91 protein-coding genes and 1 pseudogene are annotated in these 105,827 nt (G+C 65.3%); 54 read left to right on the top strand and 38 right to left on the bottom strand.

The annotated features are described in order from the left end of the window. Nucleotides 1-61: 61 nt before the first annotated feature. Together QWL29_RS15475 and QWL29_RS15470 are read right to left on the bottom strand one after the other, a co-directional pair. Entirely contained in the window at nucleotides 62-412 is a 351-nt protein-coding gene (locus tag QWL29_RS15475) for a hypothetical protein (protein ID WP_305823772.1), read from the bottom strand. Nucleotides 413-438: 26 nt separating this feature from the next. After that, complete coding sequence (locus QWL29_RS15470; RefSeq protein WP_305823771.1) at nucleotides 439-2,352, bottom strand: M61 family metallopeptidase; 1,914 nt, start codon at nucleotides 2,350-2,352, stop codon at nucleotides 439-441. 227 nt (nucleotides 2,353-2,579) lie between these two features. Between QWL29_RS15470 and QWL29_RS15465 the strand changes: the two genes are divergently transcribed. From QWL29_RS15465 to QWL29_RS15450, 4 genes are all read left to right on the top strand, one after another. Continuing rightward, nucleotides 2,580-3,044 (top strand): Hsp20 family protein, encoded by a 465-nt coding sequence (locus QWL29_RS15465; RefSeq protein WP_229439291.1) that lies wholly within the window; start codon nucleotides 2,580-2,582, stop codon nucleotides 3,042-3,044. 363 nt (nucleotides 3,045-3,407) lie between these two features. Continuing rightward, nucleotides 3,408-4,916 carry a Do family serine endopeptidase gene (locus QWL29_RS15460; protein WP_305823770.1) on the top strand — a complete coding sequence of 503 codons (1,509 nt, stop codon included), beginning with the start codon at nucleotides 3,408-3,410 and terminating at the stop codon, nucleotides 4,914-4,916. 176 nt (nucleotides 4,917-5,092) lie between these two features. Next, the gene (locus QWL29_RS15455) at nucleotides 5,093-5,755 is read left to right on the top strand and encodes a response regulator (RefSeq protein WP_305823769.1); all 663 of its coding nucleotides are present in this window, start codon (nucleotides 5,093-5,095) and stop codon (nucleotides 5,753-5,755) included. Next, complete coding sequence (locus QWL29_RS15450) at nucleotides 5,752-7,083, top strand: ATP-binding protein (RefSeq protein ID WP_305823768.1); 1,332 nt, start codon at nucleotides 5,752-5,754, stop codon at nucleotides 7,081-7,083. The genes QWL29_RS15455 and QWL29_RS15450 overlap by 4 nt, the downstream gene beginning before the upstream one ends. A 27-nt stretch (nucleotides 7,084-7,110) precedes the next feature. Here QWL29_RS15450 and QWL29_RS15445 read toward each other — a convergent pair whose 3' ends face one another. The 3 genes from QWL29_RS15445 to QWL29_RS15435 form a co-directional block, all read right to left on the bottom strand. After that, the gene (locus QWL29_RS15445) at nucleotides 7,111-7,797 is read right to left on the bottom strand and encodes an isochorismatase family protein (protein WP_305823767.1); all 687 of its coding nucleotides are present in this window, start codon (nucleotides 7,795-7,797) and stop codon (nucleotides 7,111-7,113) included. Between the two features lie 15 nt (nucleotides 7,798-7,812). Then, a complete protein-coding gene (locus QWL29_RS15440; protein WP_305823766.1) occupies nucleotides 7,813-8,751 on the bottom strand; it encodes an alpha/beta fold hydrolase in 939 nt (312 codons plus the stop codon). 106 nt (nucleotides 8,752-8,857) lie between these two features. After that, nucleotides 8,858-9,061 (bottom strand): hypothetical protein, encoded by a 204-nt coding sequence (locus QWL29_RS15435; protein ID WP_305823765.1) that lies wholly within the window; start codon nucleotides 9,059-9,061, stop codon nucleotides 8,858-8,860. 169 nt (nucleotides 9,062-9,230) lie between these two features. Here QWL29_RS15435 and QWL29_RS15430 point away from each other — a divergent pair, with 169 nt between their 5' ends. Continuing rightward, nucleotides 9,231-9,638 (top strand): hypothetical protein, encoded by a 408-nt coding sequence (locus tag QWL29_RS15430; RefSeq protein ID WP_305823764.1) that lies wholly within the window; start codon nucleotides 9,231-9,233, stop codon nucleotides 9,636-9,638. A gap of 206 nt (nucleotides 9,639-9,844) precedes the next feature. Beyond that, complete coding sequence (locus tag QWL29_RS15425) at nucleotides 9,845-10,696, top strand: oxygenase MpaB family protein (RefSeq protein ID WP_305823763.1); 852 nt, start codon at nucleotides 9,845-9,847, stop codon at nucleotides 10,694-10,696. Nucleotides 10,697-10,844: 148 nt separating this feature from the next. On the opposite strand, the gene QWL29_RS15420 is transcribed toward QWL29_RS15425, so the two are convergent. Next, nucleotides 10,845-11,795: an MYG1 family protein gene (locus tag QWL29_RS15420; protein ID WP_305823762.1), complete on the bottom strand. Its 951-nt coding sequence runs from the start codon at nucleotides 11,793-11,795 to the stop codon at nucleotides 10,845-10,847. A 198-nt stretch (nucleotides 11,796-11,993) separates the two neighbouring features. On the opposite strand from QWL29_RS15420, the gene QWL29_RS15415 reads away from it, so the two are divergent. Continuing rightward, complete coding sequence (locus QWL29_RS15415; RefSeq protein ID WP_305823761.1) at nucleotides 11,994-13,475, top strand: alanine/glycine:cation symporter family protein; 1,482 nt, start codon at nucleotides 11,994-11,996, stop codon at nucleotides 13,473-13,475. 71 nt (nucleotides 13,476-13,546) lie between these two features. Here the strand turns inward: QWL29_RS15415 and QWL29_RS15410 are convergent, their stop codons facing one another. From QWL29_RS15410 to metE, 3 genes and pseudogenes are all read right to left on the bottom strand, one after another. Further along, entirely contained in the window at nucleotides 13,547-16,501 is a 2,955-nt protein-coding gene (locus tag QWL29_RS15410) for a PAS domain-containing protein (protein WP_305823760.1), read from the bottom strand. 67 nt (nucleotides 16,502-16,568) lie between these two features. Next, a complete protein-coding gene (locus tag QWL29_RS15405; protein ID WP_305823759.1) occupies nucleotides 16,569-18,965 on the bottom strand; it encodes a TonB-dependent receptor plug domain-containing protein in 2,397 nt (798 codons plus the stop codon). Nucleotides 18,966-19,275: 310 nt separating this feature from the next. After that, a pseudogene (metE, locus tag QWL29_RS15400) lies at nucleotides 19,276-21,606 on the bottom strand (5-methyltetrahydropteroyltriglutamate--homocysteine S-methyltransferase). 95 nt (nucleotides 21,607-21,701) lie between these two features. On the opposite strand from metE, the gene QWL29_RS15395 reads away from it, so the two are divergent. Next, entirely contained in the window at nucleotides 21,702-22,628 is a 927-nt protein-coding gene (locus QWL29_RS15395) for a LysR family transcriptional regulator (RefSeq protein WP_305823758.1), read from the top strand. 998 nt (nucleotides 22,629-23,626) lie between these two features. Here the strand turns inward: QWL29_RS15395 and QWL29_RS15390 are convergent. Beyond that, a complete protein-coding gene (locus QWL29_RS15390; protein WP_305823778.1) occupies nucleotides 23,627-24,385 on the bottom strand; it encodes a PhzF family phenazine biosynthesis protein in 759 nt (252 codons plus the stop codon). Between the two features lie 242 nt (nucleotides 24,386-24,627). Here QWL29_RS15390 and QWL29_RS15385 point away from each other — a divergent pair, with 242 nt between their 5' ends. Then, a complete protein-coding gene (locus QWL29_RS15385) occupies nucleotides 24,628-27,804 on the top strand; it encodes an error-prone DNA polymerase (RefSeq protein WP_305823757.1) in 3,177 nt (1,058 codons plus the stop codon). Between the two features lie 97 nt (nucleotides 27,805-27,901). On the opposite strand, the gene QWL29_RS15380 is transcribed toward QWL29_RS15385, so the two are convergent. From QWL29_RS15380 to QWL29_RS15370, 3 genes are all read right to left on the bottom strand, one after another. Then, a complete protein-coding gene (locus tag QWL29_RS15380; RefSeq protein ID WP_305823756.1) occupies nucleotides 27,902-28,495 on the bottom strand; it encodes a hypothetical protein in 594 nt (197 codons plus the stop codon). Nucleotides 28,496-28,601: 106 nt separating this feature from the next. Further along, nucleotides 28,602-29,174, bottom strand: a complete 573-nt coding sequence (locus QWL29_RS15375; RefSeq protein WP_305823755.1) for a hypothetical protein — start codon at nucleotides 29,172-29,174, stop codon at nucleotides 28,602-28,604. 5 nt (nucleotides 29,175-29,179) lie between these two features. After that, a complete protein-coding gene (locus QWL29_RS15370) occupies nucleotides 29,180-30,370 on the bottom strand; it encodes an ankyrin repeat domain-containing protein (RefSeq protein WP_305823754.1) in 1,191 nt (396 codons plus the stop codon). A gap of 111 nt (nucleotides 30,371-30,481) precedes the next feature. On the opposite strand from QWL29_RS15370, the gene QWL29_RS15365 reads away from it, so the two are divergent. Together QWL29_RS15365 and QWL29_RS15360 are read left to right on the top strand one after the other, a co-directional pair. Next, the gene (locus QWL29_RS15365; protein ID WP_305823753.1) at nucleotides 30,482-32,137 is read left to right on the top strand and encodes a DnaJ-like cysteine-rich domain-containing protein; all 1,656 of its coding nucleotides are present in this window, start codon (nucleotides 30,482-30,484) and stop codon (nucleotides 32,135-32,137) included. Between the two features lie 96 nt (nucleotides 32,138-32,233). After that, a complete protein-coding gene (locus QWL29_RS15360; RefSeq protein ID WP_305823752.1) occupies nucleotides 32,234-33,262 on the top strand; it encodes an EthD domain-containing protein in 1,029 nt (342 codons plus the stop codon). Here QWL29_RS15360 and QWL29_RS15355 read toward each other — a convergent pair. Continuing rightward, entirely contained in the window at nucleotides 33,253-33,663 is a 411-nt protein-coding gene (locus tag QWL29_RS15355; RefSeq protein ID WP_305823751.1) for a RidA family protein, read from the bottom strand. The two genes, QWL29_RS15360 and QWL29_RS15355, sit on opposite strands and share 10 nt — an antisense overlap. Nucleotides 33,664-33,804: 141 nt before the next feature. Here QWL29_RS15355 and QWL29_RS15350 point away from each other — a divergent pair, with 141 nt between their 5' ends. From QWL29_RS15350 to QWL29_RS15335, 4 genes are all read left to right on the top strand, one after another. Continuing rightward, nucleotides 33,805-34,734: a LysR family transcriptional regulator gene (locus QWL29_RS15350; RefSeq protein ID WP_305823750.1), complete on the top strand. Its 930-nt coding sequence runs from the start codon at nucleotides 33,805-33,807 to the stop codon at nucleotides 34,732-34,734. A gap of 72 nt (nucleotides 34,735-34,806) precedes the next feature. Continuing rightward, nucleotides 34,807-35,238, top strand: a complete 432-nt coding sequence (locus QWL29_RS15345; protein ID WP_305823749.1) for a DUF2231 domain-containing protein — start codon at nucleotides 34,807-34,809, stop codon at nucleotides 35,236-35,238. Then, nucleotides 35,235-36,527, top strand: a complete 1,293-nt coding sequence (locus tag QWL29_RS15340) for a PQQ-dependent sugar dehydrogenase (protein ID WP_305823748.1) — start codon at nucleotides 35,235-35,237, stop codon at nucleotides 36,525-36,527. Before QWL29_RS15345 ends, QWL29_RS15340 begins: the two co-directional genes overlap by 4 nt. Nucleotides 36,528-36,798: 271 nt before the next feature. Continuing rightward, the gene (locus QWL29_RS15335) at nucleotides 36,799-37,173 is read left to right on the top strand and encodes a COG4315 family predicted lipoprotein (RefSeq protein ID WP_370663704.1); all 375 of its coding nucleotides are present in this window, start codon (nucleotides 36,799-36,801) and stop codon (nucleotides 37,171-37,173) included. A gap of 57 nt (nucleotides 37,174-37,230) precedes the next feature. Here QWL29_RS15335 and QWL29_RS15330 read toward each other — a convergent pair whose 3' ends face one another. Next, complete coding sequence (locus tag QWL29_RS15330; protein WP_305823747.1) at nucleotides 37,231-37,455, bottom strand: hypothetical protein; 225 nt, start codon at nucleotides 37,453-37,455, stop codon at nucleotides 37,231-37,233. An 87-nt stretch (nucleotides 37,456-37,542) separates the two neighbouring features. Continuing rightward, nucleotides 37,543-37,863: a Dabb family protein gene (locus QWL29_RS15325; RefSeq protein WP_305823746.1), complete on the bottom strand. Its 321-nt coding sequence runs from the start codon at nucleotides 37,861-37,863 to the stop codon at nucleotides 37,543-37,545. A gap of 135 nt (nucleotides 37,864-37,998) precedes the next feature. On the opposite strand from QWL29_RS15325, the gene QWL29_RS15320 reads away from it, so the two are divergent. Then, nucleotides 37,999-38,391 carry a hypothetical protein gene (locus QWL29_RS15320; RefSeq protein WP_305823745.1) on the top strand — a complete coding sequence of 131 codons (393 nt, stop codon included), beginning with the start codon at nucleotides 37,999-38,001 and terminating at the stop codon, nucleotides 38,389-38,391. 25 nt (nucleotides 38,392-38,416) lie between these two features. Here QWL29_RS15320 and QWL29_RS15315 read toward each other — a convergent pair whose 3' ends face one another. From QWL29_RS15315 to QWL29_RS15300, 4 genes are all read right to left on the bottom strand, one after another. Then, complete coding sequence (locus QWL29_RS15315; RefSeq protein WP_305823744.1) at nucleotides 38,417-39,361, bottom strand: glycoside hydrolase family 18 protein; 945 nt, start codon at nucleotides 39,359-39,361, stop codon at nucleotides 38,417-38,419. Then, the gene (locus tag QWL29_RS15310) at nucleotides 39,358-41,682 is read right to left on the bottom strand and encodes an LTA synthase family protein (protein ID WP_305823776.1); all 2,325 of its coding nucleotides are present in this window, start codon (nucleotides 41,680-41,682) and stop codon (nucleotides 39,358-39,360) included. Before QWL29_RS15310 ends, QWL29_RS15315 begins: the two co-directional genes overlap by 4 nt. 11 nt (nucleotides 41,683-41,693) lie before the next feature. Beyond that, nucleotides 41,694-42,983 (bottom strand): YaiO family outer membrane beta-barrel protein, encoded by a 1,290-nt coding sequence (locus tag QWL29_RS15305; protein WP_305823743.1) that lies wholly within the window; start codon nucleotides 42,981-42,983, stop codon nucleotides 41,694-41,696. A gap of 330 nt (nucleotides 42,984-43,313) precedes the next feature. Then, entirely contained in the window at nucleotides 43,314-44,993 is a 1,680-nt protein-coding gene (locus QWL29_RS15300) for a methyl-accepting chemotaxis protein (RefSeq protein WP_305823742.1), read from the bottom strand. 262 nt (nucleotides 44,994-45,255) lie between these two features. On the opposite strand from QWL29_RS15300, the gene pyrG reads away from it, so the two are divergent. The 6 genes from pyrG to QWL29_RS15270 all read left to right on the top strand — a co-directional run bounded on the left by pyrG (nucleotide 45,256) and on the right by QWL29_RS15270 (nucleotide 50,347). Then, on the top strand, nucleotides 45,256-46,941 hold the full coding sequence (gene pyrG / locus QWL29_RS15295; protein WP_305823741.1) for a CTP synthase: 1,686 nt from the start codon (nucleotides 45,256-45,258) through the stop codon (nucleotides 46,939-46,941). Further along, a complete protein-coding gene (gene kdsA, locus QWL29_RS15290; protein ID WP_305823740.1) occupies nucleotides 46,938-47,795 on the top strand; it encodes a 3-deoxy-8-phosphooctulonate synthase in 858 nt (285 codons plus the stop codon). The genes pyrG and kdsA overlap by 4 nt, the downstream gene beginning before the upstream one ends. A 90-nt stretch (nucleotides 47,796-47,885) precedes the next feature. Beyond that, nucleotides 47,886-49,169 carry a phosphopyruvate hydratase gene (eno, locus tag QWL29_RS15285; protein ID WP_305823739.1) on the top strand — a complete coding sequence of 428 codons (1,284 nt, stop codon included), beginning with the start codon at nucleotides 47,886-47,888 and terminating at the stop codon, nucleotides 49,167-49,169. Between the two features lie 88 nt (nucleotides 49,170-49,257). Further along, on the top strand, nucleotides 49,258-49,620 hold the full coding sequence (gene ftsB / locus QWL29_RS15280) for a cell division protein FtsB (protein ID WP_305823738.1): 363 nt from the start codon (nucleotides 49,258-49,260) through the stop codon (nucleotides 49,618-49,620). A gap of 6 nt (nucleotides 49,621-49,626) precedes the next feature. Beyond that, a complete protein-coding gene (locus QWL29_RS15275) occupies nucleotides 49,627-49,866 on the top strand; it encodes a helix-turn-helix domain-containing protein (protein ID WP_305823737.1) in 240 nt (79 codons plus the stop codon). Nucleotides 49,867-49,942: 76 nt separating this feature from the next. Next, the gene (locus tag QWL29_RS15270) at nucleotides 49,943-50,347 is read left to right on the top strand and encodes a DUF3224 domain-containing protein (RefSeq protein WP_305823736.1); all 405 of its coding nucleotides are present in this window, start codon (nucleotides 49,943-49,945) and stop codon (nucleotides 50,345-50,347) included. A gap of 54 nt (nucleotides 50,348-50,401) precedes the next feature. On the opposite strand, the gene QWL29_RS15265 is transcribed toward QWL29_RS15270, so the two are convergent. Continuing rightward, on the bottom strand, nucleotides 50,402-50,908 hold the full coding sequence (locus QWL29_RS15265; protein WP_305823735.1) for a Dps family protein: 507 nt from the start codon (nucleotides 50,906-50,908) through the stop codon (nucleotides 50,402-50,404). Between the two features lie 182 nt (nucleotides 50,909-51,090). Between QWL29_RS15265 and QWL29_RS15260 the strand changes: the two genes are divergently transcribed. The 3 genes from QWL29_RS15260 (at nucleotide 51,091) to QWL29_RS15250 (ending at nucleotide 52,735) form a co-directional block, all read left to right on the top strand. Beyond that, the gene (locus QWL29_RS15260; RefSeq protein WP_290421457.1) at nucleotides 51,091-51,393 is read left to right on the top strand and encodes a hypothetical protein; all 303 of its coding nucleotides are present in this window, start codon (nucleotides 51,091-51,093) and stop codon (nucleotides 51,391-51,393) included. An 85-nt stretch (nucleotides 51,394-51,478) separates the two neighbouring features. Then, nucleotides 51,479-51,916, top strand: a complete 438-nt coding sequence (locus QWL29_RS15255; protein WP_305823734.1) for a hypothetical protein — start codon at nucleotides 51,479-51,481, stop codon at nucleotides 51,914-51,916. A 192-nt stretch (nucleotides 51,917-52,108) separates the two neighbouring features. Continuing rightward, nucleotides 52,109-52,735, top strand: a complete 627-nt coding sequence (locus tag QWL29_RS15250) for a hypothetical protein (RefSeq protein ID WP_305823733.1) — start codon at nucleotides 52,109-52,111, stop codon at nucleotides 52,733-52,735. A gap of 18 nt (nucleotides 52,736-52,753) precedes the next feature. Here QWL29_RS15250 and QWL29_RS15245 read toward each other — a convergent pair whose 3' ends face one another. The 3 genes from QWL29_RS15245 to QWL29_RS15235 are packed head-to-tail and all read right to left on the bottom strand — an operon-like array spanning nucleotide 52,754 to nucleotide 54,710. Then, a complete protein-coding gene (locus tag QWL29_RS15245; protein ID WP_305823732.1) occupies nucleotides 52,754-53,188 on the bottom strand; it encodes an acyl-CoA thioesterase in 435 nt (144 codons plus the stop codon). A gap of 37 nt (nucleotides 53,189-53,225) precedes the next feature. Continuing rightward, a complete protein-coding gene (gene hslO, locus QWL29_RS15240; protein ID WP_305823731.1) occupies nucleotides 53,226-54,182 on the bottom strand; it encodes an Hsp33 family molecular chaperone HslO in 957 nt (318 codons plus the stop codon). 3 nt (nucleotides 54,183-54,185) lie between these two features. Beyond that, nucleotides 54,186-54,710, bottom strand: coding sequence for a gamma carbonic anhydrase family protein (locus QWL29_RS15235; protein ID WP_305823730.1), 525 nt, complete (start codon nucleotides 54,708-54,710; stop codon nucleotides 54,186-54,188). Nucleotides 54,711-54,878: 168 nt separating this feature from the next. Between QWL29_RS15235 and QWL29_RS15230 the strand changes: the two genes are divergently transcribed. Further along, nucleotides 54,879-55,757: an alpha/beta fold hydrolase gene (locus QWL29_RS15230; protein WP_305823729.1), complete on the top strand. Its 879-nt coding sequence runs from the start codon at nucleotides 54,879-54,881 to the stop codon at nucleotides 55,755-55,757. A 330-nt stretch (nucleotides 55,758-56,087) separates the two neighbouring features. On the opposite strand, the gene QWL29_RS15225 is transcribed toward QWL29_RS15230, so the two are convergent. Beyond that, the gene (locus tag QWL29_RS15225) at nucleotides 56,088-56,570 is read right to left on the bottom strand and encodes a GFA family protein (RefSeq protein ID WP_308635502.1); all 483 of its coding nucleotides are present in this window, start codon (nucleotides 56,568-56,570) and stop codon (nucleotides 56,088-56,090) included. Between the two features lie 38 nt (nucleotides 56,571-56,608). Between QWL29_RS15225 and QWL29_RS15220 the strand changes: the two genes are divergently transcribed. From QWL29_RS15220 to bamC, 7 genes are all read left to right on the top strand, one after another. After that, nucleotides 56,609-57,442 carry a 3',5'-nucleoside bisphosphate phosphatase gene (locus QWL29_RS15220; protein WP_305823774.1) on the top strand — a complete coding sequence of 278 codons (834 nt, stop codon included), beginning with the start codon at nucleotides 56,609-56,611 and terminating at the stop codon, nucleotides 57,440-57,442. Nucleotides 57,443-57,538: 96 nt separating this feature from the next. Continuing rightward, the gene (htpX, locus tag QWL29_RS15215; RefSeq protein ID WP_305823728.1) at nucleotides 57,539-58,417 is read left to right on the top strand and encodes a protease HtpX; all 879 of its coding nucleotides are present in this window, start codon (nucleotides 57,539-57,541) and stop codon (nucleotides 58,415-58,417) included. Nucleotides 58,418-58,432: 15 nt separating this feature from the next. Continuing rightward, nucleotides 58,433-59,056: an L-threonylcarbamoyladenylate synthase gene (locus QWL29_RS15210; RefSeq protein ID WP_305823727.1), complete on the top strand. Its 624-nt coding sequence runs from the start codon at nucleotides 58,433-58,435 to the stop codon at nucleotides 59,054-59,056. Between the two features lie 99 nt (nucleotides 59,057-59,155). Beyond that, entirely contained in the window at nucleotides 59,156-59,809 is a 654-nt protein-coding gene (locus QWL29_RS15205; RefSeq protein ID WP_305823726.1) for a site-2 protease family protein, read from the top strand. Next, nucleotides 59,809-60,378 (top strand): class I SAM-dependent methyltransferase, encoded by a 570-nt coding sequence (locus QWL29_RS15200; protein ID WP_305823725.1) that lies wholly within the window; start codon nucleotides 59,809-59,811, stop codon nucleotides 60,376-60,378. Before QWL29_RS15205 ends, QWL29_RS15200 begins: the two co-directional genes overlap by 1 nt. 61 nt (nucleotides 60,379-60,439) lie before the next feature. Continuing rightward, nucleotides 60,440-61,324, top strand: coding sequence for a 4-hydroxy-tetrahydrodipicolinate synthase (gene dapA / locus QWL29_RS15195; protein ID WP_305823724.1), 885 nt, complete (start codon nucleotides 60,440-60,442; stop codon nucleotides 61,322-61,324). A gap of 43 nt (nucleotides 61,325-61,367) precedes the next feature. After that, complete coding sequence (gene bamC, locus QWL29_RS15190; RefSeq protein WP_305823723.1) at nucleotides 61,368-62,555, top strand: NlpB/DapX family lipoprotein; 1,188 nt, start codon at nucleotides 61,368-61,370, stop codon at nucleotides 62,553-62,555. Between the two features lie 177 nt (nucleotides 62,556-62,732). On the opposite strand, the gene QWL29_RS26775 is transcribed toward bamC, so the two are convergent. The 3 genes from QWL29_RS26775 to QWL29_RS15175 form a co-directional block, all read right to left on the bottom strand. Further along, the gene (locus tag QWL29_RS26775) at nucleotides 62,733-63,023 is read right to left on the bottom strand and encodes a hypothetical protein (RefSeq protein ID WP_370663703.1); all 291 of its coding nucleotides are present in this window, start codon (nucleotides 63,021-63,023) and stop codon (nucleotides 62,733-62,735) included. A gap of 278 nt (nucleotides 63,024-63,301) precedes the next feature. Then, nucleotides 63,302-63,781: a DUF7931 domain-containing protein gene (locus QWL29_RS15180; RefSeq protein ID WP_305823721.1), complete on the bottom strand. Its 480-nt coding sequence runs from the start codon at nucleotides 63,779-63,781 to the stop codon at nucleotides 63,302-63,304. Nucleotides 63,782-63,799: 18 nt separating this feature from the next. Then, on the bottom strand, nucleotides 63,800-64,921 hold the full coding sequence (locus QWL29_RS15175; protein WP_305823720.1) for a ribosomal protein uL16 3-hydroxylase: 1,122 nt from the start codon (nucleotides 64,919-64,921) through the stop codon (nucleotides 63,800-63,802). Between the two features lie 78 nt (nucleotides 64,922-64,999). Between QWL29_RS15175 and QWL29_RS15170 the strand changes: the two genes are divergently transcribed. Further along, nucleotides 65,000-65,536, top strand: coding sequence for an FKBP-type peptidyl-prolyl cis-trans isomerase (locus tag QWL29_RS15170; RefSeq protein ID WP_305823719.1), 537 nt, complete (start codon nucleotides 65,000-65,002; stop codon nucleotides 65,534-65,536). 298 nt (nucleotides 65,537-65,834) lie between these two features. On the opposite strand, the gene QWL29_RS15165 is transcribed toward QWL29_RS15170, so the two are convergent. Both QWL29_RS15165 and mutS read right to left on the bottom strand, forming a co-directional pair. Beyond that, the gene (locus QWL29_RS15165) at nucleotides 65,835-66,788 is read right to left on the bottom strand and encodes a hypothetical protein (protein WP_305823718.1); all 954 of its coding nucleotides are present in this window, start codon (nucleotides 66,786-66,788) and stop codon (nucleotides 65,835-65,837) included. Then, nucleotides 66,788-69,457 carry a DNA mismatch repair protein MutS gene (mutS, locus tag QWL29_RS15160; RefSeq protein WP_305823717.1) on the bottom strand — a complete coding sequence of 890 codons (2,670 nt, stop codon included), beginning with the start codon at nucleotides 69,455-69,457 and terminating at the stop codon, nucleotides 66,788-66,790. Before mutS ends, QWL29_RS15165 begins: the two co-directional genes overlap by 1 nt. A 162-nt stretch (nucleotides 69,458-69,619) precedes the next feature. On the opposite strand from mutS, the gene QWL29_RS15155 reads away from it, so the two are divergent. Next, nucleotides 69,620-69,754, top strand: coding sequence for a hypothetical protein (locus QWL29_RS15155; protein WP_305823716.1), 135 nt, complete (start codon nucleotides 69,620-69,622; stop codon nucleotides 69,752-69,754). A 97-nt stretch (nucleotides 69,755-69,851) separates the two neighbouring features. Here the strand turns inward: QWL29_RS15155 and QWL29_RS15150 are convergent, their stop codons facing one another. Then, nucleotides 69,852-70,622: a PaeR7I family type II restriction endonuclease gene (locus tag QWL29_RS15150; protein ID WP_305823715.1), complete on the bottom strand. Its 771-nt coding sequence runs from the start codon at nucleotides 70,620-70,622 to the stop codon at nucleotides 69,852-69,854. A 1-nt stretch (nucleotide 70,623) separates the two neighbouring features. Then, complete coding sequence (locus QWL29_RS15145; RefSeq protein WP_305823714.1) at nucleotides 70,624-72,198, bottom strand: Eco57I restriction-modification methylase domain-containing protein; 1,575 nt, start codon at nucleotides 72,196-72,198, stop codon at nucleotides 70,624-70,626. A 701-nt stretch (nucleotides 72,199-72,899) separates the two neighbouring features. On the opposite strand from QWL29_RS15145, the gene QWL29_RS15140 reads away from it, so the two are divergent. Further along, nucleotides 72,900-73,253, top strand: coding sequence for a DNA-binding transcriptional response regulator (locus QWL29_RS15140; RefSeq protein WP_305823713.1), 354 nt, complete (start codon nucleotides 72,900-72,902; stop codon nucleotides 73,251-73,253). Between the two features lie 14 nt (nucleotides 73,254-73,267). On the opposite strand, the gene QWL29_RS15135 is transcribed toward QWL29_RS15140, so the two are convergent. The 3 genes from QWL29_RS15135 to QWL29_RS15125 are packed head-to-tail and all read right to left on the bottom strand — an operon-like array spanning nucleotide 73,268 to nucleotide 75,424. Further along, a complete protein-coding gene (locus tag QWL29_RS15135; RefSeq protein ID WP_305823712.1) occupies nucleotides 73,268-73,648 on the bottom strand; it encodes a response regulator in 381 nt (126 codons plus the stop codon). A 4-nt stretch (nucleotides 73,649-73,652) separates the two neighbouring features. After that, nucleotides 73,653-75,206, bottom strand: coding sequence for an ATP-binding protein (locus tag QWL29_RS15130; RefSeq protein ID WP_305823711.1), 1,554 nt, complete (start codon nucleotides 75,204-75,206; stop codon nucleotides 73,653-73,655). Beyond that, complete coding sequence (locus QWL29_RS15125) at nucleotides 75,191-75,424, bottom strand: hypothetical protein (protein WP_305823710.1); 234 nt, start codon at nucleotides 75,422-75,424, stop codon at nucleotides 75,191-75,193. Before QWL29_RS15125 ends, QWL29_RS15130 begins: the two co-directional genes overlap by 16 nt. 237 nt (nucleotides 75,425-75,661) lie before the next feature. On the opposite strand from QWL29_RS15125, the gene QWL29_RS15120 reads away from it, so the two are divergent. Further along, nucleotides 75,662-79,780 carry a CheR family methyltransferase gene (locus tag QWL29_RS15120; RefSeq protein WP_305823709.1) on the top strand — a complete coding sequence of 1,373 codons (4,119 nt, stop codon included), beginning with the start codon at nucleotides 75,662-75,664 and terminating at the stop codon, nucleotides 79,778-79,780. Between the two features lie 146 nt (nucleotides 79,781-79,926). Next, the gene (locus QWL29_RS15115) at nucleotides 79,927-80,568 is read left to right on the top strand and encodes a PEP-CTERM sorting domain-containing protein (protein ID WP_305823708.1); all 642 of its coding nucleotides are present in this window, start codon (nucleotides 79,927-79,929) and stop codon (nucleotides 80,566-80,568) included. On the opposite strand, the gene QWL29_RS15110 is transcribed toward QWL29_RS15115, so the two are convergent. From QWL29_RS15110 to QWL29_RS15100, 3 genes are all read right to left on the bottom strand, one after another. Further along, nucleotides 80,546-81,172: a LysE family translocator gene (locus QWL29_RS15110; RefSeq protein WP_305823707.1), complete on the bottom strand. Its 627-nt coding sequence runs from the start codon at nucleotides 81,170-81,172 to the stop codon at nucleotides 80,546-80,548. The genes QWL29_RS15115 and QWL29_RS15110 overlap by 23 nt on opposite strands. A 176-nt stretch (nucleotides 81,173-81,348) precedes the next feature. Continuing rightward, nucleotides 81,349-83,919, bottom strand: coding sequence for a cyanophycin synthetase (cphA, locus tag QWL29_RS15105; protein ID WP_305823706.1), 2,571 nt, complete (start codon nucleotides 83,917-83,919; stop codon nucleotides 81,349-81,351). Nucleotides 83,920-84,001: 82 nt separating this feature from the next. Beyond that, nucleotides 84,002-86,176: a cyanophycin synthetase gene (locus tag QWL29_RS15100; protein ID WP_305823705.1), complete on the bottom strand. Its 2,175-nt coding sequence runs from the start codon at nucleotides 86,174-86,176 to the stop codon at nucleotides 84,002-84,004. A 273-nt stretch (nucleotides 86,177-86,449) separates the two neighbouring features. Between QWL29_RS15100 and QWL29_RS15095 the strand changes: the two genes are divergently transcribed. From QWL29_RS15095 to QWL29_RS15020, 16 genes are all read left to right on the top strand, one after another. Beyond that, on the top strand, nucleotides 86,450-88,732 hold the full coding sequence (locus tag QWL29_RS15095; RefSeq protein ID WP_305823704.1) for a cyanophycin metabolism-associated ABC transporter: 2,283 nt from the start codon (nucleotides 86,450-86,452) through the stop codon (nucleotides 88,730-88,732). Between the two features lie 2 nt (nucleotides 88,733-88,734). Continuing rightward, nucleotides 88,735-89,202 carry a cyanophycin metabolism-associated DUF1854 family protein gene (locus QWL29_RS15090; RefSeq protein WP_305823703.1) on the top strand — a complete coding sequence of 156 codons (468 nt, stop codon included), beginning with the start codon at nucleotides 88,735-88,737 and terminating at the stop codon, nucleotides 89,200-89,202. A gap of 269 nt (nucleotides 89,203-89,471) precedes the next feature. Beyond that, a complete protein-coding gene (locus QWL29_RS15085) occupies nucleotides 89,472-89,882 on the top strand; it encodes a GFA family protein (RefSeq protein ID WP_305823702.1) in 411 nt (136 codons plus the stop codon). A gap of 92 nt (nucleotides 89,883-89,974) precedes the next feature. Further along, a complete protein-coding gene (locus tag QWL29_RS15080) occupies nucleotides 89,975-90,511 on the top strand; it encodes a pyridoxamine 5'-phosphate oxidase family protein (protein WP_305823701.1) in 537 nt (178 codons plus the stop codon). A gap of 30 nt (nucleotides 90,512-90,541) precedes the next feature. Beyond that, nucleotides 90,542-90,889, top strand: a complete 348-nt coding sequence (locus QWL29_RS15075; RefSeq protein WP_305823700.1) for a VOC family protein — start codon at nucleotides 90,542-90,544, stop codon at nucleotides 90,887-90,889. A gap of 137 nt (nucleotides 90,890-91,026) precedes the next feature. Next, a complete protein-coding gene (locus QWL29_RS15070; protein WP_305823699.1) occupies nucleotides 91,027-91,362 on the top strand; it encodes a DUF805 domain-containing protein in 336 nt (111 codons plus the stop codon). A 90-nt stretch (nucleotides 91,363-91,452) separates the two neighbouring features. Next, nucleotides 91,453-92,520 (top strand): SDR family oxidoreductase, encoded by a 1,068-nt coding sequence (locus QWL29_RS15065; RefSeq protein ID WP_305823698.1) that lies wholly within the window; start codon nucleotides 91,453-91,455, stop codon nucleotides 92,518-92,520. After that, nucleotides 92,520-93,866 carry a glycosyltransferase gene (locus QWL29_RS15060; RefSeq protein WP_305823697.1) on the top strand — a complete coding sequence of 449 codons (1,347 nt, stop codon included), beginning with the start codon at nucleotides 92,520-92,522 and terminating at the stop codon, nucleotides 93,864-93,866. Before QWL29_RS15065 ends, QWL29_RS15060 begins: the two co-directional genes overlap by 1 nt. Nucleotides 93,867-94,057: 191 nt before the next feature. Beyond that, nucleotides 94,058-96,622 (top strand): excinuclease ABC subunit UvrA, encoded by a 2,565-nt coding sequence (uvrA, locus tag QWL29_RS15055; protein WP_305823696.1) that lies wholly within the window; start codon nucleotides 94,058-94,060, stop codon nucleotides 96,620-96,622. Nucleotides 96,623-96,744: 122 nt separating this feature from the next. Then, the gene (locus tag QWL29_RS15050; RefSeq protein ID WP_305823695.1) at nucleotides 96,745-100,215 is read left to right on the top strand and encodes a response regulator; all 3,471 of its coding nucleotides are present in this window, start codon (nucleotides 96,745-96,747) and stop codon (nucleotides 100,213-100,215) included. Nucleotides 100,216-100,250: 35 nt separating this feature from the next. Then, complete coding sequence (locus QWL29_RS15045) at nucleotides 100,251-101,042, top strand: CheR family methyltransferase (protein ID WP_305823773.1); 792 nt, start codon at nucleotides 100,251-100,253, stop codon at nucleotides 101,040-101,042. Next, nucleotides 101,039-101,653 (top strand): chemotaxis protein CheB, encoded by a 615-nt coding sequence (locus QWL29_RS15040; RefSeq protein ID WP_305823694.1) that lies wholly within the window; start codon nucleotides 101,039-101,041, stop codon nucleotides 101,651-101,653. The genes QWL29_RS15045 and QWL29_RS15040 overlap by 4 nt, the downstream gene beginning before the upstream one ends. Next, on the top strand, nucleotides 101,650-102,864 hold the full coding sequence (locus QWL29_RS15035) for a hybrid sensor histidine kinase/response regulator (RefSeq protein ID WP_305823693.1): 1,215 nt from the start codon (nucleotides 101,650-101,652) through the stop codon (nucleotides 102,862-102,864). The genes QWL29_RS15040 and QWL29_RS15035 overlap by 4 nt, the downstream gene beginning before the upstream one ends. 217 nt (nucleotides 102,865-103,081) lie before the next feature. After that, entirely contained in the window at nucleotides 103,082-103,645 is a 564-nt protein-coding gene (ahpC, locus tag QWL29_RS15030) for an alkyl hydroperoxide reductase subunit C (RefSeq protein WP_305823692.1), read from the top strand. A gap of 108 nt (nucleotides 103,646-103,753) precedes the next feature. Next, nucleotides 103,754-105,343: an alkyl hydroperoxide reductase subunit F gene (gene ahpF / locus QWL29_RS15025; protein ID WP_305823691.1), complete on the top strand. Its 1,590-nt coding sequence runs from the start codon at nucleotides 103,754-103,756 to the stop codon at nucleotides 105,341-105,343. A 162-nt stretch (nucleotides 105,344-105,505) separates the two neighbouring features. Then, nucleotides 105,506-105,827: IS1/IS1595 family N-terminal zinc-binding domain-containing protein (locus QWL29_RS15020; RefSeq protein ID WP_441295509.1), on the top strand; the 322-nt coding region annotated here is incomplete at its 3' end.

Below are 105,827 nucleotides of genomic sequence, written 5' to 3'. Positions count from 1 at the left end.
CAATCTTCTTCTTGCAAAACGGGTGGAGTCCATAGATACGGTTGACGCCGGCGGTTTGCGCTTATTCGTCGAAGTCTTCGGCCAAGTTCTTCCACCCACGCGCCTTGGCGAACGGCGCGAATTCCTCGGGCGCCTCGAGCACGATCAGCTTGCGCTCCTGCAGCCCCGGATCGCTGTGGCCAAAATCCGGCCCCTTGTAGCCGAGCGCGCGCAGGCGGTCGATGATGTGCTTGACCAGCACGGTGTCCTTGTACAAGCCGCCGTCGAGCGGTTTGGCAAAGTCCACGTACACGTCGATGATCCCGTAACCCTCGTCGAAAATGCGGATCGCCTTGACGTCGTGGGTACGGCCAGTGCTGTCCGCGGCCTGGAACGGCCCGGACAGTTCAATATCGGAGGAATCGGTAGTCATGCCTTCAGCATACCACCGACCCCGGATTACTTCAGCGCCTTGTAGATCGCGTCCAGGCGGTCCGGCGTGCCCGGGATGCGTTCCAGGCGCGGGTAGCGCAGGCCGTCGTGGTAGTCGAGCGAGATGGTGCGCAGGTTATTGCCCTTGCGGACCAGCAGCTCGATCGGCGCCTTCGTGCCCTTGGCCGCCTTCACCGCCGCCTTCAGCACCTCGGCCTTGTAGGCACGGTTGTTCACCGCCACGACCGTCGTGTTGCCGGCCAGGCCAGCACGGAAACCCACGCCATCCCAGATCATGTTGCTGACGCCGCCATCGGCGCGCACCGAGAAGCCCAGCGAGTAGCTGAAGTCGGCCGACTTGCTGCGCTCCTCTGCCGCCTTGATGGCGTCGGTCGGGGTGTCGGTATAGACCAGCTTCCAGCCGGCGCGGGCCAAGCCGTCGAGCGGGGCGCCCGGACCGTGGCCTTCGACGCGCGAACGCAGGAAGGGCGCCCAGTCGAATTTCTGCACCTTGTCGAGCGCGGCGACCACGTCCTCGAAGGTGTAGAAGGCCGGCAGCATGCTGCCGTTGTCGATGCCGTAGAAGGCGCGTGCGAAGTCGTCGAGCGAGCGCTTGTCGCCGGACAGTTCGCGGATCTTGGTGTCCACATCCAGCCAGATCAGCGCGCCTTCCGAGTAGTAGTCTTCGCTGCGCTGCCAGTTGCTCCAGGCCAGCGCGCGGCGGCCGGCGATGATCGGGTCGTTCACCGTGTCCTGCATGGCGCGCCAGGCGCGGCCCTGGGTGTTGTCGTAGCGGGCGGCGGTGGCGGCCAGCGTGTTGCGTGCCGCTTCCTTCGACACCAGGCCCGAACGCGCGGCGAGGATGCCGCCCCAGTACTGGGTCTGGCCCTCGTACACCCACAGCAGGCTGTTCTGCAGCGGCGTGTTGAAGTTGGGGACGTCCTGGCCGGCAGGGCGGCGGAACTTGCCGTTCCACGAGTGGGTGTACTCATGCGGCAGCAGATCGCGGCCGGCTTCGCTGCGCGCCCAGTCGGTGAAGTAGCCCGGCTTGACGCCGTTCTCGCTCGACTGGTGGTGCTCGCGGCCGACGCCGCCGAATTCGTCCGACAGGGCCAGCAGGAAGTCGTAGTGCCCGTAGTGGTGCGAGCCGAACAGCTTGAGTGCCTGCTGGACCATGGCGCGGTGCGCGGCGATCTGTTCCGGCTTGGCTTCCAGGCTTTCGGCGTTGTCCGCCACCACGTTCAGCGACACGCGCACCTTGGCGCCCGGGTCGAGGTCGAACTGCTTGAAGTGGCGGCCGGCGAACAGCGGCGAGTCGATCAGGGTTTCCAGGTCGTGCGGCTGGAACTGGACTTCGTCGCCCTGGCGCGTGGCCGTTTCCAGCGCGGTGCCGTACTGCCAGCCGGCGGGCAGGGTCAGCGACAGCTGCACCGTGATGCGGCGCGCCACGTAGCCGGCGGGGTAGAGCGTCACCGATGGCCACTGCAGGCCGATGATGTCGTCGGTCATGACGATGCGGCCCTGGGCCGGGTCAAGCGGCGACAGGAACTGGTATTCCACGTCCAGCGTCAAGGCGCCTTCGGGCACGGTGACGTGAAAGGCGAAGACTTCGACCGGGTCGCGCGTCCATTCGACGGGCTTGCCGTTGGCGCTGAACTTCAGGCCGGCCAGCTGGGTCAGCGGACCGCTCGGGCCGTGGTTTGCCGGCAGCCATTGCGGGTACAGGAAAGTCATCGGGCCGGGCTTCACCGGTACCGTCATGCGCATGCGGAAAATCTGCTGCGACAGGTTGGTGGCATCGACCTTCAGGACGATGGTGCCGGGGTAGGGCTGGTCGACCGGGGCCGGGACGGCGGCCTGTGCGGGGAGGGCCAGCGCGAGCGCGAGGGCGAGGGCGGACGCCGACTTGGCGGCGAAGGAAAACGGGCTGTGAGCGGTCATCTTGAGATGTGTGCGGGTGACAAAACCGGACGAGTGTAGCACGCACCTCCTGCCGAAAAGCATCGAAATACTCGGAAACATCGATGCAAATAAAATTTGCAAAATGGATTAAAAATCCGTATTTCGTATGTCTTGAAAATGACATGGGATGGCATTAGATTGGTTCCAACGGATGCTCACGATGAGGTCCGTCAACTTATCGCTTAACTTAACGAGGATATTTAATCATGCGTACTTTCGATCTGACCCCCCTGTACCGTTCCGCCATTGGTTTCGACCGCCTGGCCAGCCTGCTCGAGCAACGCGCCGAGTCGCAGCCGAGCTACCCGCCATACAACATCGAACTGGTCTCGGAAGACCAGTACCGTATCGTGATGGCGCTGGCAGGTTTCAACCGGAATGAAGTGGAAATCGTCACCGAGCGCGATTCCCTGCACGTGACCGGCCGCAAGCAGAAGGACGAGACCCAGCGTACCTACCTGCATCGTGGCATCGCCGCCCGCGACTTCGAACAGCGCTTCCAGCTGGCGAACCACGTGAAGGTCACCACCGCTTCGTTCGACAACGGCATGCTCACCATCGAACTGGTGCGCGAAGTGCCCGAGGCACTGAAACCACGCAAGATCGCGATTGGCGATGCGGCAGGCACCATCGACAATGTTCAGCAAATCGAACAGCGTCAAGCAGCCTAAGGGCATAGCGCAGTAACGAAAGAGGGTGCCCGCCGGGCGCCCTTTTTTACGCCCCGAAGCGGACAGATTTGTCCGCGAAGGCGTAGGGTGGGCGCCCCGTGCCCACGCGTGAACTGTGAACATTGTTGGCCTGCTTTACACGCCGATACCATGTAGCCGTCACGCGTGGGCACAGGGCGCCCACCCTACGAAGTTGACATACGTGTCCGCAGTTGAATACGCGGGTGCAAAAGCATCCATCCCACGTCGGCGCAGCAGCCAAGGTTTAACGCTGAGTTTTAAGCATGTTCTAAGACAGATCGGCGACACTACTCACCATGCGATAACCCGTTATCGGCAACCCTTTCATCCAGGAGTACGTCCATGCAAAACGAAGGTGCAGTCACTGCCATCACCGCAAAACGTCTCACGCTGGCGCTCTGCGCGGCGGGCGTTATTGGCGGGGCGGTCGGTGCGATTGCGGTCAACCACAACAACGCCACCGCCCAGGCCCCCGCCACCGTTGCAGCCGCCCCCGCTCCGGTACAGGCGCCGCCCGCAGTAGCCGGCGCGCCCGCGGCTACCGTGTCCCTGCCGGACTTCACCACCATCGCCAAGCAGAACGGCAAGGCGGTCGTGAACATCCGCGTCATGGGCACCACCAAGACCAGCGCGCGCATGCCGCAAGTGAGCCCGGGCGACCCGTTCTATGAATTCTTCCGTCAGTTCCAGGACCCGCGCGGTTCGCAACGCGACGCTCCCGTTTTCGGCGCCGGATCGGGCTTCATCGTAAGCCCGGACGGCGTCATCCTGACAAATGCCCACGTGGTGCAGGGCGCCAGCGAGGTCACGGTCAAGCTGGCCGACCGCCGCGAGTTCCGCGCCAAGGTGCTGGGCTCCGACCCGCGCACCGACGTGGCCGTGCTGAAGATCGACGCCAAGGGCCTGCCGACTGTCCCGCTGGGCAATGCGCGCTCGCTGCAGACCGGCGAATGGGTGCTGGCCATCGGCTCGCCGTTCGGCCTGGAGTCGACCGTCACCGCCGGCGTGGTCAGCGCCACCGGCCGCAGCCTGGGCAACGACAGCCAGGTGCAGTTCATCCAGACCGACGTTGCCGTCAACCCCGGCAACTCGGGCGGTCCGCTGCTGAACACCCGCGGCGAAGTGGTCGGCATCAACTCGCAGATCTACAGCCAGACCGGCGGCTACCAGGGCCTGTCGTTCGCGATCCCGATCGACGTCGCGGCGCGCATCAAGGACCAGATCGTCGCCACCGGCAAGGTGCAGCATGCCAAGCTGGGCGTGTCGATCCAGGACGTGAACCAGGGCTTCGCCGATTCCTTCAACCTCGATTCGCCCGAAGGCGCGCTGGTGGCGAATGTCGAACGCGGCAGCGCCGCCGAAAAGGCCGGTTTGAAATCCGGCGACGTGGTGCGCAAGGTGAACGGCCAGGCGATCATCGGGTCGGCCGACCTGCCGGGCACGCTGGCGGTGGCCAAGCCGGGCGACAAGGTCGCGCTCGACGTCTGGCGCGACGGCAAGATCGTACGCCTGAACGCAACGCTGGCGAATGCCGACGACAAGCCGGCCGTCGACGAGCGCGAAGAGATTGCCGCCAACGACAAGGGCGCCAAGCTGGGCCTGGTCCTGCGTCCGCTGGAGCCGATCGAACGGCGCCAGAGCGGCATCGCCGCCGGCCTGGTGATCGAGGACGCGCGCGGTGCGGCGGCGATTGCCGGCGTGGCGCCGGGCGACGTGCTGCTGTCGGTGAACGGCAAACCCGTCACCAGCGTCGACCAGGTGCGCGACATGGTGGGCAAGTCCAGCAAGTCGGTAGCCTTGCTGATCCAGCGCGGGGATGACAGAATCTTCATTCCGGTGCGGATTGGCTGAAGAAGTGCAGTGTCGTCTTCTGTCGCGCACCACTAACTTAACGGGACCTCGGGAAACCGTAGCGAGCGGAAGGAGTCTTGGCCGAGAAGCGCAGCTGTACGGACTGTACAGCGAGCATCGCAGGCCAAGAGTCCGACGCGTAGTAGGTTTATCGAGGTTCCCCAACGAGGTATGAGATGCGGCTGTTACTGGTAGAAGACGATACGATGATCGGCGAGGTGGTGCTCGACCTGCTGCGGGCTGAGCACTACGCCGTCGATTGGGTCAAGGACGGCGAAATGGCCGACACGGCCCTGGTGCAGAACCAGAACTACGACCTGGTCCTGCTCGACCTGGGCCTGCCGCGCAAGGACGGCCTCGATGTCCTGCGCTCGATGCGCACGCGCAAGGACCGCACCCCGGTGCTGGTGGCCACTGCGCGCGACTCGGTGCCCCAGCGCATCGCCGGGCTCGACGCCGGCGCCGACGACTACGTCCTGAAACCCTACGACCTCGACGAGCTGCTGGCGCGCATCCGCGCCTTGCTGCGCCGCGCTGCCGGCCGCGCCGAGCCCATCTTCGAATACAAGAACATCTCGATCAATCCCGCCACCCGCGAAACGCTGGTCGATGGCGAGCCGGTGTCGCTGTCGGCGCGCGAATGGGCCGTGCTGGAAGCCCTGGTGGCGCGCCCCGGCGCCGTGCTCTCGCGCGCCCAGCTCGAGGAAAAGCTGTACAGCTGGCGCGATGAAGTCAGCAGCAATGCGGTCGAGGTGTATATCCACGGCCTGCGCAAGAAGCTGGGGAGCGATTTGATCCAGAACGTGCGCGGCGTCGGCTACATGGTGCCGAAGGCATGAGAATGACCCACTCGCTGCGCGGGCGCCTGTTGTGGTTCCTGCTGGCGGCCATCACGCTGGCAGCGCTGGCGCAAGCCTCGATCGCCTACAACACGGCATTGTCCGACGCCGACCAGATCTTCGACTACCACATGCAGCAGATGGCGCTGTCGCTGCGGTCGAGCACGCCGTTGTCGAATACCGAAGCGCGCGAAAAACTCGAGGAAGCCCCCGGCAACGACGACCTGGTGGTGCAGATGTGGTCGCCCGATGGCGTGCAGGTGTTCCACAGCGTGTCGCGCGCGCGCCTGCCGCAGCGCGCCGTGCTCGGCTTTTCCAACGTCAAGGCCAACGGCACCACCTACCGCGTATTCTCGATCCAGACTTCCGGCCAGACCGTGCAGGTGGCGCAGGACCTGGCCGTGCGCCGCAACATGGCCGGCAACCTGGCCCTGCGCACGCTCGGCCCCACGGCGGTGATGATGCCGATCCTGATGCTGGTGGTGTGGTGGGTGGTGAGTGGCTCCTTGAAACCGGTGGCGCGCGTGCGCAAGCAGGTGGCGGCGCGCCAGGCCGACGATTTGTCGCCGGTGTCGGAAGCCGGCCTGCCCGACGAAGTGCGTCCGCTGGTGCACGAGCTGAACTTGCTGTTCGGGCGCGTCAAGACGGCCTTCGACGCCCAGCAGCATTTCGTGGCCGACGCCGCCCACGAGCTGCGCACGCCACTGGCCGCGCTGCGCCTGCAGGCGCAAAGCCTGGACCGCGCCGACAATCCCGAGGCCCGCAAGACGGCCGTTGCCCGCCTGACCGCCGGCATCGACCGCGCTACGCGCCTGGTCGAGCAATTGCTGGTGCTGGCGCGCCAGGAAGCATCGGCCGCAAACGGCGCGGCAACCAGGCCAGTCGACCTGGCCGAGCTGGCGCGCCGCACCGTGGGCGACCTGACCGGCCTGGCCCAGGCCAAGAACATCGACCTCGGCCTGCAGCATGCCGACGAAGCCAGCGTCAACGGCCAGCCCGATGCCCTGCACATCCTGCTGCGCAACCTCGTCGAGAACGCCGTGAAGTACACCCCGGCCGGCGGCACGGTCGACATCGCGCTGCGCCTGGAAGCGGGCGCGGCCGTGGTCAGCGTCGAGGACAGCGGGCCGGGCATTCCGCCGGATGAGCGCGAGCGCGTGTTCGACCGCTTTTATCGGGTCGCGGGCAGCGAGGCGGCCGGTAGCGGACTGGGGCTGGCGATCATCAAGGCGATTGCCGAGCGCCATGGCGCGACGCTCAGGCTCGACCAGTCGGAACGCCTGGGTGGGCTGGCGGCGATCGTGCGTTTTCCGCTAGGGAAGGCCTGAGCGACGGGCCCTTCGCGGTATGCGCCTTCATGTCTGCACCGCGTCCCGTCCTGCTTGCTGCGCGCGTGCATAACTTTCCGCTACCGCCGCGTAATTCGGCGCAACCAGCCCATACAGCCGGGCAAGCTCCGCCGCCTCGGGCCGCGCCCAGCTGCGGTGGAGTTCCGACAGCAGCGCGTTGGTCGTGGTCGGCTTCACGCCGCCCTGCACCAGGCGCGCCAGCGACACGCGCGACGCCATCTCGCTGGGATCGCCCGAGGCGTCGATGACGGCAAGCACCTCGTAGCCGGCGGCGCGCGCGTCGAGGGCCGGGAACATCACGCAGACGCCGGTCCAGACGCCAGCCATCACCAGCGTCTTGCGCTCGGTAGAACGGACCGTGGCAACGAAGTCGTCGTTGTCCCAGGCGTTTACCTCTCCCTTGCGCGGCACGTAGACGGCATGTGGCGCGTATTCGTGGATTTCCGGCATCAGCGGTCCGTTGCTGCCGGCGGGTTCCGAGGCCGTGGTGATGACCGGGATCTTCAGCAGGGTGCACAGCCTGGCAATCGTTTCCACGTTGCGCCGCAAATCGGCCACCGGGATATCCTTGACTGTCTGGAACAGGCCGGACTGGTGATCGAGCAGCAGGACCAGGGTATCGGCGGGGTCGAGCAGCATCGCGCCGCCGCCTGAAGGCAGGACACTGGCTTTGGACCGGGAAGTGTTTGGCATGGTCGTCTCCTGCACTCAGAGCTTGCGCGCGAGGAAATCGCGGATCAGCGGCACCATCACATCGAGCTGGTCTTCCAGCGCGAAGTGGCCGCTGTCGAGCAGGTGCAGTTCCGCTTCGGGCAGATCGCGCAGGTAGGGATGGGCGCCGGGCTCCGGGAAGACGACGTCGTTCTTGCCCCAGACGATCAGCGTCGGCGGCTGGTGCTGGCGGAAGAAGGCCTGGAAAGCCGGATACAGCGGCACGTTGCTGCCATAGTCGTGCAGCAGGTCGAGCTGGATGTCGCTGTTGCCGGGCCGGTCGAGCAAGGCCTGGTCGACGATCCAGTTGTCGGGGCTGATGCGGGCTGCGTCGCTCATACCATCGAGGTACTGGAATTTGGTGGTCTCGAGCGTGAGCAGGCCGGCCAGTGCAGTCCGGTTGTCCTGCGACCCGTCCGCCCAGTAGGCCTTGATCGGATCCCAGAAAGCGCCCAGTCCTTCGGTGTAGGCGTTACCGTTCTGGACAATCATTGCCTGCACGCGTTCGGGATGGGCAAGCGCCAGCCGGTAGCCGATCGGCGCGCCGTAATCCATTACGTACAGACTGTATTTGCTGGCTCCCAGCGCCACCGTGAACCGATCGACGATGTTGGCCAGGTGGGCGAACGTGTACGCGAATTCGGTGTGCTTCGGCGCATCGCTTTGTCCATAGCCAGGATAATCCGGCGCGATCACGCGGTAACGGTCGGCCAGCAGCGGAATCAGGTTGCGGAACATGTGCGACGAGGTGGGAAAGCCATGCAACAGCAGGAGCACCGGTGCATCGGCGGGCCCGGCTTCGCGATAGAAGACGTTCACGCCGTCGATCCGCACGGTCTTGTAGTGGATGACGGGGATTGCCGGGGCGGCAGGGCCCTCGTCCGGTCCTGGGCGCGGGGTGTGGGAAGTCGGCGAAATCGGTTCGAGTTGACTCATGGTGTTCTCCAAAAGATCAGGGCGTCATCATTGGACGCGCGCGCCTACTTTTGGTTCTGAACAGATGAGAAATCGATGCGCCGGACGTATGAACCGGTAGGACGCTTCAGGAACGAAGCAGTGTCGGCAGCTCGCGCGACGGGAACTGATGGCGCCGCTCGCCCGGTTTGGTGAGTACGCGGCGTGCCACCTCGAACGGTACCCCGAGTTTTGCCAGCTCGCGCGCGGGCGAGGGCTGGCCAGCATCAAGCGGCGTGTTGACGACGGTGTGGATGAGCAGGGCGGTCCTGTAGTCGGTGCGGCGGTCCATGGCCCATCCTATCACGCGCGTGCGGCGCCGTATGCATACCGCAGAGCACGACGGGAAATGCATCGCTCGCCTTTGTCTTTACGTTTCGTTACACTCCTTACATCAATCGTGTGACGTGATTCAGAAGAAAGATGTAATCTAAATTACAACTTTCGATTTGGAGCTCATCATGAAAAAAATCACCATTCCCGCCCTGATGCTGGCTGTTGCCATGGTCGCCACCGGCTGCAAAAAAGCCGACGACAATCCGAACATGGGCCCTGCCCAGGAGGCCGGCGCCGCCATCGATAACGCCGGCGCCAACACCGCCACTGCTGCCCGCGAAGGCGCAGAACGCGTCGACGCCGCCACCGACCGCGCCGCTGCCAACATGGAAAATGCCGCCGAGCGTGCCGGCCAGAACATCGACCAGGCCACCGACCGTGCCGGCGAAAAGATGCGTGAAGCCGGCGCCGAAGTGCGCCAGGAATCGCGCGAAGCCGGCCAGAACATCAAGGAAGGCGCTAGCGATGCCACCGCCGCAACCGGCCGTGCCGTCGAACGCGCTGGCGAAAAAATCCAGGACGCATCGAAGTAATCCATCAGGCGAAGCCATGCTTCGCCTGCTAGTCGCCTGACGCGTGTCCGGTATTCAGCCCCGCCGCACCGGGGCTGTGCCGCTTTGCGGTCCCGGCTTTGGCGAGAGAGCCTGCCTTCGCGCGGGCTTGCCGCGTTGCAGCCGCCGATGCGGCAACACCCATGCGACGCTCTTCATGCGGCGCCACCGACAAAACTGTCTGCCCCATGTTGCAAGCCATCCAGGATCTGCTGCGCCCGCCACCGGGCATGGAATTCGACTTCAGCCAGCCGGCCGGCGAGCCGGCCCTGGCGCCAGTTGATGGCGTCACCTGGCGCGTGTTCGCCAATCCCGTTTCCCTGTTCGTCGGCGGCGTGACCGCCGTCTTGCTGGAACTGGCCGAACCCTCGGTACGCTCGGGCGTGTGGGACCACAGCAGTTTCCAGCGCGACCCGGGCCTGCGCCTGCGCCGTACCGGCTTTGCCGCGATGATGACGGTGTATGGCCCCCGTTCAGCCGCAGAACAATTGATCGCGCGCGTGGTGCGCCTGCATGGCCACGTGCGCGGCAGCACGCCCGATGGGCTGACCTACCACGCGAACGATCCGCGCCTGCTCGACTGGGTGCAGGCGACGGCGGTGTTCGGCTTTACCGAGGCCTATCACTGTTACGCACAGCCCTTGTCCGCGCATGAAAAGGATGCGGCGTTCATCGAGTCGGCAGCCTCGGCACGGCTGTATGGCGCAACCGGCCTGCCGCACGCGTGGGCCGAATGGGAAACGCTGCTGGCCGCCACCGCGCTGGAAGGGTCCGCCATCCTGGCCGATTTCCTGGAGATCATGCGCACGGCGGCGATCCTGCCCACACCGCTGCGCCCGCTGCAGCGCCTGCTGGTGCGCGCCGCCGTCGACATCACCCCGGAACCGGTGCGTTCGCTGCCGCAATTGCAAGGGCACGGCCTGCGCTTCGGCGAAGCAGCGCTGGTACGCACCCTGGCCCGCTCGGCCGCCTTGCTGCCGCTGGGGAAGTTGCCGCCGGCGCAGGCCGCCCGCCGGCTGAACAGCCGGGGTCAGGTCTGAACAGCCGGGGTCAGGTCTGACAAACGGACACGAGCTCGTCTGTCACCCCCAATTTTTTAAGATCCAATTTGTCTGTTTGCACCAGACATCAAGCCTTAAAGCTGAGCCCGTGTCCGAATGTCAGACCTGACCCCCGCTGTTCCGCTGTTCAGTTGCCGGCGTCGACAGCCTGCAAGGCCTGTTTCGCCATCGCCAGCACCCCGTCGTAGGACTTGGCGGCGGCGATGAAGCGGCCGTTGTGGCAGAAAGTGGCGTCGGGCACGCCGGTGACGGCGGCCAGGTCGGCGTCGCGCAATCCGGCCCAGGGCGCCGGCAAATCGGCGCGGGCGTCGAAGCTTTCCGTGCTGACCGAGACCGTGTGCAGCATGTAGCGCCTTTCGCCGATGCTGTGGCTGATCACGAACAGCACCTTCGGCATTTCCTTGCGCACGATGCTGGACCAGGGCAGGGCGCTGTTGCGCAGATACAGCAGGCGTCCGTCCTCCAGCGTTTCGGCGTCGCGCACCTGTTCCACGGCAAGCAACGCGCCGACGCGGTATTTCACGGAGTTGACCATGATGTCGCTCAGCAGCGCCATGGCGCGGCGGAATTCCTGCAAACGGTAGGCTTCGGTCGGGGCGCCGTAGCCGATGCGTTCTTCGTCCAGCCAGTTTGGGTTGAAGCCGGAGACAATCGCCGACAGGCCATAGCCGCCCGGCGCGTTCTTGGCGGCGCCGACGTCGGACAGGTCGAGGTATTGCACGATGTCGGCGTCGATGGCGTAGGCCATTTCCTGGGCCGTACTGTCCTTCAGTTCGCGCCCGACGTGCTGCAGGGCGAGGGCGGCGACGCAGCGCGCGCCGTATTCGCGCCAGACCAGGCCGGCGCTGGCGTAGGGTACGCCGCTGGGGCGGGCGCCGTCGAAGCCTTTCTGGTGGTGGTCGAAGCGGCCGCTGGCCGGGTCCCAGATGCCGCCGACGTCGACGGCGAAGTCGGCTGCCTCGATGACGGCGCCGTCGCGCGTACGGACCAGCGCGGCGTCGGGAAACAGGATCTGCAGGACGGCGCAAGCCCATGCGTCATCCGCATGGAACTTGCCGTTGTGGGTCACGATGACCATGGAAACTCCAGTTCAATTCTTTTGAGCGAATGCGGATGATACCGGCTTCGAGGACGCACCGCGAACATCCGGGCAGGCGTGCACAAAAGAATTGGCGTTCGCTCAGCCATGCGGTATCTTCTTCAGCTTGAAGATCAGGCAACATTTTGATCGTCAACGACAACCGCCGATTATCCAGAACCGAAGAGGACGATGTAGATGAACGAGTTGGTCAGTACTATCAATGGCATGATCTGGAGCCCGGCCCTGATTGTGCTCTGCCTGGGCGTGGGCCTGTATTTTTCGCTGCGCTCGCGCTTCCTGCAGGTGCGCCACGTGCGCGAGATGACGCGCCTGATGTTCGAAGGTAAAAGTTCGGACCAGGGCGTCTCGTCGTTCCAGGCGCTGACCATGACCCTGGCCGGCCGCGTCGGCACCGGCAACATTGCCGGCGTGGCGACCGCGATTACCTTCGGCGGCCCCGGCGCCGTGTTCTGGATGTGGGCGGTGGCCTTCCTCGGCGCCAGTTCGGCCTTTGTCGAGTCGACGCTCGGCCAGGTCTACAAGGAGCAGATCGCCAAGGAGTACCGTGGCGGCCCGGCCTTCTACATCGAGAAGGGCCTGGGCATGAAATGGTATGCGCTGACCTTCGCGTTTGCCACCATCTTCGCCACCGGCCTGCTGCTGCCGGGCGTGCAGGCCAACTCCATCGCCGAAGGCCTGCAGACGGCGATGGGCATCGACCGCAACGTCACCGCGGCGCTGCTGGCGATCGCGCTCGGCTTCATCATCTTCGGCGGCGTGAAGCGCATCGCCACCTTTGCCGAGATCATCGTGCCCTTCATGGCGCTCGGCTACATCATCGTCGCCTGCGTCATCATCTTCCTGAACATCGAGCAGCTGCCCGGCGTGCTGAAGCTGATCTTCAGCTCGGCCTTCGGCCTGGACGCGGGCTTCGGCGCCATCATCGGCATGGCCATCCAGTGGGGCGTGAAGCGCGGCGTGTACTCGAACGAGGCAGGCCAGGGCACCGGCCCGCACGCATCGTCGGCGGCGGAAGTGAGCCACCCGGCCAAGCAGGGCCTGGTGCAGGGCTTCTCGGTGTATGTCGATACCCTGTTCGTGTGCTCGGCCACCGCCTTCATGCTGCTCATTACCGGCCAGTACAACGTGGAGGGCCCGAACGGCGTGGCGATGTACACCGGCGTGCACGGCGTGGCCAGCGGCCCGGGCTACGTGCAGGTCGCGCTGGAAAACGTGATGCCGGGCTTCGGCGCGATTTTTGTCGCGGTGGCGCTGCTGTTCTTCGCGTTCACCACCATCGTGGCCTACTACTACATCGCCGAAACGAATATCGCCTACATCGACCGCCACGCGCGCCATCCGTGGATGAAGTTCGTGCTGAAGGTTGCGATCATCTCCGCCACCGTCTACGGCACCGTCAAGACCGCGGACCTGGCCTGGGCGCTTGGCGACATCGGCGTCGGCCTGATGGCCTGGCTGAACCTGGTGGCCATCGTCCTGCTGCGTAACGTCGCCTTCAAGTGCCTGCACGACTACGAGGCGCAGAAGAAGCTGGGCAAGGACCCGCAGTTCGATCCGCTGGCGCTGGGGATCGCGAATGCGCATTACTGGGAGCAGCGCGTGGCCGAGGGCAAGCGCAGCGATGCGGCGGCGAAGGATGTGAACCTGGCCGGCTAAGGGCAGCCATTGGAAATGGCGACGACAACGGCAGCGACGGCTGCTGTTGTCGTTTCCGGGAGGGTAATTCGTCAGCGCTGCCGCGAGCGGGCGATGGCGGCCAAAATCGCGGTCAGGCGCGCCGGGTCGGCCGGCTTGACCAGGTGCTCGTCGAAGCCGGCGTCGAAGGACTTGCGGCGGTCGCTCTCGTGGCCATAGCCGGTCACGGCAATCAGCACCGCGTTGGCGGTTTCCGGCTGCGCGCGCAGGCGCCGCGCCAGTTCGTGGCCGTCCATGTCGGGCAGGCCGATGTCGAGGATGCACACGTCCGGCGTCTCGCTGCGCGCACGCGCCAGCGCCGCCTGCGAGCCGTGTTCGACCGCGGTACGGTGGCCGGCCGCTTCCAGCACCATGGCCAGCATCGCCGCCGCGTCGGCATTGTCGTCGACCACCAGCACGCGCAGGCCGGCGCCGGCGGGTGCGGGCGCAGGTGCGGCGTCGCCGCTGTGGCGATGCTGCCCCGCTTGCGCCCCCTGCGCGTCCAGGCGCGGCAGGCAGACGCGGAAGCAGCTGCCCTGGCCCGGCCCGGCGCTGTGGCAGGTGACGCTGCCGCCGTGCAGCTCGACCAGGCTTTTCACCAGCGCCAGGCCGAGTCCCAGGCCGCCGGCGGCGCGGTCCGAGCTGCGCTCGGCCTGGGCGAACAGTTCAAAGGCGCGTGCCGCCAGTTCGGGCGTCATGCCGATGCCGTTGTCGGCCACCTCGATCAGCACGCGGTCGGCGCGCACCTCCAGGCCGAGCGTGATGCTGCCGCCCTCGTCGGTGTACTTGGCGGCGTTGTTCAGCAGGTTGGCGACCACCTGCACCAGGCGCTTCTTGTCGCCGCGGACCACCGTGGTGTCCGGCGCAATGGTCGAATGCAGGTGGTGGCGCCGCGCCTGGACCAGCGGCGCCACCTGTTCGATGGCGTCGGCGAGGACGTGGCGGATGTCGAGCGGCGCCATGTCGAGTTCGACCAGGCCGCGGGTAACGCGCGAGACGTCGAGCAGGTCGTCGATCAGGTGGGTCATGTGGTCGACCTGGCGCCCGATGATCTCGCTGGTGTGGCGCACCCGCGCTTCGTCCAGCTTCCCCAGGCGCAGCAGGTGGGCCGCGGCCCCNAGGTCGTCGATCAGGTGGGTCATGTGGTCGACCTGGCGCCCGATGATCTCGCTGGTGTGGCGCACCCGCGCTTCGTCCAGCTTCCCCAGGCGCAGCAGGTGGGCCGCGGCCCCGATCGGCGCCAGCGGGTTGCGCAGCTCGTGCGCCAGCATCGCCAGGAACTCGTCCTTGCGGCGGTCGGCGTCGCGCAGCGTGGCCTCGGCCGCCTTGCGCTCGGTGATGTCGCGGTAGAAGATGGCGAGCCGGCCCTCGGGCAGCGGGTAGGCGCGCACCTCGAGCCAGGCCGTGGCGCCGCTGTCGAGCAGGTAGCCGTGCTCCAGGGTCTCGGGGGTGCGCCGTTCGCGCACGCGCCGGTACAGCGCCTCGAGCGGGCCGCCGGCCAGGTGCGGCAGCACCGACCACACATCGCGTCCCAGCAGGTCGGCGTGCTCGCGCCGCGCCAGGCGCGCGCCGATCTCGTTCACCTGCAGGATGGTCGAGTCGCCGTCGAGCAGGCCGAAGCCTTCGGCCATGTTGTCGAAGATCTGCTGGCTCTGGTCGCGCTCGGCGCGCAGCGCGGCCTGGGCGCGCGCGCTCTCGACGGCGAACCAGGTGCGGTCGACCATGTCCTCGGCCATGGCGATGTGTTCCGCGCTCCAGTGGTGGGGCTGGTCGTGGTGCACGCTCAGCACGGCGTGCAGGCGGCCGTTCTTCATCAGCGGAATGCCGAGCGCCGCGCCCATGCCGGCAGCCTGGTAGGCGGCGGCATGCGGCGCCGTGGCGGCGTCGCGCGTGACATCGTCCAGCACCAGGTTGCGGCCCGCGCGCAGCAAATCGACCGCGGCCATGCCGAAGTCGTCGAGGCGCAGGCGCACGCCGCTCATCGAGGCCATGCTGCCGTCGGTCCAGTCGGGCAGCATCTGGATCCAGGCGCCGGCGTCGTCGGTTTCGCCGTACACCACGCGCTTGCCGCCGAGCTGCTTGCCGAGCAATTCGCTGGCGGCGGCGGTGACTTCCTCGGGCGCGCTCAGGGGCCGGATGCGGTCGGCCAGGGCCAGCTGGAAGGCATGGCGCCGGTCCGCCGTTTCCAGCGTCTCGAACAGCGAGCGGTAGCGCTCTTCGCCTTCGGCGAGGGCGAACCTGGCGAGCTTGGTTTCGTGGATGTCGGTCGAGGTGCCGAACCAGCGCTCGATCGCGCCGTCGGCATTTTTATACGGTTCGGCGCGCACCAGGAACCAGCGGTAGCCGCCGGTTTTAGAACGGATGCGGTGCTCGACCTGGAAGGCGCCGCCCGTGGCATAGGCGGCGTCCCATGCGGCCATGGTGGCGGCTTCGTCGTCGGGGTGGACGAAGCCGTTGGCCACCTCGGCCGGCGTGGTGGCGTCGACCCGCACCCCGGTATAGTCTTCCCACACCCGGTTGAAGTAGATGGCCTGGCCCGAGGCCGAGACGATCCACACGATCTGCGGGATCGATTCGGCCAGCTGGCGGAAACTGCGTTCGCTCTCGCGCAGCGCCTGCTCGGTCCTGACTTCGGCGCTGACGTCGCGGAAGTAGAAGGTGAGGCCGTTGGCGGCGGGGGAAATGCGCACCTCGTACCACTTGCCGTGGTCGGGATAAAAGGCGGTGACTTCGGTGGCGGTCTTTTCACGGATGGCCCTGACGTAGGCGTCCTCGAAGGCGGTGCCGGCCAGGCCCGGATAGGCCTCGGCCATGGTCTTGCCGAGGATCTGCTCGCGGCGCACCTCGAGGATGCGTTCGGCCTGGCGGTTGACGTACGCGATCTCGCTCTGGCGGTTGACCGAAAAATAACCGTCGGAGATGCTTTCCAGGATGGCGACCGCCTCGCCAGCCAATTGCTGCGAGGCGGTACTGCTGATGGCAGGGTGGTTGTCCGGCGACTCGGTCATGCCCGATTATAGTGCCTATCCCGGCAGGGCCGGGAGTCGGACACGGTTACGCCGCCGGCGCAGTGCGTCAGAACTTGTGCCAGAGGCGCGCAAAATACGCCGCGCCGTTCAGGCCGAACTGCACGCTCTCGTACTTGAAGCCGTTGTCGGTTTCGTTCTCGTCCTGCGTGGTCGGCTTGACGTTGAAGATGTTGGTCGCACCCAGCGTGAGTTTGGTGTTCTCGCTGTACGACCAGCTGAACGAGAGGTCGGCCGAGGTCTTCGGCTTGTAGTAGGCGTTTGGCACCGGCGGACCGGAGAAGGTGCCGAGCGTCTGCGGGCCGAAGTGGATGATGCGCAAGTCCGAACCGAATTTACCGAGGCTGTACTCGAAGCCGAGGGTGGCCTTGCGGCGCGGGCCGCCCTGTTCGATGAACAGGCGCTCGCGTTCCGACAGCAGCACGTCCTCGAAGCCGGCCAGCGCGCTTGGCGCGTGCACGCCGGCCACTTCGGTCTTGCTGAAGTTCATGGCCAGGAAGGTGTTCAGGCGGCCGGCGCCGAGCGGCATGCGGTGCGCGGCCGTGATGTCCAAGCCTTTCGTTTCGGTGTCGACCGAGTTGACGAAGAACTGGGCCTGGCCCACGCCCAGCGTCTGCAGCGTGGCGCCCAGGGCGGGGTAGTTGTCGGCGTCGAAGCGGCCCGACAGCACGATGCGGTCGTCGATGTCGATGCGGTACAAGTCGGCCGTGACCGAGGTCGATTGCGACGGCGTCCAGGTGGCGCCGACGGTGAAGCTCTTCGACTTTTCTTCCTTCAGCTTCGGAATGCCGGCGGCGTTGGCGACCGCGCTGCCGTTCGGCGCCAGCACCACATCGAGCGGCACGCCGCCGATGAAGTCGGTGAAGGTGGACGAGAAGTAGACCTGCTGCAGCGACGGCGCGCGAAAGCCCGTGCTGGCCGAGGCGCGCAGCAGCACGTCGCCGCCCAGCTTGAAGGCAGCGGCCAGCTTGCCGTCGGTGGTCGAGCCGAAGTCCGAGAAGCGCTCGTGGCGCAGCGCGGCCTGCACCTTCAGGCGCTCGGTGACGTCGGCTTCGAGATCGAGGTAGGCGGCCGTGCTGTGGCGGCTGCGCTTGGTGGCGTCGCCTGGCTGGAAGCCCGGGAAGCCCTGGCTGCCGCCGGCGCCGCCGATGCCCACGCCGTCGGCGTCGATGTACGAACCCTGTTCGCCCGAGAAGATGCGGTACTGCTCGTTGCGGTACTCGAAGCCGAAGGCGGCGTTCAGGCCGTTCAGGACGTTGCCGTAGTAGCGGCTGAAGTCGGCATTCGTGGTCAGCTGGCGGAAGTCGAAGCCGCCGGCACTGAAGGAGCTTGGGCTGATGCCGGCGCCGCCATTCGTCAGGTCGAGGTTCGCGACCGAGGCGTTCAGGGTGTTGGCGATGGTGTAGTCGAGGCGGTTGTAGCCGTAGGTCTGGGAGAAGTCGCCGCTCCACTCGCCGAGCCTGGTGCGGTAGCCGGCGGTGGCGTAGCGGTCCTTCAGATCGCCGTTGATGAAGGGGACGAAACCGTCCGGATACATGGCGGCCGAGTTGCGGGTCGGGATGTCGTCGGTGCCCAGGCCGCCGCGCGCAAAGGCGGCGCTCGACGCGTCGCGGCGCTGCACGCCGCCGGTGAGATACAGCTTGCCGTCGCCGAGGGCGACGTCGCCGTTGATATACACGGTCTGGTTCTCGGTCTTGCTGTCGCCGATGATGCGCGGGTTATCGTCCTCGGCGCGGTTCGAGCGTCCGCGGTACAGGTATTCGGTGGTGATGCCGAAGCTGCCGCCGGCGACCGGGATGCCGCAGTAGGCCGAGGCCAGGTAGTTGTCGCCGTCGCCTTCCTTGTACTGGCCCCAGCCGGCTACCGCTTCGCAGCCCAGGCTCTTCTTGAGTTCGATGTTCATGACGCCGGCAATCGCGTCCGAGCCGTACTGGGCGGCGGCGCCGTCGCGCAGCACCTGCACGTTGCGGATGGCCATGACGGGAATCGCGTTCAGGTCGGTGCCGGTGTTGCCGCGGTTGCGCGCGCCGAACAGATTGACCAGGGCGGTGGTATGGCGGCGCTTGCCGTTCACCAGCACCAGGGTCTGGTCGGAACCGAGGCCGCGCAGGGCCGCCGAATCGACCAGGTCGGCACCATCGGCACCGCTCTGGCGGGTGGAGTTGAACGACGGGGAGATGTTGGTCAGCGTTTGCGACAAATCGAACTGGCTGCCTTGCTCGGCCAGGCGCGTCATCGGGATGATGTCGACCGGGACCGCAGTGTCGGTGGCCGAGGTTGCGCCGGTGCGGCGGGTGCCGACCACGTGCACGCTTTGCATGGCGGCGTTGTCCGCGGCTTCAGGTGTGGCGGTCTGGGCGAACGCTGGGGGAACAAAGGCGGCCAGCGCGCCGCTACCGTACAAGCCGAGCAGTACGGCGCGGCGCAATTGAGTGGGTTTGAACACGCAACATCTCCAATGGAAAATTGCATGCTAGCCAATATTGGCGTGCTCAACTACTGGGTGTGTCTGAAACACAACGGATGCACCAAAATGGGGTGGGGGATAATGCCGCGTGCATGAATTGGGTGCGTGCGGTGATTGTTCGAAACGCATGCCGTGATGCCGCGTGGGCACAAGTGCCCACCCTACGGACGTCAAACGAATTGCGTAACGTGAATTGCCACGAATCGTAGGGTGGGCACTTGTGCCCACGCGGTACAAAGATCGGTCGGTCGAAACGCATGCGACGACATGGTGGGTTCAAGAATCCACCCTACGCGGCTCTGCCTTGCAGCGCGTTTTCGGCACGCAGCACCTTCGCCGCCTCCACCATGTTGCGCAGCGCCGCCCGTGTTTCCGCCCAGGCGCGCGTCTTCAGCCCGCAATCCGGATTCACCCACAGATTCGCCGCCGGGATCACCTGGGCCGCCTTGCGCATCAGACGCGCGATGTCGTCCACGGACGGCACCCGTGGCGAGTGAATGTCGTACACGCCGGGCCCGATCCCGTTCGGGTAGGCGAAGTCGCCAAACCCGCGCAGCAGTTCCATGTCCGAGCGGCTGGTCTCGATGGTGATGACGTCGGCATCCATGGCTGCGATCGCGGGCAGGATGTCGTTGAACTCTGCATAGCACATGTGGGTGTGCAGCTGGGTCGTGTCCGCGATGCCGGAGGCGCTGATACGGAAGGCGCGCGCGGCCCAGCCCAGGTAGTCGCGCCACAGCGCGCGGCGCAGCGGCAGGCCTTCGCGGATCGCCGGCTAGTCGATCTGGATGATGCCGATGCCGGCCGCTTCCAGGTCGCCGACCTCGTCGCGGATCGCCAGCGCGATCTGCAGGGCGGTGTCCTGGCGCGGCTGGTCGTCGCGCACGAACGACCATTGCAGGATGGTCACCGGGCCGGTCAGCATGCCCTTCAGCGGACGCCCCGTGAGGCCCTGGGCATACGCGGTCCAGGCCACCGTCATCGCGGCAGGGCGGGCGACGTCGCCGAACAACACCGGCGGCTTGACGCAGCGCGAGCCGTAGGATTGCACCCAGCCGTTGGCCGTGAAGGCAAAGCCGTCGAGCTGTTCGCCGAAGTACTCGACCATGTCGTTGCGCTCGGCCTCGCCATGCACCGGCACGTCGATGTCCAAGGCTTCCTGCTCGCGCACGGCCTGTTCGATCTCGGCGCGCATCGCCGCTTCGTAGTTTTCTTTTGCCAGTTCGCCGCGCTTGAAGGCGGCGCGGACGGCGCGGATGGCGGCGGTCTGCGGGAAGGAACCGATGGTGGTGGTGGGGTAGAGCGGCAGCTTGAAGCGTTCCGCCTGCGCGGCCTGGCGCATGGCGAAGGGACTGGGGCGGCGGTCGGCATCCGCCGGGAGCTGCGTGACGCGTGCCTGCACCGCGCGCCTGCGCACGCGCGGGCTGGTGGCGCGCGCTTCAAACGCGGCGCGCGAGGAGCACAGTTCGCGGTACACGCTGCCTTCGCCTTCAAGCAGGGCATTGCGCAGGATGCGCAGTTCGTCCAGCTTGTCGCGGGCGCCGGCCAGCCAATCGCGCAGCTCGACGTCGATGGCGGCGTCCTCGCGCAGGGACAGCGGCACGTGCAGCAGCGAGCACGACGGCGCGATCCAGAGCTCGCCGCGGCGGCGTTCGGCCAGCGGTGTCAGGCAGGCCAGGGCGCGGTCGAGGTCCGTGCGCCAGATGTTGCGGCCATCGACGATGCCGACCGAGAGCACCTTGTTATCGGGCAGCCAGTCGGCCACCGATTGCAGTTCGTGCGCGGCGCGCACGCCATCGACATGCAGGCCCGCCACCGGCAGCTTGCAGGCCACGCTCAGCTGGCCTTCCAGCGGCGAGAAGTAGGTCGCCAGCAGCAGCGGCAGGCCGGCCGTGGCCAGGGTATGGTAGGCGCGCTCGAACGCCAGCAGCCAGGCGCCGGGCAAGTCCAGGCCGAGGATGGGTTCGTCGACTTGCACCCACTCTACGCCGGCGGCCTTCAGCTGCACCAGCAGTTGCACGTAGGCGGGCAGCAGGGTGTCGAGCAGGTCGAGCCGGTCGAAGCCCTCCTGCTTCGACTTGCCGAGCCAGAGGAAGGTGAGGGGGCCGACCAGCGCCACCTTGGTCTTGTGGCCGAGTGCCTGGGCTTGGTTTACTTCGGCAAGCAGGCGCTCGGGCGCCAGAGCGAAGCTGGTCGCCCCGTCGAACTCCGGGACCAGGTAGTGGTAGTTGGTGTCGAACCACTTGGTCATTTCCAGCGCCGGCTTACCGCCGTGCTGGCCGCCGCAGCAGGTTTCCTCGGCATGCTCGTTTGCGACGCCGCGTGCCAGCGTGAAGTAACGGGCCAGTTGTGATTCGCTCCCATCGAAACCGAAGCGCGCCGGCTCGCAGCCGAACAACTGGATGTGGTTCGCCACGTGATCGTAGAAGGCGAAATCGCCGACGGTAGCGAAGTCCAGCCCGGCCTCGCGCTGCTCGTGCCAGTGGCGCGCGCGCAGTTCGGCGGCCACCGCTTCCAGCTCGGCTTCGGCGGATTCGCCGCGCCAGTGGCGCTCCAGAGCGAACTTCAGTTCGCGTTGCAGACCGATGCGCGGATAGCCGAGTGTATGAATCCTGATCATGATAATTCCAAATCGTATGAAGAATGCTAACGATTGTCGCGGCAGCTCGTGCATAATTCAAACGAAAAAATTTCGACTCAACGTGAAAATCATTCATGGCTACTTCCATCCTTGAACTGCGCCACCTGCGCACCCTGCTGGCCTTGAAAGAAGCCGGCACCATCTCGCGCGCCGCGCAATTGCTGAACATGACGCAATCGGCGCTATCGCACCAGGTGCTGGCGCTGGAGCGGCAATACGACACCGGGCTGTTCGAGCGCAAGTCCTCGCCGGTGGCCTTTACCGCCGCCGGCCAGCGCCTGCTGGCGCTGGCCGAGCAGGTCTTGCCGCATATCGGTGCGGCCGAGCGCGACCTGGCGCGCCTGACCAGCAACGCCACCGGCAAGCTGCGCATCGCGGTCGAGTGCCATACCTGCTTCGACTGGCTGATGCCGTCGATGGACGCACTGCGCGCGCGCTGGCCGGAAGTCGAGCAGGACATCGTGTCCGGTTTCCAGGCCGATCCGATCGGCCTGCTGCACCAGGACCGCGCCGAGGTGGCGATCGTGTCGGAGCTGGACGAGAGCGAGACCGATGTGGACTTTCATCCGTTGTTCGAGTTCGAGATGGTGGCGATTTTGCCGCTGAACCATCCTCTGCTTGCCAAGCCTCATCTCGTTGCGCAAGACTTTGCGGGGCAAGCGCTGATTACCTATCCGGTGCCGGACGACATGCTGGACCTGGTGCGCCAGGTGCTGCGTCCGGCCGGCGTGGAGCCGCCGCGGCGCACGACGGAACTCACGGTGGGGATGCTGCAGCTGGTGGCCAGCGGACGCGGTCTGGCGGCGCTGCCGCTGTGGGCGGTGAACGGCTACCTGGAGCGCGGCTACGTGGCGCGGGCGCGTATCGGGCCGGAGGGGCTGACGGGCAGGCTGTATGCGGTGACGCCGAAGCGGCTGGCGGGGAATGCCTGCCTGGTGGACTTCGTGCAGGTGATGCGCGAGACCTCGTTGCTGGCTTTGCCGGGGATTACTTTGTTGTGAGCAGCGCGTACCGATCCGATGGCGGCGTAGGGTGGGCACTTGTGCCCACGCGGTCGTACCGTTGCATACCTCACGGCGCTCGGAAATCGCGCAGGTTGCAGGCCGATTTTAGGGGCGCAGTATTCCGATGTTCAGACCGCGTGGGCACAAGTGCCCACCCTACGTAAGTCACGTGACGGGTGATGCGCGAGACCTCGTTGCTGGCTTTGCCGGGGATTACTTTGTTGTGAGCAGCGCGTACCGATCCGATGGCGGCGTAGGGTGGGCACTTGTGCCCACGCGGTCTGAACATCGGAATACTGCGCCCCTAAAATCGGCCTGCAACCTGCGCGATTTCCGAGCGCCGTGAGGTATGCAACGGTACGACCGCGTGGGCACAAGTGCCCACCCTACGTAAGTCACGTGACGGGTGATGCGCGAGACCTCGTTGCTGGCTTTGCCGGGGATTACTTTGTTGTGAGCAGCGCGTACCGATCCGATGGCGGCGTAGGGTGGGCACTTGTGCCCACGCGGTCGTACCGTTGCATACCTCACGGCGCTCGGAAATCGCGCAGGTTGCAGGCCGATTTTAGGGGCGCAGTATTCCGATGTTCAGACCGCGTGGGCACAAGTGCCCACCCTACGTAAGTCACGTGACGNGCTGTGGGCGGTGAACGGCTACCTGGAGCGCGGCTACGTGGCGCGGGCGCGTATCGGGCCGGAGGGGCTGACGGGCAGGCTGTATGCGGTGACGCCGAAGCGGCTGGCGGGGAATGCCTGCCTGGTGGACTTCGTGCAGGTGATGCGCGAGACCTCGTTGCTGGCTTTGCCGGGGATTACTTTGTTGTGAGCAGCGCGTACCGATCCGATGGCGGCGTAGGGTGGGCACTTGTGCCCACGCGGTCGTACTCCAGCATACCTTACAACTCTCCGGGATCGCGAAGACTGCAGGCCAGCTCAAAGGCTGCGAGCATGCCGATGGTCAGACCGCGTGGGCACAAGTGCCCACCCTACCTAAGTCACGCCACGGGTGATACGTTGCGGCTCACCAGCCCGCCGACCAGCACGGCATCGCCTTCCAGCCCAGTACGGATCAGGCAAGCCTGGCCGGTGGCGCGGCCCTGGCGCACGCTCAGGCCCTGGCCCAGCAACAGCGTGAGCGCACCCGCCGCCACGCCGGTGGCGCTGTCTTCCAGCATCGGTTCCAGGTGGTTGAAGTTGCGGCCTTCGACCTCGCCCTCTCCGGTACGGCACCAGGCGTAGCAGCCGTTCACGCCGGCGTTCTTGCCCCACACGTGGATCAGGGCCAGGTCCGGCTGCAAGCCGTACAGCGTGTCGACATCGGCCACTTCCAGCAGCAATTTCGGACTGCCGACCGACAGCACGCGCGGCGCGCTGGCCAGCACCAGGTCGGGCGCCGCCAGCAGGCGCAATGGCAGGGCGGTATCCAGTTCGAGCGCGGGCGCTTCCTGGCGCGTCAGGCGCACGAACACATGCTCTCCGGCGCGCGACAGGACCAGCGTCTGGCCGTGCATCGCCGTCTTCACGGCCAGCGGCGCGCCGGAACCGTGCTGCTCGAACAGCAGCTGCGCCGCCGCCAGGGTGGCGTGCAGGCACAAGGGACTGCGCATGTGCGGGTAGACGTAATCCAGTACCGCCACGCTGCCAGGCTCGCCCTCCGGCGCATTACCGGGAGCATCGGCCTGCCCACCAACTTGCGTACTGAGCTGCGCACCCAGCTGCGCATCGACCCGCCCATCCACCGGATCGACAAACACACAGGTCAACCCACGCTCGCGCGCAAACGCCCGGCGCCACCCCGGGTTGCCATTTCCTTTCTCGACGACCAACGCCGGATTGCCTTCTCCAGGCTTTTCTCCAAAACAATCGAACTCATGAACACGCATTGCTGATCCTTGCCAAATTAACCTCGTCAGTTATACTGTGTTTTTATACAGTAGTTTTGTGCGGTTTGCACGTTTAATTTTTTGTCACCCGCGTTTTCTCGAGCCTATCAAGAATGCCTATACCGACCGATCCATCGATGCAGGGCCTGCCCGACTATGCCGAGCTGTTCTGCCTCTCGAACTTCTCCTTCCTGCAAGGCGCATCGCACGCCGAGGAGTTGGTGGCGCGGGCGGTGAAGCTGGGTTATGCGGCGCTGGCGCTCACCGACGAATGCTCGCTGGCCGGCGTAGTGCGCGCCCATGCCGAGGCCAAAAAGGCAGGCTTGCCGTTCGTCGTCGGCGCCCATTTCCACCTGCAGGAACAGGACGGCAGCCCGGCCCTGTCGCTGATCCTGCTGGCGCAGAACCGCAATGGCTATGGCAACCTGTCCGAGTTCATCACGCTGGGGCGCACGCGGGCCGAGAAGGGGACCTACTTCCTCACGCCAGGCGATATCGCCGACCCGCAAGGCGAACTGGCGCACCTGAAGGGCATGCCCGATTGCCTGGCGATCCTGCTGCCGCGCTATCCCGGCCACGACCAGGCCGGCGTCGACCGCTTGCACGCGCAGGCCGCGTGGATGGTCGAGCAGTTCGGCAACCGCGCCTGGCTCGGCCTGACGCTGCTGCACCGCGCGCTCGATGAAGCGCACCGCGTCACGGTGGAAGAGGTGGGCTGGCAGCATGGCCTGCCGATCGTCGCGCTCGGGCACGTGACCATGCACGTGCGGTCCCGCAAGCCCTTGCAGGACACGCTCACCGCCACCCGCCTGAACAAACCCGTGGCCGAATGCGGCTATGGCCTGGCGCAGAACGCCGAGCAGCACCTGCGCGCGCGCCTGCGCCTGGCGAACATCTATTCGAAAGAAGCACTGAGCGAGACACTGCGTATCGCTTCGGCCTGCACCTTCTCGCTCGACGAACTGCGCTACGAGTACCCGAACGAAGTGGTCCCGCCCGGTCAGACGGCCAGCAGTTTCTTGCGCAGCGAAACCTATATCGGCGCGCACCGGCGCTTCCGCGACGGCATTCCTGCCAAGGTGCAGGCCCAGATCGAGCACGAGCTGGGCTTGATCGCCGAGATGGAATACGAACACTATTTTCTCACCGTGTACGACATCGTGCGCTTCGCCCGCTCACAGGAAATCCTGTGCCAGGGCCGCGGCTCGGCCGCGAATTCGGCGGTCTGCTACTGCCTCGGCATTACCGAGGTCGATCCGGCCCGCGCGAACCTGCTGTTCGAACGCTTCATCTCGAAGGAGCGCAACGAGCCGCCGGACATCGACGTCGACTTCGAGCACCAGCGCCGCGAAGAGGTCATCCAGTACATCTACAGCAAGTACGGGCGAATGCGCGCGGCGCTGGCGGCGGTGGTGATCAGCTACCGCCCGAAAAGCGCGCTGCGCGACAGCGGCCGTGCACTCGGCATCGACCTCGCCATCATCGAAAAGGTGTGCAAGAACCACCACTGGTTCGACAGCAAGAACGATCTCTTGATGCGCCTGGGCGAATGCGGCCTCGATCCGGAGGCGCCGCTGTCGCTGCAATGGGCCACGCTGGCGCAGCAGCTGCTGAACTTCCCGCGCCATCTGTCGCAGCACCCGGGCGGCTTCGTCATCGCGCGCGGCAAGCTCTCGCGCCTGGTGCCGATCGAGAACGCGGCCATGCTTGACCGCAGCGTCATCCAGTGGGACAAGAACGACCTCGAAGAACTGGGCCTGATGAAGGTCGACGTGCTGGCGCTGGGCATGCTGTCGATGCTGCGGCGCGCGCTGGCACTGGTGAGCCTGCGCCACGACATCGTCTTCGAGATGCAGGACATCCCGTCCGACGACCAGGCCACCTACGACATGATCTGCGCCGCCGACACGGTGGGCGTGTTCCAGATCGAATCGCGCGCGCAAATGAGCATGCTGCCGCGCATGAAGCCGCGCGTCTTCTACGACCTGGTGATCGAGGTGGCGGTGGTGCGGCCAGGGCCGATCCAGGGCGGCATGGTGCACCCCTACTTGCGGCGGCGCCAGGGGCTGGAACCGGTGGTGTATCCGAGCGAGCAGATGAAGGTGGCGCTGGCGCGCACGCTGGGGGTGCCGATCTTCCAGGAGCAGGTGATGCAGGTGGCGATCCTCGGCGCCGGCTTCACGCCGGGCGAGGCCGACCAGCTGCGCCGCGCGATGGCGGCCTGGAAGCGCAAGGGCGGCCTCGAACATTATTACGACCGCATCGTGCGCGGCATGCTGGAGCGCGGCTACGACCTGGCCTTCGCCGAGCAGATATTCAGCCAGATCCAGGGCTTCGGCGAATACGGCTTCCCCGAGTCGCACGCGGCCAGCTTCGCGCTGCTCGCCTATGCCAGTTCCTGGGTCAAGTGCCACGAGCCGGCCGCCTTCCTGTGCGCGCTGCTCAACAGCCAGCCGATGGGCTTCTACAGCCCCTCGCAACTGGTGCAGGATGCGCAGCGCCACGGCATCGAGGTGCGGCCGGTGGACGTCAACATCAGCGGCTGGGATTCGACGCTGGAAGAACTGCACGACCGCACGCGCCAGCCGGCCGTGCGTCTCGGCCTGTCGCTACAGCGCGGCATGAGCAGAGAAAGCGTGGCGCGCATCGAAGACGCGCGCGCGATCCAGCCGTTCGACAGCGTGGCCGACCTGGCGCGCAGGGCAGCCTTGGACCGGGCGGATCTGCAGGTGCTGGCGGGTGCGAATGCCTTGCGTTCGCTGGCCGGGCACCGGCGCGAAGCCTTGTGGCAAGCCGTGGGGGCGGTGCCGGACCGCGACTTGTTGCGCCCGACCACGGTGGATGAAGAGATGCCGGCGTTGGCGGCGCCGAGCGAGGGCGACGAGATCGTCGGCGACTACCGCGCGCAGGGGCTGACGCTGGGGCGGCATCCGCTGGCGCTGCTGAGGAAGCAGCTGCTCAAGCAACGCTTCATGCCGGCGTCCGTACTGAACCAGTACGCCGACGGCCAGCTGGCGCGCGGCTGCGGCATCGTCACCGTGCGCCAGCGTCCCGGCACCGCCAAGGGCGTGCTGTTCGTGACGCTGGAAGACGAGACCGGAAACGTGAACGTGATCGTCTGGCCGGACCTGGTCGAGCAGCAGCGGCGCGAAGTGCTGGGGGCGCATCTGCTGGGCGTGTACGGGGTCTGGCAAAGCCAGGGCCAGGTGAAGCACCTGGTGGCGAAGCGGCTGGTGGACATGTCGCATCTGCTGGGCAGGCTGGCGACGCACAGCCGGGATTTTTGTTAAAGCGGAGAGAGTGGCGATCGCTGCGGCCCGGCAGGGTCATTGCCGGGCCTCTACAGGAATCGATGGGCGTTACCCGAGCGCTTCGTGGCGCGGCCAGCTAGCGAGCGAGACGCTGATCAATCGCTTGCAACAACACCCCAATCGGCTTGGTCAGGTTGCGTGGCGCATTCGGATTCAGGTGTGCCTGCACGACAATGGTCATGTCTTCCCCGGGCGTGAGCGCGTAGGCAAACGGAATCAGGGCAAATCCATGTCCGATCACCGGCAATGTCAGCGCCTTTCCCTGCCTGCCGTTTGCCAGGGAAACCGCGACTGGGTCCAGGCCGGCAAGCATGAACTGCGCAGCAGGTGGAGGCAGGCTTTCCAGTAAATTCCTGGCATCGGCAACGCGCTTGGCAAACGCTGCATCGATATTGCGCGGACTAAATTCACCGTCCTTGCATAGTGCGACGATGACCTGTCCAAGCGCATTGTTTTCGACAATCTCGAAGGTCTTGACCTGTAAGCATCCCGCCATCTTGTTCACGTCAGCGTTTCCGGTATCGACTCCAATCTCTGTACCGAGAGGAAAATTTTTGGCAATGAGCTCGCTTTCTATGCTGTCCAGTGGACCGGTCGCGGCATGGGCCGCATTCCAGTTGAGGAGTACGAGCAGGGGAAGTGCGAACGTGTTGAGAAGCGACTTTTTCATAAGACCTTTGCGTAGGTTGGCAGCGTTATTCAAAGAAAAGATACATGACAATAAATAATCCTGGTCAGGATTCTTGTTGACACAGGCAAGCGGCTTTCTGGATATGTCACCCGATCGGCCGCATGCCGCAGATGCGCGGCGCCGCGTCCGGCTCCACCGCAGGCGGCTGCGCCAACTGGCGCAGCAGGCACTCGCGTAGCGGGGACAGCCCGGGCAGCGCGTGAACCAGGTCCCAGGCGCGCGAGGCGGCATCGGCTTCATCGCCAGGATGCGCCGCCTGCGGCATCCGGCTCCAGGCCAGCGCCGCCGCATTCACTTCCCTTACGCCGGTGTTGCCGAGCCAGGCAAGCACCACCGCGCGCTGCATGTCCCAGGCCATCCAGCGCTGCTGCTGCTCGCTGACGCCGGCGCCCGCATGCAGCGCCAGGAAGCTGTCCAGCACCCCGGACATGGCCACGGCAAGCTGCGACACCAGCTCACATGCCTGCGGCAGCAGCGGCTCGCGGCAAGCGCTGGCCAGCCAGTGCTCGGCAACGGGAACGAGTCCGGCTTCAAGCCACACCAGCCTGCCATCGGGCTTCGTGGACAGCACGAGAAACGCGGGCAATTGCAGGCCGGCCGCGGCCAGCCTGGCCAGGTCCTGGCGCACCCGGTCGTCCATGGCGATGGCGTCTTCCATGGGCATCAAGCCGCGGCGGCGCCAAGGACTTGCCGATGCCGCGCTTCCAGGCCGGGATGGCCGCCCAAGGCCGCCAGCAGCCTCGGTCCCTGGGCGGCAGAGCGCAGGCTGGCGATGAAGCGCGGGTGGTCCATGGGCGCGCCGCGCCCCGCCAGCAAGACCAGCATGTCGGCCCGCTGCACGATGAATTCGGTTTCGCCGTTGTACAGGTCGAAAGGCCTTGCCGCGCACGCCGTGCACAGGGCCTGCTCCTGCAGCGCGCCGAGGCTGGCGCCGGCGTCGAACAGCATCTCGACCAGGGTCTCGTCGAGCGCCGACACCGCTGCCAGCAGGGCGTCGTCGAGCGCGCCGGGTCCGTTTACGCCGTGTTCGAGCAGCCAGGCGACGGCATCGTGGGCGGCGCGCGACGCGGCCGTGACCAACGCCTGCGGCCCGGCCAGCGCCAGGTCGGCGCCGCGCGCGGCCAGTTGTTCCAGCATCTGCGCATTGTCGACGCGGGCCGCTGCTACAAGCACCGTCACCGACTCCCGTCGCAGGTCGAGACCAAGTGCGCGCAGGCGGTCGATGAGGGCGAGGTAGTCGGCGTTGCTGCGGTCCTCGGTGTAATAGGGCGCATCCAGTGCCGGCGAGTGGATGCCTTCGGCAAGCACGTCGAGTGCATGGGGGACCAGGTCTTCGAAGCGAGCGCCGCGCGCCAGCGCCAGGTCGAGCGCGGCGGCGTCGGCCCAGCGGCAGGCGAGAGCGGCATACGCAGTCCAGAACGCCGCGCGCCAGTGCGCGTGGTCTTGCCCGTTCCAGCGCAGCGCCTCGCGCAGGCTGGCCAGGCGGCCGAGCGCGAAATGCGCAAGCGCCGGGTCGCGCGCCGCGAATACTGGGCAGGGGCCGAGCAGGCCAGCCGTATCGGCAAGGGCCGCGGGCCAGTCGGTATAGGCGGTATCGTCGTTCAGGTCGTCGAGCACCCCGAGCGCCAGCCGCAGGTCGAAGTCGTAGCCGCTCACGCAGGCCAGCAGGGCGCCCAGTTTCAGGGGCGCCGGCAGCGCGGCGGTGGCGATGAAGGAGAGCAGGGTATCCTGGTATTCCGGCGTCGCATGGCCCGGATTCAGGTAATGCGCCTGCGCCGCGTCCTGCCAGCGGCCGTGGATCGCATCCAGGTCGGCGCAGCCGTCGAAGACGCGATGCCAGTCGAGAAGATTCATGGGTCGGTTCGTTGAAAAAGTAGATGTGCATGGGCGCTGGAAAGCGCCGTCCCTCAGCTATAATAAATTGCTTTTTAGAAACTGCAACCACTTCATCATCGGAAACCCAGCATGGCTACCCTGACCGGCCCAGCCGCCGTTGCCACACCCGCCGCCGCCGGCCTGCGTATCCTCGACGCCGCCGGCATCGAGGCGGTGCGCGCAAGCGTGCAAGCCTGGCTCGACAGCCATGGCGTGGCCGAGCTGGCGCGCCTGTCTGACCGCATGCTGCTCACGCGCGCCACCCTGTTCCCTGTGACGAAGCTGCAGCTGCGCACCCGCTACGAAACGCGCAGCGTCGCCAGCAAGACGGAGGCGCTGCAACGTGGCGCGGTTCCCGAAAAACGGAACTTCAGGGACGACAGTTTTCCGATCTGGGATCATATCGCCGGCGACAGCGCCGCCGACATGCATCCCGGCGTGTTACCGCCCGCAGTCACGAAAAAGGTGCGGTATTCCGACCTGGCCAGGGATTGTGCCACTTGCGGCGCGGCCGGCAGCACGCGTTGCGCCAAGTGCGGCGGGGGAGGCCAGGCGGCCTGCCGCTCCTGCGGTGGCGGGCGCGAAGTCGACTGTGCCGCCTGCAGCGGCGCCGGCGAAAAGAAGTGCTGGACCTGCAACGGGCATGGCGAGCGCAAATGCGATGGCTGCCGCTCCGGAACGCGCCACAACGGCGAGCGCTGCCCGCTGTGCCACGGCCGCGGCTACACCCGCTGCAACGAATGCCGCGACGGCATCAAGACCTGCGGCGCCTGCTCGCGCCGGGGCCGCGTCCGCTGCGCCGCCTGCGACGCGGCGGGGCAAGTCCGCTGCGGCAGCTGCGGCGGCGAAGGCAGCATCGGCTGCACGCCCTGCGCAGGCAGCGGCACGCTCGTGACGTCATTGCACCTCAGCGCCAGCCATGCCGAAAAGCTGGCGGACGCCTGGGTCATGCCGCCCGATTATGCCGTCATGGTGCCGGAAGAAGTCTCCGCCTGGCTGCAGCGGCATGTCGAGATCGGCGCTGCATGCGAATTGTCGGCGCAGCAGTTCGATGGCACGCCTAATGGAGCAGCCGCTACGGCGCTGGGCCAGGCCGGGCAGCGCCTGGTCGAGGAGTCGGCGCGCCACGTACGCTACCGTTCCAATCTGGAACGGGTCGATGTGGCTGGCGGGCCGGTGGAGCGCATCGTCCGCCAGTGGTACACCGAGTATGCGCTGCCGCTGGTGAAGGTCGATTACCTGTTCGATGGCCAGGCATTGAGCTTATGGACCGTCGCGCCGGGCCTGGCGACGGCCGACCACGCGCAGGGCTTCGCCAGGAAAGGCAGCGCGGTGTTCGCCTTTGAGGGGCCGGTGGCCGAATACGCCGCGCAGGGGCTGGCTAGCGCCGCAGCGGCGCTGCGGGACGGCAGGTTGGGGGAGTGCGGCCGTCTCGCCGGCGGCCTGCTGCGAGCCTTTCCAGGTTCGACGCAGGCGGCATCGCTGCAGGCGGCCGCCGTCCGCTCCCAGCGTATCTACGCGTCGATCGGGTCGCTGCTCGCGGTGGCGGGCGCCGTCGCCCTGTACATGGCCACGGCGCGAATGCCGGTGTCCGCCGTCGCCATGGCCGGCATCGGCTGCGGCCTGCTGGCGGCCGCGGCGCCGTTTGCGCTCAAGCGGGTCGTCTGCAAAACGCGGACGATTGCGGTGCTGGCGCAGTGCGCGCTGGTCGGCGCCATGCTCGTCCCGGCAGTCGCCGGCGTCTAGCCTGATCCGGCGTATCGCCGCGGTCGGTGAAGTACCGAACCGAGCCCGGATGGCTGCCCGCGTATCGTCCGTGTTCCATCCACGGGAAAATACGCCATGCCCACCGATTTCGACCGCGGTGACAACCAGCACCGCCCACCCCTGGGCGCAACCCACGCCCCCACCGGCAAGCCCCTGATCGTCACGCCGACCTTCGTCAGCCGCGTCCACGCGACGCCGCGCGGCGAACGCCCGCAGGACAGTGGCGCCTCGAAAAGCCGCCACGGCCACGAGGTGCACTTCCCGAACTGGCGCCCGCACGCGCTGGCGCTGGAGGGTGAGCCGAACCTCGCCTTCGAGCACTGGGACGAATACTGGCGCAAGGTGCACGGGCCGAAGTTCGCCTGGGACGAGCCGGGCAGCTCGTCGGCGGCCGTGCTGCGCTACGACCAGGTGCACCGCATCGCCTCCGGCCCGTCCTCGTTCTTCCCGCCGCCTTACCGCGCCATGGTGACTGACGAAGGCAAGCTGCCGGACGACCCGGAAAAGCGCGTCCCGCCCTACGAGCGCCCGCGCTGGGACGGCTTCGCCTACATCGCCTACGCCGACGAAGGCGACATCGAGCGCACGCTGGGCCAGGAAAAATTCGACAAGCGCATCGTGGCCGACGAGCAGGTGGCCTTCCGCATGGTCACGCGCGAAATCACGCGCGAATACATCCTGGTCCCGAGCGAGCGCCACCGCGATCCGGTGAGCCTGGTGATGATCCACATGCGCGCACCGCACCTGTCGCGCGAAGCCTTCCAGCAGCGGCTGCTGGGCGAGCACGCGCAACTGGTGCTGGCCCAGCCGGCCACGCGCGAGTTCGTGCGCCGCTACGCCCAGCTGCACAACATCGGCTCGACCCGGAAGGACCCCGAAGGCAGCAGGATCGATGCGGTGTCGGTGCTGTCGTTCGCGTCGCTGAACGACGTCGAGGATTACCTCGTCAGCGACGACTACGCCGCCATCCAGGCCTCGTACGACGCGCTGCTGGGCGACGGCTCGGAGTGGTGGACCGGGATCAACTACAGCGTGATCAACCGCCTGCAGCCGGAAGTGGCGACAGTATTGCCGCCCACAGCCGCCACTCAGGATCAGGCCTGATCCACCCTGCCTTCGGGCAGCCGCGCCACCACCTTGATTTCGAACTGGAAGCCATACAGCCAGGTCACGCCGACCGCGGTCACGGTGGGGTGGGGCGGGCCGCCCCAGAATTCCTGGGCCACACCCCAGATCCGTTCGAAGCGCGTTTCCGGGTCGACGATGAAGATGGTCACGTCGACTATGTCGTCGAAGCTGCATTTCGCCGCCGCCAGCACGGCGTTCAGGTTCTGGAAGGCGCGCCGCACCTGGGCGTCGAGTCCCGGTTCGGGCGACCCATCCTCGCGGCTGCCGACCTGGCCCGAAACGAACAAAAAGCCGCCCGAGCGCACCGCCGGCGAATAGCGGTTCTTTTCATACAGGGCCTGGCGTCCGGCCGGGAAAACCACATCGCGTACTGTCATGCTGATCTCCTTAGGTAGAGCCGGCAATGCGCCGGCCGATGACAGCATTCTGGCTGCCCAGCGATCGCAGATAAACAGGCAGTTTTGTACAAGACTGTTTGTATAATCCAAACAATCACAAACAATCGAGAAAGAGGCGGCGTGGACAGGTTCGACGCGATGCGGGTCTTCGTCCGGGTGGTCGAGGCAGGCAGTTTTACGAAAGCGGCGCAGACGCTGCACATGAACCGCACCACGGTAACCCAGCTGGTGCAGCAACTGGAAGCGCGCCTGCACCTGAAGCTGCTGAACCGCACCACGCGCAAGGTCGGGGTCACGGCCGACGGCGCCGCGTACTACGAGCGCATCGTGCGCCTGCTGGCCGACCTCGAGGACGTCGAGACCAGCCTGCCGAACGCGCTGGCGGCGCCCAGCGGCGTGCTGCGCGTCGACGTGCCGAGCCCGTTTGCGACGATGATCCTGATACCGGCGCTGCCCCGCTTCCACGCGCGCTATCCCGAGATCCGCTTCGACCTTGGCGCCAGCGACCGCAAGGTCGACCTGGTGGGCGAGAACATCGACTGCGTGGTGCGCGGCGGCGCCGTGACCGATGGCGCGCTGATCGCGCGCCACATCGGCGATCTGCGCCTGGGCGTGTACGCGGCGCCCGCCTACCTGGCGCAGGCCGGCGTGCCGGTGCATCCCGACGAGTTGCAGGATGCGCGGCACCGCATCGTCCGCTTTCGATGGTCGCGCAGCGGCGGCGGCTTTCCGTATGCGATGCACAAGGAGGGCGAGACGGTGCAGATCGGCGGGCGCCACATCCTGTCCATCGACGACGGCAACGCCTACCTGGCGGCGGGCCTGGCCGGCCTGGGCGTGCTGTGGCTGCCCGACTATATGGCGCGCGTGCATGCGGAGGCGGGCAGGCTGCTGCCCCTGTTCGAGGACTGGCGCATCGACCCGATGCCGCTGTATGTGGCGTATCCGCCGAATCGCCACCCGAGCAAGAAGCTGCGCGTGTTCATCGACTGGATGGGCGAGCTGATGGCCGAACATGCAGCGCTGGCGCCAGGACCGGCTGGTAGCTGAACTCAACTATGCGACAGCGCATTCCCATAGCCGATATGATGACTTGTCAAAATCACCATCAAGGACAAGTCCATGTCTTCTGTCGTTACGGCCGGCCCGGCCTACCGAAGCCCGCCCGGCCGGCTTCACACGATCCTGCTCGCAGGTATCGTTCCCCTGTTCCTCGGCGCATTGCTGAGCGATATCGCCTACTACCAGAGCCACCAGATCCAGTGGAGCAATTTCGCCGCCTGGCTGCTGGCCGGCGCCGAGGTCTTCTGCGGACTGGCGCTGCTGTTTGCCTTGGTGAAGCTGGTGCGCGCACCACGCAAGGGCGGCTATCCGCTGACCTATTTCCTGTTGCTGCTGGCGACCTTCGTCCTGGGCCTGATCAATTGCTTCCAGCACGCCAAGGATGCCTGGGCCGTGATGCCGTCCGGGCTGGTGTTGTCGGCCATCGTGTTCGTGCTGAGCTGCCTGGCGGCCTGGGTCGGCCTGGCCCCACGTACCGGAGGTGTGCAATGAAACGATCGAACGCACTGGCATTCATGAGCGTTGCGCTGCTGCTCGGCGCATGCGGCGAAAAAGGCGCCGACATCCAGGCCCGCGGGCCCGATCCCAAGCTGCCGGAACAGCAGCGCGGCCTGCTGCCGAGCATGAAGATCGCCGAGCCGACCGCCTGGGGCGAGCAGAAGCCGACCGTGCCCGAGGGCTATAGCATCACGGCCATCGCCACCGATTTGCAGATTCCGCGCCAGACCCTGGTGCTGCCGAACGGCGACATCATCGTGGCCGAAGGCCGCGGCGGCAGCGCGGCCAAGCTCAAGCCGAAGGACGTGATCGCCGGCTACATCAAGGCCAAAGGCAACACCAAGGTGAAAAGCGGCAACCGCCTGACCCTGCTGCGCGACGCCGACGGCGACGGCACCTACGAGCTGAAGACCGTCTTCGCCGAGAACCTGAACGCCCCGTACGGCCTGGCGTTCGCGAACAACAAGCTGTACGTGGCCAACCAGGACGAGCTGGTCAGCTTCGACTACCAGGAAGGGCAAACCAAGGCTGCCGGCGCGCCTGCCAGCGTGGCCAAGCTGCCGTCCGAGATCAACCACCACTGGACCAAGTCGCTGGCCGTCAGCGCCGACGGCCGCTTCCTGTACGTCGGGATCGGTTCGAACAGCAACATCACCGAGCGCGGCATGGAAGTCGAACTGAACCGGGCCGAGGTGTGGCAGATCGACGCCGCCAGCGGCGCGCACAAGCCGTATGCGACCGGCGTGCGTAATCCCACCGCCCTGGCCATGCACCCGGAAACCGGGCAGCTGTGGGCGGTGGCGAACGAGCGCGACGAACTGGGGCCGGACCTGGTGCCCGACTATTTGACTTCGGTGCGCGAAGGCGGCTTCTACGGCTGGCCGTATAGCTACTGGGGCCAGAACGTCGATCCGCGCGTCCAGCCGGGCGACCCGAAGAAGGTGGCCGCCGCCATCAAGCCCGACTACAGCCTGGGCTCGCACGTGGCCGCGCTGGGCCTGTCGTTCTCGCAGGCCGCGATGGGCGACAAGTTCGCGAATGGCGCCTTCGTTGGCGAGCACGGCAGCTGGAACCGCGACCAGCCGGTGGGCTACAAGGTAATCTTCGTGCCGTTCGCGAATGGACGCCCGTCCGGCCAGCCGATCGACTTCGTCACCGGCTTCCGCACGGAAGAGGGCAAGACACGCGGCCGCCCGGTCGGCGTCACCGTCGACCCGCGCGGCGCGCTGATCGTGGCCGACGACCTGGCCAACACGGTGTGGCGGGTGACGCGTAATCGCTGAAAATGAGCGTTGAAAACAGCTGGGGTCAAGTCTGACATTCAGACACGGCCCCGGCTGTAGAGGCAGCCGGCGCGCTGTTTTCGGCCTCAGGCCCGGGTGCTTGCGAGGATGGGATTCACCAGGATTGTCCCGTAATCCGCCCGCAGCCGCCGTAACGGTATCGTGCAAGCGACATCTGTTGTATCCATGCCTGCCCGTGGCGCCTGCCGTGGCCGGCGCGCCTGCGCCAGGCATATACTCGGCACTCGATCTTCCTTACCGGGAGCCTGCCATGAAAGCGATGCATCTTCTCGTTGCGGCCGCTGGCGCCGCATGTGTGTTCTCGACCGGCGCCGCATTTGCCCAGACGCTCAAGAAAGTGGATGGCGTGCTGGCCGACGCCGCGGGCATGACGGTCTACACCTTCGACAAGGATACAGCCGGCTCGGGCAAGAGCGCCTGCAACGACGGCTGCGCCAAGATGTGGCCGCCGGTTCCGGTCACGGGCACCAGTGTCGCCTCGCCGTACTCGACCGTCACGCGCGACGACGGATCGAAGCAGCTGGCCTACAAGGGCAAGCCGCTCTACCTGTACGCCAAGGACGCCAAGCCTGGCGAACGCAAGGGCGACAAGGCGATGGATGTCTGGCACGTGGTCAGCGACTGAATCGCCGACGCCGCCAGTGTGAGCGAAAGCGCGCTCGACGCGCTCTCGCACCTGCAGTCAAACTTGTTCCGCCAGATCGGCAAGATGGCGTAATTCGGCCAGCGTACGACCGCTATGGCGCCGTGCATGTCCGCACATCCAGCAGCTGCAGCATTTTGGTGTATGCAAGACCAGTCCTGCCAGGCGTGGATCGGCAGGATCGTAGCGTCCGCTATACGAGCGGCGTGCTTTTTTAAGTCGAGCGGCGTGGTGGCGCCGAATGGCGCGCAACATATTTTTCATGCGTTACTCCAATCACCCCGGCGGCACCATTGCCACCGGGGATACGTATGGAGTAACGCGTCCAGCGATATCTGTTCATCTCGATGTCTATTTCGCCCAGTAATCCAGCACCAGCGAGCGCGCCAGGCTCGCGCCCAGGGTGTCGACGAAGCGTCCGTGCGCCGGATGCACCAGGTAGCCGTCGCGCGCCTCGGCGCTGGCGAACGTCAGCGTGAAGCAGTGGGTGAAGCCGTCGTTCAGGCCTTCCGGGCTGACGTTGGTGCCCCATTCGTAGGACACGATGCCCGGGATGGCGCCGGGCAGGGTGGCGAAATCGGCGACCACGGCATCGACTTGCTCGGGCGTGGCGTCTTCCTTGAAGGCGAACAGAACGACGTGGCGCAGGGTGGCGGAAGCGTTGGCGGTCATGGCAAAATAAGGTGAGTAAAAAGATAAGCAATCTTACACGCCCCGGCCGCCCTGTGCGCACGCCATGCTCGCGCGTGCCACCTTCGTGGCGAAGCGTGTAGAGTGCGCGGACCGACAAGCCAAAGGAGCGCATCCATGTTCAGCATCGACGACTTCGCGCAGCTGCAGTTCCTGGTAGGCCGCTGGCGCGGCGAAAGCGCCGACGGCAAGCCCTTCTTCGAGGAGTACGACCACCCCGGGCCGAACCTGTTCCAGTCGCACCGCTACGCCGACGAGAGCTTCGCCGAGCGCACCGACGGCAGCACCATCGCCTACGACAACGGCGAAGTCACCTCGACCTGGGGCGAGTTTACCTGGCGCGCGTCGAGCATCGGCGCCGACAGCGCCGTCTTCGAGCCGGTGCGCGCACCCAGCCGTTTCGAGTGGCGCCGCGTCGACGAATCGACCCTGGAAGCGCACCAGCGCTGGACGGCCGAGGGCAAGGAACAGCAGCACACGATCCGCATGACGCGCGTGATCAAGATCTGAGCCCGGGCGCGGCGCCAGCCCGGCCTTACTTGTCCGCTTCGACCCCGGCGCGCCCCAGCCATTTTCGGTAGGACCCGTAATGGTGGATCACGAAGCCGCCAAACGGCTGCATCGCACCCACGCTGCGCGCCGTGGCGCCGAGCTCGCGCTCCATGTCGGCTTCCTTCAGGTGGTGAAAAGAGACCTTCCTGATTGCGTTCGGCAGCGTCTCGACGCCGATCAGCACGCGCTTCTCGATGCGCTCGGCGTAGCGCAGCTCGTCCATCGCATGGCTGACGATGCCGTCGCCGCCGGCGGCCTTGTCGCGGTAGTCCATCAGCGCCACGTAGTCGTAGATGCCCTGCATGTGCTGGCTCACCGGCTTGGTCTGCCCCTTCCATTCGATGTGCAGGCCGTCGAGCCAGAACGGGATCGCCGGTCCCATCGGCAGGGCCTGGCCCGACGCGCGCTTGGCCCCCATCAGCGCATCCGACAGCGCCACGAATTCGCCCAGCAGCGCCATCTTGCGGGTCGACCATTCGTCGAGGATGTGCGGCTCGATGTCGACGTTGATGCCGTCGAAGCGTTCCTCGGGCGCTGCCGCCTTGTTGTAGTCGAGGACGCGCTGCAGCATGGCCAGGGCTTCGTCCCGGTGCCGGGGCAGCACGTAGCGCTCGGTGTGCAGGTAGCCGGAGCCGAGCAGGGCATAGGCCTTCAAACCGGAGGCATGCAGGCGCCGCAGCAGGCGCCGGTAGAGCTGGGGCTGGTCTGCAATCGCGTTGCGCTTGCCGAAAGCGTCGGCGTACAGGAAGACGGTGTCGATCGATTTCGATTGCAGGAAATCGATGGCGCGGCCGGCCGCGGCCGGGTCGTCCAGCATCGCGTACGAGTCTTCTTCCCAGGTCCAGATGGCGCGCGGGCCGATGCGGTCCGTGGCCTGTGCAGCCAGCGCAAAACCGGCCAGCAGCAGCGCGGCGAAGGTACGCTTCACAGGCGCGTCGCCACGTGGTATTGGCCGACGCCGAGCGGGCGCCCGGTGTCGGGGTGCGAGGGCAGGACCGAGACGAAATAACTGCCCGGCGCCACCTTGCGCAGGTCCGGCCGCAGGGCGATGGTCGCCGTTTCTCCCGGCGCCAGAGAACGCGCCGGCGCGGCGGTTTCGAGCAGCTCCAGCCCGCGCTCGTCGGTGATCACCAGCAGCGGCACAAAGGCCGGCGAGGCATCGGCGCCGTGGTTGGTAAAGGTGGCCTCGAACACGACGCCGGCGCCGGCGGCGCGGCGCAGGTTGGTCACGCCCAGGTCGCCGGCGCTCGCGGCCAGCGCGGTGCCGCGCAGGGTGCGTTCGCCGCCGTAGCCGGCCAGGCGCGCGCCCATTTGGGGCCGCAGGGCGGCGCTGCGCCCGGCGCTGCCGTTCGCTTCCAGGAAGTCGCGGAACTGGGCCTGGGCGCGCGCCAGGGCGCCGGCGTCGCTGTTGCGGTCGAGCTGCATGCCGTCGCCGATGGTGTAGAGCCGGCCCTGCGCCAGGTAGGCGGTGCCGGAGACGAAGTCGCTCATCTCGGTCTTGGTCTGCTTCAGCGGAATCACGTGCAGGTTGCGAAAGCCCGGCTCGGTATCGAGGCCGGTGCCGATCCAGGTCACCTCCTGCGGCGACTTCAGGCCATGGTGGTTGGCCAGGTAGGCCAGCAGCGCAGGCGCGATGTCGAACTGCGAGGAGATGGACTTGACCGACAGCGGCGCCTTCAGCATTGGCGAATACACGATCAGCGGCACGTGGTAGCGCTCGATGCGCGTGTCCATCGGCAGCTCGGGCAGGCGGTGGTCGCCGGTGACGATGAAGATGGTGTTGTCGTACTCCGGCAGCCTGGCGGCGCGCTCGAAGAACAGGCGCAGGGCGTCGTCGGTGTACAGGATGCTGGCGAAGATGTCGCGGTTGTCCTGGTGGACCGCGGTGGCCGGGCGCTTCAATTCGGCCAGGCGCTCGTCGACGCGGCGCAGCCAGGCTTCCTTGCCGGGGAAGGTGAAGGGGCTGTGCATGCTGGTGGTCTGGATGATCGTCACCGCCGGGCCGGCGGGCGCCTTCGCTTCGCGCTCGGAAGCTACCTCCATCAAATCGCGGTCGGCGTAGCCCCAGTCGTTGCTGCGCCGGTAGGGCGGGCCGAAATCCCGTTCGCTGACGATCGTGTCCACGCCCTGGTGGCGCAGGAAAGTGCCTTCGTTGTCGAACTCCAGGTTCGAGCCGGAATAGAAGCGCAGCCCATAGCCCTGGGCTTTCAGGACCGACAGCAGCGAGTCGTGGCGCGGCAGCTTGTCGCCCAGCGCCGCCAGGCCGTTCTCGCCGAAGGGGAGGGAGCCGAAGACCGTGGTCAGCACGCCGAAGGTGCGGCCCTGGCCGGACAGGAAGTTCTCGAAGTACAGGCTGCGGCCGGCCAGCTCGTCGAGGAAGGGCGTGAAGCTGCCCAGGCGCGCGCCGGGACCGGAGAAACTGCGGCCCAGGCCTTCGACGATGACGAAGACCAGTTTCGGCGGCGGCGCGCCGGGACGCGTGTGCAGCAAGGGGCCGAGGGTGTCCGGCGTGCGCTCGGTGTGCACGAAGGGGTAGCGCGGGTCCTGGCCGGACCAGGGTGTCTGCGCCTTGGCGTGCGCGTCGGTTTCCAGCGCGGCGCCCGTTCCATGCAGGTGCGCCAGGTTGCTGTCCACAAAAAAGGCGGTCTTGTTTACCAGGTAGTCGAGGTCGGCGCCGGTACGCGCCACCGGCGGCGCAAAGCGCTGCGGCAGCAGGACGTGGGCCAGCAGGCTGGCCGCCAGCACGAGGTAGCCGGCGCGGGCGCCGGGACGCGGCCACCAGTCGCGCACGCTCAGCGCGAGCAGCGTCCAGAGGCAGGCCAGCGCCGCCATCACGGCCACGCCCAGCAGCGGGCTCAGGGCCCAGCCGCCGGCGACGGTGGCGCCGACTTCGCTGGCCGAATAGGCGAACAAATCGGCCCCGAGCGGCACGCCTGCCACCCAGTGGTACTGCAGCAGCGCGGCATGGGCCAGCAGCAGCACGCTCCACAGCAGGCCGAGGGCAGCGCTGCGCCAGCGCGGCGAGGGGATCAGGGCCAGCGGCAGGGCGCCGAGCAGGAACACGCAGGCGAAGCGCAGCAGCGACAGCAGGTCGTTGCCCAGGCCGGCGCCGAACAGGCTCGATTGCGCCACGCCGGCGCCGCTGGCGTGGATGGCCTCGGCGACGCGCAGGCAGAACCAGGCCGCCACCAGGGCCGGCAGGACTTGCAGCGGAAAGGCGAGTGCACGGCCGAGGCGCTCGAACAGCATACGGCGCACGCTTACCACCGGCGGTACAGCCCGAAGGAGACGCCGCGTTCGCGCGCGCCGCTGCCGTCCCCGGAATCATGGGAGAAGCTGGCGCCGACCTTGCTGCCCCAGTCGCGCGACCAGTAGCGCACCCAGGTCAGGCTGCCGCCGCCGGAACGCGCACGGCCGCCGGCCAGGGACAGCGGGTCGTCGCTGCGGCCGCGGTTCGCCGTGGCCTCGATGTAGCTGTCGGCGTCGCCGGCGTAGTAGTAGCGCGCCAGCAGGCGGTCGCCGCTGCCGTGCGAGCTTTCGGACACGATGTTCTGGTGGCGCAGCTGGATGTACCAGTTGCCGACGTACCTGGCGAGGCTGGCGCCGTAGATGTTCACGCGCGAATCGAAGCCCAGCACGTCGTCGCTGAGCGATGCTTCCCAGCCGCCGCCGAGCGATTGCCAGACTTCGATACGGCCCGCGTTTTCGGGGAACAGGCGCGCCGCCGGGGCGCGCTGGTAGCGCAGGTTGGCGTAGGCGCCGTTCCACAAGTCGGCGTAGGCGTCCAGGGCCCAGGCGTAGCCGGACTGGTCGAAGCGGTGCGCGCGCAGGGTCTCGAAGCCGATCGAGCCGCGTTTGGTGTAGTGGCGCAGGCTGGCGGTCTGGTCGTTCCAGCGCGGGCCGGGGCCGACGTCAGTCCAGTTGCCCGACAGGCTGGCGGCCCAGGCGTAGCCGGCGGCCAGCGCCGCTTCCGGGTTGCCGGCGCGCGGCTGGGGCGAGATGGCGGCGATGGCGGCAGTGTCCGGGGCAGGGTCCGCAGCAGGGGTGAGGGCAGCGTCGAAGGCGTCGATCTCGGCCGCGTTGCCGCCGGCCGTGCGCGCCCTCGCCAGATCGGCGCGGGCTTCCGGCAGCTTGCCGGCGGCGCGCCAGGCGCGGGCGCGGGCCAGCCAGGCGGCGGCATCATCGGGACGCAGCGCAACCAGGCGGCTGTAGGCGGCGATCGCCGGCTCGGGCTGGTCGTGCCACCGGTGCAGGTTGCCGAGCGCGAGCCAGACGTCGGCGTAGTCGGGCGAGGCCTTGGCCGCCGCTTCCAGGTCGGCCTGGGCCTCGGCCCAGCGCTCCAGGCGCGTGTAGGCGATGCCGCGGCCGAGCAGGACGTCGACGTTACCGGGGGAGCGCATCAGGAGGGCGTTGTAGGCGGCCACGGCCAGGGCCGGCTGGCCATTGTTGGCCAGGCCGCGGGCCTGTTCGTACTGTTCGTCGAAAGAGGCGTTGCTGGCGGGCTGGACTTGTTCGGTGGCGTGCGGGGGAGGCTGGAAATCGATAACCATGGGAAGGCGCGGAATGATACGTGGCGCAACTCTGCCCGAGCGGCCGGGGAGCGTCAAGACATGTACGGTTGTCGAACGGCGTTGGTAACCGCGCGTCCGGAACGTGTTTGGGCTTTCTGTGCCGCGAGTCAGGAACGTATTTGGGCTTTCTGTGCCGCGATTCCGGAACGCTTCCCGTAGGGTGGGCACTTGTGCCCACGCGGACCATGCGGACCGCTAACAGGGCAGGCAACAGCCCCGATAACGTGTGCGGGTTTGGGTGGCAAGATCACTGACCGCGATAACGAAGCCTGCAACGATCACCGCGTGGGCACAAGTGCCCACCCTACATCAAAACTCTTCCCACTCTTCGGCGGCAGCTGCTTTGGCTGGCGCTGGCTTGGTCCGGACAGGTGCTTTCGGCTTGGCCGCGCGCGCAAGCTGCCTGACTGGGGCTGGGGCATGCGCCAGAACCACCGCACGCCCCTCCACCTTGAACACGCCCACCACCTCGGCCAACTTCGCCGCCTGCTCGCGCATCGCGCCGGCAGCCGCAGCCGCTTCCTCGACCAGCGCCGCATTCTGCTGGGTCGCTTCGTCCATCTGCCCGATGGCCGCGTTCACCTGCTCGATGCCGCCGGTCTGTTCGGTGCTGGCGTGGGTGATCTCGGCCATGATGTCGGTCACGCGGCGGATCGAGTCGACCACCTGCTCCATGGTCGCACCGGCCTGGTCGACCAACTTGGTGCCGGCGTCGACCTTCCCGACCGAATCGCCGATCAGGGTCTTGATTTCCTTGGCCGCTGCCGCCGAACGCTGGGCCAGCGTGCGCACTTCCGACGCCACCACCGCAAAGCCGCGCCCCTGCTCGCCGGCGCGGGCCGCTTCCACGGCCGCGTTCAGCGCCAGGATGTTGGTCTGGAAGGCGATCCCGTCGATGACGCCGATGATGTCGACGATCTTGCGCGAGGAGGCGTTGATCGAGCCCATGGTCGCGATCACCTGGCTCACCACGGCGCCGCCGTCCACGGCCACGCTGGAGGCGGTCTGCGCCAGCTGGTTGGCCTGGCGCGCGTTGTCGGCGTTCTGGCGCACGGTGCCGGTCAGTTCTTCCATCGAGGCGGCGGTCTGTTCCAGCGCCGAAGCCTGCTGTTCGGTGCGTGCCGACAGGTCCAGGTTGCCGGCGGCGATTTCGCCGGAGGCGCCGGAAATGGTCTCGGTGCCGCTGCGCACCTGGCCGACGATGTTGACCAGGCTGTCGTTCATGTGGCCCAGGGCGCGCAGCAGGGCGCCGGTTTCGTCGCGTGCGCTCGATTCGATGCGGCGCGTCAGGTCGCCGCCGGCAACGGTTTCGGCCAGTTCCACGGCTGCGCGGATCGGACGCACGATGCCGCGCGTGAGCAGCCAGGAGGCGAGGGCGCCGAGCAGTACCGAGCAGGCGGTCAGCACGGCGATCAGGGTGGTGCCGAAGCGGGCGGTGGCCTGGATGTCCTGGGTCATGCCGGTAATGTGGTTGCGCTGCATGGCCACCAGCTGCTGCACCGCTTCCTGGTAAGCCTTGGCGGTTGGCGTAAAGGATTCCTCGAGGATTTTGGTGGCGAGGTCCTGGTCGCCGTCGGCCTTGGCCTTGACGGCGCTGTCGCGCGCCTTGCTGTACAGCTTGCGCTGCTCGCTGATCTTCGCGAACAGCGCTGTTTCTTCCGCGCCGGCGATCAGCGGCTCGATCTGGGCGACCAGCTCGGCCGAAACCTTGGCGCTGAGGGCCGCGTCTTCCTTGAAGTAGGGGCCGAGGGCCGGGTCGCTGCTCTTGACGATGGCGGCGGTGCGGCGCACGGCCGAGAAGATCTGCGTGTACCACTCGGTAATCATGCGCTCCTTTGCCAGCGGCTGCGCCAGAATGGTTTGCGTGCCGGCCGCCACATGCTGCAGGCGCCAGATGCCGACCGAGGCGATCAGCACCGCCATGGCCAGGGTCAGGGCAAAGCCGATGGCCAGCCGTTTGCCGATATTCAGGTGTTTCAGGAAGCCCATTGCTATCTTGCCTATACAGATTGAAGGATCGAAATATCGTAGCTTGATTTGCGGAAATGTTTGTTTCTTTCGATTTGAAACTGCACCAAAATGTCGCTTTCCTGATACTTGTTGTCATTACGAAACATTTGTTTGTAAAAGCGACACGCTGCGTTTGGCAGTCGGGCACAGGCAGGCCTTGCCAGCTTGATATGAAGAAGTATTTGCGTGTTTAAGGTATAATTTCAATTTCCCGCGCGTGCCGTTCGGCACCTTCAGCACAATGACCAAATTTGTATTCGTCACCGGCGGCGTCGTGTCTTCCCTGGGTAAAGGGATCGCGGCCGCCTCCCTGGCTGCGATCCTCGAATCGCGCGGCCTCAAAGTCACCATGCTCAAGCTCGACCCGTATATCAACGTCGATCCGGGCACGATGAGCCCGATGCAGCACGGTGAAGTCTTCGTCACCGACGACGGCGCCGAGACCGACCTCGACCTCGGCCACTACGAGCGCTTCATCAGCACCCGCATGAAAAAGGTGAACAACTTCACCACCGGCCAGATCTACGAGTCCGTCATCCGCAAGGAGCGCCGCGGCGAATACCTCGGCAAGACCGTGCAGGTGATCCCGCACATCACCAACGAAATCCAGGACTACATCCGCCGCGGCGCCGAAGGCGTGGACGTGGCGCTGGTGGAAATCGGCGGCACCGTCGGCGACATCGAGTCGCTGCCCTTCCTCGAAGCCGCGCGCCAGCTGTCGCTGCGCTCGGGCCGCAAGGGCGCCGCGTTCGTGCACCTGACTTTGGTGCCGTACATCGCCTCGGCCGGCGAACTGAAAACCAAGCCGACCCAGCACAGCGTGCAGAAGCTGCGCGAGATCGGCATTTCGCCGAACGCGCTGCTGTGCCGCGCCGACCGCCGCATCCCGGATGACGAACGCGCCAAGATTTCGCTGTTCGCGAACGTCGAAGAGCAGGCCGTCATCTCGGTGTGGGACGTGGACACCATCTACAAGGTGCCGCAGGTGCTGCACGACCAGGGCCTGGACGACATCATCCTCGAAGCCCTGGGACTGGAAGCGCCAAAGGCCGATCTGTCGATGTGGACCAAGTTGATCCACACGCTGGAAAACCCGAAGCACGAAGTCACCATCGGCATGGTCGGCAAATACGTCGACCTGACCGAATCGTACAAGTCGCTGACCGAAGCGCTGCGCCACGCCGGCATCCATACCGAAAGCCGCGTCAACATCGCCTACCTGGATTCGGAAGAAATCGAAACCAAAGGCTGCGAAGTGCTGGCGAAATACGACGCCATCCTGGTGCCGGGCGGCTTCGGCAAGCGCGGCGTGGAAGGCAAGATCATGGCGGCGCGCTATGCCCGCGAAAACAAGATCCCTTACCTCGGCATCTGCCTCGGCATGCAGGTCGCGCTGATCGAATACGCGCGCCACATGGCGAACCTGCCGAACGCGAACTCCACCGAGTTCGACCTGGAAACCGACCAGCCGGTCGTCGCCCTGATCAACGAATGGCAGAACCACGACGGCAAGGTCGAACAGCGTGACGAGAACTCGGACCTCGGTGGTACGATGCGCCTTGGCGCCCAGACCTGCGCGGTGACGCCGGGCACGCTGGCGGCCGAGATCTACGGCAGCGTCGTCACCGAGCGTCACCGTCACCGCTACGAAGCCAACAACCACTACCTGCCGAAGGTAGAGGCGGCCGGCATGGTGGTGGCGGCGCGCACCCCGAACGAAGACCTGTGCGAAATCATGGAACTGCCGCGCGAAGGTGAAAATTCGCACCCGTGGTACATGGGCGTGCAGTTCCACCCTGAATTCAAGTCGACCCCGCGCAGCGGCCACCCGCTGTTCACTTCCTTCATCCAGGCGGCCCTGAAGCACCAGGCCGGCAACGTGAACGACGCGGCGAACACGCCAGTATTGCAAGGAGATGCAGCATGAAACTTTGCGGTTTCGAAGTAGGCCAGGACCACCCGATCTTCCTGATCGCCGGCACCTGCGTGATCGAGTCGCGCCAGATGGCGATGGACACGGCCGGCGCACTGAAAGAAATGACCGAGGCACTCGGTATTCCGTTCATCTATAAATCGTCGTTCGATAAAGCGAATCGCTCGTCGGGCAAATCCTTCCGCGGCCCGGGCCGCGAAAAGGGCCTGGAGATCCTGGCCGACGTGCGCAAGACGCTTGGCGTGCCGGTGCTCACCGATGTCCACGACGAAGAGATGATCCCCGAAGTGGCGAGCATCGTCGACGTGCTGCAGACGCCTGCCTTCCTGTGCCGCCAGACCGATTTCATCAACGCCTGCGCCCGTTCGGGCAAGCCGGTGAACATCAAGAAGGGCCAGTTCCTGGCCCCGGGCGACATGAAGAACGTGATCGAGAAGGCCCGCGCCGCCGCGCGCGAAGCCGGCCTGCCTGAAGACAACTTCATGGCCTGCGAACGCGGCGCCTCGTTCGGCTACAACAACCTGGTGTCGGACATGCGTTCGCTCGCCATCATGCGCGAATCGAACTGCCCGATCGTGTTCGACGCCACCCACTCGGTGCAGCTGCCAGGCGGCCAGGGCACCTCGTCGGGCGGCCAGCGCGAGCACGTGCCGGTGCTGTCGCGCGCGGCGGTTGCCGCGGGCATCGCCGGCCTGTTCATGGAGACCCATCCGGACCCGGCGAACGCCCTGTCCGACGGCCCGAACGCCGTGCCGCTGGGACGCATGAAGGAACTGCTGACCACCCTGGTCGAACTCGACCGCGTGGTGAAGCGTACCGGCTTCCTCGAGACCAGCTTCAAGGGCTGATTTCACTTATATAGCTTGAAAGACGAGGCGCCCCAACCGGCGCCTCGACTTTCATGTGCGACGATTTTTCACCTTTCCGGAGACTGAACCATGAGTGCTATCGTTGATATTATCGGCCGCGAGATCATTGATTCGCGCGGCAATCCAACCGTCGAATGCGACGTGCTGCTCGAATCGGGCGTGATGGGCCGTGCCGCCGTGCCGTCGGGCGCGTCGACCGGCTCGCGCGAAGCGATCGAACTGCGCGACGGCGATCCGAAGCGTTACTTCGGCAAGGGCGTGCTGCAAGCCTGCGAGAACATCAATACCGAGATCAGCGAAGCCATCATGGGCCTGGACGCCAACGAACAGGCCTTCTTGGACCGCACCCTGATCGACCTGGACGGCACCGAGAACAAGAGCCGCCTGGGCGCGAACGCGATGCTGGCCGTGTCGATGGCCGTGGCCAAGGCCGCCGCCGAGGAAGCCGGCCTGCCGCTGTACCGCTACTTCGGCGGTTCGGGCGCAATGCAGATGCCGGTGCCGATGATGAACGTCATCAATGGCGGCGCCCACGCCGACAACAACCTGGACATCCAGGAATTCATGATCATCCCGATCGGCGCGCCAAGCTTCAAGGAAGCGATGCGCTACGGCGCCGAGGTGTTCCACACCCTCAAAAAAATCCTGCATTCGAAAGGCCTGGCTACCTCGGTCGGCGACGAAGGCGGTTTCGCGCCGAACGTGGCCAACCACGAAGAAGCGATCAAGCTGATCATGGAAGCGATCGAGCAGGCCGGCTACCAGGCCGGCACCGATATCGCCATCGGCCTCGATTGCGCGGCCAGCGAGTTCTACAAGGACGGCAAGTACCACCTGGAAGGCGAGGGACTGACCCTGAGCTCGACCGACTTCACCAACATGCTCGCCACCTGGGTCGACAAGTATCCGATCATCTCGATCGAGGACGCGATGCATGAAGGCGATTGGGAAGGCTGGGGCATCCTGACGCAGGCGCTGGGCAAGAAGGTGCAGCTGGTCGGCGACGATCTGTTCGTCACCAACACCAGGATCCTGAAAGAGGGCATCCAGAAGGGCATCGCCAACTCGATCCTCATCAAGATCAACCAGATCGGCACCCTGACCGAAACCTTCGCCGCCATCGAGATGGCCAAGCGCGCCGGCTACACCGCCGTCATCTCGCACCGTTCGGGCGAGACCGAGGATTCGACGATTGCCGACATCGCCGTGGGCCTGAACGCCCTGCAGATCAAGACCGGCTCGATGTCGCGTTCGGACCGCATGGCGAAGTACAACCAGCTGCTGCGCATCGAGGAAGACCTGGGCGACGTTGCCAGCTACCCTGGCCGCGACGCTTTCTATAATCTGAAGTAATGGATGGACGACTGGTGCGCCTGCGGCACGCCAGTCGATTGAATTATGTAATGCTTCCGGGGTGCTGCGCACGCCGGTATGACTATTTATGCGCCTGATTTCGCTTGCCCTTGCCGTCCTGCTGTTGCTGATCCAGTACCCGCTGTGGCTGGGGAAGGGCGGCATGCTGGCCGTTGCCGATTTACGCGACCAGGTGACCGTGGCCCAGGCCCAGCTGGACGGGCGCAAGGCGCGCAACGCCAAGCTCGATTCTGAAGTGCGCGACCTGCGCGAAGGCCTCGGCGCCGTCGAGGAACGCGCGCGCCTGGAGCTGGGCATGATCAAGCAGAACGAGATTTTCGTGCAGGTGCTGCGGCATAACGAAAAGCCGGTCGAATCCATGACCGTGCCGCCGCCACCGCCTGCGCCGAAGAACAAAGGCGGGCACGGCGCGCCTGCCGTCACGCACTGATATTCCATGACACTCGATACCCTCGAAGAGCTGGCGGCCTACCTGGCCGGCGCGTTCGACAGCGGCGACGCCGCCGTGCTGCGCGATGCGCTGGACGTCGCATCGCGCGCCGACGCAACGGCGCACCTGGCCGCAGCTGCCGGCGTGCCCCAGGCCACCTTGCGCGCCGCTTTTGCGTCCGGCGAGATGGACCTCGAGACCACGCTGGCGGTAATGAAGGTCATCGACCTGCATTTGCCGGGCTGATAGCGGAAGGCCTCCCGCAAACGGTGCGGATTGGCCTAGAATGTTCCTTATCTCTTCATTACAAGGTGAGGGCACCATGAGCCAGCAACATGCCGCAGGACCGTTCGACGTTACCGTGACTCCGCAAGGCCAGCCCGACGTGCGCGATGGCGTTACCACCGGGCGCATGGCGATCGAAAAGCGCTACCATGGCGCGCTGGAAGGCAGCGGCGTGGGCGAGATGCTGTCGGCGATGACCACCACCGAAGGCTCGGCCGGCTACGTGGCCGTGGAGCGCGTGACCGGCACGCTGGACGGTCGCAGCGGCAGTTTCGTGGTCCAGCACAGCGGCACGATGGCACGCGGTGCGCAGGCACTGGCGATCAGCGTGGTGCCGGATTCGGGGACGGGGGAGCTGGCGGGAATTGCCGGCACCATGCGTATCCGGATCGAGGAGCGCAAGCACTTCTACGAATTCGATTACGAGTTGCCTGATCTCTAAAAAGAAAAGCCGCAGCGGGCATGATGCGCGCTGCGGCGTTGGCGGGGCCGTCGCTTAGTCCGACGAGGCGTCGCCCTGTTGCGCGCCGGCGCCTTGCTCCAGGAAGGAGCGCAGCATCCAGGCGTTCTTTTCGTGCACTTCCATGCGGGTGGTCAGCATGTCGGCGGTCGGGTAGTCGTCCAGTTCGTCGGCGACCTTCACGCCTGCGCGCAGGGTGCGGATCAGGATTTCATTGCCGTCCACCAGCTGACGGATCATTTCCTTCGACGACAGCACTTCTGGTTCTTCGGTGATGCTCGACAGCTCGGCGTAGCGCTTGTAGGTGGCCGGGGCGAAGTGGCCCAGGGCACGGATGCGTTCGGCGATCTCGTCGAGGGCGTTCCACTGCTCGGTGTACTGCTCTTCGAACATCACGTGCAGGCTCGAGAACAGCGGACCCGTCACGTTCCAGTGGAAGTTGTGGGTCTTCAGGTAGAGCATGTAGGCGTCTGCCAGTACGGTCGAGAGCGATTCGACCATTTTGGCGCGGTCTTCGGTGCTGATGCCGGTATCCATGTGCATTGCGGTTCTCCTGTAGTGAGGTGATAGTGCTTGTTGAAAGTTGTAGCACTATTAACAATGCACAGCTTAGCACTGGCCGGAAAATCCTGCGGCACGATAAGGGATGGGGCTCCCGATGCCGTGCGTCGCGCCTGCCGGGCCGGTGCTATTGTTCAGGTCACGTCAACCTACGAGGGGCCGGCATGGACAAGTTTCTGATCGTTTTCCGGGGATCGACAGTCGGCGAAGCCGAAGGCCGGCAGCATGATCCGCTGCAGTGGGAATCCTGGTTCGACTCGCTGGGCCGGGCCCTGCTCGACCGGGGCGCCCTCAGCCAGGGCAGCGTCGAGGTGCCGACCCGCCTGCTCGGGCCGAAGATCAGCAGCAGCGCCATGTCGGGCTATTGCGTGATCGGCGCCAACGATTTCAACGACGCGGTGCGCCTGGCCAAGACCTCGCCCATCTTCGATGAAGATGGCTCCGTGGAGATTGCGCACCTGCGCTAGGGATTGCGCAGCTGCGCCCCCGGCTTGATGCGCGACTATCCGCAAGTCGACTACATCGTACGCGGCGAGGGCGAGCGCACCGTCGGTGGACGGCATTGCCTGGCGCACGGACGGCGTGCCGACTGCCAGCGCGCCGGCCGAAATGATCCGCGACCTCGACGACTACCGCATCGGCTGGGAGCTGATGCAGTTCTCGCGCGGCCAGCGCGGTTTCTGGACCCAGTGGCGCCACCGCGACCCGATCAAGTTTGCCAAGGAGCTGGCGCGCTTGAAGCGCGAGCAGGGCGTTACGCCACGGCATGCGCTGGTACACGCGCATGGGGCGGCGGTCTGGTTCCATAAGATTGCCGAGTTCATCGTGGGCAAGCGGCTGAAGAACAGCACGCTGACGCTGCGCCGCTTCTGGGGCGCCTCGCTCGAGGAGCACGAGGAGTCGATGGTCAAGCGCAAGCGGGCGGTGATTCCCATCGGGCGGGCAGGCGCCAGCAAAACGGCTGCACGCACAGTCGAGTTGGGCCGGTAGAGCGGCAGGGTGAGCAACAGCCAAGCCAGGGTTGGCAGGGGTACCGCCGGCCGGGATGGGGTGGGGCTGGCGCCAGCCCTCTGCCAAACCCTCTCATTTGGCATACTCATTTCTTCTCATTTCCTCTCTTTTCGAACTTGTTGAAATGGCAGAGGTCAAACGGAAGAGAAAGAGAATAAATGAGAGGGCCAAATGAGAAGCGATGAAAGAAGGGCTGGATTGCTTGTACTCCCCGTGCTGCACGAACTTGCAGATTATCTAGAGCGCACCGGCAGTATCTTGTCGCCAGATGAGGCGCTGGGGCATGCCGTGCGTGAATGGATTGCGTCGCGTGAAGACGGAAAGGTGGCGCTCGATGTCGGCGCCGCCCCACGCAGGCCGGGTGGCTATCAATGGAAATGCCTGTTCCTGGCGCATGGCAGCGAGCTGCGCTTTTTCCACGACGGACAGTTTCACTACGCTGAAGTGCGTGATGATTTACTGGTCCACAACAACCGGCCCGTGTCGCCGCGCCAGTTCATGCTGGGCGTCATCGGTGAGCCGCGCAATGCCTGGCATGAATTATGGGTGCGCCGGCCCAGCGATGCGCGCTGGAAGCTGGCGTCGGTGTTGCGGCGCGAACTCGCGTCAGGCAAGCCGCCGCCGGAATCGCCCATCGGCGCCATGCGTGAAGTTGCCGCCGCCATGGCGCAAACGCTGGAAACTGCTAACGCCGTGGTCAAGAAAGCGCAGGAACTTGCCTTGCCGCAGTTTGAGCGCCGCCGTACGGACTTGCGCCGTTCGACCGACAGGCTGGTGGAGGAGTGGTTGGAGGACTGACGAGCTCTGAGGAAATCGCTAGAGCACTGGCTGCAGCAATGTCTGCAGCACTGCCCGCACCGGCTCGGGAATCGGCACCGACTTGCCGCTCGGCCGGTGCACGTACACATGCACGAAATGCCCGGCGGCGGCCGGCATGGTCTCGTCGTTGCGGTACAGCGCGATCTCGTAGCGCACGCTGGCATTACCCAGCTTGGCCACGCGCACGCCGACGTGCACGACGTCGGGGAAGGAAATGGAACTGAAGTAGGAGCACCCGGTCTCGACGACGAAGCCGACGACTTCGTCCTTGTGGATGTCGAGCGCGCCGCGGTCGATCAGGTAGCGATTGACCGCGGTGTCGAAGAAGCTGTAGTAGTTGACGTTGTTGACATGCCCGTAGCTGTCGTTGTCCATCCAGCGCGTCGGCAGGGCGACGATGTGGGGAAAGGCAGAGCGGGGCGTATCGCGCATCGTCAAAAGCTTCCTGTGTGAGTGTGGAACTGATTGCTTAGTGCTTGGTCTCGTCGGCCGGCGTCACGGCATCCGCCGCGATCGGAGCAGCGAACAATTGCGCGCAATCGACCTTGTCGAACGCGTAGTGCTTGCCGCAGAAATCGCAATTGATACCGAGTTCGCCCAGGTCGGCCACGGCCGCATCGACTTCCGGCTGGCCCAGCATCTTCAGCATGTTGCCGACTTTTTCGCGCGTGCAGCTGCAGTGGAATTGTGGATGCTGCGGGTCGAACACGCGGATCGTCTCTTCCCAGAACAGGCGGGTGAGCAGGGTCTCGATATCGGTACCCAGCAGTTCTTCCTGTTTCAGGGTGCTGCCCAGCACGACGGCGCGGTTCCAGGTTTCCAGGTCTTCCTCTTCGGTCGCCTGTTTCACCTGGTCGTCCTTGCCGGTGTGGCGCGGCAGCTTTTGCAGCAGCATGCCGCGCGAGACCTTGTCGTCGGCCGCCAGCCACAGGCGCGTGTCCATCTGCTCGGAACGCAGCATGTAGTTTTCGATGACGGTCGCCATGCTCTCGCCGTCGAGCGGCACGATGCCCTGGTAGGGTTGCTGGCCCGGCACCTTGTCGAGCGGGTCGAGCGTGATCACGAAGCGGCCCTGGCCGTTGGCGTTGAGCAGCTGGCGCAGGGTGGCGTCATCGGCCACCTCGGCGTCCGGCGCCAGTTTTGCCGTGGCGCGGATGCGCAGCTCGGCGTCGCACTCGACCACCAGCAGGCGCACCGGTCCGTCGCCGTGGATCTGCATCACGATCGAGCCATTGAATTTCAGGTTGGCCGAGAGCAGGGCGGCCGCCGCCACCATTTCGCCCAGCAGGGCGCGCACGGCCTTCGGGTAGCCATGGCGAGCCTGGATCTCGCGCCAGGTATCGGAAATCTCGACCAGTTCGCCGCGCACGGCGGCGTTGTCGAAGATAAATTTCTGCAGGGTGTCCTTGGTGTCCGTTGTCGTCATTGTCTATCCGATTTGCTTGAGCTGCGCCTTGAACAATTGGCCACGCGCCACGTAACTGGCGGCATTGGCCTGCAAGCGCAGCAGGTCTTCTTCCGTGAGGGTGCGCACCGCCTTGGCAGGCGCACCGATGATGAGCGAATTGTCGGGAAATTCCTTGCCCTCGGTAACCAGCGCGCCGGCACCGACCAGGCATCCCTTGCCAATCTTTGCGCCGTTCAGGATCACGGCCTGGATGCCGATCAGCGAATCGTCGCCAACCGTGCAGCCATGCAGCATGGCCTGGTGGCCGACGGTCACGCCCTTGCCGAGCGTGAGCGGGTAGCCCATGTCGGTGTGCATGACCGTGCCTTCCTGCACGTTGCTGTTTTCGCCGATCGTGATCCGCTCGTTGTCGCCGCGGATCGTCACGCCATACCACACCGAGGTATTCGCCTCGAGCGTGACTTTGCCGATCAGGTTGGCCGTATCGGCAACGAAGGCCGACGCATCGATCTCGGGCGCATGCTCGCCCAGCTGGTAAATCGCCATGGATTGCTCGCGGAAGGGTTGTGGTGCCGCTATTTTACGCCCTTGCGCTTGCCGTCGTCCCCAAATGGGGATGGCAGACAGGAATTCAACGGCATGCGTATAATCGGACGATTGATCCGAACGACCGTACTATTTTCGGTTGTACTACTTTCATTGCCGAGCGAGCCCATGACACCATCCCGTTCCGAATTTCTCACCGTGCGCGGCCTGCGCACCCACGTGCGCCACTGGGGCCGCGAAGGCGCGCCGAAGATCTTCATGGCGCATGGCTGGATGGACATGTCGGCCTCGTTCCAGTTCATCGTCGATTGCCTGGAAGGCGACTGGCACGTGATTGCCCACGACTGGCGCGGCTTTGGCCTGACCGAGCGGACCGGAACCGACACCTACTGGTTCCCCGACTACGTGGCCGACCTCGATTTCCTGCTCGACCACTATTCGCCGGACGCGCCGGTGAACCTGCTCGGCCACAGCATGGGCGGGAATGCCGTCAGCCTGTATGCGGGCGTGCGGCCCGAGCGCGTGGCCAAGCTGATCAACCTGGAGGGCATTGGCCTGCAGGGCAGCGTGCCACAGCAGGCGCCGAAGCGCCTGGCGCGCTGGCTCGATGAGCTGAAGACGCCGCCGGTGATGCGCGGCTATGCCAGCCTGGAAGAGGTGGCGGCGCGCCTGAAGAAAACCAACCCGCGCCTGCCCGAGGACCGCGCCGCTTTCCTGGCCGAGCACTGGTCGGCGCGCAATGCCGCGGGGGAGTACGAGATCCTGGGCGACCCGGTGCACAAGATGAGCGGGCCGCTGTTGTACCACCTGGACGAGATGATCGCGATCTGGAAGAAGATCACGGCGCCGGTGCTGTGGATCGAGGCGGCGGAGACGGACATGTGGCGCTGGATGGGGCCGCAGGAACAGATGCGCGCCGAGGTGGACAGCCGCCTGGCGCACATGGCGTCGGTCGAGGCGCACATTGTGCCCGGGGCGGGGCACATGGTGCATCACGACCAGCCGCAGGTACTGGCGCGCTTGATCGAGGCGTTTCTGGGGCGTTGAACCCGGTTGGTTTGCACAGGGACATGGGGCTGTTGCCTGCCCCGTTATCGGTAATCATGATCCGCGTGGGCACGAGTGCCCACCCTACGGGACACGCTGCGTATCCGCGTTTCGTATGATCTCGCCGTTGGCGGTACCGGTTCTTGTATGAACTCGCCGATAACGGTGACGGTCTTTGTATGAACTCGCCGATAACGGTGACGGTCTTTGTATGAACCCGCCGATAACGGTGCCCGTAGGGTGGGCACTCGTGCCCACGCGAATTCAACACACCAATAACAGCGCAGGCAACAGCCCCACGTCCCCGCAAACTTTCCGCCCGCACCACGCTCACAAATGCCGGATCTCGACCGGCGGCACCGTCCAATCATCATTGCGCCCATCGATATACCGCACCGGCGCCCCCACCAACTCCTCCACCCCCACATCATCCAAACTGGCCACCGTCACCGCCACAAACCTTCCCATCCCCGCCGACTCCCCCGTCGAAAACACATTGATCCCGCAAACCCGGCAGAAACAATGCCCATCCCGCCGCGCCCCAAACCGATACTCCCCCAGCGCCTCCGCCCCCGCCAGCAGCCGGAAACAGGAAGCCGCCACCTGCACCCCCCAGAACCGCATCTTCGTACAAACCGAACAATTACACTTCACCGTCCCCGCTACCGCCAGGTCAAACGCCGCCTCATACCGCACCGCCCCGCAATGACAGCTCCCCCGATACGTCTTCATTCCCACCGCCAGGATTAAAAAGAAAGCAACAACTCTAGCACTACTCGACAGCCCCGCACAGCGACCGATTGCGGCGTACAATGTCCCCTCCGTCCAGTACCCGCACCCGCACCGCATCCATGCTGAAAGTCGACCTGCACTGCCATTCCAACGTTTCCGACGGCGTCCTCGCGCCTGCCGCCGTGGCCGCCTACGCGCGCAAGGGCGGGGTCGATGCCTGGGCCCTGACCGACCACGACGAAGTCGGCGGCATCAAGGCGGCGCGCGCCAAGGCAAACGAGCTCGGCATGCGCTTCGTCGCGGGCGTCGAAATTTCCGTCACCTGGGCCAATCAAACCGTGCACCTGGTCGGCCTGCAGGTCGACGAAGACAACCCGGACCTGCTGGCCGGCCTGGCCGCCACGCGCCAGGGCCGCGATGCGCGCGGACGAGAAATCGCCGCCCAGCTGGAACAGGCCGGCATCCCGAATGCCTACGAAGGCGCCCTGAAATACGTCGGCAACCCCGACCTGCTGTCGCGCACCCACTTCGCCCGCTACATCGTCGAAACCGGCCGCTGCAACAGTACGCCCGAGGTGTTCCGTAAATACCTCAGCGAAGGTAAACCCGGCTACGTACCGCATCGCTGGGCCGCGCTCGACCAGGCCATGGGCTGGATCCAGCGCGCCGGTGGTATCCCGGTGATCGCCCATCCGGGCCGCTACCGCTTCGACGCCACCGCCGAGGGCGTGCTGTTCGACGAATTCCGCCAGCTCGGCGGCAATGCGATCGAGGTCGTCACCGGCAGCCACACGCTCGACCAGTATGGCATCTATGCCGAAGTGGCGCGCCGCTACGGCTTCCTGGCCTCGCGCGGCACCGACTTCCACGCCCCCGGCGAAGCCCGCGTCGAGTTCGACGCCTTGCCGCCGCTCCCAGGCAACGTCACCCCGGTCTGGCACGACTGGTTCTGAGGTTTAAGTTCCCCATAAGCCCGCGCTCTTGAATTTCCCGGCACTCAGCCCTATCTTGGCAGCCTGTCAAGCTCATTTCTGCTGGAGGCTGTTTCCATGAAGCGCATCGTTCTGTTCCTCGCCACCAACCTCGCGGTTGTGCTGGTGCTCACCGTTGTCCTGAACCTGCTGGGTGTCGGGCGCGCGGTGACCGCCGAGGGCATCAATGTCGGCGCCCTGGCTGTGTTCTCCCTGGTGGTCGGCTTTACCGGCTCCATCATTTCCCTGCTGCTGAGCAAACCGATGGCCAAGTGGTCGACCGGCGCGCGCGTCATCGAGCAGCCGCAAAATGCCACCGAGCAGTGGCTGGTGAATACCGTGCGTAAACTTGCCGAGCGCGCCGGCATTGGCATGCCCGAAGTGGCGGTGTACGAGGGCGAACCGAACGCATTCGCCACCGGCGCCTTTAAAAATTCCGCACTGGTAGCCGTGTCCACTGGCCTGCTGCAAGGCATGACCCAGGACGAAGTCGAGGCCGTGCTCGGCCACGAAGTCGCCCATATCGCGAATGGCGACATGGTCACGCTCACGCTCATCCAGGGCGTGGTGAACACCTTCGTCGTGTTCCTGGCGCGCGTGGTCGGCTTTTTCGTCGACAAGGTGCTGCTGCGCGGGAACGACGACCGCGGCCCCGGCATCGGCTACATGGTCACCGTGTTCGTCTGCGAAATCGTGTTCGGCCTGGTGGCCTCGATCATCGTGGCCTGGTTCTCGCGCCAGCGCGAGTTCCGCGCCGACGCAGGCTCGGCCAAGCTGCTGGGCTCTACCGTGCCGATGCAGCATGCGCTGGCGCGCCTGGGCGGCCTGCAACCGGGCGCCTTGCCGTCGTCGCTGAACGCCTCGGGTATCTCGGGCGGCGGTGGCGGCTGGGGCGCACTGTTCTCGACCCACCCGCCAATGGAAGAGCGCATCGCCGCGCTCCAGGCCCTGCGCTAATCACTTAGGAAACCGATGAGCCAATTTTTCCAGATCCATCCAGACAACCCGCAGGCGCGGCTGATCAAGCAGGCCGCGCAGATCATCCGCTCCGGCGGCGTGGCGGCGCTGCCGACCGATTCGGCCTACGCGCTGGTATGCCAGCTCGACGACAAGAACGCGGTCGAGAAGCTGCGCCGCGTGCGCGGCATCGACGACAAGCACCACCTGACGCTGCTGTGCCGCGATTTGTCGGAGATCGCCAAGTACGCACGCATCGACAATGCACAGTACCGCCTGCTGAAGGCCACCACGCCCGGCCCGTACACGGTGATCCTGGAAGCGACGAAGGAACTGCCGCGGCGCCTGTCGCATCCCTCGCGCAAGACCATCGGCCTGCGCGTACCGGAAAACCTGATCACGCTGGCGCTGCTGGAAGAACTGGGCGAGCCGCTGATCGGCACTACGCTGCAGCTGCCGGGCGACGACCACATGCTGTCCGACCCCGACGAGGTGCGCGAGCGCCTGGAAAAGCAGATCGAGCTGGTGATCGACGGCGGCGCCGGCACGCTGGAAGGCACCACCATCGTCGACCTCACCGGCCCCGAGCCCGTGCTGTTGCGCGAGGGCAGGGGCGACCCCGCCGCGTTTGGCCTGTAGCGCTTCCTGGCTTGTAGTCCTTTCCGTATCTCCTTTCCCCGGCGGCCTTCCAGGCCGCATCCGGGCTGCCCGGCCCCGCTCTGCTAGAATCGCTCCCTTATGGATGAAATCATTCGCAACATCGCAGTATTCGCGCTGCCCGTTCTTTTCGCGATTACCCTGCACGAAGCGGCGCACGCCTACGCCGCCAGGCGCCTCGGCGACAACACGGCCTATGCCCAGGGCCGCATGACCCTCAATCCCCTGGTCCATATCGACCTGTTCGGCACGATCATCATTCCGATTGCGCTGTACGTCACCACCGGCTTCGTCTTCGGCTACGCCAAGCCGGTGCCGGTCCAGTTCGGCAACCTGCGCAATCCGAAACGCGACATGGCCTGGGTGGCGCTGGCCGGGCCGGCCGCCAATTTGCTGATGGCCTTCCTGTGGGTGGTGTTCGGCATGCTGTTGGCGGCCTTCGGCATCGACGAGGAGTTCCTGAGCAAGATGGCGCGCGCCGGCCTGCTCACGAACCTGCTGATCTTCGCATTCAACCTTTTCCCGCTGCCGCCGCTCGACGGTGGGCGGGTGCTGACCAGCATGCTGCCGAACCGGCTGGCCTACCAGTTCGCCCGCATCGAGCCGTATGGTTTCTTCATCTTGCTGGCGCTGCTGTATTTCAACGTGCTCGCCTTCTGGGTGCAACCGGTGATGTGGCTGGGCGCGCAGGTGGTCGAGCTGGTTACGACGCCGCTGGCCTGGTTGCTGACGTGATGCACCTGCCGGCAGCCACTGCCTCGTCCTGGGTGCAGCGCTTCGCTCATCTGGTCCCGCCCGGCGAAGTGCTGGATTTGGCCTGCGGCAGCGGGCGCCATGCGCGCCTGTTCGCCGGGCTCGGCCACCCGGTGCTGGCGGTCGACCGCGACCCGCAGTCGCTGGCAGCGGCCGCCGGTCCCGGCATCGTCACCCTGCAGCACGACCTGGAAGCCGAGGGTGCCGCCTGGCCGTTCGAGCCAGGCCGCTTCGCTGGCATCGTCGTCACGAATTACCTGCACCGCCCGCTGTTGAACCAGCTGATGGCCAGCCTCGCCCCGAACGGCGTGCTGATCTATGAAACGTTCGCGCTCGGCAACGAACTCTTCGGCAAACCCTCGAACCCGGCCTTCCTGCTGCACCCCGGCGAGCTGCTGGAACATGCGGCTGCCGGCGGCCTGCGGGTGCTGGCGTTCGAGGATGGCGCCGTCGTCCAGCCGAAGCCGGCGCGGGTGCAGCGCCTGTGCGCGGCGGGGCAGGGCGTGGTGCAAACCGAGGTAAAGCTCGACCATTTATCTGGTGCCGAATGAACCATAGGGGCGGGCTATCCGCTACAATCAGATTTTTCTTTTCCAGCACGTACCAGAAATTATGATCAAGGGCAGCATAGTAGCAATCGTCACGCCGATGTTTGAGGATGGCAGTCTCGACAAGGACAGCCTGCGCAAACTGCTCGACTGGCACGTGGCCGAAGGCACCGATGGCATCGTGATCGTCGGCACCACCGGCGAATCGGCCACCGTCAGCCCGGAAGAGCACTGCGAACTCATCAAGTTCACGGTCGACCACGTGGCCGGCCGCATTCCGGTCATCGCCGGCTCGGGCGGCAACTCCACCGCCGAAGCCATCGCCCTGACCCGTCACGCGAAAGAAGTCGGCGCCGACGCCTCGCTGCAGGTGGTGCCGTACTACAACCGTCCGACCCAGGAAGGCATGTACCGCCACTTCAAGGCGATTGCCGAAGCGGTCGATCTGCCGATCATCCTGTATAACGTGCCCGGCCGCACCGTGGCCGACATGAGCAACGAGACCATCGCGCGCCTGGCGCCGATCGCCAACATCGTTGGCGTGAAGGATGCCACCGGCAACATCGGACGCGGCATCGAGCTGCTGAAGATGGTCGACAAGTCGTTTGCCGTGTACTCGGGCGACGACCCGACCGCGATGGCGCTGATGTTCTGCGGCGGCGCCGGGAATATCTCGGTCACCGCCAACGTGGCCCCGCGCGCAATGCACGAGCTGTGCGCCGCCGCCATGGCCGGCGACATCGCCAAAGCCGTCGAGATCAATAACCGCGTGCTGGAATTGCACGCCAAACTGTTCGTCGAACCGAATCCGGTGCCGGTGAAGTGGGCGCTGACGGAAATGGGCAAGATGCCGGCCGGCCTGCGCCTGCCGCTGGCGCCGCTGTCCGCGCCGTTCCACGACACTGTGCGCACCGCGCTGCGCCAGGCGGGCCTCCTGCCGCAATCCTGAGTCCCGCAAGGGTGTTGGTTCACAGATCTGAAATTGTAACGATATGACTACTCGCAACAAAAAGACCTTCGCAACCCGTGTTTCCGCGCCAACCGCAGCGCGCGTACTGGCGCTGTCCGCACTGGCGCTGAGCATGGCCGCGTGCACCACCGTGTTCGAGTCGGACAAGGTGGATTACAAGGCGTCGAAAAAAGCCGCACCGCTGGATGTGCCGCCGGACCTGACCCAGCTTCAAAAAGACAATCGTTACGCCGTGCCGGATGGCAGCGGCGTTGCCACCGCATCGGGCATGGCAGCAATGCCATCGGCGGGAGCCGCTGGCGCTGCTGCCTCCTCCTCCATTCCTGCGGGCGCCGCCGCCATCGGCCCGGTCTCGACCGAGGCCGTGCGCATCGAACGTGCCGGCGACCAGCGCTGGCTGGTGGTCAAGCAGACGCCTGAACAGCTGTGGCCGAAACTGCGCGAGTTCTGGAACGACGCCGGCCTGCCGGTGGCAACCGAATCCGAAGCAACCGGCGTGATGGAAACCGAGTGGGTCGAGAACCGTTCGAAGATCCCGCAAGACTTCCTGCGCAACACCATCGGCCGCGTCTTCGACAAGGCCTACTCGACCGGCGAGCGCGACAAGTTCCGCACCCGTCTCGAGCGCCTGCCGGACGGCTCGACCGAGATCTACATCAGCCACCGCGGCGCCGAAGAGGTGCTGACCGGCGCCCAGAAGGAATCCACGGTCTGGACCGTGCGTCCGAATGATCCGACCCTGGAAGCGCAATTCCTGGGCCGCCTGGTGGCGCGCCTGACCGGCGCCACGACGCCTGAGCAGGTGCAGACCGCGCAAGCCAAGGTCGACAACGCCACCCCGGCGCCGCAGCGCGCCAAGCTGGCCGGCAACGCCGTCGAGGTCGACGAGGGCTTCGAGCGCGCCTGGCGCCGTGTCGGCCTGGCGCTCGACCGCGTCGGCTTCACCGTCGAAGACCGCGACCGCGTGCAGGGCATCTACTTTGTCCGCTACGTCGATCCGGACGCGTCGGCCAAGGATGGCTTCTTCTCGAAACTGTTCAGCTTCGGCAACGACGACAAGGCGAAGGAAGCCCAGCGCTACCGCGTGCTGGTCAAGGCCAACGAAGGCGGCAACAGCAGCGCGGTCACCGTCCAGGACAATGAAGGCAAGCCGGATGCATCGGCGACGGCGGGCAAGATCCTGTCGCTGCTGAACGACGAGCTGAAGTAAGCATCGTCAGCGTTGAAAGAACCGGCCTTCGTGGCCGGTTTTTTTATGGGTGTTTCGCGTAATGGTGGGGTATGCGTGGGTACGGCGCCTCCATGTCGAAAAACACCTCCGGCCACAAATGTCTGAACGAAAAAAAACCGGCCCGCAGGCCGGTCTTTCGAACCAGAAAAATTCTGATTACTTGGTAGCAGCAGCCGAAGCAGCAGCGTCAGCAGCGGTCGAAGCGGCCGAAGCGGCTTCCGAAGCAGCAGCCGAAGCGGTAGCGGCAGCAGCAGCAGCGTCAGCAGCTGGGGTGGTAGCAGCAGCGTCGGTGGTTGCAGCTGGTGCAACTTCGGTGGTGGTGGTGGTGGTTGCGGTGTCAGCAGCAGGCGCTTCGACAGCAGCTGGGGTTGCTGGAACTTCTTCTTTTTTCGAGCAAGCAGCCAGAGCAACGGCCATCAGGGAGACGATCAGCAGGGATTTTTTCATGATTTTCCTTTTAATTAAAAGTGGAGTACTGCTTGTTTTACGATGAATAATTACCGGTAATTATCGCTCGCTGGAATTCTCGTGTACTTTGCAAAAATGCAAGAGTGATACTGATACAACGGAACCTTCCTAACCCGATATTATAGCCAAATTTACTCGTTCGCAATAGAAAAGTCATGCCAAAATGTAAGTCTTGTGTTACTTGTTAAGCTTCATTTTGTTACAAGATGCTACAGCGTCGAAGACCTTTCCCAGTGGTTCAGATACTTGCCTGATCACTACAATCCGGTGACGCTCGGCAGGAGCGTCTGGCGCGATTCTTCCCAGATGCCGGCGAAGCGGTGCGCCGGCACATCCACGGCGCCGGGGGCGTCGAAGGCGGCCTCGCCGCGCATCCAGTCGCTGTGAAAACGGCGCAGCACATGCAGCCCGTCGGCAATGCAAAAGGAGTCGGTCAGCTGGCGCAGCGCGCGCGGCGTCTGGCGGCATTCGGCCAGGTGGCTGTAGTCGCGCAACAGGCGCAGGAAGCGCGGCGCCTCGCGTTCGATATGGCCCGGGTCGTGCAGCACCAGGCGCAGGCTGCCGCCGCCATGGAGAAAGGCGCGCAGCTGGGCGTCGACCTCGCTTGAGCCCAGCGGAAAGACGCTGAAATCCGGATCGAACATGTCGAGCTGGCGCACCGCGCGCGCCAGCACGGCGCGCCACTGCGCCTCGCAATCGCGGCGGGTATCGAAACGCACCAGCAGCGACTCGTCCATGCTTCCTCCAGTCGTCAATCAGCCCAGCTCGATCCAGCCGTCCTGGTACCAGGTGTACAGTGCTTCCAGCACATCGTCGGAAGCATGGCCCAGGGTTTCGCCGTCGAGGCGGCGTTCGTTGGCCAGTACGTCCAGCACGATCTTGTCGTTGCGGCTCACGGCAAACGACTCGCCGTTGATGAAGACATGCTTGCCGCGGTAGAGCATCAGGGTCTTGCTCGACAGCTTCAGGCCCTTTTTCGCTGCCGCTTCCATGAAGCGTCCCACCACCAGCGGCTTGGCCGGGCCGGTGAAGAAGACGTTGTGCTTCGGCTCGGACATGTACTCGCCGAAGAAGATGGTCACGTCTTCCTCGTCCCAGCGCACCTTGTTCAGTTCTTCGGTGATGTTGGCCAGCATCTCGCGCGGGATCTCCGCCGGGTTCTTTGCCACCTGCTGGCCCGGGTCGGCATAGCGGCCGGGCAGGTCGATCGAGTCGGCCATGAATTGCAGGAAGGCTTCGCCCAGTTCCTGGTACGAGGGCGAGCGGAAGCCGATCGAGTAGGTCATGCACTCGCCCTCGGCGATGCCGTCGTGGGCATAGTGCGGCGGCAGGTACAGCATGTCGCCCGGCTCGAGCACGAATTCTTCTTCCGCGCTGAAGTTCGACAGGATCTTCAGCGGCAGGCCGTCGACCAGCGACAGGTCTTGCTGGGCGCTGATCTTCCAGCGGCGCTTGCCGTGGGCTTGCAGCAGGAACACGTCGTAGGAATCGAAGTGGGGACCGACGCCGGCGCCGTCGGTGGCGTAGCTGATCATCAGGTCGTCGAGGCGCGCGTCCGGCAGGAAGCGGAACTGGCGCAGCAGGTCGTCGGCCTTTTCGTCGTACAAATTCACGCCCTGCACCAGCATGGTCCAACCCTTCTGGTCGCGCGGGGGCAGTTCGGTCAGGGGGCCGTGCTGCATGTCCCACTGGCCGTCGACCTGGGTGACCAGGCGCGATTCGACGAAGTTCTTGGTGGCGAGGTCGGCCAGGCGCTCGAACTTGAGCAGGGGCTTGAAACCGGGGATGGCGCCGCGGATCAGCAGCGGCTTCTTGTGCCAGTAATCGCGAAGAAACTGGGCGGGAGTAATGTTCCCAAGGAGCGGTAATTTATTCATGCGTCATTATAACCAGCCGGGCAGCAGGCAGTAGCGGGGCAGGGGTATAATCCGCTCCTTACAACGAAAGGATGTGCGATGAAGATTGCCAAGAATACGGTCGTATCGGTCAACTACAAACTGTCGGATGCGCAAAACAACCTCATCGAGGAAGGCGCCCAGCCGATGGTCTACCTGCACGGCGGCTACGAGAACACCCTGCCGAAGATCGAGGAACACCTGGACGGCAAGGAAGCCGGTTTCCAGTCGACCCTGCAGATCGAGCCGGAAGACGCGTTCGGCGACTACGATTCCGAACTGGTGAAGGTCGAGGACCGCAAGGTCTTGCCTGAGCCGCTGGAAGTGGGCATGCAGTTCGAAGGCATGGCCGACGGCGCGCCGGACGACGAGCCGGTCATCTTTACTGTCACCGAAATCGCCGACGACAAGGTCGTGCTCGACGGTAACCACCCGCTGGCCGGCATGGCCCTGCGCTTCGAGCTGTCGGTCATCGACGTGCGCGCCGCCACCGACGAAGAAATCGCCCACGGCCACGTGCACGGCGCCCACGGTCATCACCACGGTGAAGACGAAGGCGAAGAGGGCGATCACTTCCGCAGCCAGCCGCTGCATTGATTGCGTCGTAGCTTTATAAACGAGAAACGGGACCAAATGTCCCGTTTTTTGTTGGCGTTCCAGGTTTGCCTGGTCGGGCGTTTCGATGGGATGACGGTGGCGGATCAAATGATGCCAACACCATGCATTCGTTCGCGTGGGCACAGGGTGCCCACCCTACGATATCAACGGCCAGCGGCTCCGGGTACCGTACGGTGGGCACCCCGTGCCCACGCGAAACGCGCCGCATTGTTGGCACCGTTTCGTTCACGTGCAACACGCTCACCACGGCTGCATCGAAATGATCACCCGCCGGCTTCTAATCTGCCGCATCCTTCACGACAAACAGCGCCTTCGCCCCCGGCTTCACTTCCACCTCCACCGCCTGGTCATCCACCGACAAGTGCCCCAGGTTCCCGCGCCATTCGATCTCCGGCTTCTTCCCCTTGCCCAGCGCCGCACTGTCGACCAGCAGCACCTTCCCATCGAACTTCCCGGCCAGCGCCTGCACCTGCTTGCGCGTGGCCGCAAAGCCATCGAACAGCGGCGACCCGCGCCGCAGCAAACTGGGCGCCACCGGGTCCGTCAGCGGCTTCAGATCCCCTTCCGAAAACAGCACGATCGCATCGAGCTTGTCGCCGCGCGCCAGCGTGAACAGGCGGTTCAGCCAGAAGCGCGTGGCCACTTGCCGGTCCTCGTACTCGCTGTTGCGCCCGGCCGCCGCCAGGTAGTGGTTGTTATTCGCAGGCAGGTTCACGCTCGCATACAGCACCTTGCCCACGGTCCAGTGGGCATTCTCGGCATACGCGCGAAAACGCGGGCTCATCGACAGCCGCGTGAGCGGCAGCTTCTTCACCCCCAGCGACGCCGGCTCGCCATGGAACAGCTCGCGCAGCCGGTTCAGGCGCTCGACTGCATTCGTACGCCCGGCCGAGTTGCGGCAGGCGGTCCAGTCGCTGCCGGCCGGCAGCACGATGGTAGGGCGCTTGACGCGCTCGACCAGGTCGCGCCGCGTTTCGTACAGGCGGTCGCCGCAAGGCTCGCTCGCATGCTTGATGCCGGTGAGGACCACGAAGGCATTCGACCTGTCGGACGTATCGTCCAGCGCTTTCCTGAAACGCTTGTCGCTCTTGCCGTCGAAGCTGTGGCCGATGACGCCGAAGTGGTGCGCATTGGCTTCGCGTGCGTCGTCCCTGGCGCCCGCCACGGCCGGCAGGCAAAGCGCCGCGCACAGGGCGGCTGCCAGCAGGGGCGAGGCGGACGGGAAGCGCATCAGGCGGCCAGGCGCTTCAGTTCGTACAGGCGCGCCAGCGCCTCGCGCGGCGTGAGCGCGTCCGGGTCGATGCCGGCCAGGGCGTCCAGCAGTTCGTTCGAGGTGGCCGGGGTAGCGGATACCTCGGCGGGCATGTCCGCTTCCTCAGGCTCCTCGCACACCGGGGCAAACAGGTCGCGCTGCGGCGTGGCGTCGAGCGCCTGCGATTCCAGGCGCGCCAGGTGCTTGCGCGCGGCCTTGATCACGGCGGGCGGCACGCCGGCCAGCTGGGCTACCTGCAAACCATAGCTCTGCGAGGCCGGGCCTTCCTGCACCGCGTGCAGGAACACGATGCTGTCCTTGTGCTCGACCGCCGACAGATGCACGTTGGCGGCGCTGGCGTGGGTCTCGGGCAGCTGGGTCAGTTCGAAATAGTGGGTCGCGAACAGGGTGAAGCTGCGGCTGATGTCGATCAGGTGGCGCGCAATCGCCCAGGCCAGGGCTAGGCCGTCGAAGGTCGAGGTGCCGCGCCCGACTTCGTCCATCAGCACCAGCGAATGCTCGGTGGCGCCGTTCAGGATCGCCGCCGATTCGGTCATCTCGACCATGAAGGTCGAGCGGCCGCCGGCCAGGTCGTCGTTGGCGCCGATACGGGTGAAGATGCGGTCGATCGGGCCGATGGTGGCACTGGTGGCCGGCACATAGCTGCCGACATAGGCCAGCAGCACGATCAGCGCGGTCTGGCGCATGAAGGTCGATTTACCGCCCATGTTCGGACCAGTGATGAGCAGCAGGCGCCGTTCGTTCGACAGCTTGCAGTCGTTGGCGATGAAGCGCTCGATCTGCTTTTCCACCACCGGATGGCGGCCTTCGTGGATCGTCAGGCAGGGTGCATCCACCAGCTGCGGCGCGCACCAGTTATTCACCAGCGCGTGCCTGGTCAGCGCCACCAGGGTGTCGACCTGGGCCAGGCCCTGCGCCACCGTCTGCAGCTGGCCGATGTGCGGCGCCAGGCAAGCCAGCAGCTCGTCGTAGAGCTGCTTTTCGCGGGCCAGGGCGCGGTCCTGCGCCGACAGCGCCTTGTCTTCGAAGGCCTTGAGTTCCGGCGTGATGTAGCGCTCGCAATTCTTCAGCGTCTGGCGGCGGCGGTAGTCGTCGGGCACCTTGTCGGCCTGGCCGTTGGTGACCTCGATGTAGAAGCCGTGCACGCGGTTGTATTCCACGCGCAGGTTCGTGATGCCGGTGCGGGCGCGTTCGCGCGTCTCGAGGTCCACCAGGAACTGGCCGGCGTTCTCCGACAGCGCACGCAATTCATCCAGGTCGGCATCGTAGCCGCGTGCGAACACGCCGCCGTCGCGCACCATCGTCGCCGGCTCTTCCATCACCGCGCGCGTCAGCAGGTCGAGGCAGTCGGCGGGCGGCATGAGCGCATCGTGGATGTCGCGCAGCAGGCAGGAGTCGCCCGGGATGAAGCAGCGCGCCACGCCTTCGCGCAGGGCCGGCAGCTGCTTCAGGCCGTCGCGCAGGCTGGCCAGATCGCGCGGACGCGCCGACAGCAGGGCGATGCGCGTGGTGATGCGTTCGATGTCCGGCACCTGGGCCAGGATGCTGGACAAGCCATCGGCAGCATCGCCCTGGGCCAGCGCTTCGATGGCTTCATGGCGTGAGCGGGCAACCGACTGGTCGCGGCGCGCATGGTGCAGCCAGTGGCGCAGCAGGCGCGAACCCATCGCGGTGCGGCAGCCGTCCAGCAGCGAAAACAGGGTCGGCGACTCCTGGCCGCGGATGGTCTCGGTCAGTTCCAGGTTGCGGCGCGTGGCGGCATCGAGGCCGATGAATTCGTTCTCGCTTTCCACCGTGAGGCTGTTCACGTGCTGCAGGCCGCGGCCCTGGGTCGCGTGGGCATAGCGCAGCAGCGCGCCGGCTGCGCCGAACGCGGCGCCCAGGCCATCGGCGCCAAAGCCGGTGAGGGTCGATACGGCGAGCTGGTCGACCAGCGCTTTGTGGCCCTTGACCACGTCGAAATGCCACTCCGGCACGCGCTGGGTGTGGGCGAAGGGGCCGTCCTCGAACAGGTTGCCATCGTCGGCGCGCAGGATTTCGGCCGGGACGATGCGTTCCAGTTCCTGGGCCAGGCGGATGGCGTTGGCGCGCGCGTCGCCGGTGAATTCCATCAGGCGCAGCGCGCCGCTGGCCAGCGACATCCAGGCCAGGCCCGTGGTGACCTGCTTGCGGTTATTGACCGCGTACAGCGCCAGCAGCGGGCGCTCGGCCTTTTCGGGCAGCAGGTCGGAGTCGGTGAGGGTGCCGGGCGTGACCACGCGCACGACCTTGCGCTCGACCGGACCCTTGGCAAGTGCCGGGTCGCCGATCTGCTCGCAGATGGCGCAGGATTCGCCCAGCTTGACCAGCTTGGCGAGGTAGGGATCGAGCGAGTGGAAGGGCACGCCCGCCATCTTGATCGGATTGCCGCCCATGCTCCCGCGCGCGGTCAGGGTAATGCCGAGGATGCGCGCGGCTTTTTCGGCGTCGTCGAAGAACAGCTCATAGAAGTCGCCCATGCGGTAGAAGACCAGCATGGTGGGATAGTCGGACTTGATGCGCAGATACTGCTGCATCATGGGCGTGACTTTTTCCGTGGCGCTGTTCTTGACGGCGGCGGCGTTGATTTCGGATGGAACGGTGGTCATGTCGGTTGTGTTCGGTACGGCGGGGCAGGGGATGCCAGGACCGCCATTTTAACCGCTTCGGCTGGGCAGCAGCGAACGCGGGGCTAATGAAAAAGGCATGTGGTGGATAGCTCTAAAAGCAAAATTGGGACGTGCTCGCCGAGCGGTGCGAGGAGAGTGGACTTGTCCTACGACGTCGTTGGCCCAACGTCCGCCCAGCTTCTGGTACTTCATCAGCGCGAGCAGCTCAAGCTTGCAAGCGCCGTAAAAGGTTTGTCGTTTAAGCAAATGCTAGAGAAACGCATCGACATTCTCTAAAACGCGTTTGCTTGACCGATAGGCTGTTGCGAAGCGCTTCCGCTGCGCTAGCGGAAGGTGTCCTAGACGAACAGAGGCGACTGGCGGTTAACGGGGCTCAGGTGTTGAAGAGGGACGGCGGCGGTGGCGAGGGATGCTGCGCGGCTTCCGTGGCAACATGGCCTGCGAACGCAGTGAGAAACGTTCGGAGGCCCGTCAGCTGGGAAAGCTCGGTATAGGCGCCATCCTCAATTGCCTCCCGAGGAGTCGTAATGACTGCTGCCGCAGTATAGAAACTTTCCAACATCAGCTTGCGACAAAGAATCTCGTAGCGCTTCTGGTAGGAGGCGCCCTTGAATTCGGGGAAGACTTGGAAGTAATTCATGGCGTCGCGCACTGCGGATCGAGACTCTGGTGCGTCTTCGACGACCATCAGCCATCCAGTGAACGGGGCCATTTGCTCCCCAAATGCCCCTTCGCGGTAAGCAATCTTAAAGTCCGCTGCCGTGCCGATGGCTTCTTCCGTCCGATTGTTGAAATTATTGCCAAAGGACGGGCCCACATGGCTCTTCAGTTCGATCGCGGCGACAAGCCGACGTTGATGGATGACTAGCAGATCCCACTGCTTCGTCGGGCGAAAATATCCTGGAAGCGTAACGAGCCGTTTGGTCAAGTGGACGTCCGCTGCATGCAGCCCGTTGGCTCGGACGATGTCGAGGATAAGCGTGATGAAGCCATCGAGGTTCTTGCCGCTAGTGACGCCGGCGCGCTCGCCTTGGTCGATGACGCCAGCCTCCACCTGCTTTTGGCGCGCCGCCGCTCGGTTGCCCCAAAAAACTTTGATCGCTTCGCGCGCTTTGTTTTCGTAATCTGCTAATTCGATTGCCATGTCAGTTCTTTTTGGCGAGCGACTCGCGCTCACGTGTGTTCAAGGAATAAAGTTCGGCGGCCGCCTCGTCGCACGCTTTCAAGTCCAAAGCCGCCGCCGCCGCGATCAAGCGCCCTCGGATGTCTGCCGAAACCGTCTCCCAGCGCGGGATTCGAATGCGGCGGAGGTATTGAGCTTGGAAACGCAGATAGCCACCGCGCATTTTCGTGGAATAGGTCTCAACGAAAAGTCGCGCCACGTTGGACAGCAGGACAGCCTGCAGGGCCCGCAGTTCCCACTGCTCCGAAAGCACGAAGTAAAGGTTGTGGTGGGGGTACAGGCGCCCATCATCGAATACTACCTGCGCATCTCCACGAATGTCCGGAATCAGGAGCTTCGGCTTCCAAGTGAGCGACGGGGTTATGCGGTCGATCGTCCGATACCACGAGGACGACGATTTCTTGGCCACGTGCCGCGCTTCGAGCCGCTCGCGATGCTGCTCGAAATACGCTTTGAGCCGAGGGTAGTCGTCTAGGTTGACTAAGGGGCCCTCATCGGTGAACGGATTGACCACGCCATAGCCGCGCCATTCAACGTGTCCGGTGGCCAGGTCGCGGCCCATCGCCAAGGGAATCTTGCGATCGGCCTCCACGTCGAGTTCGTCGAGCTTTCCGATGAAAATCTTGTCTGCGCCGGTGGCGACTCCGATGCCGACTTTACATCCGGCTTCTTCAAGCGTTGGAAAATCTGCCTCCAGGCGGCGGATCAGTTCGATCCGTCCGGCGGTCTCCAAAATCCAGGGGTTGCTGCCATCGACCACGTTTTCGAGTTCGGCGAACAGGTGTGACACGCCTTCTTCGGCGCGCATTGCGGACGAAAGCTCCGACAGCGTTACTTTGTCAAGGGCAGGGCGTGGCGCGACGCGCGTCGGCTTCGGCTCTCCTTTTGCGATCACTGTGATCGCTGGATAGGCGCTGACCTCAGAGTGAAACGCGTCGGCGTCGACCATGTCGATGTGTGATCGAAGATGAAAGTGGCGCGAGACTAAGTGCCGCAGCGGGCCGCCGTATTTGTTCTTCATCCAGCGGTCGGAGCAGATGAAGCATAGCTGGCCTTCCTCCGCGAGCAATCCCATCGAGCGCTCGATAAATGGCACATAGAGGTCGGCGCGATCATACAGGGAGACGAAGCGTCGGCGATATTCGTTAAGCAGTGGCGCGGGGATGAGCTCTTGCCGAACGTAAGGCGGATTGCCAACGACGAAGTCGAACGCGCGAGGAAGAGGTGACAAAAGAAAATCACCATGAACGAGCCAGGTTTGCGCGATCTGTTGCGCCTCTTCCGCGGCCAGGCCAGCACCGATCAGTTTGTCGATGACAAGTCCGCGAGTGGTGTCGAAGGATCCTTGGTGAAGTTCCACGCCGCGCATGCATTCAGCGATTGAGCCGACAGCTTTGCCGGCGGCGACTGCCTCGGCGCGCGACTGCAAAAGCCTTTCGATGGCGGGCAAGAAGAAGTCACCTCTGCCAAACGAAGGTTCAAGCAGCGTGCATTCATAGAGGGGTTGGTCGGCGGTGTATCCGATCAGGTCTAGCATGAATTCAACCACAGGCCGGCGAGTAAAAATAGCTCCACGGTCGTCCGTCCCTTCTGATTGGGATAGCAGCTTTATCGCCCGTTCGATTTCGGAGGGGTGGTCCGAAGGGTCCAGCAGGGAAAGGGGTTCGTGAAGGGTTTGGAGCATGGCCGATGTCGAGCGGCGCGACTGTTGACGGCGCCACAGTTTGGTTGCGTAATGTGGGAACCAATTTTACCAGCTGAGCAGTCCGCGAGGTCAGCCGGTTGTAGCCTCAAAAACTGCGCAGATCATGATGTCAGCCAAACCGCTCCATTATCATGGCGAGGACTTTGGAAGACGCGGTATGCGTGTGGTGGAGCGAGCATTTGCGGGAGCAAGCGATGGGAAGGAAGAATCGCGTCGCGCGAGCGCCGTCACGAAAAGCGAAGAAGCCAACGGTGGCGCGCGTCGCGCGGAGCGAGGCGGAAGTTTTTGCCGATTTGGAGGCGCTTTGTCAAACGTCAGGCTACGCGCACGTCATCGCCCGCATGTGCCTGCTTGACAACATGATTAGCGACGCCGGCGAGGCGAGGGGACGAGGACATGCTCAAGCTCAAGGATCCCGCTCGGTTGTTCCCGCGATGAAATAAATGAATGGGTCTCGCTGTACTGACTATGTGGTCTAACGTACGGAAAAAAATTTCCTTCCCGATATGATTCACTTCAGAAAAGGGGATGCGATGGGCGCGCACGACAAAAGCATATTGATCCTGGAGCGCGACGAAGATGTCGCCGAGACCGTCTGCAGCATGGCCGAGGTGCTGGGTTACCGCACGCGCGTATGCGACACCACCGACGGCGCGCTGACGGAACTGTCGCGCAAGCGCTATGACATCGTCATCACAAACCGCGTGCTGAAGCATACCGAAGTCTCGTTGCCCTGGCTGATCCGCTCGGTCCAGCCCGCGGCCAAGATCGTCGTCACCACCGCCTGGCCGCTCGAACTGAATTCGGCGGCATTGCCGATAGACTGCCTGCTGCACAAGCCGTTCACCCTGAACGAGCTGCACACCGCCATCGACGCCCGGCAGTAAGTATTTACCCCTGCTCAGGCCTTCGGGCGATTCAGCGCCAGCGTCTCGGCGTCGAGCAGCAAGTCCTTCACCAACCCCACCAGCTCGTCGGCCGCCACCGGCTTGTTCAATATCCGTACGCCTGGAATCTGCACGCTCAGTTCATTGCCATAGGCCGAAACGATCAGCGCCGGCAAGTCCAATTTCCGCGCGCGCAAGGCCAGTAGCAGTTCTTCCCCATTCATGCCCGGCATCCGGAAATCGCTGACCACCAGGTCGGCCGGTTCCGCCACGAACATGGCCAATGCAGCGCGGCCGTCCGCTGCCGCGCGCACGGCAAAGCCGGCCGCTTCGAGATAACGGGTCAAGATGTAGCTGACGGCCGGATCGTCCTCGGCCAATATTATCCGTCTCAACAAACTATCCTTCGTGCTGGAAGCCGTGGGCTGAGCCCCTGGAGGCTGTGCGCGCTTCGGTCTTGAGCGCCAGGCGCACGCGCTCGGCCAGGTCGGCCAGGCGGTAGGGCTTGGCCATGGTCGTGTAGGTGGCGCCGGGGCGGGCCGCGTCCGGCAGTTCGCTCATGTAGCCGGTGGCCAGGATCACGGGAACCTCGGGCTGGCGCGCGCGCACCAGTTCGGCCAGGCGCACCCCGTTCATCCCGCCCGGCATGATGATATCGCTGAACAACAGGTCGATGTCGCCATAGCGTTCGATCAGCTCCATCGCCTCTTCGCCGCTCTGGGCCGCCAGCACCCGGTAGCCGAGTTCGCGCAGGTGGTTCTCGGCCAGTTCGCGCACGTCGTGGCTGTCGTCGACCACCAGGATGGTGCGCCGCCCGAGGATGGCTTCCGGGGTCCAGCTCATCGGCGCACCCATGCCCCTGGCGCCCTTGCCGGCCAGGCGGTCGGCCAGGATTTCCATGCCGGATTGCTGGGCCAGCGGGAAGATCATGCGGATCGTCGTGCCTTCGCCCGGCATGCTGTCGATCTCGAGGCGGCCGTGCGACTGCTGCACGAAGCCATGCACCATCGCCAGCCCCAGGCCGGTGCCCGGTCCCTTGGTGGTGAAGAAGGGTTCGATGGCGCGCTGGGCCACTTCCGGTGGCATGCCCTGGCCCTTGTCGATCACGCAGATCACGACATAGGTGCCCGGCGCCAGGCCGTGGCGTTCGAGGCGCTCGCTATCGACCATGGTCGAGGTGGCGATCGTGACCCGGCCGCCGTCGGGCATGGCGTCGCGCGCGTTGATCAGGACGTTCAGCAGCGCCATTTCCATGTGCGTAGCGTCGAGCGTGCAGGCGGGCAGGCCGGGCTTCAGGTCGAGGTGCAGGTCGACCCCGTCGCCGAGGGTGCGTACCAGCATGTCGCTGAATTCGACCACCAGGGAATTGAGGTTCAGGCGCTTCGGTTCCAGGCGCTGCTTGCGCGCGAAGGTGAGCAGTTGCTGGGTCAGCTTGCTGGCCTTTTCGCCCGCCAACTGGGCGCGTGCGATCGATGCCAGCGTCGCTTCCGGGTCATGCACCGTGGCGGTGGCCACTTCCAGGTTGCCAGCTACCACTTGCAGCAGGTTATTGAAGTCGTGCGCCAGGCCGGCGGTGAGCTGGCCGATGGCTTCCATCTTCTGCGCCTGCAGGTACGATTGTTCCGATACGCGGCGGCGCGTGATGTCCATCTGCGAGGCGAACCAGTACAGCAGCTTGCCTTCCTGGTCGAACACCGGGCCGGCAAACAGGCCGTTCCAGAACGGGCGGCCGTCGGCCTTGTAGTTCAGGATGTCGACCGCCACCGCGCGCTGTTCCGCCACGGCGGCGCGCAGCTCGGCCACGGTGGCCGGGTCGGTCTGCTCGCCCTGCAGCAGGCGGCAGTTACGGCCCAGCACTTCTTCCTCGCGGTACAGGGTCAGGTCGAGGAAGGCGTTGTTCACGAACACGATCGGATTGTCCGGCTGATTCGGGTCGGTCAGGACCATCGGCATGCGCTCATCTCGATGGCGGCGAAAAAGACGTTGCCGCGGTCTTCCAGGCCGGGACGCGAGATCTGGCTGGACTGCCAGTGGCGCACGGCGACTTCGCCGATCGGGTGGTAGCTGTTGCCCTCCAGTTTGCCCAGCGCGGGCACGCCCTGGCTCTGGCCGCCGCCTTCTTCATCGTGCGGTAGCTGCGCGCGTTCGTCCTTCGTGCTGCCGGTCGTCATGCCACGGTCTCCGTGTTCCTGTATCGAGAGGCCAGGACAGTCCGAGCCGTTAATCATTATAGCAACGCACTATTTCCGATGTCGCAATGCCGACGCACAGGCAGGCCGGCAAGACTGCTCGCTGCAAGCCGATTGATTCATGGTCAAAACACTATTTTTTCCATATTGCGGACAATATTTGTGCCAAATCGTCTAGACTTCCGTTTATCAATTAGAGACGCATCAAGCGCGCATCCCATGTACGATCCTGGCAACGCTCCCAGCACTCCACCCTCCGAGCCTGGCATCGTGCCAAGCACCATCGACTTCCCTGTCGTCGGTATCGGGGCGTCCGCAGGCGGCCTGCCGGCGCTGGTCAGCGTGTTCGAGAACATGCCCGCCGTGCACGAGATGGCCTTCGTGGTCATCCTGCACCTGTCGCCCAAGCATCCGAGCTCGGCCGCGGCAATCCTGCAGCGCGCCACCCGCATGACGGTGGTCCAGGTAACATCGAAGGTGGAAATCCAGCGCGGCCATGTATACGTGATCGCGCCGAACCAGCACATGTCGATGATGGATGGGCTGCTGCTGGTCGATCCGGCCGAGCGTCCGCGCGGCAAGCACGTTGCCATCGACATGTTCTTCCGCACCCTGGCCGAGGTGCACCGCGAGCGCGCGGTGGCGATCGTGCTGTCGGGCACTGGCGCCGACGGCGCAGTCGGCATCGCGCGCGTCAAGGAGCAGGGCGGCGTGACGCTGGTGCAGACGCCTGGCGATGCCGAGCACGACGGCATGCCGACGGCGGCGATCCGCACCGGCGCGGTCGATTTCGTCCTGCCGGCCGTCGAGATCCCGCAAAAACTGATCGAACTCTGGAACAATGCGCGCAAGATCCAGATGCCGGCGCCCGGCGACGGCGAAACGCCGGTGGCCCATGTCGCCGAAGGCGACGCCGCCGTCAGTGCCGAGGACGCGCTGCAGGACATCATCGGCAGCCTGCTGAACCATACCGGCCACGACTTCCGTCACTACAAGCGCGCCACGGTGCTGCGCCGCATCGAGCGCCGCCTGCAGGTGCGCGCCGTGCAGACCCTGCCCGAATACCGCGACCTGCTCGAATCCGATCCGGGCGAGCACAAGCTGCTGCTCGACGACATGCTGATCGGCGTGACCAACTTCTTCCGCGACCGCGAAGCCTTCGAATCGCTCGAGCGCGACATCGTGCCGGAACTGTTCAAGGACAAGGGACCGAACGACGAGGTGCGCGCCTGGGTGGCCGCCTGCGCCACCGGCGAGGAAGCCTATTCGCTGGCCATGATGATGGCCGACCAGGCCGGGCTGATGGAGCATCCGCCGGCCTTCCAGGTATTCGCCTCCGACATCGACGACGGTGCGATCGACAGTGCGCGTTCCGGCAACTACCCGGCCTCGATCATCACCGACGTCGCGCCCACGCGCCTGCGCCAGTACTTCAACAAGGAAGACGACCGCTACCGCATCCGCAAGTCGCTGCGCGACCGCATCCTGTTCGCCTCGCACAACCTGCTGCGCGACCCGCCGTTCTCGCGCCTGGACATGATTTCCTGCCGCAACCTGCTGATCTACCTGAACCGCGACGTCCAGGTGCGGGTGCTGCAGACCTTCCATTTTGCGCTGAAACCCGGCGGCTACCTGTTCCTGGGCAGCTCCGAGTCGGCCGAATCGGTGTCCGATTACTTCATTCCGGTCGACAAGAAGAACCGCATCTACTGCGCGCGCGGCGGCGGCCGGCCCATGCATTACCAGAGCCCGACCTCGGCCGTGTTCGGCGCGCGCCTGCCGGAAGTGAGCCGGCTCAAGCCGCCCGGCAAGCGCCAGTTCTCGTATGCCGAGCTGCACCAGCGCGCGCTGGCCCAGCATGCGCCGCCGTCGGCCGTGATCGACAACGAAGGCAACATCGTGCACATGTCGGAAGGGGCCGGGCGCTTCCTGCGCATGGCCGGCGGCGAGCCCTCGCGCAACCTGCTGGCGCTGGTGCTGCCGGAACTGCGCCTGGAACTGCGTTCGGCGATGTACCAGGCCACCCAGAACGACGCCAGCATCGAATGCCGCCCGGTCGAACTGGGCGAGTACAAGGACCTCGGCACCGTCGCCATGACGGTGCGCCCGTTCCGCGACGACGAGGCGGCGCTCGACTTCCTGCTGGTGGTGTTCAACCGCTTCGAGCAGGCGCCTGACCGTGCCATCCCGGAGCGCCCGAACGGCAGCCACGATGTGGTGCTGGGCCAGCTCGAGGCCGAGCTGCAGAGGAAGCGCGAGCAGCTCCAGGAAACCATCGAGAATGCCGAGGTCTCGACCGAGGAGCTGCGCGCCTCGAACGAAGAGCTGCAGGCCATCAACGAGGAACTGCGTTCGGCCACCGAGGAACTCGAGACCAGCAAGGAAGAGCTGCAGTCGGTCAACGAGGAACTGGTCACCGTCAACTACGAGCTGAAGGTCAAGGTCGAGGAAACCGGCAAGGCCAACGACGACCTGAACAACCTGATCGCCTCGACCGACATTGCCACCATCTTTGTCGACAGCAGCCTGCGCATCAAGCGCTTCACGCCGCGCGCGGCCGATCTGTTCTCGATCATCGCTTCCGACATCGGCCGCTCGCTGCTCGACCTGACCCACCGCCTGGATTACGACGGGCTGGCCGAGGACGTCAGCGCCACCTTCGATACCTTGCGCCTGGTCGAGCGCGAGGTGCGCAGCAACGACGGCCGCTGCTACATCGTGCGCCTGCTGCCTTACCGCACCAACGAAGACCGCATCGAAGGCGCGGTGATGACCTTCTTCGACATCACCCTGCGCCGCCAGGCCGAGGCCCAGGCCAGCGCCACCGAAGCGCGCATGCGCATGGTGGCCGAAAGCTCGGACGACTACGCCATCGTCACCATGGATGAGGATGGGCGCGCCGCCAGCTGGAACAAGGGCGCCGAAGCGCTGTTCGGCTACAGCGAGCAGGAGATGCTGGGCCAGACGCTCGACAAGCTGTTCACGCTTGACGACCGCGACGCCGGCGTGCCGGCCGACGAGCTGCGCCGTGCGCGCGAGGATGGCCGCGCCGAGGATGAGCGCTGGCATGTGCGCAAGGACGGCAGCCGCTTCTTCTGCAGCGGCGTGACCACGCCCCTGCGCAGCGGTAACATGCACGGCTACGCAAAAATCGCGCGCGACGTCACGGCGCGCGAGCGCCAGGAGCAGGCGGTGCGCACCGACGCCGAGAACGCGGTGGCGCTGAAGGACGAATTCCTGGCGGTGATGGCGCACGAGCTGCGTCATCCGCTGAACATGATCAACATTAACGTCGAGCTGCTGGCGCGCATGCCGGAAATCCGCCATTCGCCGACCTTCCTGCGCGCCGCCTCGATCATCCGCAATTCGGTGATGAGCCAGGCGAAGATCATCGATGATTTGATGGACATGTCGCGCGTGCGTACCGGCAAGCTCTCGCTGACCATGGCGCCGGTGCTGCCGGAAATGGTGGTGCGCGCCATCGTCGAGGTGATGCGCGCCGATCCGGCTGCGCAGGATGTCGCCATCGACCTGAGCGGCAGCGCCGAGGGCCTGTACGTGATGGCCGATGCCGTGCGCATCGAGCAGGTCCTGATGAATTTGCTGAGCAATGCGATCAAGTTCACGCCCAAGGGCGGGCGCGTCGAGGTCGGCCTGGGCCGCGACGACGGCCTGCTGCGCATCGACGTGGTCGACAGCGGCCAGGGCATCGCGCCATCCTTCCTGCCGTACGTGTTCGACATGTATGGCCAGAGCGTGTCCGTGACCACGCGCACCAAGGGCGGACTCGGCATCGGCCTGGCGCTGGTGCGCGAGATCGTGGCCCTGCACGGCGGGCGGGTCGAGGCCTGGTCCGAGGGCATCGGCAAGGGCGCGCGCTTCAGCGTCTGGCTGCCGCTGCTCGACAGCCAGACGACGCCGCTGCCTGGCGAAGGCAGCCACGGCGACGACAGCATGAACGGGCTGCGCATCCTGGTGGTCGACGACATGGAAGAAATGCTCATGATCTTCAAGTCGCTGCTGGAAACGAGCGGGGCCACCGTGTTCGAGGCTACCAGCGCGCTCAAGGGGCTGGACGTCCTGGAACGCGAGCAGGTCGACCTGCTGATTTCCGACGTCTCGATGCCGGAAATCGACGGCTACGAATTCCTGCGCCGCATCCGCGCCATGCCGAAGCTGGCCAGGTTGCCTGCCATTGCCATCAGCGGCATGCGGCGCGACATCGATATCGCGCACGCCCGCGCGGCCGGTTACTCGGCCCACCTCGGCAAGCCGGTGTCGGTCGAGCGCCTGAGCGCGATCGTGCACGATCTGCTGCCGCGTCCTGCGAAGAATTGAAGCGATGGCGGCGCCCTGGGCGTCGCCGATCTTTACATTATCGGTGGTTGTATTTTACATTCCTGCGATAAGGCATTGATTTAACAACGGGTTTTTCCTCAGGTGCAAAACTTGCTTTTCTTTCGTGGTCCATCGAAAGGAGAGTCATGAGCAAGTTCACGCACCGTTTCATCGCCACCTGCCTCGGCTGCCTGCTGGCCAGCAGCGCCGGCGCCACCGTGGTAGCCAGCAATACCCGCTACGGCATCTTCGACGGCAGCGAAGGCACGCGCGGGTTGAATGTCACCTGGCACGGGTCCATCCTCGACCTGAACCTGATCGTCGACCTGGCCAAGTGCGACGACCCGCCGATCGGGCCGGGCGGCGGCGCCTGCCGCGGCTTCGGCATCCCGTATGAAGACGAGTTCCTGTTGTCGCTGGTGGCGCCGGACGGCACGACGGTCGACCTGGTGCGCGCCTACGACACCTACGAACGCGGGAATGCGGGCGCGGGCCGCGTGCGCCTGGCCTTCGACGATGAAGCATTGGAAGCGGCCGGGCCGCAGCTGGCCTCGGGCAGCTTCCGCCCGGCGGGTGCGCTGTCCGCTTTCGACGGCATGGATGTGTACGGGCGCTGGACCCTGCTGATCCAGGATTTCTTCCCGGGCGACCCGCTCGAATTCTTCTCGGCGCGGCTGGATGTGGAAGCCGATCCGCCGGCGCCGGTGCCGGAACCGGCGTCGCTGGCGCTGCTGGGGCTGGCGTTGATCGGCCTGCTGGGGAAGCTTAGCGGGCGACGATCAGCTTGATGCCGAGGGCGACGAAGACGGTGCCGGCAATCCGGTCGAGCCATTTGCCGGCGCCGGGCTTGCGGTTCAGCCAGGTGCCGATCGCGCCGGCGAAGTAGCCGAGCAGGCCGAACAGGATCGCCGCCTGGACCGTGAAAGTAACGCCCAGGGCCAGCATCTGGCCAGGCACGTTGCCGTTGGCCGGGATCACGAACTGCGGCAGCAGCGAGAGGAAGAACAGCACCACTTTCGGGTTGATGGCATTCACCAGCAGACCCTTGGTGAACAGGCTGCGCAGCGACTGCGGCGCAGCGTTGCCGTCGGCCGCCCTGGAGCCGCCCTTGCTGCGCAGGGCATTGAATCCGAGCCAGACCAGGTACAGGCCGCCGCCCACGCGCAGGACGGTGAACGCCACCGGGGAGGCGGCGATCAGGGCGCTGACGCCGAGCACGGCCAGCAGGGTATGGCTCAGGCAGCCGAGCGCGCAGCCCAGGCCGAAGGCTATGCCCTGCTTGCGGCCCCTGGACATGCCCAGGCCGAGCACCATCAGGTTGTCGGGGCCGGGGGAGGCGGTGATCAGGACGGCGGCGAGCAGAAAGCCCAGGAATTGTTCGGGTGCGAGCATGGATGATTATTCGTGAAATGAAGCAGCAGGGTGGGCGCTCCTGTGCCCACGCGTGAACGTTGCGCATTGTTGGCGTGCTTTGGGCCGTCACGATGCACACGTTACGCGTGGGCACGGAGCCCTACGATATCAAGTGTCAGTGGGCCATTCGTTAGCGATGGCCCATTTCACAAGTATTATGCCTCAGCAACGCGCCTGGCGATATGGGCCAGCGCCTCATCCACCTGGTCGATCAGGATCAGGCACAGGTCACCCTCGCCCAGGCGCTCCAGCGCGCGGTCGATCGCCACGAACTCGCCGTAGATTTCTTCCACGTGCTGCGTACGCGCCGCATTCTGCAAGCCCTGGCGCAGCAGCGCCACGACTTCGCCGTCGGCCCGCCCGCGCTGGCACTGGTCTTCGTACAGCAGCACCTCGTCGAAGGCGGCGCCCAGGATCTCGGTCTGCTGGCTGATGTCCTGGTCGCGGCGGTCGCCGGCGCCGCTGATCACCACCGAACGGCGCCTGGCCGGCATGTTCTCGACTGCCGACACCAGCGCCGCGATCGCATCCGGGTTGTGGCCATAGTCGGCAATCAGCGTCGCGCCACGGTAATCGAACACATTGAAACGCCCCGGCGCATTGTCGCTCTCGCCGACAAAGGTACGCAGGCCGAGCGCGATCTTGTCCCAGTCCAGGCCGCAGCCCCAGGCTGCGGCCACCGAGGCCATCACGTTTTCGACCTGGAAGCCGATCACGCCGCCGCGGGTAATCGGGACGTCCGCCAACGGGATGCGGTGCTCGAATTTGCCCTGCGCGCAGACGATGCAGCCATCTTCCACGAACACGGCGCGTCGGCCCTGGGCGCGGTGCATCGCCATCAGCGGCAAGTTGCCGTCCTGGGCGAAGAAAGTGACGTCGCCGCGCGTGAAGCTGGCCATGTCGGCCACGGTCGGGTCGGCGGCGTTCAGCACCGCCACGCCGCCCTCCATCACGTTCTGCACGATCACGCGCTTCAGCACCGCCAGGTCTTCCAGCGTGGTGATGTAGTTCAGGCCAAGGTGGTCTCCCGCGCCGATGTTCGTCACCACCGCCACCTGGCAGCGGTCGAAGGCCAGGCCTTCGCGCAACAGGCCGCCGCGCGCGGTTTCGAACACGGCGGCGTCGACGTCCGGGTGCAGCAGCACGTTGCGCGCGCTGCGCGGGCCGCTGCAGTCGCCGCTGTCGATGCGGCGGCCTTCGATGTACACGCCGTCGGTATTCGTCATGCCGGTGCGCAGGCCGGAGGCGGTGAGCAGGTGCGCGATCAGGCGCACCGTGGTGGTCTTGCCGTTGGTGCCGGTGACGGCCACCACCGGGATGCGGCCGTCGTCGCCATCCTGGTACAGCATGTCGACGATGGCTTCGCCGATGGCGCGCGGCTTGCCGAACGAGGGCGCCAGGTGCATGCGCAGGCCCGGCGCGGCATTCACTTCGACCACGCCGCCGTTCTGCTCCTCGATGGGTTTCAGCACGCTGTCGCACACCAGGTCGACGCCGCAGATGTCGAGGCCGATCATGTGGGCGGCGGCAATCGCGCGCGCCGCGACTTCCGGGTGCACGTCGTCGGTGACGTCGGTGGCGGTGCCGCCGGTCGACAAGTTCGCGTTGTTGCGCAGGACGACGCGCTTGCCTTTCGGCGGTACCGAGTCGGCTTCATATCCTTGCGTGGCCAGGCTGGCCAGGGCGATGTCGTCGAATCGGATCCTGGTGAGCGAGGTCGAGTGGCCGTTGCCGCGGCGCGGGTCGCGGTTCACGATGTCGACCAGTTCGCGCACGGTGTGCACGCCGTCGCCGGTGACGTTCGGCGGTTCGCGCCGCGCGGCGGCCACCAGCTTGTTGCCAATGACCAGCAGGCGGTAGTCGTGGCCCGGCAGGTAGCGCTCGACCATGATGTCGTCGCGGAATTCGCTGGCCGCATGGAAGCCGGCGGTGATCTGCTCTTTCGTCGTGATGTTGACCGTCACGCCCTTGCCCTGGTTGCCGTCCTTCGGCTTGACCACGACCGGCAGGCCGATCTCCTGGGCCGCAGCCCAGGCGTCGTCCGGATCGCTTACCGTGCGGCCGTGCGGCACCGGCACGCCGGCGGCGTCGAGCAGCTTCTTGGTCAGTTCCTTGTCCTGGGCGATGGTCTCGGCAATCGCGCCGGTGGCGTCGATCTCGGCGGCCTGGATGCGGCGCTGCTTGCTGCCCCAGCCGAACATCACCAGGCTGCCTTCGGTCAGGCGGCGGAAGGGGATGTTGCGGGCCACGGCGGCCTGCACGATGGCGCCGGTGGATGGGCCGAGGCGCACGTCCTCGTCCTGGTCGCGCAGCTGGGTCAGCGCGTCCTGCAAGTCGAAAGGCGCGTCGATGCGCGCAGCGTCGATCAGCTTTTGCGCCAGGTTCAGGGCCAGGCGGCCGACTTCTTCCTCGCTGTACTCGACCACGACCTGGTAGATGCCGGGTTCCAGCGTGGCGGTGGTGCGGCTGAAGGTGACCGGGCAGCCGGACTGCGCCTGCAGGTCGAGCGCCACGACTTCGAGCACGTGGGCCAGCGGGATGGTGTCGTCGTGGCCGAGCGGCTGCAGCTGGCCGAGCTGGGGGAAGAGGGAACGCAGGCGCGTCTCGAAGCCTTCGAGGGTGCCGATGGATTCTTCTTCCGGCGTGCAGGCGACGATCGCCTCGACCGAGGTGTGGTGGCTCCAGAGATTGGGGCCACGCAGGGCCCGTACGCGAGATACTTCCATAAAACTGTAATCCTTTAGTAGTGCCGCGCCAGTGGGCGGCGGGCGGCTGCCAGGCCTGGGTTCACAAGCCGGCCGCTCTTCTTCAATAAATGGTTTTCTTCGGCGTGGCGTCGAAGGCGCGCAGGCCGCCGCAGATCAGGTCGTGCTGCAGGCCCAGCGCCCAGGCGGCGGCGGTGGCGGCGAGCACGCTGGCCGGATGCTTGACGGTGGCCGGCTTGATTTTCGCCAGGTCGAGCAGGACGGTTTCTTCAGAGCCGTCAGCCAGCACGATGCGGTTGTCGCGTGCGAACACGGCGCGCTCGCCCTTGGCGCGGTGCGCCACGATGGCCGGATTGTGCTCGTCCATCGCGTAGAAGATCACGCGGCCATCGGACAGTTCGGCCAGCTTCACCACTTCCGGGTCGGCCGCGTTCAGCACGGCGGCGCCGCTGGACAGGATCACGTCGACCTGGCTGCGCACCACGTTGGCCAGCGCCTCGTCGTCGTTGATGTGCAGGTCGCGCACGTCGTCCAGCCGGCCCATGTCGGTCACCACGCCAACCGAGCAGCGGTCGTAGGGCAGGCCTTCGAGCAGGATGCTGCGCGCGTTCGATTCGAACACGGCTGCTTCCATGTTGCGGTTGATGAGCAGGCGTTCGCCGGCGGCAAAGCCGGTGCAGTCGCCTTTTTGCACCTGGCGGCCGTCGAGGTACAGGCCTTCGCCATTCGCCACGCCGGCGTGCTTGCCGGCCGCGTTCAGCAGGCAGCCCAGCAGTTTGGCGATCAGGCTGCTGCCCAGGGTGCCGGTGACGCCGACGATCGGAATGCGGCCGGATTCGCCTTCGGCAAACAGGTGATCGACGATGGCGGCGCCGACGTTGCGCGGCTCGCCGCCAGCCGGCTTGATGTGGGCCAGCAGGCCGGGGCTGGCATTGACTTCGATGATGGCGCCGCGCTGCTCGGCGAGCGGTTTGGAGATGTCTTCGCAGACCAGGTCGATGCCGGCGATGTCGAGGCCGACCACGCGTGCGGCCAGGGCGGCGGCGTGGGCCACGTCGGGGTGGATGATATCGGTGACATCGTCGGCCACATTCCCGTTCGGCTGGATCAGCACGCGCTGGCCGTCCTGCGGTACCGAGTCGGGCGTCAGGTTCTGGCGCTGCAGGTCGAGCAGGATCACCGGGTCCTTCGTGTCGACGCGGCCGAGCGGGAATTCCTCGCTGTCGCCGCGGCGCGGGTCGATGTTGATCTGGCTGTCGCAGAGCTGGGCAACCGTGGATTTACCGTCACCAGTCACCCACAGCGCTTCGCCGCGCGCGGCAGCGACGACCTTGCGGCCGACCACCAGCAGGCGGTGCTCGTTGCCCGGAATGAAGCGCTCGACCAGCACGGCCGTACTGTCGCCTTCCGTCGAGGCGATGGCGTAGGCCGCGTGTACGTCCGCCTCAAGCATCAAATTCAGGGTCACGCCGCGGCCATGGTTGCCGTCGACGGGTTTTACCACCACCGGCAGGCCGATGTCCTGCGCTTCTTCCCAGGCCTCGGCTGCGCTGCGCACCAGGGCGCCTTCCGGCACCGGCACGCCGCACGAGGCGAGCAGGCTCTTGGTCAGGTCCTTGTCGCTGGCGATGCCTTCGCCGATGGCGCTGGTGCGGTCGGTTTCGGCGGTCCAGATGCGGCGCTGGGCGGCGCCATGGCCAAGCTGGACCAGGTTGCCTTCGGTCAGGCGGATCGAGGGAATGCGGCGGTCGGTGGCAGCGTCGACGATGTTGGCGGTGGACGGGCCCAGGCAGTAGCGGTCGACCAGGCTTGTTAAGCGGGTGACGGTGGCGGCCATGTCGAAGGGCTCGGCGTTGATGGCGGCCATCAGCAGGCGGTGGCCGGCTTCCAGTGCCGCGCGGCCGACCACGGCATCGCGCGTGCGGAAGGCCATCTTGTAGACGCCATGCTCGCCGGTGGAGCGGGTCTTGCCGAAGCCGGTCTTCATGCCGGCCAGGTTCTGCAGCTCCAGCACCACGTGCTCGAGGATGTGGCCGGCCCAGGTGCCGCCCTCCAGGCGCTCGATGAAGCCGCCGCGTTCGCCAACGCCGCAGCGGTGTTCGATCAGGCCGGGAAGCCAGGCCGTCAGGCGCCCGGTGAAACCAGGCAGTTTATCCGAGGGGAAGTCTTCCAGCTCGCCGATGTCGAGCCAGGCCTCGATGACCGGACGGTAGGTCCAGATGTTCGGGCCGCGCAAATGCGTCACACGGAGAAACTTGATGTCGTTCTTTTTCGTCATGTATCGATGTCTTGCCGCCGGTGTCTGCACGACTACCATATTGGCGTTGCCTATGTTTTTCTGCCTGTGCGCTACCGCACCCAAACACGGTGCTGTGGATCGCATTGTGTATACTCGTCGCCCGAATCCAGCCTCGCTCCGGCTTCCCGGGCACCGTGCCAGGGTATTTCTACCCGCCGGCGACGAATATTTCCTCGTTCTACGTAAACCGCTGAGCCGGTCACTGCGTTACTCCTCTATTCAGAACTTGCCTGACCAAGGCGGCATCACACAATGACAACTCAACAACTTGCTGTTCCGACCACACTGGCGGTTGCCAGTTTCCTGCCCGATGCGTGGCAGGATGATGTTCGGAAACAGCTTGCACCAGGGGAAAACGTTTTAAGTAGCGTAGAGGTTGACCTCGATGCGAAATTACGTTTTGTGAAGGGACTCCTGGTCGTGACCGACCGCCGTTTGCTGAGCCGCGCCCCTGGCGAGACCGCCTGGCGCGACTGGGCCTACCGCCCCGGCCTGGCGCTGCGCCACCACGACCATGCCGGCGTCGGCCACCTGGAGCTGGTGGATGAACAGGCGCGGCTGGCATCCTGGCGCTTTACCCTGGGCCAGAATTTGCACGCCATCCGCGTGGTCGACGCGTTTGCCGACCAGCTCAAAAGCGTGGTCAGCGGCGTGGCCGTGCAGCCGCCCGAGAGCCACACCTGCCCAAGCTGCAAGGCGCCGCTCGAACCCGACCAGGAAGATTGCCCGATCTGCACCAAGGTGCTGCACACGCCGCCGTCCACCTGGACCCTGTTCCGCCTGTGGCGCTTCGCCCAGCCGTACAAGGTGCAACTGCTGGTGGGTTTCCTGCTGATGCTGGGCTCGACGGCGGCGCACATGATTCCGCCCTACCTCACCAAGCCGCTGATGGACAATGTCCTGATCCCGTACCAGAACGGCCAGACCATCGACGACTCGCTGGTCTGGCTGTACATGGGCGGCCTGTTCGGCGCCTCGATGCTGGCCTGGGCCCTGGGCTGGGGCAAGACCTATGTGCTGGCGCTGGCGTCCGAGCGCATCAGCGCCGACTTGCGTTCGACCACCTATGAGCACCTGCTGCGGCTGTCGCTCGAATACTTCGGCGGCAAGCGCACCGGCGACCTGATGAGCCGCATCGGCAGCGGCTCGGACCGGATCAGCGTCTTCCTGTCGCTGCACCTGCTCGACTTCCTGTCCGACGTGCTGCTGATCATCATGACCGGCGTGATCCTGTTCTCGATGAACCCATGGCTGGCGCTGGTGACCCTGGTGCCGCTGCCCTTCATCGCCTGGATGATCCATGTCGTGCGCGACCGCCTGCGTACCGGCTTCGAGAAGATCGACCGCGTCTGGGGCGAGGTCACCAACGTGCTGGCCGATACGATTCCCGGCATCCGCGTGGTGAAAGCGTTCGCGCAAGAAAAGCGCGAAGCGGCGCGCTTCCGCGAGGCGAACAAGCACAACCTGGCCGTCAACGACAAGCTGAACCGGGTGTGGTCGCTGTTCTCGCCGACGGTGTCGCTGCTGACCGAACTCGGTTTGCTGGTGATCTGGATCTTCGGCATCTGGCAAGTGTCGCAGGGCGACATCACGGTCGGCACGCTGACCGCCTTCATCGCCTACAGCGGCCGTTTCTACGTAAAACTCGATTCGATGAGCCGCATCGTGTCGGTGACGCAAAAATCGGCCTCGGCCGCCAAGCGCATCTTCGATATCCTGGACCACGTGTCGAGCGTGCCGGACCCGGCGACGCCGGCCAAGGTGCCCGAAGTGCAGGGCAACATCGAGCTGCGCGAAGTCGGTTTCCGCTACGGTAACCGCGCCGTGAACCGCGGCATTTCGCTCAACATCAAGGCCGGCGAAATGGTCGGCCTGGTCGGCCACAGCGGCTCGGGCAAGAGCACGCTGGTCAATTTGATCTGCCGTTTCTACGATGTGGCCGAAGGCGCGATTTTGCTCGATGGCGTCGATATCCGCTCGTTTGCCGTGGCCGATTACCGCCGGAATATCGGCCTGGTGCTGCAGGAGCCTTTCCTGTTCTTTGGCACGATTGCCGAGAACATCGCCTACGGTAAACCACACGCCACGCGCGAAGAAATCATCGCTGCCGCACGCGCCGCCCACGCCCACGAATTCATCCTGCGCCTGCCGCAGGGCTACGATTCAATGGTGGGCGAGCGCGGCCAGGGCCTGTCGGGCGGCGAGCGCCAGCGCATTTCGATTGCGCGCGCACTCCTGATCGACCCGCCGATCCTGATCCTCGACGAAGCGACGTCCTCGGTGGACTCGGAAACCGAAAAGGAAATCCAGAAGGCGCTCGACAACCTGGTGCAGGGCCGCACCACCATCGCCATCGCGCACAGGCTCTCCACGCTGCACCGCGCCGACCGCCTGGTCGTGCTCGACCGCGGCGTGGTGGTGGAAGAGGGCAGCCACGACGAACTGATGGCGCGCGAGGGCGCCTACCACCGCCTGTATGAAGCGCAGGCGCGCAATGTCGACCAGGACATGGACGACGCCGAAAAGGACGATTAAGAATGAGCAATTTGATTCAGCTGCGCCGCGATGCCTTCGGTAAACTGGTGTTCACGAGCGCCGAAGGAGAAGACTTCGTTGGCGTGATCCCGGTGCGCGCCTTTCCGATCCAGGCGCCCACGCGCGGCATTTCGCTGGTGCGCGAAGGCGGCAAGGAAGTGGCCTGGATCGACGACCTGGCCGACCAGCCCGACGACATCCGCGCACTGCTCACCGAGGAACTCGAAGGACGCGAATTCATCCCCGAGATCGAGACCATCCGCAGCGTGTCGAGCTTTGCCACGCCCTGCACCTGGTATGTGAAGACCGACCGCGGCGAGACCGAGTTCGTGCTGAAGGTGGACGAGGATATCCGGCGCGTGGGCGAGGCTTCGCTGCTGATTGCGGACAGCCACGGCATCAACTTCCTGGTGCGCGACATGTTCAGGATCGACAAGGGAAGCCGGAAGATCCTGGATCGGTTCCTGTAAGGTTTTCGGCGCACAACACTGCGCAACGTTCCGCATGGGCACGGGGCACCTGGCGCGGCCCATGCCCATGCTACGTATCCATCGGCCCGGGACTTCGGATGCCGTACGGTGGGCACCCCGTGCCCACGCGGTTACGTGCTTATCCTTTCTCCGATAACGCCAACACATCGCTCGCAACATCGCGTCCGGCCCGCACCCGATGAACACCGCTTGAAGCGCACCCGCGCCTGACATATCCTGATCTCCACCCCTTCCCACCGGAGAGAACCATGACCCTGCAGGGCGGATGTTTTTGCGGCGCAGTCCGCTACGTCATCGACGGCAACACCTTCAACAGCACCCTGTGCCATTGCAGCGACTGCCGCCGCAGCGCCGGCGCGCCCGCCGTGGCCTGGGTCAGCGCCGCCATGGACGGCTTCCGCTTCTCGCAAGGCAACGCCGCCACCTTCCATTCCAGCGAACACGTCCTGCGCAGCTTCTGCGCCACCTGCGGCACCACGCTGACCTACCAGGACAACCGCGAGCCCGACGAGCTCGACATCGCCACCGCCACCCTCGACGACCCTGCCGCCATCCCCCTTGGCGATCACACCTTCGTGGGAGAGCGCCTGCCCTGGATGCAGCTGCACGACGGCCTCCCGGAATACCCGCGCACCCGCAGCGAAGGCCAGGGCACATGAACCAGCCATGCGACCGTCCGCGTGAAGCAGGGCACATACGGCAGCGCGTCGACGAGCTAAGGTAACGCACCGTTACCAGCGAAGGAGAACCCATGGATTCGATTAACCAGCAGCAACCCGAAGAAAATCGCCGCGACCTCGCCGGAGAGGAAGCCCGCGCCCGCATCAAGGAGATGGCCGAGGACGCCAAGACCTGCTTCTTTACCACCCACGGCAGCCTGGGCGACAGCCGCGGCGTGCGTCCGATGAGCGTGCTGCAGGCCGACGACAACGGCACCCTGTGGTTCCTGAGCGCCATCGACAGTCACACGAACGCCGAGCTGAAGGCCGATCCGAACGTGAAACTCTACTTCCAGGGCAGCACCCGCGCCGGTTTCCTGGAACTCGACGGCATCGCGACGGTCTCACAGGACAAGGCCAAGATCAAGGAGCTCTGGGACTTCACCCTGAAGACCTGGTTCACCGAAGGCGAAGACGACCCGCGCATCACCGTCATCGGCGTCGCGCCGCGCGAAGGCTATTACTGGGACAACAAGCACGGCCAGGCCGTGGCCGGCGCCAAGATCCTGATCGGCGCCGCCATCGGCAAGACGCTCGACGATTCCATCGAAGGGCGACTGCTGCCATAACACAGTAGCTTTCCAGGAGCAGGAGGAAAGATGATCGAGCTCGACCACTTCATCGTTTCCGCCCGCGACCGCCAGGCGGCGGCGCGCCTGCTCGCGCAACTGCTCGACGTTCCCTGGGACGCCGAGCAGTTCGGTGTGTTTTCGCCGGTACACATCAATCGCGGCCTGACGCTGGACTTCATTCAGACTGACGGCCCATTCCCTGTCGAGCACTTCTGCTTCCGCGTGGGCGACGGCGAGTTCGACGCCATCCTGCAGCGCATCGAGGCAGCCGGCATTGCCTGGCGCAGCAGCGTGCGCGGCCCGGTGGACCGCCAAACCGACACCAGCCATGGCGGGCGCGGCATCTACTGGAACGAGCCCGAAGGCCATCAGTGAGAAATGATGACGGTCAGCTATGCGCGGCCGCGTGCATAAAGGTGTTATGGCGCAACCCTTGCCTGTATGACATACTGCTTCCGTCGTTCACACCTCAACAGCGGGCCATCGCTACCGCCTTTACCTGAAAGCCGGCAATGACGTTCACCGATTCAATCAAGACCTGTTTCAACAAGTACGCCACCTTCGAGGGCACCGCCTCGCGTTCCGAGTACTGGTGGTTCCTGCTGTTTCTTTTCCTTGGCGGTGCGGCGGCCAACGTGATCAGCGAAACGCTGGGCGCCTTGTTCACCCTGGCCACCATCCTGCCGTCGATTGCCGCGGCGTGCCGCCGCCTGCACGACACCGACCGCAGCGGCTGGTGGCAGCTGATCTGGTTGGTTCCGGTCATCGGCTGGATTATTTTGATCGTGTTCCTGGTGCAGGAAGGCCGCCCGAACCGCTACAGCCAGGGCCTGCCGGCAGCGATCTGACCGACAGTCCACGGCGCCGCGTTCCAGCGGCGCCGACGTCTTTTTTCCTGCGCAAGTAGAATAGGCTTTACTTCCAGCGAAAGGAAAAAGATGAAACGGACAGCTTTGATTGCGGGCGTCACCGGTATCGGCGGCAACCACCTCGCGCGCGAACTGCTTGCGAACGGATGGGATGTGGTCGGCCTGTCGCGCCGCGCACCGAAGGACTTGCCGGGCGTGCACCACATCGCCGCCGATTTGCTCGATCCCGCCGCGCTGGCAACGGCATTGCAGGATGTTGCGCCGACCCACGTCTTCATCACTACCTGGATGCGCCAGGATACGGAAGCAGACAACATCCGCGTGAATGCCGCCCTGGTGCGCAATTTGCTGGACGCATTGTCGCCGCAGAAAAGCCTGCGCCACGTGGCCCTGGTCACCGGACTGAAACACTACCTTGGCCCCTTCGAGGCCTATGCCAGCTCGGGCACCTTGCCCGACACGCCGCTGCGCGAAAGCCAGCCGCGCCTGCCGCTGGAAAACTTCTACTACGCCCAGGAAGACGAAGTCTATGCCGCCGCCGCGCGCGACCGCTTCACCTGGAGCATCCACCGCCCGCACACCATCATCGGCTTGGCCGTCGGCAACGCCATGAACCTGGGCACGACGCTGGCCGTGTATGCCAGCATCTGCAAGGAAACCGGCCGTCCCTTCCAGTTCCCGGGTTCGGAAGCGCAGTGGAAAGGCCTGTCCGACGTCACCGACGCGCGCATGCTGGCGAAGCAACTGGCCTGGGCGGCGGACACCGACGCCGCCAGTAACGAGGCCTTCAATATCGTGAATGGCGACGTGTTCCGCTGGAGCTGGCTGTGGCCGAAGCTGGCCGAATGGTTCGGCGTCGAAGTAGCCGGTTTCAGTGGCACCATCCAGCCGCTGGAAGCCGCGATGGCGAACGACGCCGATACCTGGCGCCAGATCGCCGCCAAGCACAATCTGGTGGAAGCCGACCTGGATCGCCTGGCCTCGGCCTGGCACACCGACCTCGACCTCGGCCGCCCGCTGGAAGTGATGACCGACATGGCCAACAGCCGCCGCCTCGGTTTCAGCGCCTACCAGGCCACCGACAGCTCCTTCTTCGACCTGTTCGCGCGCCTGCGCGCCGAGCGGCTGATTCCGTAATGGCCATCACGGGAGCGCACGACGTGGACGTCGCCCGCACTCCCGCCGGCGCCGGCCTCGCGCATATTGTCCTGGTGACGATCGGCTCGGCCGGCGACCTGTTTCCTTTCCTGAAGCTGGGTCTGGCCCTGCATGCGGCGGGGCGCCGGGTCAGCTTTCTCGGGCCGGAGCAGCATGGGCCTTATGTACGCGAGGCCGGCCTGCCTTTCCACGGCTTGCCGGCCGACGAAGCGGTGCTGGATCATCCCGATTTGTGGCATCCGACGCGCGGCTTTGGCGTAGTGTGGGCGGCGACGCGGCCGGCCATGGCCCTGGTCCCGGCCTTCATCGCGGCGCTGCCGCGGGATGAAACGTGCACGATGGTGGGCCATCCGCTGGCGCTGCCCGAGGCCGACCTGTGCCGCGCGGCGCGCCCCGGCCTGCGCATTGCCGCCATCTTTCTTGCCCCTTCCAACATACCGACCGTGTACGACCCGCTGATGCTGGGACCGTACCGCGTGCCGCGCTGGGTGCCGCATGGCGCGCGCCGCTGGCTGTGGCGCACGGCGGTGAAACACCTGATCGACCCGGTTGCCATGCCGGACGTAAACGCGCAGCGGCGCGCCGCCGGGCTGGCGCCGGCCGGCTCGCTGATGGACCATATCTTTGCGATTCCCGATTTGTCGATCGGCCTGTTCCCGGCATGGTTTGCGCCGACCCAGCCGGACTGGCCGCAGCCGATGCTGCGCACCGGCTTTCCCCTGTACGACCCGAACCCGCATGCGGAGATGTCGCCCGAACTGCAGCATTTCCTGGGGCAGGGCGGGCGCACGCTGGTGTTCACGCCGGGCACCGGCAACCGCCAGGCACGCGCCTACTTCGCGCATGCGGCCGAGGCGGCGCGGCTGCTGGGCGAGCGGGCGGTGTTCCTCACGCCGCACCGCGACCAGCTGCCTGCCGAGCTGCCGCGCCATGTGCTGTGGCAGGAATATGTGCCGTTGCGGGCGCTGCTGCCGCACGTGGCGGTGCTGGTGCACCATGGCGGCATCGGCACCACGGCCGAGGCGCTGCATGCGGGCACGCCGCAGCTGGTGGTGCCGCTGGCGCATGACCAGTTCGACAATGGGGCGCGGGTCACGGCGTTGGGCGTGGGGCGGAGTTTGCCGGCCACGCGCCTGACGCAGGGGCGCTTGTTGCGTTGCCTGGAAGGGCTGCTCGATGACGAGCGTTTGCCGGCCAGGTGCCGGGCCGTCGCAGCCAATTTCAAAGACGACGCCGGAATGGACGAGGTCGTCCGTAGGGTGGGCGCGGCGGGCGTAGGCACTTGTGCCCACGCGGTCGCACCGGTTGATTCGACGCGGCGTTGAGCCGAACCGGTAACGCCGGCATATCGTTAGGTGCATGCCTTGCCATGTGCGAAATCCGTACCGCGTGGACTCAAGAGCCCACCCTACAACGGCAACCCCGATACACCACCGCCGCAGTGTGTGTGTTACCGCACCGTCTTCCTCGCCCCGGCGCGCTTTAATAACAATAACGAATCACCGGACGACAAGCGATGCGCAGGAAAGCCGAAGACACCACCACCGCCGCCACCCCCCATTCCGGCCAGGGCCGCCCCGGCTACGTGCGCGTACGCGGCGCCCGCGAACACAACCTGAAAAACGTCAGCCTCGACATCCCGCGCGACGCCCTGGTGGTGTTCACCGGCGTCTCCGGCTCGGGCAAATCCTCGCTCGCCTTCGGCACCCTGTACGCCGAAGCCCAGCGCCGCTACCTGGAATCGGTGTCGCCGTATGCGCGCCGCCTGTTCCACCAGATGCCCGTGCCCGAAGTCGACGAGATCGACGGCCTGCCGCCGGCCGTGGCCCTGCAGCAGCAGCGCGGTTCGCCCACCACGCGTTCCTCGGTCGGCAGCGTCAGCACTCTGTCGAACTCGCTGCGCATGCTGTACTCGCGCGCCGGCGACTACCCGGCAGGCCAGGAGCTCCTGTACGCCGAGTCCTTCTCGCCGAACACCCCGGAAGGCGCCTGTCCCGAATGCTCGGGCCTGGGCCGCGTGTACGAGGTCACCGAGCAATCGATGGTGCCCGACGACTCGCTGACCATCCGCGAGCGGGCGATTGCCGCCTGGCCGCCGGCCTGGCATGGCCAGAACCTGCGCGACATCCTGGTTACCATGGGCTACGACGTCGACACGCCCTGGCGCGACTTGCCGAAGAAGGACCGCGACTGGATCCTGTACACCGACGAATCGCCCACCGTGCCGGTGTACGCCGGCCTCACGCCCGAGGAAACGAAACGCGCCCTGAAGCGCAAGGACCCGCCCAGCTACCAGGGCACCTTTACCGGCGTGAAGCGCTACGTGATGCAGACCTTCGCCACCACCGAAAGCGCCTCGATGAAGAAGCGCGTGGCGCGCTACATGGTGAGTACCGAGTGTCCGCTCTGCCGCGGCAAGCGCCTGCGCCAGGAAGCCTTGTCGGTCACCTTTGCCGGCGCCGACATCACCGATATCTCGCGCATGCCGATGGCGCGCCTGCACGCGCTGCTGCAGCCCTATGCCGCAGGCGAGGCGCCCAAGGATGCGCGCCGCGCCAAGCTGCACCCCGAGCAGCTGATCGTCACCCGCCGCATCGCCGAAGACCTGGTCGCGCGCCTGGACGTGCTGCTGGCCCTCGGGCTTGGCTACCTGGCGCTGGAACGCAGCACACCGACGCTCTCGCCGGGCGAGCTGCAGCGCCTGCGCCTGGCCACGCAGGTGCGCTCGAACCTGTTCGGCGTGGTGTATGTGCTCGACGAACCCTCGGCCGGCCTGCACCCGGCCGATACCGAGGCCCTGCTCACTGCCCTCGACCAGTTGAAAGCCTCGGGCAATTCGATGTTCGTGGTCGAGCACGCGCTGGACGTGATTCGCTGCGCCGACTGGATCGTCGACGTCGGCCCGGCCGCCGGCGAGCGTGGCGGCGAAGTGCTGTACAGCGGCCCGCCCGAGGGCCTAAAGCAAATCGAAGCCTCGCAGACGCGCCGCTACCTGTTCGACGACGCGCCACCGGAAGCACGCACGCGGCGCCAACCCGCAGGCCAGCTGCGCCTGGAAGGCGTCACCCGTAACAACCTCGACAAGCTCGACGTCGCGTTCCCGCTCGGCGTTCTCAGCGCCGTGACCGGCGTCTCCGGCTCCGGCAAATCCAGCCTGGTGAGCCAGGTGCTGGTCGAGCTGGTGTCGAAGGAGCTGGGGCAGGGCGCTCCCGCTGCCGAGCCGGAAGAAGCCGAGGACCTGCAACAGGAAGCCGCGCTGCCGCTGGAAGGCCGCATCGCGTCCGGCATGGAGGCTATCCGCCGCATGGTGCGCGTCGACCAGAAGCCGATCGGCCGCACCCCGCGCTCGAACCTGGCCACCTATACCGGCCTGTTCGACCAGGTGCGCAAACTCTTCGCTGCGACCAAGATGGCCAAGTCGCGCCGCTACGACGCCGGCCGCTTCTCGTTCAACGTCGCCAAGGGCCGCTGCGAGAACTGCGCGGGCGAGGGCTCGGTGATGGTCGAGCTGCTGTTCCTGCCCAGCGTCTACGCGCCTTGCCCGGTGTGCGAAGGCGCGCGCTACAATGCCAAGACGCTGGAGGTGACGTACAAGGACCGGAATATCGCCGAAGTGCTGGGCATGACGGTGGACGCGGCGTTTGACTTCTTCCAGGGCGAGGCCCTGGTCGAGCGTTCGCTGGAAACCCTGCGCGAAGTGGGCCTGGGCTACCTGCGCCTGGGGCAGCCGGCGACCGAACTGTCCGGCGGCGAAGCCCAGCGCATCAAGCTGGCCACCGAACTGCAGCGCGCCGGGCGCGGCAATACCTTGTATATCCTCGACGAGCCGACCACCGGCCTGCACCCGTCCGACGTGGACCGCCTGATCGTGCAGTTGCAGCGCCTGGTCGATGCGGGTAACACCGTGGTGGTGGTCGAGCACACGATGCGCGTGGTGGCAGCCTGCGACTGGGTGATCGACATCGGCCCCGGCGCCGGCGACGAAGGCGGCACCGTGGTCTGCGCCGGCGCGCCGGAAAAGGTGGCGAAGGCCAGCCGCAGCCGGACGGCACCCTACTTGAGGCCGTATATACCAGCTTGATTGTTATAATTAGCACGATCGTGCGCGATACAAAGCGATACAAGCCCGCGCACGGTTGAGCGTATCAGTGAAATTACAATTGCGTTAAACTTAGGATATTTTTCTTAAGAATATCGCAACGAATGACCGGCTCTTCCATCGATAATTCCCAGTTTCGCCGCATCCTGACGCGCAATGTCGCGTTGCCGCTCGGCCTGAGCGTGTTGAGTGCCGGCGTGTTCGTGGCGATCATTGCCTACCTGATTAGCGTGCTGAACTGGGTCGAGCACTCGCAGCAGGTAATCGGCAACGCCACCGAGGTCAACCGTCTTGTTTCCGACATGGAAACCGGCATGCGTGGCTATTTGCTGACCGGCGACGAAAGCTTCCTCGGCCCCTACGTGGTGGCCAAGCCCAAGGTCGATGCCGAACTCGAGAACCTTTCGCGCCTGGTAAACGACAACGATTCCCAGGTCGGGCGCCTGCAACGCGTGCGCGCCGCGCAAGTCGAATGGGTGCGCTATTCGAACGAGATGATCGAGCGCCGCCGCCGCAACGAAGACGTGATCGAGTCGATCAAGAGCGGCCGCGGCAAGATTCTCACCGACGACATGCGCGCCCAGTTCGCCGCCTTCATCGCCATGGAGCGCACCCTGCTGCAGGCGCGCAACGAAGACGCGCGCTCGGTCACCACCTGGTCGGTCGGCTTCTACCTGCTGTTCACCCTGATCGTGGGCGGCATGATGGCTGCCTTTGGCCGGCGCGAACTGGTGCGCCTGTCGACATCCTATTCCGACATCCTGGACCATGAGGCCGAGCACAACACCGAGCTGCGCCACCAGGCCTGGCTGCGCACCGGCCAGACCGAGCTGGCCACGCGCAGCGCCGGCATCCACAGCCTGGAGCCGCTGGCCCAGGCCGTGCTCGACCACGTGGTGCGCTACGTCGGCGGCACCGTGGCGGCCATGTATGTGCGCAACGACGAGGGCGTGCTGCGCCGCATCGGCGCCTTCGGTTTCTCGAACGAGGAAGAGCGCAACCTGGTCATTGAACCGGGCGCTTCGCTGGCCAGCCAGGCCGCCAACGAAAACCGCCTGATCACGGTCGACAACCTGCCCGACGACTACATGAAGGTGGCGTCGAGCCTGGGCGAGTCCGTGCCGCGCGAAGTGGTGATCGCGCCGATCAACAACTTCGGCAAGGTGAAAGGCGTGATCGAGATCGGCTTCCTGCACGGCATCCGCGAGCGCGACGTCGAATTCCTGAAGCTGATTGCCGACAACGTCGGCGCCTCGGTGGCCGCCGTGGTCTACCGCCAGCGCCTGCAGGACGCGTTGTCGGAAACCCAGGCCCTGAACGAGGAACTGCAAGTCCAGCAAGAAGAGCTGCGCACCGCCAACGAAGAGCTCGAAGAGCAGTCGCGCGCGCTGGAAGAATCGCAGTCGAGCCTGGAAAACCAGCAGGCCGAGCTGGAGCAGACCAACGACCAGCTGGCCGAGCAGGCCCTGAACCTGGACATGAAGAACGCCGCGCTGACCGAAGCCCAGGACCAGCTGCGCGCACGCGCCCTGGACCTGGAACGCGCTAGCCGCTACAAGTCCGAGTTCCTGGCGAACATGTCGCACGAACTGCGCACGCCACTGAACAGCTCGCTCATCCTGGCCAAGCTGCTGTCCGACAATGTGCCGGGCAACCTGAACGAAGAACAGGTTCGCTTCGCCCAGACGATTTATTCGGCCGGCAACGACCTGCTGAACCTGATCAACGACATCCTGGACATCTCGAAGGTCGAAGCCGGCAAGCTGGAACTGCTGCCGGAAGACCTGCCGCTGCGCCGCACCGTCGAGGGCCTGGGCCGCACCTTCGAGCCGCTGGCCAAGCAAAAGGAATTGCAATTCACGGTAACGGTCGAGCCGAACGTGCCGGCCTCGATCCACACCGACCGCCAGCGCCTGGAGCAGGTGCTGAAGAACCTGCTCTCGAACGCGGTGAAGTTCACCGAGCAGGGCGCGGTCAGCCTGACGGTGAGCGCCACCGATGAAGGCTGGGTCCAGTTCACGGTGCAGGACTCCGGCATCGGCATCGCGCCCGAGCAGCAGGAACGCGTCTTCGAGGCCTTCCACCAGGCCGACGGCACCACCAGCCGCCGCTTTGGCGGCACCGGCCTGGGCCTGTCGATCTCGCGCGACCTCACCAGCCTGTTGGGCGGCACCCTGGTGGTGTCCAGCACGCCGGGCGAGGGCAGCAGCTTTACCCTGAGCCTGCCGAAGAGCGGCGCGGTCGCGGCCACGCCGCCGGCCCCGCGTGCCCCGGCGCCGCAGTTGCGCGCGGCCCGTCCGGCGCCGGCGCCGGTGGCCGCACCGGCTGCCGAGCCTGCGCAGCCGCCTGCCGAACGCTTCCCGGACGACCGCGAGCAGCCGGTTGCCGGCCGCCGCACCGTGCTGGTGGTCGAGGACGAACCCGGCTTTGCGCGCATCCTGTACGACCTGGCGCACGACCTCGGCTACCGCTGCCTGGTGGGCCTGACCGCCGGCGAGGGCCTGGAACTGGCCACCAACAACGGTCCGGACGCGATCCTTCTCGACATCCGCCTGCCCGACGGTTCCGGTTTGTCGGTGCTGCAGCAGCTGAAGGACAACCCGGCCACGCGCCACATCCCGGTGCACGTGGTGTCGAGCATGGAAAACGGCAACGAGGCCCTGCACCTGGGCGCGATCGGCTACGCCCTGAAACCGACCTCGCGCGAACAGCTCGAAGACGTGTTCCGCAAGCTGCAGGAGAAGTCCTCGCAGCAGATCAAGCGCGTGCTGCTGGTGGAAGACGACGAGCGCCAGCGCGACAGCGTGACCGCCCTGATCGCCGACGCCGACGTGCAGATCTCGGCGGTCGGCTCGGGCGAGGAAGCGCTGGCCCTGCTGCACAGCGAGATCTTCGACTGCATGATCATCGACCTGAAACTGCCGGACATGCAGGGCAACGAACTGCTGCAGCGCATGTCGCAGGAAGAGCTGTTCTCGTTCCCGCCTGTGATCGTCTACACCGGCCGCAACCTGACGCGCGACGAAGAGGCGGAATTGCTGAAGTATTCGCGCTCGATCATCATCAAGGGCGCGCGTTCGCCCGAGCGCCTGCTCGACGAAGTGACGCTGTTCCTGCACAAGGTGGAATCGAAACTCTCGACCGAGCGCCAGCACATGCTGAAAACCGTGCGCGGGCGCGACCGCGTCTTCGAAGGGCGTACAATCCTGCTGGTCGACGATGACGTGAGGAACGTCTTCGCGCTGACCGCCGCGCTCGAGCAGCGCGGCGCCAATGTGGTCGTCGGCCGCAATGGCTTCGAGGCGATTGCCAGGCTCGACGACGTGCCGGGCATCGACCTGGTGCTGATGGACGTCATGATGCCGGGCATGGATGGCCTGGAAGCGACGCGCCGCATCCGCGCCGACGGCCGCTTCGGCCGCCTGCCGATCATCGCCATCACCGCCAAGGCGATGAAGGACGACCAGGAACAATGCCTGGCCGCCGGTGCGAACGACTACCTGGCCAAGCCGATCGACCTGGCCCGCCTGTACTCGCTGCTGCGGGTCTGGATGCCCACCATGGAGCGCGTTTGAAAACTGCACCGGACAACATCGACATCGAACTGCGGATGCTGGTCGAGGCGGTCTACCTCAAGTACAACTACGACTTCCGCGATTACACCGGCGCCTCGCAAAAGCGCCGCGTGCTGGTGGCCCTGCGCGAAATGGACTGCGACACCGTTTCGGAACTGCAGGCCAAGGTACTGCACCAGCCGGAAGCGTTTTCCCAGCTGCTGCAATACCTGACGATTCCCGTCTCCGAGATGTTCCGCGACCCGGAATACTTTGCGGCGATCCGCAGCCAGGTGGTGCCTTTCCTGCGCACCTACCCCTCGCTGAAGATCTGGGTGGCCGGCTGCAGCACCGGCGAAGAGGTGTATTCGCTGGCGATCCTGCTGCACGAGGAAGGGCTGCTGGAACGCACCATGATCTACGCCACCGACATCAATCCGGTGTCGCTGGACGCGGCGCGGCGCGGCGTGTTCCCGCTCGACCGCATGCGGCTGTTCACCGAAAACTACCAGAAGTCGGGCGGCAAGCGCGCCTTCTCGGACTACTACACGGCGGCCTATGGCGGCGCCCTGTTCGAGCGCATGCTGGTCGAGAACGTGACCTTTGCCGACCACTCGCTGGCCACCGACAGCGTGTTCTCGGAAACCCATTTCGTCAGCTGCCGCAACGTGATGATCTACTTTAACCGACGCCTGCAGAATCGCGTGCTGGGCCTGTTCCACGAGTCGCTCTGCCACCGCGGCTTCCTGGGCCTGGGCAGCAAGGAAAGCATCGACTTTTCCAGTTACGCCAGCCGCTTCGAACCGCTGGCGCGGCGCGAGCGCCTGTTCCGCAAGGCGGCCGAATGAGCGACTTGTCGGCCAGGTTCGCGCAGGTGCTGGCGGGGCGGCGCATCGAGGCCGTCGTGATCGGCGCCTCGGCCGGCGGCGTCGACGCCCTGGTCGGGCTGCTGCCGGCGCTGCCGGTGAGCCGCACGCTGGCGGCCGTGTGCATCCTGCACGTGCCCGGCGACCGTGAAAGCCGCCTGGCCGAACTGTTCGACGCGCGCCTGGATTTGCCGGTGCGCGAAGCGACAGACAAGCAAAGCGTCGAGCCGGGCACGCTGTACTTTGCCGGTGCCGGCTACCATTTGTCGATCGAGCACGATCGCGTATTTTCACTCAGCTGCGAGCCGCCGGTACACTATGCGCGTCCGGCCATCGACGTGCTGATGGAGTCGGCCGCCTATGCCTATGGCCCGGCCCTGGCCGGCATCCTGCTGACCGGCGCCAATGCCGACGGCGCCGAAGGCATGCAAAGGATCAGGCAGCGCGGCGGCCTGACCATTGTGCAAGACCCGAAAGAAGCGCAGGCGGCGACCATGCCTGAAAAGGCGATCAGCCTGTGCGCCCCGCACCTGGTGCTGCCGCTGGCGGACATCCGCACGCTGCTGCCCTTGCTGGAGACAACAACATCATGAGCTTTCAAGAGCCTAGCAAACTTCTCATCGTCGACGACCTGCCGGACAACCTGCGCGCGCTCGACGCCCTGATCCGCGATGAGCGCCGCCTCGTGTTCCACGCCCATTCCGGCGAAGAAGCGCTGACGCTGCTGCTCGAGCACGAGTTCGCGCTCGCCATCCTCGACGTCCAGATGCCGGGCATGGATGGCTTCGAGCTGGCCGAACTGATGCGCGGCACCGAACGCACGCGCAACATCCCGATCATGTTCGTCTCGGCCGCCGGGCGCGAACTGAATTACTCGTTCAAGGGCTACGAAAGCGGCGCCGTCGATTTCCTCTACAAGCCGCTCGACCCGGACGCGGTGCGCGGCAAGGTGAACGTGTTTGTGGCGCTCGACCAGCAGCGGCGCGAAGTGGCGCGCCAGATGGAAGCGCTCGAACGCAGCCGGCGCGAGCAGGAAATCCTGCTGCAGGAACTGAACGCCACCCAGGCCGAACTGCAGCGCTCGCTGCGCATGCGCGACGAATTCATGTCGCTCGTCGCGCATGAACTGCGCACGCCGCTCAATACCCTGTTCCTGGAAATCCAGATGCGCACGCTGCACCTGAAGCGCGGCAACCTGCAGGCCTTCAATGCCGAGCAGATGGGCGCGATGGTCAGGCGCGACGAGCGCCAGGTGAAGGCCATGATCCGCCTGATCGACGACATGCTGGACGTGACCCGCATGCGCAACGGCACGCTGTCGGTGCGCCCGGCGCCGGTCGAGCTGATGGGCATGCTGGAGCGCGTGGTGAGCGATTTGTCGCTGCAGGCCGCCGCCAGCGGCTGCGCCATCGGCTTGCAGCCGCACGAGCCCGTGTATGGCCACTGGGATGAGTTCCGCATCGAGCAGGTGATCGTCAATTTGCTGACGAACGCGCTGCGCTATGGCGGCGGCTGCAACGTCGAAGTGAGCGTGCAGGTCGATGGCTGCTGCGCCCGTATCGACGTGGCCGACAAGGGCAAGGGCATTTCGCCCGACGACGTCGAGCGCATCTTCCAGCCTTTCGAGCGCGGCGCCCGCAACGGCGAACCGAAAGGCCTGGGCCTGGGCCTGTATATCTCGCGCCAGCTGGCCGTGGCCCACGGCGGCGAACTGACAGTGGCCAGCACGCCGGGGCAGGGCTCGACGTTCAGCCTGGCGTTGCCCTGCAACGTGACGACGCCACGCGCCGAAATCCCGGCTTGAACGCCTTCCTCATATAAATTCACAATCGGGTGGCGGTTGCAATCGCTGCCCGTTTCCCTCACACTGGCGCGTCTCTTGCAAGGCTGATAGCCAGTTGCCACATCTTCACGATAGGTAAAATCAATTGAAGTCATCTGATCAATTAATTTTACAAAAGCAGAGCAAGAGCATAAACTTCGTTTCATCAATTTTGATTTGACCCACAACAGGAGCTTCCATGTCCCTTATCAACACCGAGATCAAGCCTTTCAAAGCCACCGCTTACCACGCTGGCAAATTCGTCGACCTGACCGAAGAGCAGTTCAAAGGTACCTGGTCCGTCCTGATGTTCTACCCGGCCGACTTCACCTTCGTCTGCCCGACCGAACTGGAAGACCTGGCTGACTTCCAGCCTGAATTCGAAAAAATGGGCGTGAAAGTCTACGGCGTGTCGACCGACACCCACTTCGCGCACAAGGCATGGCACGACACCTCGGACGCCATCAAGAAAGTGAACTACCCGCTGATCGGCGACCCAACCGGCACCCTGGCGCGTAACTTCGAAGTCATGATCGAAGAAGAAGGCCTGGCACTGCGCGGCACCTTCGTCATCAATCCAGAAGGCCAGATCAAGGTCATGGAAGTGCACGACAACGGCATCGGCCGCGACGCATCGGAACTGATGCGCAAAGTCAAGGCAGCCCAGTACGTCGCCGCCCACCCAGGCCAGGTTTGCCCAGCCAAGTGGACCGAAGGCGCCGAGACCCTGACCCCGTCCTTGGACCTGGTCGGCAAAATCTAAGCAGTCGCAGCAAGTAGTGAGCAGTACGTCAGTAGTACTGCAGTAGTACCGGAAGCCCGCCAATTGGCGGGCTTCCAATAAAAACCTCTGTATTTCAAGGAAAACACCATGCTTGACGCAACCCTCAAGAAGCAGTTACAAGCCTATTTGGAAAAAGTGGTGCAGCCGATTGAGATCGTTGCATCGCTTGATGACTCGCCAAAAGCGCGGGAAATGGAAGAACTGCTCAAGGAAATCACCTCCCTGGGCACCAAGATTACCTATCGCGAGGACGGCAATGCGACCCGCAAACCGTCGTTCGCCATCAACCGGGTTGGCACCGATATCGGCATCGAATTTGCCGCCATCCCGCTGGGCCATGAATTCACCTCGCTGGTGCTGGCCTTGCTGCAAGTGGGTGGACACCCGATCAAGTTCGATGCGCCTGTCATCGAGCAGATCAAGAATCTGCCGGGCGACTTCGTGTTCGAAGCGTTCATCTCGCTGTCGTGCCATAACTGCCCGGAAGTGGTGCAGGCGCTGAACTCGATGTCCATCATCAACCCGCGCATCAAGGTCACGACCATCGACGGCGGCCTGTTCAAGGATGAAGTCGAAGCACGCCAGATTCTGGCAGTGCCGATGATGTTCCTGAACGGCGAGCACTTCGGCCAGGGCCGCATGAGCGTCGAGGAAATCCTTGCCAAGCTCGACACCGGCGCCGGCGCCAGGAAGGCGGAAGAACTGAGCAAGAAAGAAGCCTTCGATGTGCTGATCGTCGGCGGCGGCCCTGCCGGTGCGGCGGCGGCGATCTACTCGGCGCGCAAAGGCATCCGTACCGGCGTGCTGGCCGACCGCTTCGGCGGCCAGGTAATGGATACCCTGGCGATCGAGAACTTTGTGTCGGTGAAAGAAACCGAAGGCCCGAAGTTCGCCGTTTCGCTGGAAGAGCACGTCAAGCAGTACGAAGTCGACATCATGAACCTGCAGCGCGCTGCCAAGCTCGAGCGCAACGAGGACGAGAAGCTGTTCGAGGTCACCACCGAATCCGGCGCACTGCTGAAGGCCAAGTCGGTGATCCTGTCGACTGGCGCTCGCTGGCGCGAAATTAACGTGCCGGGCGAAAAAGAGTACAAGAACCACGGCGTAGCCTATTGCCCGCACTGCGACGGTCCGCTATTCAAGGGCAAGCGCGTGTCCGTGATCGGCGGCGGTAACTCGGGCGTCGAAGCGGCGATCGACCTGGCAAATATCGTCGAGCACGTGACCCTGATCGAATACGGCGCCGAACTGCGCGCCGACGCGGTCCTGCAGCGCAAGCTCTACAGCCTGAAGAACGTGAACGTGATCAAGAGCGCCCAAACCACGGAAATCCATGGCGACGGCAAGAAGGTAACGGCGCTGTCGTACAAGGACCGCGTATCCGGTGAAACCCACCGGGTTGAACTGGCCGGCGTGTTCGTCCAGATCGGCCTGATCCCGAACGCCGAATGGCTGAAGGGTACGCTGGAACTGTCGCCGTACGGCGAGATCGAAGTCGACGTGCGTGGTGAAACCTCGATTCCGGGTGTGTTTGCCGCCGGTGACGTGACCACCGTGCCGTTCAAGCAGATCGTCATCGCCGTGGGCGAGGGCGCCAAGGCTTCGCTGGCGTCGTTCGACTACCTGATGCGTTTGCCGACGGAAGAAACCGAGGCGCTGGAAGCAAAAGCGGCTTGATCTTTGATGGCCCTGAAAGGCCATTGGTAAGAATAGAAACGCCATCGCGACAATACTTGCGATGGCGTTTTTTATGGCGCTGTCACCGTTAGCTATGGATGAGGGTTGAACTGCTGAGCTCATTCTCGGTCCAAGCCGTATCGCCATCGATACGGGTCGACCATGAAAGCACCTCGCTTCACGAAGTGGTTTGCCGCCTTGCCCGCACTGAACCAGCCCCAGCGGCTGCAGGTCCTCGACGCCCTGCGCCCGGCGGCCGGGTTGCACCAGGTGCTTGCCCTGATCGAACAATGCCGCTCCCCGGGACGACGCTGCCCTCATTGCCAGTGCGAGCGCTGGCATCGGCATGGTCACGCGAATCACCTGCAGCGCTACCGCTGTTTCTCGTGCCGGCGCACCTTTAACGATTTGACCGGCACCCCATTGGCACGTCTGCGGTTGAAAGAGAAATGGCTCGATTACCTCGATGCGCTGCGTGCGTCGC

This window comes from Massilia brevitalea (assembly GCF_030711405.1).
In the GTDB taxonomy this organism is placed as follows: Bacteria; Pseudomonadota; Gammaproteobacteria; order Burkholderiales; family Burkholderiaceae_D; genus Telluria; species Telluria brevitalea.
The sequence above is the reverse complement of the archived record's forward strand: the minus strand, read 5'-3'. Positions and strand labels throughout refer to the sequence as shown.

Coding starts and splice junctions, on each gene's coding strand:
- QWL29_RS15360 (WP_305823752.1), top strand. CDS start 32,234: ATGCCCACCGATTTCGACCGCGGTGACAACCAGCACCGCCCACCCCTG.
- QWL29_RS15165 (WP_305823718.1), bottom strand. CDS start 66,788: ATGCGCTTCCCGTCCGCCTCGCCCCTGCTGGCAGCCGCCCTGTGCGCG.
- QWL29_RS15415 (WP_305823761.1), top strand. CDS start 11,994: ATGAACGAGTTGGTCAGTACTATCAATGGCATGATCTGGAGCCCGGCC.
- htpX (WP_305823728.1), top strand. CDS start 57,539: ATGAAGCGCATCGTTCTGTTCCTCGCCACCAACCTCGCGGTTGTGCTG.
- eno (WP_305823739.1), top strand. CDS start 47,886: ATGAGTGCTATCGTTGATATTATCGGCCGCGAGATCATTGATTCGCGC.
- QWL29_RS15355 (WP_305823751.1), bottom strand. CDS start 33,663: ATGACAGTACGCGATGTGGTTTTCCCGGCCGGACGCCAGGCCCTGTAT.
- QWL29_RS15470 (WP_305823771.1), bottom strand. CDS start 2,352: ATGACCGCTCACAGCCCGTTTTCCTTCGCCGCCAAGTCGGCGTCCGCC.
- QWL29_RS15220 (WP_305823774.1), top strand. CDS start 56,609: ATGCTGAAAGTCGACCTGCACTGCCATTCCAACGTTTCCGACGGCGTC.
- QWL29_RS15345 (WP_305823749.1), top strand. CDS start 34,807: ATGTCTTCTGTCGTTACGGCCGGCCCGGCCTACCGAAGCCCGCCCGGC.
- QWL29_RS15275 (WP_305823737.1), top strand. CDS start 49,627: ATGACACTCGATACCCTCGAAGAGCTGGCGGCCTACCTGGCCGGCGCG.
- QWL29_RS15070 (WP_305823699.1), top strand. CDS start 91,027: ATGACGTTCACCGATTCAATCAAGACCTGTTTCAACAAGTACGCCACC.
- kdsA (WP_305823740.1), top strand. CDS start 46,938: ATGAAACTTTGCGGTTTCGAAGTAGGCCAGGACCACCCGATCTTCCTG.
- QWL29_RS15440 (WP_305823766.1), bottom strand. CDS start 8,751: ATGAGTCAACTCGAACCGATTTCGCCGACTTCCCACACCCCGCGCCCA.
- QWL29_RS15110 (WP_305823707.1), bottom strand. CDS start 81,172: ATGCTCGCACCCGAACAATTCCTGGGCTTTCTGCTCGCCGCCGTCCTG.
- mutS (WP_305823717.1), bottom strand. CDS start 69,457: ATGACCACCGTTCCATCCGAAATCAACGCCGCCGCCGTCAAGAACAGC.
- QWL29_RS15395 (WP_305823758.1), top strand. CDS start 21,702: ATGGCTACTTCCATCCTTGAACTGCGCCACCTGCGCACCCTGCTGGCC.
- pyrG (WP_305823741.1), top strand. CDS start 45,256: ATGACCAAATTTGTATTCGTCACCGGCGGCGTCGTGTCTTCCCTGGGT.
- QWL29_RS15075 (WP_305823700.1), top strand. CDS start 90,542: ATGATCGAGCTCGACCACTTCATCGTTTCCGCCCGCGACCGCCAGGCG.
- QWL29_RS15125 (WP_305823710.1), bottom strand. CDS start 75,424: ATGACGACCGGCAGCACGAAGGACGAACGCGCGCAGCTACCGCACGAT.
- QWL29_RS15450 (WP_305823768.1), top strand. CDS start 5,752: ATGAGAATGACCCACTCGCTGCGCGGGCGCCTGTTGTGGTTCCTGCTG.
- cphA (WP_305823706.1), bottom strand. CDS start 83,919: ATGGAAGTATCTCGCGTACGGGCCCTGCGTGGCCCCAATCTCTGGAGC.
- QWL29_RS15095 (WP_305823704.1), top strand. CDS start 86,450: ATGACAACTCAACAACTTGCTGTTCCGACCACACTGGCGGTTGCCAGT.
- QWL29_RS15130 (WP_305823711.1), bottom strand. CDS start 75,206: ATGCCGATGGTCCTGACCGACCCGAATCAGCCGGACAATCCGATCGTG.
- QWL29_RS15085 (WP_305823702.1), top strand. CDS start 89,472: ATGACCCTGCAGGGCGGATGTTTTTGCGGCGCAGTCCGCTACGTCATC.
- QWL29_RS15335 (WP_370663704.1), top strand. CDS start 36,799: ATGAAAGCGATGCATCTTCTCGTTGCGGCCGCTGGCGCCGCATGTGTG.
- QWL29_RS15420 (WP_305823762.1), bottom strand. CDS start 11,795: ATGGTCATCGTGACCCACAACGGCAAGTTCCATGCGGATGACGCATGG.
- QWL29_RS15475 (WP_305823772.1), bottom strand. CDS start 412: ATGACTACCGATTCCTCCGATATTGAACTGTCCGGGCCGTTCCAGGCC.
- QWL29_RS15430 (WP_305823764.1), top strand. CDS start 9,231: ATGAAAAAAATCACCATTCCCGCCCTGATGCTGGCTGTTGCCATGGTC.
- bamC (WP_305823723.1), top strand. CDS start 61,368: ATGACTACTCGCAACAAAAAGACCTTCGCAACCCGTGTTTCCGCGCCA.
- uvrA (WP_305823696.1), top strand. CDS start 94,058: ATGCGCAGGAAAGCCGAAGACACCACCACCGCCGCCACCCCCCATTCC.
- QWL29_RS15270 (WP_305823736.1), top strand. CDS start 49,943: ATGAGCCAGCAACATGCCGCAGGACCGTTCGACGTTACCGTGACTCCG.
- QWL29_RS15205 (WP_305823726.1), top strand. CDS start 59,156: ATGGATGAAATCATTCGCAACATCGCAGTATTCGCGCTGCCCGTTCTT.
- QWL29_RS15180 (WP_305823721.1), bottom strand. CDS start 63,781: ATGGACGAGTCGCTGCTGGTGCGTTTCGATACCCGCCGCGATTGCGAG.
- QWL29_RS15090 (WP_305823703.1), top strand. CDS start 88,735: ATGAGCAATTTGATTCAGCTGCGCCGCGATGCCTTCGGTAAACTGGTG.
- QWL29_RS15040 (WP_305823694.1), top strand. CDS start 101,039: ATGAGCGACTTGTCGGCCAGGTTCGCGCAGGTGCTGGCGGGGCGGCGC.
- QWL29_RS15370 (WP_305823754.1), bottom strand. CDS start 30,370: ATGAATCTTCTCGACTGGCATCGCGTCTTCGACGGCTGCGCCGACCTG.
- QWL29_RS15200 (WP_305823725.1), top strand. CDS start 59,809: ATGCACCTGCCGGCAGCCACTGCCTCGTCCTGGGTGCAGCGCTTCGCT.
- QWL29_RS15340 (WP_305823748.1), top strand. CDS start 35,235: ATGAAACGATCGAACGCACTGGCATTCATGAGCGTTGCGCTGCTGCTC.
- QWL29_RS15385 (WP_305823757.1), top strand. CDS start 24,628: ATGCCTATACCGACCGATCCATCGATGCAGGGCCTGCCCGACTATGCC.
- QWL29_RS15435 (WP_305823765.1), bottom strand. CDS start 9,061: ATGGACCGCCGCACCGACTACAGGACCGCCCTGCTCATCCACACCGTC.
- ahpC (WP_305823692.1), top strand. CDS start 103,082: ATGTCCCTTATCAACACCGAGATCAAGCCTTTCAAAGCCACCGCTTAC.
- QWL29_RS15250 (WP_305823733.1), top strand. CDS start 52,109: ATGAGAAGCGATGAAAGAAGGGCTGGATTGCTTGTACTCCCCGTGCTG.
- QWL29_RS15265 (WP_305823735.1), bottom strand. CDS start 50,908: ATGCACATGGATACCGGCATCAGCACCGAAGACCGCGCCAAAATGGTC.
- QWL29_RS15235 (WP_305823730.1), bottom strand. CDS start 54,710: ATGGCGATTTACCAGCTGGGCGAGCATGCGCCCGAGATCGATGCGTCG.
- QWL29_RS15115 (WP_305823708.1), top strand. CDS start 79,927: ATGAGCAAGTTCACGCACCGTTTCATCGCCACCTGCCTCGGCTGCCTG.
- QWL29_RS15455 (WP_305823769.1), top strand. CDS start 5,093: ATGCGGCTGTTACTGGTAGAAGACGATACGATGATCGGCGAGGTGGTG.
- QWL29_RS15245 (WP_305823732.1), bottom strand. CDS start 53,188: ATGCGCGATACGCCCCGCTCTGCCTTTCCCCACATCGTCGCCCTGCCG.
- QWL29_RS15045 (WP_305823773.1), top strand. CDS start 100,251: ATGCTGGTCGAGGCGGTCTACCTCAAGTACAACTACGACTTCCGCGAT.
- QWL29_RS15120 (WP_305823709.1), top strand. CDS start 75,662: ATGTACGATCCTGGCAACGCTCCCAGCACTCCACCCTCCGAGCCTGGC.
- QWL29_RS15100 (WP_305823705.1), bottom strand. CDS start 86,176: ATGACGAAAAAGAACGACATCAAGTTTCTCCGTGTGACGCATTTGCGC.
- QWL29_RS15150 (WP_305823715.1), bottom strand. CDS start 70,622: ATGGCAATCGAATTAGCAGATTACGAAAACAAAGCGCGCGAAGCGATC.
- QWL29_RS15145 (WP_305823714.1), bottom strand. CDS start 72,198: ATGCTAGACCTGATCGGATACACCGCCGACCAACCCCTCTATGAATGC.
- QWL29_RS15305 (WP_305823743.1), bottom strand. CDS start 42,983: ATGGTTATCGATTTCCAGCCTCCCCCGCACGCCACCGAACAAGTCCAG.
- QWL29_RS15050 (WP_305823695.1), top strand. CDS start 96,745: ATGACCGGCTCTTCCATCGATAATTCCCAGTTTCGCCGCATCCTGACG.
- QWL29_RS15300 (WP_305823742.1), bottom strand. CDS start 44,993: ATGGGCTTCCTGAAACACCTGAATATCGGCAAACGGCTGGCCATCGGC.
- QWL29_RS15325 (WP_305823746.1), bottom strand. CDS start 37,863: ATGACCGCCAACGCTTCCGCCACCCTGCGCCACGTCGTTCTGTTCGCC.
- QWL29_RS15175 (WP_305823720.1), bottom strand. CDS start 64,921: ATGAATAAATTACCGCTCCTTGGGAACATTACTCCCGCCCAGTTTCTT.
- QWL29_RS15060 (WP_305823697.1), top strand. CDS start 92,520: ATGGCCATCACGGGAGCGCACGACGTGGACGTCGCCCGCACTCCCGCC.
- QWL29_RS15320 (WP_305823745.1), top strand. CDS start 37,999: ATGTTCAGCATCGACGACTTCGCGCAGCTGCAGTTCCTGGTAGGCCGC.
- dapA (WP_305823724.1), top strand. CDS start 60,440: ATGATCAAGGGCAGCATAGTAGCAATCGTCACGCCGATGTTTGAGGAT.
- QWL29_RS15310 (WP_305823776.1), bottom strand. CDS start 41,682: ATGCTGTTCGAGCGCCTCGGCCGTGCACTCGCCTTTCCGCTGCAAGTC.
- QWL29_RS15330 (WP_305823747.1), bottom strand. CDS start 37,455: ATGAAAAATATGTTGCGCGCCATTCGGCGCCACCACGCCGCTCGACTT.
- QWL29_RS15445 (WP_305823767.1), bottom strand. CDS start 7,797: ATGCCAAACACTTCCCGGTCCAAAGCCAGTGTCCTGCCTTCAGGCGGC.
- ftsB (WP_305823738.1), top strand. CDS start 49,258: ATGCGCCTGATTTCGCTTGCCCTTGCCGTCCTGCTGTTGCTGATCCAG.
- QWL29_RS15140 (WP_305823713.1), top strand. CDS start 72,900: ATGGGCGCGCACGACAAAAGCATATTGATCCTGGAGCGCGACGAAGAT.
- hslO (WP_305823731.1), bottom strand. CDS start 54,182: ATGACGACAACGGACACCAAGGACACCCTGCAGAAATTTATCTTCGAC.
- QWL29_RS15425 (WP_305823763.1), top strand. CDS start 9,845: ATGTTGCAAGCCATCCAGGATCTGCTGCGCCCGCCACCGGGCATGGAA.
- ahpF (WP_305823691.1), top strand. CDS start 103,754: ATGCTTGACGCAACCCTCAAGAAGCAGTTACAAGCCTATTTGGAAAAA.
- QWL29_RS15260 (WP_290421457.1), top strand. CDS start 51,091: ATGGACAAGTTTCTGATCGTTTTCCGGGGATCGACAGTCGGCGAAGCC.
- QWL29_RS15230 (WP_305823729.1), top strand. CDS start 54,879: ATGACACCATCCCGTTCCGAATTTCTCACCGTGCGCGGCCTGCGCACC.
- QWL29_RS15380 (WP_305823756.1), bottom strand. CDS start 28,495: ATGAAAAAGTCGCTTCTCAACACGTTCGCACTTCCCCTGCTCGTACTC.
- QWL29_RS15210 (WP_305823727.1), top strand. CDS start 58,433: ATGAGCCAATTTTTCCAGATCCATCCAGACAACCCGCAGGCGCGGCTG.
- QWL29_RS15365 (WP_305823753.1), top strand. CDS start 30,482: ATGGCTACCCTGACCGGCCCAGCCGCCGTTGCCACACCCGCCGCCGCC.
- QWL29_RS15065 (WP_305823698.1), top strand. CDS start 91,453: ATGAAACGGACAGCTTTGATTGCGGGCGTCACCGGTATCGGCGGCAAC.
- QWL29_RS15080 (WP_305823701.1), top strand. CDS start 89,975: ATGGATTCGATTAACCAGCAGCAACCCGAAGAAAATCGCCGCGACCTC.
- QWL29_RS15375 (WP_305823755.1), bottom strand. CDS start 29,174: ATGGAAGACGCCATCGCCATGGACGACCGGGTGCGCCAGGACCTGGCC.
- QWL29_RS15035 (WP_305823693.1), top strand. CDS start 101,650: ATGAGCTTTCAAGAGCCTAGCAAACTTCTCATCGTCGACGACCTGCCG.
- QWL29_RS15170 (WP_305823719.1), top strand. CDS start 65,000: ATGAAGATTGCCAAGAATACGGTCGTATCGGTCAACTACAAACTGTCG.
- QWL29_RS26775 (WP_370663703.1), bottom strand. CDS start 63,023: ATGAAAAAATCCCTGCTGATCGTCTCCCTGATGGCCGTTGCTCTGGCT.
- QWL29_RS15460 (WP_305823770.1), top strand. CDS start 3,408: ATGCAAAACGAAGGTGCAGTCACTGCCATCACCGCAAAACGTCTCACG.
- QWL29_RS15465 (WP_229439291.1), top strand. CDS start 2,580: ATGCGTACTTTCGATCTGACCCCCCTGTACCGTTCCGCCATTGGTTTC.